General features: G+C 67.2%; 103 protein-coding genes, 6 tRNA genes and 1 riboswitch (2 of these 110 running past the window's edge). Of the genes, 19 read left to right on the plus strand and 90 right to left on the minus strand.

Annotation, left to right across the window (positions count from 1 at the left end; all coding sequences use genetic code 11):
• From VV867_RS06040 to VV867_RS06105, 14 genes are all read right to left on the minus strand, one after another.
• Positions 1–456, minus strand: partial view of a DegT/DnrJ/EryC1/StrS family aminotransferase gene (locus VV867_RS06040; RefSeq protein WP_328565863.1) — the 5' end (the start) only. 663 nt of this gene lie to the left of the window's left edge; the window shows 456 of its 1,119 coding nt (coding positions 1–456); the start codon lies at positions 454–456; the stop codon falls past the left edge of the window.
• A 462-nt stretch (positions 457–918) separates the two neighbouring features.
• Positions 919–2,508, minus strand: coding sequence for a flagellar hook-associated protein 3 (locus VV867_RS06045; protein WP_328565864.1), 1,590 nt, complete (start codon positions 2,506–2,508; stop codon positions 919–921).
• A gap of 10 nt (positions 2,509–2,518) precedes the next feature.
• The gene (flgK, locus tag VV867_RS06050) at positions 2,519–4,525 is read right to left on the minus strand and encodes a flagellar hook-associated protein FlgK (RefSeq protein ID WP_328565865.1); all 2,007 of its coding nucleotides are present in this window, start codon (positions 4,523–4,525) and stop codon (positions 2,519–2,521) included.
• A 23-nt stretch (positions 4,526–4,548) separates the two neighbouring features.
• On the minus strand, positions 4,549–5,769 hold the full coding sequence (flgJ, locus tag VV867_RS06055) for a flagellar assembly peptidoglycan hydrolase FlgJ (protein WP_328565866.1): 1,221 nt from the start codon (positions 5,767–5,769) through the stop codon (positions 4,549–4,551).
• 10 nt (positions 5,770–5,779) lie between these two features.
• Positions 5,780–6,889 carry a flagellar basal body P-ring protein FlgI gene (locus tag VV867_RS06060; protein WP_275627322.1) on the minus strand — a complete coding sequence of 370 codons (1,110 nt, stop codon included), beginning with the start codon at positions 6,887–6,889 and terminating at the stop codon, positions 5,780–5,782.
• Positions 6,890–6,903: 14 nt separating this feature from the next.
• Positions 6,904–7,596 (minus strand): flagellar basal body L-ring protein FlgH, encoded by a 693-nt coding sequence (gene flgH, locus VV867_RS06065; RefSeq protein ID WP_328565867.1) that lies wholly within the window; start codon positions 7,594–7,596, stop codon positions 6,904–6,906.
• Between the two features lie 58 nt (positions 7,597–7,654).
• Positions 7,655–8,440, minus strand: coding sequence for a flagellar basal-body rod protein FlgG (gene flgG / locus VV867_RS06070; RefSeq protein WP_074976357.1), 786 nt, complete (start codon positions 8,438–8,440; stop codon positions 7,655–7,657).
• Between the two features lie 46 nt (positions 8,441–8,486).
• On the minus strand, positions 8,487–9,230 hold the full coding sequence (gene flgF / locus VV867_RS06075) for a flagellar basal-body rod protein FlgF (protein WP_089391799.1): 744 nt from the start codon (positions 9,228–9,230) through the stop codon (positions 8,487–8,489).
• Between the two features lie 193 nt (positions 9,231–9,423).
• Complete coding sequence (gene flgE, locus VV867_RS06080; protein WP_328565868.1) at positions 9,424–10,731, minus strand: flagellar hook protein FlgE; 1,308 nt, start codon at positions 10,729–10,731, stop codon at positions 9,424–9,426.
• 27 nt (positions 10,732–10,758) lie between these two features.
• The gene (flgD, locus tag VV867_RS06085; RefSeq protein WP_089391801.1) at positions 10,759–11,460 is read right to left on the minus strand and encodes a flagellar hook assembly protein FlgD; all 702 of its coding nucleotides are present in this window, start codon (positions 11,458–11,460) and stop codon (positions 10,759–10,761) included.
• A 16-nt stretch (positions 11,461–11,476) separates the two neighbouring features.
• A complete protein-coding gene (gene flgC / locus VV867_RS06090) occupies positions 11,477–11,917 on the minus strand; it encodes a flagellar basal body rod protein FlgC (protein WP_089391802.1) in 441 nt (146 codons plus the stop codon).
• A gap of 5 nt (positions 11,918–11,922) precedes the next feature.
• Positions 11,923–12,330 carry a flagellar basal body rod protein FlgB gene (flgB, locus tag VV867_RS06095; RefSeq protein WP_089391803.1) on the minus strand — a complete coding sequence of 136 codons (408 nt, stop codon included), beginning with the start codon at positions 12,328–12,330 and terminating at the stop codon, positions 11,923–11,925.
• 528 nt (positions 12,331–12,858) lie between these two features.
• Entirely contained in the window at positions 12,859–13,665 is an 807-nt protein-coding gene (gene cheR, locus VV867_RS06100; RefSeq protein ID WP_371921145.1) for a protein-glutamate O-methyltransferase CheR, read from the minus strand.
• Positions 13,666–13,775: 110 nt separating this feature from the next.
• Positions 13,776–14,708: a chemotaxis protein CheV gene (locus VV867_RS06105; protein WP_275627327.1), complete on the minus strand. Its 933-nt coding sequence runs from the start codon at positions 14,706–14,708 to the stop codon at positions 13,776–13,778.
• A 138-nt stretch (positions 14,709–14,846) separates the two neighbouring features.
• Here VV867_RS06105 and flgA point away from each other — a divergent pair, with 138 nt between their 5' ends.
• The 4 genes from flgA to VV867_RS06125 all read left to right on the plus strand — a co-directional run bounded on the left by flgA (position 14,847) and on the right by VV867_RS06125 (position 17,335).
• Positions 14,847–15,536 (plus strand): flagellar basal body P-ring formation chaperone FlgA, encoded by a 690-nt coding sequence (flgA, locus tag VV867_RS06110; protein WP_109934151.1) that lies wholly within the window; start codon positions 14,847–14,849, stop codon positions 15,534–15,536.
• A gap of 133 nt (positions 15,537–15,669) precedes the next feature.
• Complete coding sequence (flgM, locus tag VV867_RS06115) at positions 15,670–15,987, plus strand: flagellar biosynthesis anti-sigma factor FlgM (RefSeq protein ID WP_275627328.1); 318 nt, start codon at positions 15,670–15,672, stop codon at positions 15,985–15,987.
• A gap of 40 nt (positions 15,988–16,027) precedes the next feature.
• Positions 16,028–16,495 (plus strand): flagella synthesis protein FlgN, encoded by a 468-nt coding sequence (locus VV867_RS06120; protein ID WP_089391808.1) that lies wholly within the window; start codon positions 16,028–16,030, stop codon positions 16,493–16,495.
• Positions 16,496–16,585: 90 nt separating this feature from the next.
• A complete protein-coding gene (locus VV867_RS06125; RefSeq protein ID WP_109934149.1) occupies positions 16,586–17,335 on the plus strand; it encodes a flagellar brake protein in 750 nt (249 codons plus the stop codon).
• Between the two features lie 36 nt (positions 17,336–17,371).
• Here VV867_RS06125 and VV867_RS06130 read toward each other — a convergent pair whose 3' ends face one another.
• From VV867_RS06130 to VV867_RS06180, 11 genes are all read right to left on the minus strand, one after another.
• A complete protein-coding gene (locus tag VV867_RS06130; RefSeq protein WP_109934148.1) occupies positions 17,372–18,697 on the minus strand; it encodes an MFS transporter in 1,326 nt (441 codons plus the stop codon).
• 191 nt (positions 18,698–18,888) lie between these two features.
• Positions 18,889–20,127 carry a glutamine synthetase family protein gene (locus tag VV867_RS06135; RefSeq protein WP_275630520.1) on the minus strand — a complete coding sequence of 413 codons (1,239 nt, stop codon included), beginning with the start codon at positions 20,125–20,127 and terminating at the stop codon, positions 18,889–18,891.
• A 491-nt stretch (positions 20,128–20,618) separates the two neighbouring features.
• A complete protein-coding gene (locus tag VV867_RS06140) occupies positions 20,619–22,226 on the minus strand; it encodes an inorganic phosphate transporter (RefSeq protein ID WP_275627329.1) in 1,608 nt (535 codons plus the stop codon).
• Positions 22,227–22,542: 316 nt separating this feature from the next.
• On the minus strand, positions 22,543–23,463 hold the full coding sequence (gene ppk2, locus VV867_RS06145; protein ID WP_275627330.1) for a polyphosphate kinase 2: 921 nt from the start codon (positions 23,461–23,463) through the stop codon (positions 22,543–22,545).
• Between the two features lie 70 nt (positions 23,464–23,533).
• The gene (locus tag VV867_RS06150) at positions 23,534–24,553 is read right to left on the minus strand and encodes a transporter (protein ID WP_275627331.1); all 1,020 of its coding nucleotides are present in this window, start codon (positions 24,551–24,553) and stop codon (positions 23,534–23,536) included.
• 99 nt (positions 24,554–24,652) lie between these two features.
• Positions 24,653–25,783, minus strand: a complete 1,131-nt coding sequence (locus VV867_RS06155) for a TIGR03364 family FAD-dependent oxidoreductase (RefSeq protein ID WP_328565869.1) — start codon at positions 25,781–25,783, stop codon at positions 24,653–24,655.
• 90 nt (positions 25,784–25,873) lie between these two features.
• Positions 25,874–26,896, minus strand: coding sequence for a putative 2-aminoethylphosphonate ABC transporter substrate-binding protein (locus VV867_RS06160; protein ID WP_275627333.1), 1,023 nt, complete (start codon positions 26,894–26,896; stop codon positions 25,874–25,876).
• Between the two features lie 74 nt (positions 26,897–26,970).
• Positions 26,971–28,683, minus strand: a complete 1,713-nt coding sequence (locus tag VV867_RS06165) for a putative 2-aminoethylphosphonate ABC transporter permease subunit (protein ID WP_328565870.1) — start codon at positions 28,681–28,683, stop codon at positions 26,971–26,973.
• Between the two features lies 1 nt (position 28,684).
• Entirely contained in the window at positions 28,685–29,746 is a 1,062-nt protein-coding gene (locus VV867_RS06170; protein WP_328565871.1) for a putative 2-aminoethylphosphonate ABC transporter ATP-binding protein, read from the minus strand.
• 556 nt (positions 29,747–30,302) lie between these two features.
• On the minus strand, positions 30,303–31,181 hold the full coding sequence (locus VV867_RS06175) for a LysR substrate-binding domain-containing protein (protein WP_328565872.1): 879 nt from the start codon (positions 31,179–31,181) through the stop codon (positions 30,303–30,305).
• A gap of 24 nt (positions 31,182–31,205) precedes the next feature.
• Positions 31,206–31,280: transfer RNA gene (locus VV867_RS06180), tRNA-Arg, on the minus strand.
• Positions 31,281–31,385: 105 nt separating this feature from the next.
• On the opposite strand from VV867_RS06180, the gene VV867_RS06185 reads away from it, so the two are divergent.
• Positions 31,386–31,871, plus strand: a complete 486-nt coding sequence (locus VV867_RS06185; RefSeq protein ID WP_328565873.1) for a GNAT family N-acetyltransferase — start codon at positions 31,386–31,388, stop codon at positions 31,869–31,871.
• On the opposite strand, the gene phnN is transcribed toward VV867_RS06185, so the two are convergent.
• Positions 31,846–32,418, minus strand: coding sequence for a phosphonate metabolism protein/1,5-bisphosphokinase (PRPP-forming) PhnN (gene phnN / locus VV867_RS06190; RefSeq protein ID WP_328565874.1), 573 nt, complete (start codon positions 32,416–32,418; stop codon positions 31,846–31,848). The two genes, VV867_RS06185 and phnN, sit on opposite strands and share 26 nt — an antisense overlap.
• A gap of 449 nt (positions 32,419–32,867) precedes the next feature.
• On the opposite strand from phnN, the gene amrZ reads away from it, so the two are divergent.
• A complete protein-coding gene (gene amrZ / locus VV867_RS06195; RefSeq protein ID WP_009620783.1) occupies positions 32,868–33,197 on the plus strand; it encodes a transcriptional regulator AmrZ in 330 nt (109 codons plus the stop codon).
• A gap of 112 nt (positions 33,198–33,309) precedes the next feature.
• Here amrZ and mgtE read toward each other — a convergent pair whose 3' ends face one another.
• Positions 33,310–34,752: a magnesium transporter gene (gene mgtE / locus VV867_RS06200; protein WP_328565875.1), complete on the minus strand. Its 1,443-nt coding sequence runs from the start codon at positions 34,750–34,752 to the stop codon at positions 33,310–33,312.
• Positions 34,753–35,075: 323 nt separating this feature from the next.
• On the opposite strand from mgtE, the gene bamE reads away from it, so the two are divergent.
• Positions 35,076–35,585, plus strand: coding sequence for an outer membrane protein assembly factor BamE domain-containing protein (gene bamE, locus VV867_RS06205; protein ID WP_328565876.1), 510 nt, complete (start codon positions 35,076–35,078; stop codon positions 35,583–35,585).
• 71 nt (positions 35,586–35,656) lie between these two features.
• On the opposite strand, the gene VV867_RS06210 is transcribed toward bamE, so the two are convergent.
• The 28 genes from VV867_RS06210 to VV867_RS06345 form a co-directional block, all read right to left on the minus strand.
• Positions 35,657–35,733 (minus strand) — tRNA-Arg (locus VV867_RS06210).
• Between the two features lie 101 nt (positions 35,734–35,834).
• Positions 35,835–35,911: transfer RNA gene (locus tag VV867_RS06215), tRNA-Arg, on the minus strand.
• Positions 35,912–36,012: 101 nt separating this feature from the next.
• Positions 36,013–36,089: transfer RNA gene (locus tag VV867_RS06220), tRNA-Arg, on the minus strand.
• 109 nt (positions 36,090–36,198) lie between these two features.
• Positions 36,199–36,289: transfer RNA gene (locus tag VV867_RS06225), tRNA-Ser, on the minus strand.
• 61 nt (positions 36,290–36,350) lie between these two features.
• Positions 36,351–36,536 (minus strand): carbon storage regulator CsrA, encoded by a 186-nt coding sequence (csrA, locus tag VV867_RS06230; RefSeq protein WP_003085981.1) that lies wholly within the window; start codon positions 36,534–36,536, stop codon positions 36,351–36,353.
• 185 nt (positions 36,537–36,721) lie between these two features.
• Complete coding sequence (locus tag VV867_RS06235; protein ID WP_089391823.1) at positions 36,722–37,957, minus strand: aspartate kinase; 1,236 nt, start codon at positions 37,955–37,957, stop codon at positions 36,722–36,724.
• Between the two features lie 100 nt (positions 37,958–38,057).
• Positions 38,058–40,682, minus strand: coding sequence for an alanine--tRNA ligase (gene alaS / locus VV867_RS06240; RefSeq protein ID WP_328565877.1), 2,625 nt, complete (start codon positions 40,680–40,682; stop codon positions 38,058–38,060).
• Between the two features lie 121 nt (positions 40,683–40,803).
• A complete protein-coding gene (gene ltaE, locus VV867_RS06245) occupies positions 40,804–41,808 on the minus strand; it encodes a low-specificity L-threonine aldolase (protein ID WP_109931941.1) in 1,005 nt (334 codons plus the stop codon).
• A gap of 320 nt (positions 41,809–42,128) precedes the next feature.
• A complete protein-coding gene (gene astE, locus VV867_RS06250) occupies positions 42,129–43,127 on the minus strand; it encodes a succinylglutamate desuccinylase (protein WP_328565878.1) in 999 nt (332 codons plus the stop codon).
• A 51-nt stretch (positions 43,128–43,178) separates the two neighbouring features.
• Complete coding sequence (locus tag VV867_RS06255; protein ID WP_275627340.1) at positions 43,179–43,460, minus strand: GTPase; 282 nt, start codon at positions 43,458–43,460, stop codon at positions 43,179–43,181.
• A 5-nt stretch (positions 43,461–43,465) separates the two neighbouring features.
• Entirely contained in the window at positions 43,466–44,812 is a 1,347-nt protein-coding gene (astB, locus tag VV867_RS06260) for an N-succinylarginine dihydrolase (RefSeq protein ID WP_328565879.1), read from the minus strand.
• Entirely contained in the window at positions 44,812–46,275 is a 1,464-nt protein-coding gene (gene astD, locus VV867_RS06265) for a succinylglutamate-semialdehyde dehydrogenase (RefSeq protein ID WP_328565880.1), read from the minus strand. Before astD ends, astB begins: the two co-directional genes overlap by 1 nt.
• Before the next feature lie 28 nt (positions 46,276–46,303).
• Positions 46,304–47,323: an arginine N-succinyltransferase gene (astA, locus tag VV867_RS06270; protein ID WP_328565881.1), complete on the minus strand. Its 1,020-nt coding sequence runs from the start codon at positions 47,321–47,323 to the stop codon at positions 46,304–46,306.
• Between the two features lie 98 nt (positions 47,324–47,421).
• Positions 47,422–48,438 carry an arginine/ornithine succinyltransferase subunit alpha gene (gene aruF / locus VV867_RS06275; protein WP_328565882.1) on the minus strand — a complete coding sequence of 339 codons (1,017 nt, stop codon included), beginning with the start codon at positions 48,436–48,438 and terminating at the stop codon, positions 47,422–47,424.
• 161 nt (positions 48,439–48,599) lie between these two features.
• On the minus strand, positions 48,600–49,820 hold the full coding sequence (locus VV867_RS06280; protein ID WP_328565883.1) for an aspartate aminotransferase family protein: 1,221 nt from the start codon (positions 49,818–49,820) through the stop codon (positions 48,600–48,602).
• Positions 49,821–50,453: 633 nt separating this feature from the next.
• Complete coding sequence (gene argR / locus VV867_RS06285; protein WP_109931929.1) at positions 50,454–51,437, minus strand: transcriptional regulator ArgR; 984 nt, start codon at positions 51,435–51,437, stop codon at positions 50,454–50,456.
• Between the two features lie 34 nt (positions 51,438–51,471).
• Positions 51,472–52,236, minus strand: a complete 765-nt coding sequence (gene aotP / locus VV867_RS06290; protein WP_328565884.1) for an arginine/ornithine transport ATP-binding protein AotP — start codon at positions 52,234–52,236, stop codon at positions 51,472–51,474.
• A gap of 15 nt (positions 52,237–52,251) precedes the next feature.
• A complete protein-coding gene (locus VV867_RS06295; RefSeq protein ID WP_328565885.1) occupies positions 52,252–53,364 on the minus strand; it encodes a succinylglutamate desuccinylase/aspartoacylase family protein in 1,113 nt (370 codons plus the stop codon).
• A 16-nt stretch (positions 53,365–53,380) separates the two neighbouring features.
• Positions 53,381–54,079, minus strand: a complete 699-nt coding sequence (locus VV867_RS06300) for an ABC transporter permease (RefSeq protein ID WP_089391834.1) — start codon at positions 54,077–54,079, stop codon at positions 53,381–53,383.
• A 13-nt stretch (positions 54,080–54,092) separates the two neighbouring features.
• Positions 54,093–54,782 (minus strand): ABC transporter permease, encoded by a 690-nt coding sequence (locus VV867_RS06305; RefSeq protein ID WP_089391835.1) that lies wholly within the window; start codon positions 54,780–54,782, stop codon positions 54,093–54,095.
• A gap of 168 nt (positions 54,783–54,950) precedes the next feature.
• A complete protein-coding gene (locus VV867_RS06310) occupies positions 54,951–55,730 on the minus strand; it encodes an ABC transporter substrate-binding protein (RefSeq protein WP_009620740.1) in 780 nt (259 codons plus the stop codon).
• A gap of 701 nt (positions 55,731–56,431) precedes the next feature.
• Complete coding sequence (locus VV867_RS06315; RefSeq protein ID WP_328565886.1) at positions 56,432–56,749, minus strand: helix-turn-helix domain-containing protein; 318 nt, start codon at positions 56,747–56,749, stop codon at positions 56,432–56,434.
• On the minus strand, positions 56,746–57,093 hold the full coding sequence (locus tag VV867_RS06320; protein ID WP_328565887.1) for a toxin: 348 nt from the start codon (positions 57,091–57,093) through the stop codon (positions 56,746–56,748). Before VV867_RS06320 ends, VV867_RS06315 begins: the two co-directional genes overlap by 4 nt.
• Before the next feature lie 158 nt (positions 57,094–57,251).
• A complete protein-coding gene (gene acs / locus VV867_RS06325; protein ID WP_109931919.1) occupies positions 57,252–59,207 on the minus strand; it encodes an acetate--CoA ligase in 1,956 nt (651 codons plus the stop codon).
• Between the two features lie 149 nt (positions 59,208–59,356).
• Positions 59,357–60,637 (minus strand): C4-dicarboxylate TRAP transporter large permease protein DctM, encoded by a 1,281-nt coding sequence (gene dctM, locus VV867_RS06330; RefSeq protein ID WP_109931917.1) that lies wholly within the window; start codon positions 60,635–60,637, stop codon positions 59,357–59,359.
• Positions 60,634–61,266 carry a TRAP transporter small permease gene (locus VV867_RS06335; protein WP_328565888.1) on the minus strand — a complete coding sequence of 211 codons (633 nt, stop codon included), beginning with the start codon at positions 61,264–61,266 and terminating at the stop codon, positions 60,634–60,636. Before VV867_RS06335 ends, dctM begins: the two co-directional genes overlap by 4 nt.
• 33 nt (positions 61,267–61,299) lie before the next feature.
• Positions 61,300–62,298 carry a TRAP transporter substrate-binding protein gene (locus tag VV867_RS06340; protein ID WP_328565889.1) on the minus strand — a complete coding sequence of 333 codons (999 nt, stop codon included), beginning with the start codon at positions 62,296–62,298 and terminating at the stop codon, positions 61,300–61,302.
• 228 nt (positions 62,299–62,526) lie between these two features.
• Positions 62,527–63,474: a LysR family transcriptional regulator gene (locus tag VV867_RS06345; protein WP_275627348.1), complete on the minus strand. Its 948-nt coding sequence runs from the start codon at positions 63,472–63,474 to the stop codon at positions 62,527–62,529.
• A 322-nt stretch (positions 63,475–63,796) separates the two neighbouring features.
• Between VV867_RS06345 and VV867_RS06350 the strand changes: the two genes are divergently transcribed.
• Both VV867_RS06350 and VV867_RS06355 read left to right on the plus strand, forming a co-directional pair.
• On the plus strand, positions 63,797–65,965 hold the full coding sequence (locus tag VV867_RS06350; protein WP_328565890.1) for an FUSC family protein: 2,169 nt from the start codon (positions 63,797–63,799) through the stop codon (positions 65,963–65,965).
• A gap of 748 nt (positions 65,966–66,713) precedes the next feature.
• A complete protein-coding gene (locus VV867_RS06355; protein ID WP_109933927.1) occupies positions 66,714–66,977 on the plus strand; it encodes a DUF2790 domain-containing protein in 264 nt (87 codons plus the stop codon).
• Positions 66,978–67,081: 104 nt separating this feature from the next.
• On the opposite strand, the gene VV867_RS06360 is transcribed toward VV867_RS06355, so the two are convergent.
• Entirely contained in the window at positions 67,082–68,380 is a 1,299-nt protein-coding gene (locus VV867_RS06360) for a phospholipase (protein WP_328565891.1), read from the minus strand.
• Positions 68,381–68,584: 204 nt separating this feature from the next.
• Here VV867_RS06360 and VV867_RS06365 point away from each other — a divergent pair, with 204 nt between their 5' ends.
• Positions 68,585–70,249 (plus strand): MFS transporter, encoded by a 1,665-nt coding sequence (locus VV867_RS06365; RefSeq protein ID WP_109933925.1) that lies wholly within the window; start codon positions 68,585–68,587, stop codon positions 70,247–70,249.
• 248 nt (positions 70,250–70,497) lie between these two features.
• Here the strand turns inward: VV867_RS06365 and VV867_RS06370 are convergent, their stop codons facing one another.
• The 11 genes from VV867_RS06370 to VV867_RS06420 form a co-directional block, all read right to left on the minus strand.
• Positions 70,498–71,232 carry an adenosylcobinamide-GDP ribazoletransferase gene (locus tag VV867_RS06370; protein WP_328565892.1) on the minus strand — a complete coding sequence of 245 codons (735 nt, stop codon included), beginning with the start codon at positions 71,230–71,232 and terminating at the stop codon, positions 70,498–70,500.
• Complete coding sequence (gene cobC, locus VV867_RS06375) at positions 71,229–71,834, minus strand: alpha-ribazole phosphatase family protein (RefSeq protein ID WP_109936156.1); 606 nt, start codon at positions 71,832–71,834, stop codon at positions 71,229–71,231. The genes VV867_RS06370 and cobC overlap by 4 nt, the downstream gene beginning before the upstream one ends.
• Complete coding sequence (gene cobT, locus VV867_RS06380) at positions 71,831–72,886, minus strand: nicotinate-nucleotide--dimethylbenzimidazole phosphoribosyltransferase (protein WP_328565893.1); 1,056 nt, start codon at positions 72,884–72,886, stop codon at positions 71,831–71,833. The genes cobC and cobT overlap by 4 nt, the downstream gene beginning before the upstream one ends.
• Positions 72,883–73,404, minus strand: coding sequence for a bifunctional adenosylcobinamide kinase/adenosylcobinamide-phosphate guanylyltransferase (gene cobU / locus VV867_RS06385; RefSeq protein ID WP_328565894.1), 522 nt, complete (start codon positions 73,402–73,404; stop codon positions 72,883–72,885). The genes cobT and cobU overlap by 4 nt, the downstream gene beginning before the upstream one ends.
• 120 nt (positions 73,405–73,524) lie before the next feature.
• Entirely contained in the window at positions 73,525–74,985 is a 1,461-nt protein-coding gene (locus tag VV867_RS06390) for a cobyric acid synthase (protein WP_109937303.1), read from the minus strand.
• 8 nt (positions 74,986–74,993) lie between these two features.
• On the minus strand, positions 74,994–75,980 hold the full coding sequence (gene cobD, locus VV867_RS06395) for a threonine-phosphate decarboxylase CobD (protein ID WP_328565895.1): 987 nt from the start codon (positions 75,978–75,980) through the stop codon (positions 74,994–74,996).
• A complete protein-coding gene (cbiB, locus tag VV867_RS06400; RefSeq protein WP_328565896.1) occupies positions 75,973–76,992 on the minus strand; it encodes an adenosylcobinamide-phosphate synthase CbiB in 1,020 nt (339 codons plus the stop codon). Before cbiB ends, cobD begins: the two co-directional genes overlap by 8 nt.
• Positions 76,989–77,639, minus strand: coding sequence for a 5,6-dimethylbenzimidazole synthase (bluB, locus tag VV867_RS06405; protein ID WP_328565897.1), 651 nt, complete (start codon positions 77,637–77,639; stop codon positions 76,989–76,991). Before bluB ends, cbiB begins: the two co-directional genes overlap by 4 nt.
• On the minus strand, positions 77,636–78,931 hold the full coding sequence (locus VV867_RS06410; RefSeq protein WP_109936327.1) for a cobyrinate a,c-diamide synthase: 1,296 nt from the start codon (positions 78,929–78,931) through the stop codon (positions 77,636–77,638). The genes bluB and VV867_RS06410 overlap by 4 nt, the downstream gene beginning before the upstream one ends.
• Positions 78,931–79,542 carry a cob(I)yrinic acid a,c-diamide adenosyltransferase gene (cobO, locus tag VV867_RS06415; RefSeq protein ID WP_328565898.1) on the minus strand — a complete coding sequence of 204 codons (612 nt, stop codon included), beginning with the start codon at positions 79,540–79,542 and terminating at the stop codon, positions 78,931–78,933. The genes VV867_RS06410 and cobO overlap by 1 nt, the downstream gene beginning before the upstream one ends.
• Positions 79,543–79,768: 226 nt before the next feature.
• A riboswitch (cobalamin riboswitch) is annotated at positions 79,769–79,989 on the minus strand.
• A gap of 22 nt (positions 79,990–80,011) precedes the next feature.
• The gene (locus tag VV867_RS06420) at positions 80,012–82,051 is read right to left on the minus strand and encodes an FUSC family protein (protein ID WP_328565899.1); all 2,040 of its coding nucleotides are present in this window, start codon (positions 82,049–82,051) and stop codon (positions 80,012–80,014) included.
• Positions 82,052–82,182: 131 nt separating this feature from the next.
• On the opposite strand from VV867_RS06420, the gene VV867_RS06425 reads away from it, so the two are divergent.
• From VV867_RS06425 to VV867_RS06440, 4 genes are read left to right on the plus strand one after another with little or no spacing between them, the layout of a single operon-like run.
• Positions 82,183–83,331 carry an MlaE family ABC transporter permease gene (locus tag VV867_RS06425; protein ID WP_328565900.1) on the plus strand — a complete coding sequence of 383 codons (1,149 nt, stop codon included), beginning with the start codon at positions 82,183–82,185 and terminating at the stop codon, positions 83,329–83,331.
• On the plus strand, positions 83,328–84,116 hold the full coding sequence (locus VV867_RS06430) for an ABC transporter ATP-binding protein (RefSeq protein ID WP_328565901.1): 789 nt from the start codon (positions 83,328–83,330) through the stop codon (positions 84,114–84,116). The genes VV867_RS06425 and VV867_RS06430 overlap by 4 nt, the downstream gene beginning before the upstream one ends.
• A complete protein-coding gene (locus tag VV867_RS06435) occupies positions 84,117–85,055 on the plus strand; it encodes an MlaD family protein (protein ID WP_328565902.1) in 939 nt (312 codons plus the stop codon). It begins immediately after the preceding gene.
• Complete coding sequence (locus tag VV867_RS06440) at positions 85,052–85,672, plus strand: ABC-type transport auxiliary lipoprotein family protein (RefSeq protein ID WP_328565903.1); 621 nt, start codon at positions 85,052–85,054, stop codon at positions 85,670–85,672. Before VV867_RS06435 ends, VV867_RS06440 begins: the two co-directional genes overlap by 4 nt.
• A 198-nt stretch (positions 85,673–85,870) precedes the next feature.
• Here VV867_RS06440 and VV867_RS06445 read toward each other — a convergent pair whose 3' ends face one another.
• The 9 genes from VV867_RS06445 to hflK (VV867_RS06485) all read right to left on the minus strand — a co-directional run bounded on the left by VV867_RS06445 (position 85,871) and on the right by hflK (VV867_RS06485) (position 94,959).
• Positions 85,871–86,896, minus strand: a complete 1,026-nt coding sequence (locus VV867_RS06445; protein WP_275627359.1) for a Fic family protein — start codon at positions 86,894–86,896, stop codon at positions 85,871–85,873.
• Between the two features lie 90 nt (positions 86,897–86,986).
• Entirely contained in the window at positions 86,987–87,754 is a 768-nt protein-coding gene (cobF, locus tag VV867_RS06450) for a precorrin-6A synthase (deacetylating) (RefSeq protein ID WP_328565904.1), read from the minus strand.
• A gap of 2 nt (positions 87,755–87,756) precedes the next feature.
• On the minus strand, positions 87,757–88,014 hold the full coding sequence (locus VV867_RS06455; RefSeq protein WP_275627361.1) for a hypothetical protein: 258 nt from the start codon (positions 88,012–88,014) through the stop codon (positions 87,757–87,759).
• Positions 88,015–88,107: 93 nt separating this feature from the next.
• Positions 88,108–88,311, minus strand: a complete 204-nt coding sequence (locus tag VV867_RS06460) for a hypothetical protein (protein ID WP_009618454.1) — start codon at positions 88,309–88,311, stop codon at positions 88,108–88,110.
• A gap of 69 nt (positions 88,312–88,380) precedes the next feature.
• Complete coding sequence (locus tag VV867_RS06465; RefSeq protein ID WP_328565905.1) at positions 88,381–90,351, minus strand: cation-translocating P-type ATPase; 1,971 nt, start codon at positions 90,349–90,351, stop codon at positions 88,381–88,383.
• A gap of 12 nt (positions 90,352–90,363) precedes the next feature.
• Positions 90,364–90,852 carry a hypothetical protein gene (locus tag VV867_RS06470; RefSeq protein WP_256595967.1) on the minus strand — a complete coding sequence of 163 codons (489 nt, stop codon included), beginning with the start codon at positions 90,850–90,852 and terminating at the stop codon, positions 90,364–90,366.
• A gap of 99 nt (positions 90,853–90,951) precedes the next feature.
• Complete coding sequence (hflK, locus tag VV867_RS06475; protein WP_328565906.1) at positions 90,952–91,977, minus strand: protease modulator HflK; 1,026 nt, start codon at positions 91,975–91,977, stop codon at positions 90,952–90,954.
• Positions 91,970–92,989 (minus strand): protease modulator HflC, encoded by a 1,020-nt coding sequence (gene hflC / locus VV867_RS06480; protein ID WP_328565907.1) that lies wholly within the window; start codon positions 92,987–92,989, stop codon positions 91,970–91,972. Before hflC ends, hflK (VV867_RS06475) begins: the two co-directional genes overlap by 8 nt.
• Positions 92,986–94,959 (minus strand): protease modulator HflK, encoded by a 1,974-nt coding sequence (hflK, locus tag VV867_RS06485; protein WP_328565908.1) that lies wholly within the window; start codon positions 94,957–94,959, stop codon positions 92,986–92,988. Before hflK (VV867_RS06485) ends, hflC begins: the two co-directional genes overlap by 4 nt.
• A 189-nt stretch (positions 94,960–95,148) precedes the next feature.
• On the opposite strand from hflK (VV867_RS06485), the gene VV867_RS06490 reads away from it, so the two are divergent.
• From VV867_RS06490 to VV867_RS06510, 5 genes are all read left to right on the plus strand, one after another.
• Entirely contained in the window at positions 95,149–96,147 is a 999-nt protein-coding gene (locus VV867_RS06490) for a D-cysteine desulfhydrase (RefSeq protein ID WP_328565909.1), read from the plus strand.
• A gap of 112 nt (positions 96,148–96,259) precedes the next feature.
• A complete protein-coding gene (tcyJ, locus tag VV867_RS06495; RefSeq protein WP_275627366.1) occupies positions 96,260–97,063 on the plus strand; it encodes a cystine ABC transporter substrate-binding protein in 804 nt (267 codons plus the stop codon).
• On the plus strand, positions 97,063–97,734 hold the full coding sequence (gene tcyL / locus VV867_RS06500) for a cystine ABC transporter permease (RefSeq protein ID WP_275630524.1): 672 nt from the start codon (positions 97,063–97,065) through the stop codon (positions 97,732–97,734). Before tcyJ ends, tcyL begins: the two co-directional genes overlap by 1 nt.
• Positions 97,731–98,495: an L-cystine ABC transporter ATP-binding protein TcyN gene (gene tcyN / locus VV867_RS06505; protein ID WP_328565910.1), complete on the plus strand. Its 765-nt coding sequence runs from the start codon at positions 97,731–97,733 to the stop codon at positions 98,493–98,495. The genes tcyL and tcyN overlap by 4 nt, the downstream gene beginning before the upstream one ends.
• Positions 98,496–98,624: 129 nt before the next feature.
• Positions 98,625–99,323, plus strand: a complete 699-nt coding sequence (locus VV867_RS06510) for a pirin family protein (RefSeq protein ID WP_089391870.1) — start codon at positions 98,625–98,627, stop codon at positions 99,321–99,323.
• A gap of 213 nt (positions 99,324–99,536) precedes the next feature.
• On the opposite strand, the gene rffA is transcribed toward VV867_RS06510, so the two are convergent.
• The 14 genes from rffA to VV867_RS06580 all read right to left on the minus strand — a co-directional run.
• Positions 99,537–100,682 carry a dTDP-4-amino-4,6-dideoxygalactose transaminase gene (gene rffA, locus VV867_RS06515; RefSeq protein WP_328565911.1) on the minus strand — a complete coding sequence of 382 codons (1,146 nt, stop codon included), beginning with the start codon at positions 100,680–100,682 and terminating at the stop codon, positions 99,537–99,539.
• Positions 100,683–100,686: 4 nt separating this feature from the next.
• Positions 100,687–102,315: a hypothetical protein gene (locus VV867_RS06520; protein WP_328565912.1), complete on the minus strand. Its 1,629-nt coding sequence runs from the start codon at positions 102,313–102,315 to the stop codon at positions 100,687–100,689.
• A complete protein-coding gene (locus VV867_RS06525) occupies positions 102,312–103,268 on the minus strand; it encodes a lysylphosphatidylglycerol synthase transmembrane domain-containing protein (RefSeq protein WP_328565913.1) in 957 nt (318 codons plus the stop codon). Before VV867_RS06525 ends, VV867_RS06520 begins: the two co-directional genes overlap by 4 nt.
• 10 nt (positions 103,269–103,278) lie before the next feature.
• Positions 103,279–103,971, minus strand: coding sequence for a CatB-related O-acetyltransferase (locus tag VV867_RS06530; protein WP_328565914.1), 693 nt, complete (start codon positions 103,969–103,971; stop codon positions 103,279–103,281).
• Complete coding sequence (locus tag VV867_RS06535) at positions 103,952–104,851, minus strand: NAD-dependent epimerase/dehydratase family protein (RefSeq protein WP_328565915.1); 900 nt, start codon at positions 104,849–104,851, stop codon at positions 103,952–103,954. The genes VV867_RS06530 and VV867_RS06535 overlap by 20 nt, the downstream gene beginning before the upstream one ends.
• Positions 104,852–104,854: 3 nt before the next feature.
• Positions 104,855–105,952 (minus strand): ATP-grasp domain-containing protein, encoded by a 1,098-nt coding sequence (locus VV867_RS06540; protein ID WP_328565916.1) that lies wholly within the window; start codon positions 105,950–105,952, stop codon positions 104,855–104,857.
• A 22-nt stretch (positions 105,953–105,974) separates the two neighbouring features.
• Complete coding sequence (locus VV867_RS06545; RefSeq protein WP_328565917.1) at positions 105,975–106,952, minus strand: glycosyltransferase family 2 protein; 978 nt, start codon at positions 106,950–106,952, stop codon at positions 105,975–105,977.
• A gap of 48 nt (positions 106,953–107,000) precedes the next feature.
• A complete protein-coding gene (locus VV867_RS06550; RefSeq protein ID WP_328565918.1) occupies positions 107,001–108,587 on the minus strand; it encodes a hypothetical protein in 1,587 nt (528 codons plus the stop codon).
• Positions 108,588–108,699: 112 nt separating this feature from the next.
• Positions 108,700–108,775, minus strand: a tRNA-Ala gene (locus VV867_RS06555).
• An 82-nt stretch (positions 108,776–108,857) separates the two neighbouring features.
• The gene (locus VV867_RS06560) at positions 108,858–109,520 is read right to left on the minus strand and encodes a class I SAM-dependent methyltransferase (RefSeq protein WP_328565919.1); all 663 of its coding nucleotides are present in this window, start codon (positions 109,518–109,520) and stop codon (positions 108,858–108,860) included.
• A 15-nt stretch (positions 109,521–109,535) separates the two neighbouring features.
• A complete protein-coding gene (locus VV867_RS06565; protein ID WP_109936306.1) occupies positions 109,536–110,069 on the minus strand; it encodes a C40 family peptidase in 534 nt (177 codons plus the stop codon).
• An 82-nt stretch (positions 110,070–110,151) separates the two neighbouring features.
• Positions 110,152–110,784, minus strand: coding sequence for a C40 family peptidase (locus tag VV867_RS06570; protein ID WP_089391873.1), 633 nt, complete (start codon positions 110,782–110,784; stop codon positions 110,152–110,154).
• Between the two features lie 65 nt (positions 110,785–110,849).
• Positions 110,850–111,614, minus strand: a complete 765-nt coding sequence (locus VV867_RS06575; protein WP_328565920.1) for an NAD-dependent deacylase — start codon at positions 111,612–111,614, stop codon at positions 110,850–110,852.
• Between the two features lie 14 nt (positions 111,615–111,628).
• Positions 111,629–112,518, minus strand: partial view of a sigma-54 interaction domain-containing protein gene (locus VV867_RS06580; RefSeq protein WP_328565921.1) — the 3' portion only. Its footprint extends 514 nt past the window's final position; the window shows 890 of its 1,404 coding nt (coding positions 515–1,404); the start codon falls outside the window, past its right edge; it ends in the stop codon at positions 111,629–111,631.

A 112,518-nucleotide genomic window follows, 5' to 3' on the forward strand; every position in this document is an offset into this window, starting at 1 on the left:
CACCCGCAGGTTGTAGTTGTCGGCGATGGCCTGGATGGCCTCGACGTCGCTGGGGTTGCCGTAGCAGTGCACCGGCATGATCGCGGTGGTCTGCGGGGTGATCGCCGCCTCGATCTTCGCCGGGTCCAGGCTGAGCGTCTGCGGGTCGATGTCGACGAACACCGGGCGGATACCGTTCCACAGCAGCGAATGGCCGGTGGCGACGAAGGAATAGGGCGTGGTGATCACTTCCCCGGTGATGCGCAGCGCCTGCAGGGCGGTGACCAGCGCCAGCGTGCCGTTGGCGAACAGGGCGATGTGCTCGACGCCAAGGTATTCGCACAGCGCCTTCTCCAGGGCACGGTGCATGTCGCCGCCATTGGTGAGGATGCCGCTGGCCCAGACCTGTTCCAGGTAGGGCAGGAACTCGTTCAGCGGAGGAAGCAGGGGCCGGGTGACCGGGATGCTCTTTGTCATGGCTGCCACCCGCCAACCGACATCGGGCACACGCAGCGACGGGAATGCGACAGGGGGAAGTCGAGCTTCCTCCCGCGCATGAGGCGGAGGTTCGAAGTCACCTGGCCGATACCGGACCTGGCCGGGGCTCCGTAGGGAATGATCGTGTTCAACATGCTGCATCTCTCCCCGCCTGCCGCTACGGCAAGGTCTGGCGAAGGTTCCTAAAGCACTGGCGGTTGGACTCTTGTCCGGAATTCAGCCAGTGGGCAGGGCGTCAATTTGCTGACTGGAAAAACCGCCCCGACAGGACCTCAGCAAATTGAATGCCATCTTCCCCACGGGTGCGCGGGGCCTGGCATGCGGGGGAATGAGGAAGGCTTGAAGCGCCGGCCGGAAGCGCCGGGAGGCAGCGGCAAGGGATTGCCGCCGAAAGAAACGCCGCACGCCCTCCGACGGAAGACGCACGGCGATCGAGTAGGCTCAGAGCTTGTTGAACAGGCTCAACTGGCTGACCCGGGCAAACGCCGCCTGGGCCGCCTCGAGCATGGTTTGCTGCAGGACCAGCTTGGAGGTGGCCTCGGCCATGTCGGTGTCGCGGATCGACGACTGGGTGGTGCTGTTGGTCAGGCTCAGGCTCTGGTTTTCCTGGCTGAGCACGTCGATGGTGTTCAACCGCGAGCCCACCGACGACTGCACGTTCATCACCTGATTCATGCCATTGTCGATGTTGGTCAGCGCCGAGGCCACCATGTTGCGGATGTTCAGCTGGGCCTGCGGATCGTTGGCGGTGGAGGCGCTCAGCGCGGTGCGCAGGTCGCCGATGGTGTTGAGGATGTTCTGCCGCTCCGGCGAGCTGGTGGTGACGCTGAACTGGTCGCCGGTCGCCGGCGAGGCGCTGATCGAGAGGTCGACGCCGGCCACGCTGATGGTCTGCGGGAAGGTGCCGCCGAGGGTACCGCTGGAGATCGGCGTGGCGCCCTGGGTGGCTGGCAGCGCGTAGACCTCGTAGTCGGTGGCGCTGGTGAACTTCAGCTGCACGCCGTTGGCCGGGAACTGGGTGGTGTAGGCGGTCTGGTTGCTGACCGTGCCGCTGGTGATCTGCGCGCCCGAGGCGTTGCTGGCGCTGCGCTTGATCGAAACGTCGTCGGCCGCCACGCCGAAGCTGAAGCTGTAGCCGCCGACCAGGCTGTCCATGTCGCTGGCATCGTCGCTGCTGGGCAGCGAGACGTCGAGCTGGAACTGCGCGCCGCGGAAACTGATGGCGTTGCTGTCCGCCGAGGTGGCGTCGTAGGTGCCGTTGGTGTTGGCCTCGCTGGTGACATCGTTGCCATCCTTGTCGAGGATCTGGTACTGGGTGCCGCTGAGCACGTTCAGGGTGTAGGGCGCGCCATCGCGGAAGCTGGCGTTGTAGGTGCTGTCGCTGGTCACCGTGCCCTGGGAGAGGAACGCCCGCTGCACGCCGTCGGTGTTCGGGTCGCTGCCCAGCGAACTGGTGGTGCGGCTGGCGTTGGCCGCCATCTCGAAGATGCTCCAGCCGTTGTCGCTGGTCGGCAGCAGCAGGTTGTCGGCGATCTGCAGGTTCAGCGAACTCTGGTCGCCCTGGTAGCTGTAGGTGCCGTCGGCGTTCTGGATGAACGGCTGCACCGTGCTCTTGCTGCCGGAGAACAGGTAGTTGCCGCTGGCGTCCTTGCTGTTCATCAGCGTCAGCAGCTGCTGCTGGATCTGCCCGAGCTGGTCGGCCAGGGCCTTGCGGTCGTCGTCGGTGAGGGAGCCGTCACCGGCCCGTACCGCGACCTCGCGAGCCTGCTGCAGCACGTTGGTGATGGAGGACAGCACGCTCTCTTCCTGGTTCAGGGCGTTCTGCGCGGTAGTCATGTTGCTGCTGTACTGGGTCAGCAACGCCTGCTGCTGTTGCAACTGCAGCAGGCGCGCGGCGCCGACGGGGTCGTCGGCGGGGGTCTGGATGCGCACGCCGCTGGAAATCTGCTCCTGGGTCTTGGCCAGGCTGGCGTAGCCGCGGTTGTAGTTGTCGATGTTGGAACTGAAGATCTGCGGGGTGGAAATACGCATCACGGCCGCCTCAGATGTTGTTGATCAGGGTGTCGAAGAGCGTCTGCGCGGTCTTGATGATCTGCGCGGAGGCCGTGTAGTACTGCTGGAACTTCACCAGGTTGGCCGCCTCTTCGTCGAGGTTGACCGCCGACAGCGAGTCGCGGGTGTTCTGCGCCTGGGTCAGCACCGCGTCGGTGGCGGTGGCGTCCAGCTTGGCCTGGTTGGCCTGGGCGCCGACGGTCTCGGTCAGGCTGCTGTAGGCGCCGGTGAGGCTCATGCCGCTGCCACTGCCGATACCGCTGCCGACGGTCTTGGCGCTCTGCAGGTCGATGAGCTTCTGCGCGTTGCCGTTGTCGGCATCGCCATCGGAATTGAAGCCGACAGTGAAGCTGTCGCCCTTGCCGGGGTAACCGCCGATGCTGGTCTGGAAGCTGAATGACGGCGTGCCGGGCACGGTGATGCTGATGTCGTTGCTCTGCCCCGGCACTATGCTGCCGGTGCCCAGCGAATTGCCGGCGGAATCGTAGAGGGTGTAGCCCTGGGTGCCGTCGCTGGCGGCGGCGTCGAACACCAGCTTGACCGGCGTGCCGGCCTTGATCGCCGCCGACAGATCGGCGCTGTTGCTGGAGTCGAGCTGGGTGGTCAGGCTGGTGCCGCTGATGGTGCCGCTGCCGATGTTGCCGGTGGTGGCGGTGGAGACCAGCGGCGAAGCCAGCGCCAGGCGGTTGGAGTCGGTCATCGCCACGGAGATGTCCGCCGCGGCGGTGCGCGTCGGGATCACCGTGAAGCGGTCGCCGGCCTGGATGGTGCCGACGCTCTGCTGGCTGAGGCTGAAGCCGTCGAACTCCTTGGGCGGGTCGTCCGTGAGATCGCCGCTGCCCATCACCTCGCCATCTGACAGGCGCCTGACGGTGTAGCCGGTGGCCGAGGTGAAGGTCACCTCGTAGTCGCTGGTGGTCAGCGCGCTGCTGTCGTCGATGCTGACGTTGAGGTTGCCGGTGCCGGTGTTGTGGCCGTTGGCCAGGCTGCGGTTGCCGATCACGCTGGCGTCGTTGATGTCCTTGAACAGCGCGGCGCCGAAGTTGCCGTTGAGGTCCAGGCCCTGGGCCAACTGGCTGTTGAAGGTGTCGGCGAGGACGATGGCCATGCGCCCCAGTTCGTTCTGGGTGGTGTTCAGCACCTCGCTGCGGTAGCGCAGCAGGCCGCCCATCTGGCCGCCGGTGACCACCGAGGTGACGTCCATGGCCACGCCGCTGGTGCTGGAGTTCAGCGACAGGCTGTACTGCGACGGGTTGCTGGCGCTGGGGGCGGCGCTCAGTGTCGAGGCGTTGCTGCCCACCACCAGCGGCTGGCCGGAACCCAGGTAGAGGTTGTAGCTGCTGCCCTGCTTGACCACGCTGACGCCGATCATGTCCGAGAGCTGCACCACCGCCTGGTCGCGCTTGTCCTGCAGGTCGTTGGCGCTGGCGCCGGCGGACTCGGCAGCAGTGATCGCCTGGTTGTACTGGGCGATGGTCTTGGCCAGGTCGGTGACCTGCCCGGCCAGGCTGCTCATCTGGGTGTTGACGTAGCTGTTCTGGGTGCCCAGCTGGGTGGAGATGGAATTGAAGCGCTGCGCCAGGTTGCTCGCCTGGGTCAGCACCAGCTGACGCGAGGCGGCGTCGGTCGGGGTGCCGGCCGCGGTCTGCAGCGAGGCGAAGAAGTTCTGCATCACCGAGGACAGGCCGGTGGTGCTGTCCGACAGCAGCGAGTCGACCTGGTTGACCTGGCTCAGGTAGGTCTGCGCATCGCTGTTCACCGCCGTCGCGCCGCGCAGCTGGTTGGCCAGGAACTCGCTGTACATCCGGCGCACGTCCTGCACCGTGGTGCCGGTGCCCACGTAGTAGCGGCCGGAGAACTGCGCGGCCGAACTGACCTGCATCGACTGCTGGCGGGTGTAGCCGGCGGTGTCGACGTTGGTGATGTTGTTGCCGGTGGTGCTCAGCGCCGTTTGCGAGGCGTTGAGGCCGGACAGTCCTATGGATAACAGGCTCATGGGCTTTCCTTAGAGCGTTCCATTCAAAGCGTACGGGTCGGGCCGTCGGCCATGGCCACGGTCTGGTAGACCTGCATCTGCCTGGCGATCTGCGACACCTTGCGCGCGTACTGCGGGTCGGTGGCGTAGCCGGCGCGCTGCAGTTCCTTCATGAACTGCTCGGGGCGCGCGGTGGAGTCCAGGGCGTCCTGGTAGCGGTCGTTGTTCTGCAGGAAGCTGACGTAGTCCTGGAAGCTCTGCTCGAAGGAGTTATAGGCACGGAACGAGGCCACTTCCTTCACCTGCCTGCCGTTCTCGTACTCGCTGGTGACCGCGCGCGCCGAGTCGCCCTTCCAGCTCGAACCGCTCTTGATGCCGAACAGGTTGTGGCTGCTGCTGCCGTCGCGCTGGGCGATCATCTTCTTGCCCCAGCCGGTTTCCAGCGCGGCCTGGGCCACCAGGTAGCGCGGGTCGACGCCGATGCGCCTGGCGGCGCGCTCGGCCATCGGCAGCATGGTGGCGACGAAGTCGTCGGCCGAGGCGAACATGGACTTGCCCGGCTTGGTCGAAATGGCCGAGGCATCGGCGGCGGTAGCGCTGCTCGTGGCGCTGTCGTCCTGGCGGGTGTAGCCCCTGCCGTTGCGCCAGTCGCTGCTGGCCAGTTGCGTCGGTTGGCTGGCGCTGGTGGCATTGGCGTCCGGCACTATGCCGGCGGCGATGCGCTGGGCCAGCTTGCCCGGCAGGGCCAGGCGCCGCGCATTCAGCGCCTGGCGGTCGTCGCGGCCGGGCTCGGGCTGCGGCAGCGGCTTGCCGCTGGCGGACCACAGACTCTTCGCCCGCTGCCGGTCCTGCCCCGCCACCGCCTGGGTGGCCTGGGTGTCGGCCTGCGCCTGGACCTGGGCGAAGGGGTTGTCGCCGGTGTGGCGCACGCCCTGCATCTTCTCCATCTGCTTGACCAGCACGTCGGCCAGGCCGATGCCGTGGCCCTCGCGCGCCAGGGACACCGACAGCTGGTGGTCGTACATGTCCTGGTACTGCTTGGCGGTCTCGCTGTTGAGCGGGTTGTCCTTGGCGAACACCTCGTTGGCCGAGCGCATCGACTTGAGCATCTCGTTGAGGAACAGCGACTCGAACTCCTGGGCCACCTTGCGGATGTTGCCCTGGCTGTTGCGGTCGCCGCTCTTCAGCTGGCTGAGGCGGTTGAGGTCGGTGTAGGCCCGGCTGTCGCTGGCGCTGGTGCCGGAATTGAGCAGTCGTGCGTCCATGGCGGCGTCCTCAGATGACGATCAGCTCGGCCTGCAACGCGCCGGCCTGCTTGAGGGCTTCGAGGATGGCCATCAGGTCGCTGGGCGCCGCGCCCACCTGGTTCACCGCGCGGACGATCTCGTCCAGGGTGGTGCCCGGGCCGAACTTGAACATCGGCTTGGCTTCCTGCTCGGCGTTCACCCGCGAGCGCGGCACCACCGCGGTCTGGCCGTTGGAGAGCGGGCCGGGCTGGCTGACGATCGGGTCCTCGGTGATGGTCACGGTGAGGCTGCCGTGGGTCACGGCGGCCGGCGACACGCGGACGTTCTGGCCGATGACGATGGTGCCGGTGCGCGAGTTGATGATGACCTTGGCCACCGCCTCGCCGGACTGGATCTCCAGGTTCTCCAGCACCGACATGTAGTCCACCCGCTGGTTCGGGTCCAGCGGCGCGCTGACGCGCACCGAGCCGCCGTCGATGGCCTGGGCCACGCCCGGGCCGAGCATGTCGTTGATGCGGTCGACGATGTGCTTGGCGGTGGTGAAGTCGGGGCGGTTGAGGTTCAGCGTCAGGCTGTTGCCCTGGTCGAAGCCGCTCGGCACCGCGCGCTCGACGGTGGCGCCGGAGGGGATGCGCCCGGCCGAGGGCACGTTGACGGTGATCTTCGAGCCGTCGCGGCCCTCGGCGTCGAAACCGCCCACCACCAGGTTGCCCTGGGCGATGGCGTAGGTCTGGCCGTCGATGCCCTTGAGCTGGGTCATCAGCAGGCTGCCGCCGCGCAGGCTCTTGGCGTTGCCGATGGAGGAGATGGTCACGTCGATGGCCTGGCCCGGCTTGGCGAAGGGCGGCAGGTCGGCGTGCACCGACACCGCGGCGACGTTCTTCAGCTGCACGTTGCCGCTGCCGGCCGGCACCTTGATGCCGAACTGCGCCAGCATGTTGTTGAAGGTCTGCAGGGTGAAGGGCGTCTGCGTGGTCTGGTCGCCGGTGCCGTTGAGGCCGACCACCAGGCCGTAGCCGATCAGCTGGTTGCTGCGTACGCCCTGGATGCTGGCGATGTCCTTCAGGCGCTCGGCCTGGGCGGCGAGCGCCACGCAGGACAGGCCAAGCACCATGAGCAGGCGGGAGAAGATCGACATCTCAGTTCACCTGCTCAGAACGGCCACAGCGGGCTGAGGAAGAAGCGGTCCAGCCAACCGGGCTGGCTGGCGTCGGCGAAGGCGCCGGTGCCCGAGTAGGTGATGCGTGCATCCGCCACGCGGGTCGAGGACACGGTGTTGTCGGTGGCGATGTCGTCGGCGCGGATCAGCCCGGCGATGCGCACCAGCTCGTTGCCGGTGTTCAGCGTCATCCATTTCTCGCCGCGCACGGCGAGGATGCCGTTGGGCATGACTTCGGCCACGGTCACGGTGATCGAGCCGGTCAGGCTGTTGCTCTGCCCCGCCGCGCTGTCGCCCTTGGTCTCGCGGTTGCCGCTGTACTCGGCGCTGAGGCTCAGGTCGCCGCTGCCGAAGGGGTTGTTGGTGGTGGCCTTGCTGCCGAACAGCGAGGTCAGGCCCATCTTGTTGCTGCTGTCCTTGGAGATGTCCGAGTTGGCCTTCTTGCTCGCCTGGGTCTTCTCGTTGAGGGTGATGGTGATGATGTCACCGATACGGAAGGCCTTGCGGTCGCCGTAGAGGTTGTTGTCGAACCCGGCCTGGTAGATGGAACCGTTGTTCTGTGCCGCGGGCATGGGCGTGCGTGGCATGACCGGCGCGTAGTACGGGTCGTCCGGCTTCGGCGGAGGACTGACGCAACCGGCCAGCGCAGCGAGCGCCAGCAGCGGGAGAAGATGGGAACGGTTCATTGCAACTACCTCTCGGGGAGAGCCACTAACTCGCGGGCCACGGGGCCCGCGTCATGCATCAAAGGTTCTGGGTGATGAAGGACAGCATCTGGTCGGCGGTGGAGATCACCTTGGAGTTCATCTCGTAGGCGCGCTGGGTGGTGATCATGTTGACCATCTCCTCCACCACGCTGACGTTGGAGTTCTCCAGGGTGTTCTGCTGCACGGTGCCCAGGCCGTTCAGGCCCGGGGTGCCGACCTGGGGAGCGCCGCTGGCGGCGGTTTCCAGGAACAGGTTGTTGCCGGTCGCCTGCAGGCCCGCCGGGTTGATGAAGTCGGCGGTCTGGATGTTGCCGATGATCTGCGGCTGCGAGTTGCCGGCCACGGTCACCGACACGGTACCGTCGTTGCCGACGGTGAAGGTCTGGGTTTCCGCCGGGACCACGATGGCCGGCTCCAGGGCGTTGCCGTTGGAGGTGACGATCTGGCCGTCGGAGTTCAGGTGGAAGCTGCCGTCGCGGGTGTAGGCGACGGTGCCGTCCGGGGTCAGCACCTGGAAGAAGCCGCGGCCGTTGACCGCCATGTCCAGCGGGTTGTCGGTGGTCTGCAGGCTGCCGGCGGTGAAGTTCTTCTGGGTGCCGACGATGCGCACGCCGGTACCCAGCTGCAGGCCCGAGGGCAACTGGCTGTCCTGGGTCGACTGGGCGCCGGGCTGGCGCTTGATCTGGTACAGCAGGTCCTGGAACTCCGCGCGGTCGCGCTTGAAGCCGGTGGTCGAGACGTTCGCCAGGTTGTTGGAAATGGTGGTCAGGTTCATGTCCTGGGCGGACAGGCCGGTCTTGCTGACCCACAGTGCCGGAAGCATATCGATTCTCCTCGGGCGTCGGATTCATGACGCCTCGATCTGGTGATTAGCTAAATTGCAAAACCCGCGCCATGGCCTGGGAATCGTCCTCGGCGGTACGCATCATCTTCACGTGCAGCTCGAACTGGCGGGACAGCGCCAGGATCGAGGTCATTTCTTCCACCGCGTTGACGTTGCTCGCCTCCAGGAAACCCGACTGCACGCTGGCGTTGGCGTCGGCCTGCGGCGCCGGCTGGCCCTGCTTCATGCGGATCATGCCGTCGGTGCCCTTCTCCAGCTGCTTCGGGTCCGGAGTGACCAGCCTGATGCGGTCGACGGTGGCCAGCGCGTTGGGATTGTTGCCCTGGCCGCGGACGGTGATGGTGCCGTCCTCGCCGATCTCGACCTTCTCTTCCGGCGGAATGGCGATGGGCCCGCCATTGCCGAGCACCGGCAAGCCGTCGCCGGTGCGCAACTGGCCGAGGGCGTCGATTTCCAGGCTGCCGGTGCGCACGTAGGCTTCGCCGCCATCCGGGGCCTGCACGGCGATCCAGGCGTCGCCCTTGGCGGCGACGTCCAGGTCACGCCCGGTTTCCTGCAGGGCGCCGGCGGTGAAATCGGTGGCCGGGCGTTCGCTCATGGCGAATACGCGCGCCGGAAAGCTGTCGCCGAAGACCGGCATGGCCCGCGCCTGTTCGAAGTCGCGACGGAAACCGGTCGTGGAAATGTTCGCCAGGTTGTTGGCGTGAGCCTGCATAGCCTGCGTGTTCTGGCTCGCGCCGCTCATGGCGACATACAGCATTCTGTCCAAGGCATTCCTCCAGTGCCGGGTCGGATTCCCGGCGGTGCTGAAGGGACCTCAGCAAGGGCTGTGCCAGAATTGAAAAATCAGCGCAAGGCGCTGATTCGAAAGGAGGAATCAAAAAGAAAAGGCTCCCGGAGGAGCCTTGGTGGCCGTCAGGCGGCGACGGACTGCCGCCTGCGGCAAGCGGCCTTTGCCGCCATCAACGCAGGTTGATGATGGTGTCGGAGATGGTGCTTTCGGTCTGCACGGTCTTGGCGTTGGCCTGGTAGTTGCGCTGGGCGACTATCAGGTTGACCAGTTGCGCGGTCAGGTCGACGTTGGACTCTTCCAGCGAGCCGGAACCCACCGATCCCAGGGTGCCCGAGGTGGGCGTGCCGATCACCGCCTCGCCCGAGGCCAGCGACTGTTTCCAGGCGGTGCTGCCCACCGGGGTCAGCCCCTGGGTGTTGGCGAAGTTGGCCAGCACCAGTTGGCCGATCACCTTGGACTGGCCGTTGGTGTAGGTGGCGTACATCTGCCCGTCCACGTCCACCGCCAGGCCGGACATCTGGCCGGTGGCGTAGCCGTCCTGGGTCACCGCGGTGACCGCGAAGGCGGCATTGGTCTGGGAGGTCTTGGTCAGGTCGAGGCTGATGCCGCCAGCGGCCCCGGCCGCGCCATTGGGGCCCCAGGTCACCGGGTCGGTGGTGGAGTCGGCGACCGCCGCCGGCACCCAGCCGGTGAGGGTCATGGTGTTGTCCGCATTGACCGTCATGCCGGTGGAGGTGACGCCGGTCAGCTGGCCGGCGCTGTTGAAGCTCAGCTGGCTATCCAGCGGCGTGGTGCTGGTCGGGTCGGTCGGCGAGCGGCCGTCGACCAGGGTGTGCATGGTCCAGTTGTTGCTGCTGTCCTTGACGAAGTAGTTCGTCATGGTATGCGAGTTGCCCTGGGAGTCGTAGATGTCCACCGAGGTCGACCAGTTGTAGCTGTCGGAATCGGCGGGGTCGAAGGTGGCGTTCGTCGGCGTGGTGGCCGCCGAGTTCAGGCTCAGGGTCGAGGTGATCTTCGAGGTCGGGCTCGGCGGCTGGTTGGAGGTGTCCACCTTCAGGTCGGTGATCACGCCGTTGACGACCGAGCCGTTGCCGTTGACGCCATAGCCCTGCAGACGGTTGCCCGATCCATCGACGATGAAGCCGTTGGCATCGGTGTTGAAGGAGCCGTTGCGGGTGTACAGGCGGCTGCCGTTGTCGCTGACCATGAAGAAGCCGTTGCCGCTGATGGCGAGGTCCAGGCTGCGGCCGGTGGAGGTCAGGTTGCCCTGGGTGAACTGTTGCGAGACCGACTGGGTGATCACGCCGCTGCCGACGGCATTGCGCCCGGTGCCGAGCATCGAGGCGGCGTACAGGTCGGCGAACTCGGTGCGCGACGACTTGAAGCCGGTGGTCCCGACGTTGGCGATGTTGTTGCCGGTCACGTTCAGGTCCGTGCTAGCGGCGTTCAAACCACTCAGGGCGGTATTGAAAGACATGGTCAGCTCCCGTGCCGAAGGACGGCGTTATTTTCCGATGGTCTGAATGCTGGAGGCGGAGACACTGCCGATGCCAGCGAGATTGAGGGTCATTTCCCCGCCGCTCTGGCCCAGCGTGACGCTGTTGACCGTGGCCGGCAGGTAGGTGGTCAGCGCGGTGCTGGTGCCATCCAGGGTGGCGCTGGCCTTGACGGTGTAGGTGCCGGAGGCCACCTGCTCGCCGCTGTCGTCCTTGCCATCCCAGGTGAAGTCGATGTTGCCGCTCTTCTGGCTGCCCATGTCGATGGTGCGCACCAGCTCGCCGTCGTCGTCATAGATTTTCAGGGTCACGCCATCGCCGTTGGACGGCATCACCAGCGAGCCCTGCACGCCGGCGCTGGGGTCGTCGACCTGGACCTTGCTCGAGTTGACGATCACCGAGCGGCCGACCAGGGACGAGGCCTGCAGCGCCTGGGACGACTGGAACGAGGAATAGAAGTTGCCCAGGGTGGTATCCAGGTTCTCCATGCTCTCCAGGCTGCTGAACTGGGCGAGCTGGGAAACGAACTGGGTGTTGTCCTGCGGGTCCAGCGGGTTCTGGTTGTTCAGCTGGGTGACCAGCAGCTGCAGGAACGAGTCCTTGCCCAGCGCACTGGTGCCGGTTTCCGAGGTGGAAGACGAGGAACTCGACCCGGCGTTGAGCGACGAGAGGATCGAGTTCGAGGTGCTGCTGGTATTATCGATGCTCATGGGGCGTCCTCTGCGCTTACTGACCCAGGGTCAGGACCTTCTGCATCATCTGCTTGGCGGTGTTCATCATTTCCGCGTTGCTCTGGAAGGAGCGGCTGGCGGACATCATGTCGGCCATCTCCTCCACCACGTTGACGTTGGGGTAGTACACGTAGCCATTGGCGTCGGCGGCCGGGTGGTTCGGCTCGTAGCGCGGCACCAGCGGGCTCTGGTCCTCGACCACGCCCAGCACCTGCACGCCGGTGCCGGCCTGGTCGGTGTCCTGGAACAGCGAGCCCTGGCCGTTCTGCGCCTGCTGGAACATGGCGGAGAACACCGGGTGGCGGGCGCGGTAGGTCTGGTCGATGCTCGAGGACACGCTCTCGGCGTTGGCGATGTTCGAGGCGGTGGTGTTCAGACGGGTGGTCTGGGCACTCATGCCGCTACCGGCGATGTTGAAGACACTGGCAAGGGACATGGCTATCACTCTCCGCGCAGGGCGCCCATCAGGCCTTTGAACTTGCTGTTGAGGAAGGTGAAGCTGGCCTGGAACTGCACGGCGTTCTGCGCGTAGTTGGCCTGCTCGACCTGCTCGTCGACAGTGTTCTGGTCGATGGAGGGGTGGGTCGGGATGCGGTACTTCAGCGAGTCGTCGCCCATGGCCGCGCCATCGGCCTCGATATGCCGGGCGTTGGTGACGGCGGTGCTGAAGGTGCCGCTCTTGGCCTTGTCGGCCTGGGCCGCGAGCACCGAAGCGAAGTCCAGGTCGCGCGCCTTGTAGTTGGGGGTGTCGGCGTTGGCCAGGTTATTGGCCAGCACCTCGGCGCGCTGCGAGCGGAAGCTGAGGGCTTGTGCGTGGATGCCGAGGGCGGAGTCGAAGCTGATGCTCATGGTCACGAACCTGTTTGCCGGTGTGGGCTTGCCAGCACTTCAGCAAGGTGCGTGCCAAAACGTTAAATCCTTATAGATCAATGAATTGCCGCCTCTCCACGAGCGGCAAAGGGCGGCAAACCGCGGCAAGCGGCAAGGCCTTACCGCCCGGCGGCAACGCGTTCTGCCCATTCGAAGTGGTTGCCGGTGACGTAGGTATTGGGCTCAAGAGCGCCCTCTCCCCGGCCCTCTCCCGCAAGCGGGAGAGGGGGCTGTCCGCGCCACCGGGGCGTCCGGCGTGGGCGGTGAATCCAATCGCGGACAAGGTCCGCCTACCCCGCCACCGCTCCTACGTCCGTGCTCGACCGTAGGGCGAATAACCGTTCGCGGTTATCCGCCGTTGGCCGGAACGCCGGTGCCCGACGGCCGCGGCGGATAACGCCGTAGGCGTTATGCGCCCTACGCAGAGCCGCGCTCAGGAGGTCATGCGACATGGATGTCGCGAGAGCCCAGCGGGCTACAGGGACGTGCGCCCGGCGTAACGTCCGGCTACTTCGCCTTGTAGATGATCCCCGGGTTGCACTGGACCATCTGGTAATGCTCCGGCAGCCCGTTGAGCGCCTCGGAGGCGCCGAGGAACAGGTAGCCGCCGGGCTTGAGCTGGGCGTGCATGCGCAGCAGGATGTCGCGCTTGACCTCGGCGGAGAAATAGATGAGCACGTTGCGGCAGAAGATCAGGTCGAACTTGCCCAGGGTGGCGTAGCTCTCCAGCAGGTTCAGCGCGCGGAACTCGACGCGGCCCTTGATCGCCGGCTTCACTGCCCAGCGGCCCGGCCCCTTGGCGTCGAAGTAGCGCTGCAGGCGCTCCTGGGACAGCCCGCGGCCGATCGCCAGGCTGTCGTACTCGCCGGCCTTGGCGGCGTTGAGCATGGATCCGGAAAGGTCGGTGGCGACGATCTGCACGCCGGCCTTGAGCTGGCCGAGGTTGGTCTTCTCGAACTCGTCGATGGTCATCGACAGCGAGTAGGGCTCCTGCCCCGAGGAGCAGGCCGCCGACCAGATGCGCAGGCGCTGGCCCGGGCTGGCCTTGATCATTTCAGCGAGGATACGGTTCTTCAGCACCTCGAAGGGATAGGTGTCGCGAAACCAGAGGGTCTCGTTGGTGGTCATGGCATCCACCACCTGCTCGCGCAGCTGGCTGCGGACCTGGATCTTCTGCACCAGCTCGCCCAGGCTCCTGATGCCCTGCTGCTCCATCAGCTTGTTCAGGCGGCTGGCGACCAGGTACTGCTTGTTGGCACCCAGGACGATGCCGCAGGCCTTCTCCAGGAAATCCCGGAACAGCTCGAATTCCATGTTGGTCGATGTCACCGATCACGCCTCTTTCCAGTTGGCCCGGCGCCGGTCCGGACGCCAGGCGGCCGGGGTCGCCCCCGGCCGTTGCAGACTACCCCGAAGTGCCCTCCTCAGCGTGCGTCCGCCGCCTTGATGCGCTCGACGACACGCGCCGCCAGGTCATCGGGCCGGAACTTGGCGAGGAAGTCGTTGGCCCCGACCTTCCGCACCATCGCCTGGTTGAACACCCCGGACAGCGAAGTATGCAGGAGAATGTGCAGGTCCTGCAGCCGCGGATCGTGGCGAATCTCCGCGGTCAGGGTGTAGCCATCCATTTCCGGCATCTCGATGTCGGAGATCACCATCAGCAATTCCTGGCCCGGATTGCCAGCAGCGGCAAGCATCTGTTGAAGGTAGTCCAGCGCCTGGCGTCCGTCATTGAGCGCGAGCACTTCCACGCCCACGGTCTCCAGGCAGCGGATCAGCTGCTTGCGCGCCACCGAGGAATCGTCCACCACCAGCACCCGCTTGCTCACCGCCTGGGCCTGGGTGTCGGCGTCGATCACGCCTTCGGAGATGTCCTCGCTGGTGGGCGCGACCTCGGCGAGGATCTTCTCCACGTCGATGATCTCCACCAGTTGCTTGTCCACCCGCGTCACCGCCGTCAGGTAGTGCTCGCGGCCGGTGCCCTTGGGTGGCGGATGGATCTCCTCCCAGTTCATGTTGACGATGCGCTCCACCGAATGCACCAGGAAGCCCTGCACCTTGGTGTTGTACTCGGTGATGATCACGAAGCTGTTGTTGATCTCGCGCAGGCCGCGACGGCCGGTGGCCATCGACAGGTCGAGGATCGGGATGGTGCCGCCGCGGATGTTCGCCACCCCGCGCACCACCGGGCTGGACTTGGGCATCACGGTCAGGCGCGGGCACTGCAGTACCTCCTTCACCTTGAACACGTTGATGCCGTACAACTGGCTGCCATCCAGCCGGAACAGCAGCAGTTCGAGACGATTCTGCCCAACCAGCTGCGTCCGCTGGTTGACCGAATCCATGACTCCGGCCATTGCGCCCCCTTCGTATCCGCCGTGCCGCGCATGGCGACAATCGGCACGAGCCTTGCTTGAAGTCGTGGCATGAAACTGCCAACGACGTTTTTCCGACGGCCCCGAGCCCATGTCCGGTCACTCTGTGGAGTGCTGTGCATGCTGGGCGCATTCGCCCCGGGTCCGACCTGGGCCGACGACTTTACCGCGCCCGAGATTCTTATCGGCTCCACCCAGGGCTTTCTTGAGTTCAAGGTGGAAGATTATCTGCAACGCAGCGGTATCGACGCGCGCTACGAGATAGAAGTGGCACGCATCGACCCGCGCCTGCGCCTGGCGGCCTGCGACAAGGACCTGACGCAGTCACTGGAAAGCCCCGCGCAGCCCGTGGGACGCGTCTCGGTGCTGGTGCGCTGCGACGGTTCCTCGCCCTGGTCGGTGTACGTGCCGGCCCAGGTCAAGCTGTTCCGCCAGGTGCTGGTGACCACCCTGCCGCTCAAGCGCGACCACGTGCTGGAGCCGGGCGACATCAGCCTGGTGGAGCGCGACATCGGCCTGCTCAGCCAGGGCTACCTGACCGACCCGCAGCAGGCCGTCGGGCAGAAGCTCAAGCGACCGACGGTCAGCGACCAGATCCTCGCCCCGGTGTTCCTCGAACAGGCCGCGGCAGTGCGCAAGGGCGACCAGGTGGTGATCCGCGCGCAAACCGGCACGGTCAACGTGGTGATGCCCGGCGAAGCCATGGCCGACGGGGTGCCCGGCGAGCAGATACGCGTGCGCAACCTGCGTTCGCAGCGCATCATCAGGGCCCGGGTGGTGGAACCAGGCGCGGTGCAGGTCACGCTCTAGCGGCGGAAGTCTGGCGCTGGCGCGCCCGCCTTCACTAAACTGTGCGAAGGTGCACGAAAAACCGCCCTAAAGTTTTCTGGATGTCAGCCGAAACCTACAGGCAAGCGTCCTAAACCCGCAGAGGTTCACTACCATGGTCATCGACTTCAACCGGCTGAACAATGCCAGCGCGCCGGTCTCCACCGGCAGCACCGGCAAGCCCCAGGCCGGCCGTGGCGAAGCCGCCGGCAGCGAAAGCGCCGGCAGCGCGCAGGCCACTGGCAGCGGTGAGTCCGTGCAACTGAGCAGCACCGCCCAGCAATTGCAGAAAGCCAGCGACCAGCTGAAAGACCAACCCGTCGTCGACTCGGAAAAGGTCGCGCGGCTCAAGCAGGCCATCGCCGATGGCAGCTACCAGGTCGACAGCCAGAAAGTCGCCGGCAAACTGCTCGACTTCGAATCCCAGCGCTGAGCGCGGGGTTTTCCAAGGACGCCCTGAACGCCGAGCCGCCATGCCGAACGCCAGCCTGCTCCACCTGATCACCGAGGATATCGGCGCCGCCGAGGCTCTTCTGCAGCTGATCGAGGATGAATTCCACGCCCTCGAGGCGCGTGACCTGGAGCGCCTGCAGGGCCTGCTCGAAAGCAAGCTGCCGCTGCTCCAGCAGCTGGAGCGCAATGGCCGCCAGCGCAGCGAGGCACTGCGCCAGGCCGGCGTCAGCAGCGACCGCGCCGGCCTCGCCGCGCTGGCCGCCCAGGGCAAGGTGGCGCCGACCACCGTCGAACTCAGCGAGCGCCTGGCGGCGCTGCTGGAACAGTGCCAGCAGGCCAACTTGCGCAACGGCCGCGTCATCCGCAACGACCAGCACGCCACCGGGCGCCTGCTGGACATCCTCCGCGGCCAGGACACGCCCAGCCTCTACGACCGCCGCGGCGGCGCGACCCAGGGCAACCGCCAACGTCCCCTCAGCCAGGCCTGAGCCCTGGCGCCCGGCCAGGCGATGCGGCAGAATGCCATCGCCTTGCAAAAGAAAATTCCCACAATAAATACATCTGGAGATCGTAGGACCGTGGCAAGCCCGTTCGCCGAGGAAAATGGCCCGCAACCGCCGAAGACGCTCAAGGCGGCCGTGGAGATCCAGGCCAACCTGCGAATCCTGATGGACAGCCATGACCCGCTGGTGATCAGCTTCGCCGAGCGCAACCAGCGTTTCCAGAGCTTCGTCGTCGCGGTAGACCGCGAGCGCAACCGCGTGGCCCTCGACGAACTGATTCCCAATGACGGGGAACGTTTCCTGCAGAACGGCGAGAGCTTCCGCATCGAAGCCTTTCACGAAGGCGTGCGGATCGCCTGGGAATGCCAGCAGGGCGCGCAGTTCAGCGAACTCGACGGCGCCCGCTGCTACTGGCTGCCGATGCCGCCGGAAATGCTCTACCACCAGCGCCGCAACGCCTACCGCGCCACCCTCAAGCAGACCCAGCCGGTCACCGTGGAACTGGCCGGCGACAAGCTCAAGGCCGCCCTGACCGGCAACCTGCTGGACATCTCCGCCACCGGCTGCAAGGTGCGCTTCGCCGGCGACGTGCACGAGCGCCTGCAACCCGGCCAGCTCTACGAGCGCTTCACCGCCCGCCTGCCGTTCGGCGCCATCACCGTGGAAGTGGAACTGCGCCACGTGCACTTCGACGAGAAGGTCAACACGAGCTTCGCCGGGCTGCGCTTCAACCGCATGAGCGGCCTGGAGCAGCGCCACATCGAACGCTTCGTCTACCAGCTGCAGCGCGAAGCGCGGCGCTTCGAGAAAGACGAGCTGTTCTAGCGCCCGCCAGCCAGCGGGCGCTTCCCTTCCCCTGCCCTACCCCGGCCGGCTCTCCTCTTCCTCCTCGGCCACGGCAGGCGCCTCGGGCTCCGCCGGCGCCGGAGCGGTCTTCATCTGCTCCGTCACCGTCTCGTCGGCCACCCGCGGGTCGAGCGCCGCCGACAGTGGCGAGGTGGCCAGGCTGTCCGGCGTGGGCACGTGCTTGACCGGCGCCTCGTCGACGCGGTGCAGGCCGCTGACCTTCTCCGGGCGCACGCGCCAGATGACGATCAGCGCACAGGTCGCGGCGAAGGCATAGAGCATGTTCGGCCCGAAGGCGCGCATCAGCGCGCCGGTCGCCAGCGGGCCGATGCAGGCGCCGACGCCGAAGGTGACCAGCAGCATGGCGGTCAGCGATACCCGCCGTTCACCCTCGACGTGGTCGTTGGAGAAGGCCACCGCCAGCGGGTAAAGGGTGAACTGCACCAGGCAGACCATGAAGCCCATGGGCACCATGGCCTCCATCGGCAGCGACGGCAGCGCCGCCAGCGGCAAGGCGAACACCAGCAGCAGGATGCCGGCGTTGCGGATCAGCAGCGCGCGGTCGTAGCGGTCCGACAGCCAGCCCAGCGGCCACTGCACCAGCAGCCCGGCGAAGATGCATACGCCCATGAACACGCCGATCTGCTCGACGCTCAGGCCCTGCTCGGTGGCGTACAGTGGCGCCAGGCCGTAGAAGGAACCGATCACCAGCCCGGAGACCAGCACCGTGGTCAGCGACTGCGGCACCCGCTGGATGAAGAAACGCGGCTCCAGCGGTGCCGGGCGCAACGGCGCGGGGTGGACCTTGTGGGTGATGGACACCGGGATCAGCGACAGGGCGAAGGCCAGCGCGATCATCATCGGCAGGTCCGGCCCCAGCCCCGGGTGCACCACCAGGATCAGCTGGCCGGCCACCAGCCCCAGGTAGGAGGCCACCATGTAGCCGGCGAACACCGCGCCGCGCTGGCGCGCCTCGGCCTGCTCGTTGAGCCAGCTCTCGATGACCATGTACTGGCACATCATGCCCAGGCCGATGAGCGTTCGCAGCAGCAGCCAGATCGCCGGCCAGCTGGTCAGGCCGATGCCCAGCACCGCCGCGGTGACCAGGCCGCCGCAGGCCACGTAGGCACGGATGTGGCCGACCCGGGCGATCAGCCGGTGGCCGATCTTGCCGCCCAGCACCAGGCCCAGGTAGTAGGCCGCCATCATGGCGCCGATCCACAGGCCGTCGACCTTCTCGGCAGCCAGGCGCAGGCCCAGGTAGGTACTCAGCAGGCCGGAGCCGGTCAGCAGGGTGAGGGTGGCGAAGTAAAGCGCACGGAAGGCAGTGAAAATCCGCATCGGACCTCCGGTCCAAGACGGGCGGCAGGGCGCCGCCGTACTACACAAAGCCGCCCGCGCGAAGGCGGGCGTTCGCTACCAGCCTAGAGCCTGGCGCGAGGCGCGTCGAGCCCCATGACGGGTACGCGGTGGAAGGCGTCGTCCACGGCAAAGCCGGTGGTCGGGACCCGCCGTGGCGGGCCCCGCGCAGGTCACGCCTGGGCAGCGAGAACGCGCCGCTCCCAGGGGCTGATCTCGTCGAAGAAGCTGGTCAGCTCCATCTCCTTGCTGGCCGCATAGCCATCGACGAATTCGGCGCCGAACATCCGCCGCGCCAGCTCGCTGCGCTTCAGGCGGCGCAATGCGTCGTACATCGTGCAGGGCAGCAGCAGCTCGTCCGGCACCTCGAACTCGCCCTGGATGGCCGTGTCGGGCTCCAGCTCGTTCTCGATGCCGTGCAGGCCGGCGGCCAGGCTGGCGGCGATGGCCAGGTAGGGGTTGGCGTCGGCGCCCGGCAGGCGGTTCTCCACCCGCCGCGCCACCGGCGGGCTGGCCGGGATGCGCAGGCCGGCGGCCCGGTTGTCGTGGGACCAGCAGGCGTTGTTCGGCGAGGCGTAGGGGTGGCACAGGCGCTGGAACGAATTGACGTTGGGCGCGAACAGCAGGGTGAAATCGGCCAGGCAGGCCTGAAGGCCGCCGATGAAATGACGGAAAGCCGGGGTGGCCTCGCCATCGGCGTCGCTGAAGATGTTGCGGCCCTCGCCGTCCACCACGCTCTGGTGGATGTGCATGGAGCTGCCCGGGGTGTGCGCCAGCGGCTTGGCCATGCAGACCACCAGCAGGCCGTGCTTGAGCGCCACCTCCTTGAGCAGGTGCTTGAACAGGAAGGTCTGGTCGGCCAGCAGCACGGGGTCGCCGTGCAGGAAGTTGATCTCGAACTGGCTGGTGCCCATCTCGTGCATGAAGGTGTCGCGCTCCAGCCCCACCGCGGCCATGCAGCGGTAGACGTCCTCGAAGAACGGGCGCAGGCCGTTGTTGGATGAAACGCTGAACGCCGAGTGGCCCATCTCGCGGCGGCCATCCAGGCCCAGCGGCGGCTGGAACGGCTGGTGCGGGTCCGGGTTGGGGGCGAAGACGAAGAATTCCAGCTCGGTGGCCACCACCGGCTGCCAGCCATGCTCGGCGTAGCGCGCCACCACCTGCTTGAGCAGGCCGCGGCTGGACAGGCCGGAGGGCTGGCCGTCCAGCTCCACCGCATCGCAGATGGCCAGGGCACGCGGGGTGTCGCTCCAGGGCAGGCGGTGCACCTGGGTGGGCTCGGCGACCAGGGCCAGGTCGCCGTCGTCGCTGCCGTAGAAGCGCGCCGGCGGGTAGCCGCCCATGATGCACTGCAGCAGCACGCCGCGGGCCAGCTGCAGGCGCCGCCCGGAGAGGAAGCCCTCGCCGGTCATCACCTTGCCGCGCGGCACCCCGTTGAGGTCGGGGGTGACGCATTCGATCTCTTCGACTCCAGCCAGGTGCTCGGCGAGCGGGCTGCGTCCTTCGCTAGTCATGACTTCTTATCCTTGTAATACGGCCGCACAGGCTGTGCGACCCGTACAAAATACGCACCGGTCGTTCGATATTTCAAGCAGGCAAAGGGGATGTTTCTGTTCGCGAGCAAGCTCGCTCCTACGAAGAGCGCGGCCCCATCCTGTAGGAGCGCGCTTGCTCGCGAACCGCCTCTGGTTTCCCCCGCAGCTCCATCGCGAACAGTGGAGGTGATGGGTATCGCTTCGCTCAACCCATCCTACGGGGCTGCCCCGCCCGCACCATTCCCATGTAGGAGCGCGCCCTGCGCGCGATATCGCGGGCAGGGCCCGCTCCTACGGGTTACGCCACACACCGCACCCATGAACGAAAACGCCGCCCCGAGGGGCGGCGCTTCGAAACGGGCGGTCCGTCACAACAACCGGGTGAACAGCCAGTACAGCGAGGCGGACAGCACGATGGCCGCCGGCAGCGTCAGCACCCAGGCCATCAGCAGGTTGCGGATGGTGCGCATCTGCAGGCCCGAGCCGTTGGCCGCCATGGTGCCGGCCACGCCGGAGGACAGCACGTGGGTGGTGGACACCGGCAGGCCGTACATGTCGGCCGCGCCGATGGTGAGCATCGCCACCACCTCGGCCGAGGCGCCCTGGGCATAGGTCAGGTGGCTCTTGCCGATCTTCTCGCCGACGGTCACCACGATGCGCTTCCAGCCGACCATGGTGCCCAGGCCCAGGGCGATGGCCACGGCGATCTTCACCCACAGCGGGATGAAGCGGGTGGCGTCGTCGATCTTGCCCTTGAACGCCTGCAGGCGCGCCTGGGTGTCGGCGTCGAAGCCGCCGACCTTGTCCTTGTCCATCACGCGGATGGTCTCGGAGGCCAGGTACATGTCGTTGCGCACGTTGGCCATGGCCTCGGCGGGCACCTTGGCCAGGCTGCCGTAGTTCTTCACCTCGGCGCCTATGCTGCCGGTCAGCGCGGCCAGCGAGGGCACCAGGGCCGGCTTCAGCTCATGGCTGCGGATGTATTCCGAGAGCACCGGGCGCGGGTCGGCCGGCGCCGTGGCCTGGGTGCTGCGCAGCAGGCCCTGCTGGGTGGCCTCGGCGAGTACCACGAAGGCGGTGGTCTGGTCGGCCGGGATGGTGCGGTTCAGCGCGTAGGCCATGGGTACGGTGCCGATCAGGATCAGCATTATCAGGCCCATGCCCTTCTGCCCGTCGTTGGAGCCGTGGGCGAAGGACACCCCGGTGCAGGTCAGCACCAGCAGGCCGCGGATCCACCACGGCGGCGGCGCCTTGGCCTTGGGTGCCTTGTATAGCGCACGGTTCTTCACCAGCAGGCGCAGGGCCAGCAGCAACAGCGCCGAGCAGACGAAACCGATCAGCGGCGAGAGCAGCAGCGAGTAGCCGACCTTGCTCGCCTGCGCCCAGTCCACGCCGCTGGTGCCGTCACGCCCGTGCATCAGCGCGTTGGCCACGCCGACGCCGATGATCGAGCCGATCAGGGTGTGCGAGGACGACGCCGGCAGGCCCAGCCACCAGGTGCCGAGGTTCCACAGGATGGCGGCGATCAGCAGGGCGAAGACCATGGCGAAGCCGGCAGAGGAGCCGACTTGCAGGATCAGCTCCACCGGCAGCAGGGCGATGATGCCGAAGGCCACCGCGCCGCTGGAGAGCAGCACGCCGAGGAAGTTGAAGCAGCCGGACCAGACCACCGCGAAGTGCGGCGGCAGCGAATGGGTATAGATGACGGTGGCCACGGCGTTGGCGGTGTCGTGGAAGCCGTTGACGAACTCGAACCCGAGGGCGATCAGCAGGGCCACGCCCAGCAGCAGGAAAGGCGTCCAGGTGGTGACCGCGCTGGCCACCTCGTCGACGTCGTGGACCAGGCTCCAGGCGGAGAACAGCAGGCCGACGGCCAGCAACGCATAGAACGCCAGGGCGGTGAGGCGGCCGGGCTTGCCGTCCAGGTGCGGGCGGCCTTCGACGACGGCGGCGCTGGCCAGGGTTTCGCTAGTCATGCGGGAAAATCCGGTTGCGGGGGATGACCGCGCCAGCATGACGGGCAAGTGTGACAATTTATGTCTGGCGAGCCACGAGCGCCCGGCAAGCCAGGCCAAGCGGCGACCCCGCGCAAAGGTCGCCCTGGTGTAGGGCGTATAACCGTTCGCGGTTATACGCCGCCTCACCTTGCTCATCGACCCTGCCTCGGTCGAGCCGGGGAAATGCGTGACCAGCGCCAAGCCCGGAACCGAGCGGGCCGGTAACCAAGGTCAAACGGCGGATAACGCCTGGGGCGTTATTCGCCCTACGCCGCGCCCGGCCCTTGGCGCGGACTCAATACCGCTCAGGCACCACCATCTCCCCCGGCGTCGGAATCCGCACGTAGTCGGCATGGCGCTGGCGCATCGGCAGCTCGACGTGCAGGTGCGCCACCTCCTCGTAGGGCACCTGGCCCAGCAGGTGGTGGATGCAGTTCAGCCGCGCGCGCTTCTTGTCGTCGGCCTGCACCACCCACCAGGGTGCCTCGGCGATGTGGGTGCGCTCGATCATGATTTCCTTGGCCTTGGTGTAGGCCTCCCAGCGCCGCCGCGACTCCAGGTCCATGGGGCTGAGCTTCCACTGCTTGAGCGGGTCGTGGATGCGGCTCAAGAAGCGCATGTGCTGTTCCTCGTCGGTGATCGAGAACCAGTACTTGATCAGCTGGATGCCCGAGCGCGCCAGCATGCGCTCGAACTCCGGCACGCTGCGGAAGAATTCCTCGTACTGCTCGTCGTTGCAGAAGCCCATCACCCGTTCGACGCCGGCGCGGTTGTACCAGCTGCGGTCGAACAGCACGATCTCCCCCGCCGCCGGCAGGTGCGAGACGTAGCGCTGGAAGTACCACTGGGTGCGCTCGCGGTCGTTCGGCGCCGGCAGCGCGGCCACCCGGCACACCCGCGGGTTGAGGCGCTGGGTGATGCGCTTGATCACCCCGCCCTTGCCCGCTGCGTCGCGCCCCTCGAAGAGGATCACCAGCTTGTGCCCGGTCTTCACCACCCAGCTCTGCAGCTTCACCAGTTCGCCCTGCAGGCGGAACAGCTCGCTGAAGTAGCGGCGGCGGGCGATCTTTTCCTCGTCGCCATCGGGAATGTGATCGTCGAACAGCTCGTCGAGGTTGTGCACGTCCTCCAGCAGTTCCAGCTCCAGCTCCTCGTCGCTGTGGTCGAGCAGCTCGCGGTGGATGCGGCGGATCAGGTTGTCGTTGCTCAGTGGCATGGCCGGGACCTCGCTGGCGGGATGCGTGTCGCGCCAGCCTATGTCGCGCCGGTGTCAGCCGCGTGACAGCTCAACCGTCGTTGCGCTTGCGGAAGGCCCAGCGCCAGGCCAGCAGGGTGAAGCTGGCCACCAGCATCACCAGCAGCCAGAAGCCGTGGGGGTTCTCCGCCAGGGGAATGCCGCCGACGTTCATGCCGAAGAAGCCGGCGACTATGTTGATCGGCAGCGCCAGCACCGTGACCACCGTCAGGGTGAACAGGGTACGGTTGCTCTGTTCGTTGAGCTGCGCGGCTATCTCTTCCTGCAGCAACTTGATGCGCTCGCCCAGGGAAGTGAGGTCGCTGATCACCAGGGAGAATTCCTCGGTGGCCTCGCGCAGGTCGCGCACGTCGGCCTCCTGCAGCCAGTCCGGCGGGCGGTTGAGCAACCGCAGCAGCGAGCCCGGCTCCAGCGCCAGCAGGCGTTGCAGGCGCACCAGCACGCGGCGCATGGCGCCCAGGTCGGCGCGGTTGTCGGAGAGGTTCTGCGACAGCAGGCGGTCCTCGATGCGGTCCACGCCCACGGTGGTCTCGCGGACGATCTGGGTAAGGATGTCGCCCTGGTCGCGCAGCAGGTGCACCAGCAGCTCCAGCGGCGAGCGGAAGCACTCGCCATGCTTGACCGAGGAACGCAGGCGGTCCACCGAGCGCAGCGGCTGCATGCGCGCGGTGACCAGCAGGCGGCGGCGCGCGCAGACCCACAAGGTGGCCACGTCCGAGGACACGCTGCCGAAGTTGAACACCACGTCGTTGACCACCGCCAGCAGGGCCGCGTCGACGTGCTCGATGCGCGTGGAGCGCGAGCCTTCGCGCAGGGTCTCGAAGAAGGTCTCGGGCAGCTCCAGGTGGCCCTTCATCCAGCGCTCGCAGGCCGCGTGGGCCAGGTTCAGGTGCAGCCAGACGAAGTCCTCGCCCTCCCCCGGCGCTTCCAGCCAGCGCAGGGCGGCGCTGGAGTCCAGTTCCTGGCCGCGCTGCCCGGGGTGGAAGCGGAAGCCGTAGAGCAGCCCGAACAGGTCGGAATCCCAGGGGTCCTGGGTGAAACGTTGGTTCATGCGCGCTCGCTGAAGGTGGCATCGCCCTGGGCCGGGCCGGCGACCTTCCTGCTTAGCAGGCCGGCGTGACGGTCCGGTTACAGGACGATGACGGGCGCCTCAGCCGAACAGCCCGGCGATGGTCCGCTCGCCCAGCGCCGGCCCCACGCTCATGCCCACGCCGGTGTGCATCAGCACCGCGCTGATTCCCGCCGCCACCTGCAGCACCGAGAACGGCGCCGGGCCGCGCGCGCCGTACACGCCCTGCCAGCGCTCGACCACCTCGACGCGCATGCCCAGGGTGTCCTCGGCCAGGTCGAGCAGCAGGCGGTCCACCGCCTCGGCGTTGAAGGGTGCGGCATCGCTGCCGTAGTCGTGGGAATCGCCGATGATCAGCTCGCCATGGGGCGTCGGGCTGATCAACAGGTGGATGCCATGGGTCTCCAGCGCCGGTGCCTCGCGGCGGATCTGCCGATGGATGGCCTCGGCCTCCGGCAGGTCGGCGAAGGCGCCGTAGTGCACGCAGCTCAACCCGGTGAGCAGCGCGTGGCCCAGGCCCAGGTCGCGCTCGGGGCGGGCGAGCAGCATCTGCAGGCGGCAGACCTGCGGCTTCAGCGCGGCCAACTGATCGGCCAGGAGGGTCTGGTAGTCGTGCCCGGAGCAGACCAGGATCTGCCCGGCGCGGAATTCGCCGGCGGTGGTGCGCAGCAGGCCCGGCTCGATGTCGCGGACCAGGGTGGAGAAATGGAACTCCACCTTCAGCTCGCGGCGCAGCCAGTCGATCAGCGCCGGCAGCGCCTCGCGGGAGTACAGCTGCTGGTCGTCGAGGCTATGCAGGGCCGCGCGGTGCTGGCTGAAGACGCCGTCGTAGAGCGCGTCCAGGGCCTTGCCGCGGAGCAGTTCGGCGCGGTAGCCGTGTTCCTTGGCGCGGCCGGTGCAGAAGGCTTCCAGCAGCGCTTCCTCGGCCTCGGTGCGGGCGAACAGCAGCGAGCCGTTGCGGCGGATGGCGAAGCCGGCGCGCTCTGCCCACTCGGCCCACAGCGGGCGGCTGGCACGGGCCAGGTCGAGCATGACGCCCGGCGGCTGGCCGCCGACCAGGGCCTGGCCGAAGTTGCGGATGGAGGCGCCGAGCGGCGTGGCGGTGCGTTCGAACACGCGTACGCGCAGGCCACGGCGGGCGGCGGCGTAAGCATGGGACAGGCCGAGGATGCCGGCGCCGATGATGGCGATGTCGGTGTGGTGGTTGTGCATGGGTGTGTTCCTGGGATCGAAGAGCCCCTCTCCCCAACCCTCTCCCTTCAGGGAGAGGGTTGGGGAGAGGTGCTCTCCTCTGCCTCGCGCTTACTGCTGCGCCACCTTCTCCGACTTGCCGTCATAGCGCTTGCGCCATTCGGCCAGGATGGCGTCGCGGTTCTTCGAGGCCCAGGCGAAGTCGTTCTTGATCAGGCGCTGCTCGTAGTCCGCCGGCAGCTCGGTCTGCGGCTTGGCGATGCCCGGCTGGGCCAGCACGGCGAAGTTTTCCTTGTACAGCTCCATGGCGGCGGGGCTGGCGGAGAAGTCGGCGAGCTTCTTCGCCGCGTCCAGGTGCTGGGTGCCCTTGACGATGCCGGTGGCCTCGATCTCCCAGCCCAGGCCTTCCTTGGGCAGGACGATGTCCAGCGGCGCACCCTGGCGCTTGAGCTGCACGGCCGGGTACTCGAAGGAGATGCCGATCGGGAACTCGCCGGCGGCGGCCAGCTTGCACGGCTTGGAACCGGAGTGGACGTACTGGCCGATGTTCTCGTGCAGTTGGTCCATGTAGGCCCAGCCCTGCTTCTCGCCGAAGGTCTGCAGCCAGGCGGAAACGTCGAGGAAGCCGGTGCCGGAGGACGCCGGGTTGGGCATGACGATCTTGCCCTTGTACTCGGGTTTGGTCAGGTCCTGCCAGCTGATGGGCTTCGACAGGCCCTGCTTCTCGGCCTCCACGCTGTTGAAGCAGATGGTCGCGGCCCACACGTCCATGCCCACCCAGGCCGGCGGGTTGGCCGGGTCGCGGTAGTTCTTGCCGATCGCTGCCAGGTCCTTGGGCGCGTACTGCTCGAGCATGCCCTGCTGGTCGAGGATGGCCAGGCTGGAGGCGGCCAGGCCCCAGACCACGTCGGCCTGCGGGCGGTCCTTCTCGGCCAGCAGCTTGGCGGTGACGATGCCGGTGGAGTCGCGCACCCACTTGATCTCGACGTCCGGGTTCTGCTTCTCGAAGGCTTCCTTGTAGGCCTTCAGCTGTTCCGGCTCCAGCGCGGTGTAGACGGTCAGTTCGGTGGCGGCGCTGGCGTGCAGGCTGATGCCGGCCAGTACGGCGGCGGCGAGGGCGAGGCGTTTGAACATGGTGCGCTCCTTCTGTTTATTGGGCCCCCGCGTTCGCGGGGGTGACGGTCAGGTGCAACGTGGGTCGTGGGAATTCAGTGCCCGCCCCGGCGCCAGGCCTGGGACCGGCGCAGCAGGCCGCGCGAGGCCAGGGCCAGGAGGATCGAGGCGGCGGCAGAGGTGAGCAGGATCAGCGTGGACATGGCGGCAGCGCCGCCGACGTTGCCGGCGTCGTCCATGTTCAGCACCGCCACGGCGGCGAGGATGCTGTCCGGGCTGTAGAGGAAGATCGCCGCCGACACCGTGGTCATCGCCGAGACGAACAGGTAGCGGACGATGTCCAGCAGCGCCGGCAGGCAGATCGGCAGGGTCACCTTCAGGTAGTGGCGCCACAGCGGCATCTTCAGCGACAGCGCGGCGGCCTCGAACTCGCCGTCGAGCTGGCGCAGCGCGGTGGTGGCGGTCATCTGCGCGGTGGTCAGGTAGTGGGCGATGGTGCACACCACCAGCAGGGTCAGGCTGCCGTAGAACACGTGCAGCGGGTTGCCCGGCAGGTTGAAGAAGAACACGTAGCCCAGGCCCAGGACCAACCCCGGCACCGCCATGGGCACGAAGCTGAGCATGCGCAGCAGCTGGTTCAGCCAGGCCTGCTCGCGGGTCTTCTCGATCAGGTAGGCGCCGCTGAAGATCAGCAGGCCGCCGAACAGCGCGGTGCAGGTGGCCAGGGTCAGGCTGTTGCGGTAGGCCAGCCAGCCGCCGCCGGCGGTTTCCTCGAAGGCGTAGTGGCGCAGCGACAGCGACAGGTTGTACGGCCAGAACTTCACCAGCGAGGAATACACGGCCATGCCCAGCACGCCGAGGATCACCGCGCTGACCAGCAGCACCAGCGCCAGGTAGGCGCCGTCGCGGCGGCGCGAGGGCTTGGGCTGGAACACCTGGGCGCGGCCGCTCATCGAGTCGCCCTGGCGGCGGCGCAGCCAGGCGTCCACCGCGAAGCTGAGCAGCGCCGGCAGCAGCAGGAGCATGCCGATCTGCGCGCCACGGCCGAACTGCTGCTGGCCGACCACCGCCTTGTAGGCTTCCAGCGCCAGCACCTGGTAGTCGCCGCCGACCACCACGGGCACGCCGAAGTCGGTGATGGTCAGGGTGAACACCAGGCAGAAGGCGGCGAACACGCCCTGCCGCGAGGCCGGCCAGGTGATGCTGCGGAAGGCCTTCCAGGGGCTGGCGCCCATGCTGGAGGCGGCGTCGAACAACCGCGCGTCGGCCAGCGACAGCGCCGAAAGCAGGATCATCAGCGCGTGGGGGAAGGTGTAGATGGCCTCGCCGAGGACGATGCCCCAGTAGCCGTAGACGTTGTCCGGCACCCAGGCGCGCAGCAGGCCCTGGTTGCCGAACAGGTAGATCAGCGCGATGCCCGGGAGCATCGACGGCGCCAGCAGCGGCAGCAGGGAAATGCCGCGCCACAGGCCCTTGCCCGGGATCAGGGTGCGTTGCAGCGCATAGGCGAAGCCGTAGGCCAGCGGCACCACGATAGCCGCCACGCTCAGCGAGACCTTGAGGCTGTTGCCCAGCAGCCAGTGGAAGTTGGCGCTGGCCAGCAGCTCGGCCATGGCCGCCAGGCCTCCGCCCTGCCCCGCCTCGCCGCTGAAGCCGCGCCAGAAGATCGCCAGCAGCGGCAGCAGCACGGCCAGGGCCAGCAGGGCGAGCAGCAGCAGCTTGCCGCCGAGGATGAACAGGCGGTCGCCGAGGTCGCCGCGGGCCCGGCCGGCGGCCAGGGTCTGGTCGAGTTTCATCACCGCATCCATCTCAGGCGAACACCTGCAGGCTCTGCGGCGGCAGCGACACCCAGATGTCCGCACTGCCCAGGCGCGGCATCTGCTCCGGGGCCAGCTCGGCCAGCAGCGCGTGGCCGGGCAGCTCGCGCAGCTCGAAGCTCATGCGGCAGCGGTTGCCGAGGAAGGTGATCTCACGGACCTGGGCGCGGAACAGGTTCTCCTGGTGCACCATCGGGTTGATGCCGATCGCCTCCGGGCGGCAGAACAGCCGCCCGCGCGTGGCATTGGCACGCTCGCCGTGCAGGCGCAGGCTCAGCCCGCCGACCCGCGCCAAACCATCGGCGCCACGTTCGAAGGGCAACCAGTTGCCCTGGCCGACGAACTCGGCGACGAAGGGCGTGGCCGGGGCGCCGTAGATCTCCTGGGCGCTGCCGTACTGCTCGACCTTGCCGTGGTTCATCACCGCGATGCGGTCGGCCATCAGCATGGCCTCGTCCTGGTTGTGGGTGACCATCAGGGTGGTGATGCCCAGGTTCTTCTGCAGTTGGCGCAGCTCGCCGCACAGGTGCTCGCGCACCCGGGCGTCCAGCGCCGACATGGGCTCGTCGAGCAGCAGCAGCGACGGCGCCGGGGCCAGCGCGCGGGCCATGGCCACGCGCTGCTGCTGGCCGCCGGAGAGCTGGCCGGGGTACTTCTTCTCGCTGCCGGCCAGGCCCACCAGTTCGAGCATCTCGGCCACGCGCCGGCGCGCTTCCTCGCGGCTGGCGCCGGTCAGGCCGTAGGCGACGTTCTGCTCGACGCTGAGGTTGGGGAACAGCGCGTAGGACTGGAACAGGATGCCGTAGTCGCGGGCCTGGGGCGGCAGGCGCGAGACGTCGCGCGCGCCGATGTGGATGGCGCCGCCGTCCTGGCGCTCCAGGCCGGCGATGCAGCGCAGCAGCGTGGTCTTGCCGCAGCCGGACGGACCGAGCAGGCAGACCAGCTCGCCGCCCTTGACGTCCAGCGACACGCCATCGAGGGCGGCGAACTGGCCGAAGCGCTTGTGCATGTCGCGCACCTGCAGTGGCGTGCCGGTGGGAAGGGAGTCGTGCATGGCGGAACCTCTTGCAGCTGGCCCGCGGCGAAAGACCACGGGGCTCGATGGAGGGCCATGCTAGGGAAGGAATGCGAAGGCTCTGTTGCGGTGGGCACAACTGTGCCGATAGCGGTATAGGCAGATTTGCGATGCCGAGGGGCTTTTCGTGGGGCGAATAACCGTTCGCGGTTATCCGCCGTTGGCCGGCACATCGGTGCCGGGCGTGGTTCCGCTCCCTCTCCCCAGCCCTCTCCCGCAAGCGGGAGAGGGAGCCGTCCGGAGCTGCCGGGAAATCCGGCGTCATCCTGAAAGCCAATCGCGGACGGAGTCCGCTCCTACGCTGCCCCACCCACGCCATTCCCCTGTAGGAGCGCGCCCTGCGCGCGATTCGCGGGCAGGGCCCGCTCCTACAATGGGGCGAGATGGGAGACGCGAATTTCGATCCAGTCACTCCCGCGAACGACGGAGCCCAGAAGACAGTTGCTCCTACGGTTCCAGGAAGCACGGTCGTAGGAGCGGATTCATCCGCGATTGCGCCGGCAAGGCCGGCGCGCATGGCATCGCGGGCGGAGCCCTACGAGATGGGCGCCAACCCTTCGGCGAACTCCCGCGCCAGGGCCAGGAAGGCGCTGGTCAGGCGCGCCTGGCGGCGTTCCTTCAGGCAGAACAGGTACTCGTCGATCAGCGGCGCGCCCTGCAGCTCCAGCACGCGCAGCTCGGGGTTATCCGGCACTTCCTGGCGGGCGATGATGCTCACCCCGAGGTTGCGGATCACCGCCTCGCGGATCGACTCGCGGCTGCCGATCTCCAGCATCGAGGCCGGCGCCACGCCGGATTCGCGCAACAGCTTCTCGGTCAGCTCGCGGGTGGTAGAGCCGGCCTCGCGCATCAGCAGGCAGTGGTTGCGCAGCTCGCCCAGGGCCACCGCGCGCTGCGCCGCCAGCGGATGGCTGCGGTGCACCGCCAGCACCAGCGGGTCGCGGCCGAGCACCAGGTGGATCAGCCGCGCGTCCTCCACCGGCTGCGACGAGGCCGCCAGGTCCACCCGGCATTCGTAGAGGGCCTCCAGCACCTGCTGCGAGTTGCCGATCTCCACCGACACCTCGATCTGCGGGTAGCGCTCGCGGAAGGCCTTGATCAGCCCAAGCACGTAGTAGGGAGAGGTGGCGCCGATGCGCAGGCTGCCCTGCATCTGCCCGCAGTTGCGCAGGAAGAACTCGATGTCCGCTTCCTGCTGCAGCAGCGCCTGGACCATGGGCAGCAGGCGCGCGCCTTCGTCGGTGAGGGTCAGGCGGCGGCCGCCGCGGTAGAACAGCTCTACGGCGTACTGGCCTTCCAGGCTGCGGATCTGCGTGGTCACCGTCGGCTGGCTGAGGCCGAGCTTCTTCGCCGCCTGGGTGATGCTGCCCAGGCGCGCCACCATGTAGAAGGCCTTGAGTTCGGCGCTCAGCATCGCTCGGGCTGCTCCGGGAAGGGGTGGCGTCCCCAACTGGATTCGAACCAGTATCTAGCCCTTAGGAGGGGCTTATTCTATCCCTTGAACTATGGGGACACGCCTGGGTCCGCGGCTGCCGCCGGGACCGGGTGGGCATGTTAACCAGCGTCGAGGCATTTGTCATGCCACGGCGTGGATTTCACACCAGCAGCGGAGGCCCGCATGAGCGAGCAGCACAATGTCCACACCCTGATCCCCGATTCGCCCTTCGCCACCTTCGAGGTGCGCGTCGCCAGCGCCGCCGATGCCGCCGCCCTGGCGCCCTTGCTGCAGCAGCTCGACGCGGACGAGCCGGCGCTGGACGTCGCCCTGCTCGCCCTGCGCCTGGAAACTCCGGAGCCCAGGCGCGTGGTCCTGGTCGCCGAGCGCGAGGGGCGCCTGCTGGGCACCTGCACCCTCAACCTGATCGAGCACCTCGCCCATGGCTTCGCCCGCTCCGCGGTCCTGGAAGACATGGTGGTGGACAACCGCGCCCGCGGCCAGGGCATCGGCCAGGCGCTGATCGGCAGGGCCGCGCAGCGGGCCCGCGAGTGGGGTTGCTACAAGCTGGCGCTGTCCAGCCACCTGGATCGCGAAGCCGCGCACCGCTTCTACGCCGCCATGGGCTTCGCCGCCCACGGCGTCAGCCTGGCGTTGCCGCTGCACTGACCGCGGCTTCGTCCACCAGCGCCAGCAGGCCACGCACGCAGGTGTCCAGGCTGCTGGAGTTGTCCAGCACCCGCAGCGGCGGCGCCAGGCCCGCGGCGAAGGCGGCATTGCGCGCCAGGCGCGCCTCGATCTGCGCCGGCGTTTCCCGCCCGCGGGCGACCAGGCGCTGGCGCAGCACCTCGGGGGCGACCTGCAGCAGCACCGCGAGCAGGCCGGGGTAGCGACGCCGCGCCTGCTCCAGGTGCCCGCGCGAACCGTTGACCAGCACCACGTGGCCGCGGGCCAGCCAGTCGTCGATCTGCCGCGGGATGCCATAGCACAGGCCGTTGGCCCGCCAGCTCATGGCGAAGGCGCCATTGCGCTCCAGGCGCTCGAAGACTTCGGGGGTCACCGCTTCGGCGTCCTCGCCGCGGGCCTCGGCGGAGCGGGTGATCACCCGCCGCACCACGTGCCCGCCCCGCCCGGCCAGCGGCGCCGCCGCGGCCTGGAGCAGGCTGTCCTTGCCCGAGCCCGAGGGGCCCATCAGATAGATCAACTTGCCGCTCATGCTCGTCTCTGCACCGCGCCACCCGGGGCGCGGACGCTGCGTATGATACCCGCGCGGCGGCGGCGCGGAAGGACGAAAGTTGCCGCCCCGGCCCTGCGCGACGGGCGAAGCTGTGCCATCATCCGCGCCCCCGTGAACCATTGCCCGTGCTGGTGGTCGGATGATGGCGCAATGGCAGCCGGGGGCCAGGGACTTGAGCTAATCTGAGGCAATAGGTCCCATGGGCCACGTGCCAATCGAAAGAAAGTATGCAGATCGACTCGCATTTCGGACGATTGGTGCTGGCATTTAGCCTCCATGCAACGCAGAATACGTCGCAGAATTGACGTCAAGTAATTGGTCGGCCACCTGATTACTGCCCTTGCGCTGAACGGCCAACGGATTTCGCTGTCATAGGGACTCGAACACAGACCCCTTGGCACCGTTTCCCTGACTTACAGGTTTAATGTATGCGCCCATTGAAACAGGCAACCCCAAGCTACTCCAGTCGCACCGCCGACAAGTTCGTCGTCCGTCTGCCCGAAGGCATGCGCGAGCGTATCGCCGAGGTCGCCCGCAATCACCACCGCAGCATGAACTCGGAAATCATCGCCCGCCTGGAGCAGAGCCTGCTGCAAGAGGGCGCCCTGCAGGACAACCTCGGCATCCGCCTGGACAGCCCCGAGCTGAGCCTGCACGAGCGCGAGCTGCTGCAGCGCTTCCGCCAGCTGACCCACCGCCAGCAGAATGCGCTGATCGCCCTGATCGCCCACGATGCGGAAATGGCCAGCAACGCCTGAGCCCAGCAGTACCGAAGAAGCCGGCCACGCGCCGGCTTTTTCATGCCCGCGAAACCTGCGCCCCTGAAACGCAAAAACCGCCCGAAGGCGGTTTCTCACGGCCACGGCGGGCCTACATCAGGAACAGCGTGGCAAGGCCGAGGAAGATGAAGAAGCCGCCGCTGTCGGTCATGGCGGTGATCATCACGCTGGAGCCCATGGCCGGGTCGCGGCCCAGGCGCAGCAGGGTCATGGGGATCATCACCCCGGCGAAGGCCGCCAGCAGCAGGTTGAGGGTCATGGCCGCGGTCATCACCACGCCCAGCTCCCAGTTGCCGTAGAGGTAGAAGGCCACGACGCCTATCACCCCGCCCCAGACCAGGCCGTTGACCAGCGCCACGCCCAGTTCCTTGCGCAGCAGGCGCGTGGCGTTGCTGGTCTGGATCTGGTCCAGGGCCATGGCGCGGACGATCATGGTGATGGTCTGGTTGCCCGAGTTGCCGCCGATGCCGGCGACGATCGGCATCAGCGCGGCCAGCGCCACCAGTTTTTCGATGGAGCCTTCGAACAGGCCGATCACCCGCGAGGCGACGAAGGCGGTGATCAGGTTGGTGGCCAGCCAGGTCCAGCGGTTGCGCACCGATTTCCACACCGAGGCGAAGATGTCTTCCTCCTCGCGCAGACCGGCCATGTTCAGCACTTCGGTCTCGCTTTCCTCGCGGATGAGGTCGACCATCTCGTCGATGGTCAGGCGGCCGATCAGCTTGCCGTTCTTGTCCACCACCGGAGCGGAGATCAGGTCGTAGCGCTCGAACGCCTGGGCGGCGTCGTAGCCGTCCTCGTCGGGCTGGAAGGTCACCGGGTCGGTGGCCATGACCTCGGCCACCTGCTTGTCCGGGTCGTTGACCAGCAGGCGCTTGATCGGCAGCACGCCCTTGAGCAGGCCGTCGTAGTCGACCACGAAGAGCTTGTCGGTATGCCCCGGCAGCTCCTTCAGGCGGCGCAGGTAGCGCAGCACCACTTCCAGGCTGACGTCGTCGCGGATGGTGACCATCTCGAAGTCCATCAGCGCGCCGACTTCGTCTTCCTCGTAGGACAACGCCGAGCGCACGCGCTCGCGCTGCTGCGCATCGAGGCTTTCCATCAGCTCGTGGACCACGTCGCGCGGCAGTTCCGGCGCGAGGTCGGCGAGTTCGTCGGCGTCCATTTCCTTGGCCGCGGCGAGGATCTCGTGATCGTCCATGTCGGCGATCAGCGTCTCGCGGACGGCGTCGGATACTTCCAGGAGGATGTCGCCGTCGCGCTCGGCCTTGACCAGCTGCCAGACCGTCAGGCGGTCGCCCAGCGGCAGCGATTCGAGGATGTGGGCGATGTCGGCGGGGTGCAGGTCATCGAGCTTGCGTTGCAGCTCGGCGAGGTTCTGCCGGTGCACCAGGTTCTCGACGAGGTCCTGGTGCTGGCCTTCCTGGCGGTGCGCCAGGTCTTCGACCAGCTTGTGCTTGTTCAGCAGCTCGACCACCTGGTTCAGGCGGTCCTGCAGGCTTTCCTGCGGCTTCTTGGCTTCTACTTCGGTCATAGCACGCTCCACCCCCAGCGGCGGAGCGCGCACGGGGGCTCAAAACATCAGGTCGTGTTGAGGCAATCGGGGTTCTGGGTAACTACTGGGTAAGTCCATGGTGGTGTGCCCACGCGCCCATGTCGGGCAGATAGGGGAAATGATAACACTCCGCAGCCTGTTCAGCGTTACAAAATAGCGGCTAGAACAATCGCTTGCGGCACAAAGTTGAGGGTGACTTCACTCGCTATCACTGACGCCGGAAAAAGCTGTCGAGACACCCGGAAATTTCGCGAAGGCCAGGCGGGATAGGCTGCATGCAGCCCTGTCACGGAGGATCGGAAATGCGCCTGCCGCCCCTGCACTGCCTGCTCCCGCTGCTCGCCCTCATGGCAATGGACAGCCCTGCCGCCACGCTGTTCCGCTGCGAGGCCGCCGATGGCCGTATCGGCTTCCACCAGCATGGCTGCCCGCCGGGCCAGGCGCAAAGCCGGCAGCGGGCGCACAACCCGACGCCGGGCAGCGGCAAGCCGGTGCCCCTCGCCCGCCAGGAACCGGCGCGCCGGCAGGCGGCCCCGGGTGGCGGCGGGACGGTAGTGGTCGGCGAGCGCGAGGACGGCTGCGGCAACCAGCTCGACGACCGGGAAAGGCGCACCGCGATCCTGCAGAAGCGCATCCGCACCGGCATGACCCGCGCGGACGTGGAAAGCGCCTTCGGCCGCCCGGACCGCGTCAGCCAGCTGGACGAGCGGCAGCGCTACCACTACGACGCCAGGCCCGGCCAGGGCAGGCGCACGGTGACCTTCGACGAGTTCGGCTGCGTGCAGGGCAAGGCGGCGCGCCAGCGGCGCTGAGCCTGAGCCCGGGCCTGAAAAATCGGGGGCAAAGAAAAAGGGCCTGCATTGCTGCAGGCCCTTTCGGTAGATGGCGCACTCAGGAGGATTCGAACCTCCGACCGCTCGGTTCGTAGCCGAGTACTCTATCCAGCTGAGCTATGAGTGCGCTGGTTGGTGCAGTTTAGCCAGGTTCACCAACTGGTGCAGCACCTTGGGCCGAGGCCTTTCGTCGCTGCTGGCGTCCGCTTTCGCGTACCGCCTGTGTAGTGGCGCACTCAGGAGGATTCGAACCTCCGACCGCTCGGTTCGTAGCCGAGTACTCTATCCAGCTGAGCTATGAGTGCGCTGGTTGGTGCAGTTTAGCCAGGTTCACCAACTGGTGCAGCACCTTGGGCCGAGGCCTTTCGTCGCTGCTGGCGTCCGCTTTCGCGTACCGCCTGTGTAGTGGCGCACTCAGGAGGATTCGAACCTCCGACCGCTCGGTTCGTAGCCGAGTACTCTATCCAGCTGAGCTATGAGTGCGCTGATGGGGCGCAGATTCTAGTCCTAACTTTCAGACGTGTCAAACAGATTTTTCAATCTTTTCAGTAGCTTAGCTACCTGACGCGTCATTCGCACCAGAATGTGCAAATGGCGGAGAGGGGGGGATTCGAACCCCCGACACCCTTTTGAGGTGTACTCCCTTAGCAGGGGAGCGCCTTCGGCCACTCGGCCACCTCTCCGCAACACGGGGCGCATGATATCCATGTTTTCCCCGTTTGCAAAGGAATTTTTTTAGAAAAATTAATGGTTTGGTTCTTGGTCTTTCTCTTTCTGGATGCGCTGGTAGATCTCTTCGCGGTGGACAGCGACTTCCTTCGGCGCATTCACGCCAATGCGCACCTGATTTCCCTTGACGCCCAGTACGGTCACAGTGACGTCATCACCAACCATCAGGGTCTCTCCGACCCGGCGAGTCAGAATCAGCATTCCTTTCTCCTTTCGTGTTTCGGATAAGCAGTCTGCAAAAAAGAAATGGCGGCAGAGCCACTGAAAATCAAGTGTGTGCTCCTTCACCCAAGTATTGACCAGTCCACGCGGAATGAAAGTTCCGATGGCCCGGTCAAAAACGACAAAAGGCGCGGGATGAGCCGCGCCTTTTGCATGATGCCGTCTTACTCGCCCTGGCGGGCTGGGGCATCCAGCTCGAAGGCGGTGTGCAGGGCACGTACCGCGAGCTCCAGGTATTTTTCCTCGATGACCACCGACACCTTGATTTCCGAGGTGGAGATCATCTGGATGTTGATGCTCTCCTTGGCCAGCGCCTCGAACATGCGGCTGGCGACGCCGGCGTGGGAACGCATGCCGACGCCGACGATGGAGACCTTGGCGATGTTGGTATCGCCGGTGGCTTCGCGCGCGCCGATGTTGGCGGCGGTCTGCTTGAGGATTTCCAGGGCCGCCAGGTAGTCGTTGCGGTGCACGGTGAAGGTGAAGTCGGTGGTGTTATCGTGCGAGACGTTCTGCACGATCATGTCGACTTCGATGTTCGCGGCACTGATCGGCCCGAGGATCTTGAAGGCCACCCCGGGGGTATCCGGTACGCCACGGATGGTCAGCTTGGCTTCGTCGCGGTTGAAGGCGATGCCGGAGATGATCGGCTGTTCCATGGATTCCTCTTCATCAAGGGTAATGAGGGTGCCCGGACCCTCCTGGAAGCTGTGCAGCACGCGCAGCGGAACATTGTACTTGCCGGCGAACTCCACCGAGCGGATCTGCAGCACCTTGGAGCCGAGGCTGGCCATTTCCAGCATTTCCTCGAAGGTGATCTTGTCCAGTCGGCGGGCCTGCGGCACTACGCGCGGGTCGGTGGTGTAGACGCCATCGACGTCGGTATAGATCTGGCACTCGTCGGCCTTCAGCGCCGCGGCCAGGGCCACGCCGGTGGTGTCGGAGCCGCCGCGGCCGAGGGTGGTGATGTTGCCGTGCTCGTCCACGCCCTGGAAACCGGCGACCACGACCACGCGGCCGGCCTTGAGGTCGCTGCGGATGTTGGCGTCGTCGATGCTCAGGATACGCGCCTTGGTGTGGGCGCTGTCGGTCAGGATGCGCACCTGGTTGCCGGTGTAGGAAACCGCCGACACACCGCGCTTGATCAGGGCCATGCTCAGCAGGGCGATGGTGACCTGCTCGCCGGTGGAGACCATGACGTCCAGTTCGCGCGGAACCGGCTGCTCCATGACCTGCTTGGCCAGGCCGATCAGGCGGTTGGTTTCGCCGCTCATGGCGGAGACCACCACCACGATGTCATGCCCCGCCTCGCGGAACTTCTTCACCTTCTCGGCCACCTGCTCGATACGCTCGACGGTGCCGACGGAGGTCCCTCCAAACTTCTGTACGATCAAAGCCATTTCAAAAGCCGCCTGATTCCTGAAGGGCGCCCATTAGACAGGCATCGCTGCCCCTTGCCAAGGCCCGCCGGGCGCGCCGCGGGCCTGGCCTTGCCGGTGCTTACCGGCCCTGTTCGACGAAGGCCTTGGCCAGGGCCAGGGCCTCGTCCAGCTTGCCGGCGTCGGTGCCGCCGCCCTGGGCCATGTCCGGGCGACCGCCGCCCTTGCCGCCCACGGCCGCCGCGGCCTGCTTCATCAGGTCGCCGGCCTTGAGCCTGGCGCTGAGGTCCTGGGTCACCCCGGCCACCAGCACCACTTTTTCCTCGAGCACGCCGCCGAGCAGGATCACGCCGCTGCCCAGCTTGTTCTTCAACTGGTCGACCAGCGCCAGCAGCGCCTTGCCGTCCAGGCCGTCGAGGCGCGCGGCCAGCACTTTCACCCCGGCCACGTCCACGGCGGAACCGGCCAGGTCGTCACCGGCGGCGCTGGCGGCCTTGGCCTTGAGCTGCTCCAGTTCCTTCTCCAGCTGGCGGTTGCGCTCGAGCAGGCCGGAGAGCTTGTCCAGCAGGTTGTCGCGGCTGCCCTTGACCAGGCCGGCGGCTTCCTTGAGCTGCTCTTCGGCGCCGTTCAGGTAGGCCAGCGCGGCCGCGCCGGTCACCGCCTCGATGCGGCGCACGCCGGCGGCCACGCCGCCTTCGCTGGTGATCTTGAACAGGCCGATGTCGCCGGTGCGGCCGACGTGGGTGCCGCCGCACAGCTCGACGGAGAAGCCGCCGCCCATGGTCAGCACGCGCACCTGGTCGCCGTACTTCTCGCCGAACAGCGCCATGGCGCCCTTGGCCTTGGCGGTTTCGATGTCGGTCTCTTCGGTCTCAACTTCGCTGTTGGCGCGGATTTCGCGGTTGACGATGTCTTCCAACTGCTTCAGCTGCTCGGACTTGATGGCCTCGAAGTGGCTGAAGTCGAAGCGCAGGCGCTGGCTGTCGACCAGCGAGCCTTTCTGCTGCACGTGATCGCCCAGTACCTGGCGCAGCGCGGCGTGCAGCAGGTGGGTGGCCGAGTGGTTCAGCGCGGTGGCCTGGCGCACCGAGGCGTCGACCTCGGCCTTGACCGCGGCGCCGACGCTCAGGCTGCCCTGGGCGACGATGCCGTGGTGCAGGTGGGCGCCGCCGGCCTTGGTGGTGTCGCGCACGTCGAAGCGCACGCCGGCGCCGGACAGGGTGCCGCAGTCGCCGACCTGGCCACCGGATTCGGCGTAGAACGGCGTCTGGTCGAGGACGACCACGCCCTCCTCGCCTTCGTTGAGTTTCTCGACGGCCTTGCCGTCCTTGAACAGCGCGATGATCTGGCCGGCGCCGGAAACGCCCTGGTAGCCGAGGAAGCGGGTGTCGCCGTCGACCTTCACCAGACTGTTGTAGTCCATGCCGAAGGCACTGGCCGAACGGGCGCGCTCGCGCTGGGCCTCCATCTCGCGCTCGAAGCCTTCCTCGTCGAGGGTCAGGCTGCGCTCGCGGGCGATGTCGTTGGTCAGGTCCACCGGGAAGCCGTAGGTGTCGTACAGCTTGAACACCACGTTGCCGGGGATGACGCTGCCTTTCAGTTCGCTCAGGTCCTGCTCGAGGATTTTCAGGCCCTGCTCCAGGGTCTTGGCGAACTGTTCTTCCTCGGTCTTGAGCACGCGCTCGATGTGCGCCTGCTGCTGCTTCAGCTCGGGGAAGGCCTCGCCCATCTCGCCAACCAGCGCGGCGACGATCTTGTGGAAGAAGCTGCCCTTGGCGCCCAGCTTGTTGCCGTGGCGGCAGGCGCGGCGGATGATGCGGCGCAGCACGTAGCCGCGGCCCTCGTTGGACGGCAGCACGCCGTCGGCGATGAGGAAGCTGCAGGAACGAATGTGGTCGGCGACCACCTTCAGCGACGGCGCGTCGTCATTGGCGCAGCCGATGGCCTCGGCGGAGGCTTTCAGCAGGCTCTGGAACAGGTCGATCTCGTAGTTCGAGTGGACGTGCTGCAGCACCGCGCTGATGCGCTCCAGGCCCATGCCGGTGTCCACGCTCGGCGCCGGCAGCGGGTGCATCACGCCGTCCGCGGTGCGGTTGAACTGCATGAACACGTTGTTCCAGATCTCGATGTAGCGGTCGCCGTCCTCTTCCGGGGAACCGGGCGGGCCGCCCCAGATGTCGGCGCCGTGGTCGTAGAAGATCTCGGTGCAGGGGCCGCAGGGGCCGGTGTCGCCCATCGCCCAGAAGTTGTCGGAGGCGTAGGGAGCGCCCTTGTTGTCGCCGATGCGCACCATGCGCTCGGCCGGCACGCCGACTTCTTTGGTCCAGATGTCGTAGGCCTCGTCATCGCTGGCGTAGACGGTGACCCAGAGCTTTTCCTTGGGCAGGTTCAGCCACTTGTCCGAGGTCAGGAATTCCCAGGCGTAGTGGATGGCGTCGCGCTTGAAGTAGTCGCCGAAGCTGAAGTTGCCCAGCATTTCGAAGAAGGTGTGGTGGCGCGCGGTGTAGCCGACGTTTTCCAGGTCGTTGTGCTTGCCACCGGCGCGCACGCATTTCTGGCTGGTGGTGGCGCGGGTGTAGGCGCGTTTCTCCAGGCCCAGGAAGCAGTCCTTGAACTGGTTCATGCCGGCGTTGGTGAACAGCAGGGTCGGGTCGTTCGCCGGAATCAGCGAACTCGACGCTACGCGGGTATGCCCCTTCTCTTCGAAGAAGCGGAGGAAGGCTTCACGGATTTCAGCGCTTTTCATAGGTTCTTCCACGGAAAAATGCGGCCACGAATCGCCGGCAAAGGGCCGCATTATATCGGCCCTGCGTACCGGGTACAGTGTGTTTGTACGATAGATGGCAGCTATTGTGCTTCCATCCTAGTCAGTCGCGACGAAAGGCGGCGAAAGCCTCGACGATACGGGGAATGTCCGCCGTTTTCACGTCCAGGTGGGTGACCAGGCGCAGGCGCGGGGCGGCGCTGACGCGGATGCCGCGCCCGCCGAGGAAGCCGCGCAGGGCTTCGGCGCGCTCGCCAATGCCGACGTAGACCATGTTGGTCTGCACCGGCTCGACGGCGTAGCCCAGCTCCGCCAGGCCGCGGCCGAGGGTCTCGGCATTGGCGTGGTCCTCGGCCAGGCGCTCTACCTGGTGGTCCAGCGCATACAGCCCGGCCGCGGCCAGGCCGCCGGCCTGGCGCATGCCGCCGCCGACCATCTTGCGCAGGCGCCGGGCCCTGCCGATCAGCTCGGCGCTGCCGCACAGCACCGAGCCCACCGGCGCGCCCAGCCCCTTGGACAGGCACACCGAGACGGAATCGAAGTGGCGGGTAATCTCGCCGGCGTCCACGCCCAGCTTCACCGCCGCGTTGTACAGGCGCGCGCCGTCCAGGTGCAGGCCCAGGCCGCGGCGACGGGTCAGCTCGCGGGCGGCGGCCAGGTAGGCCAGCGGCAGGACCTTGCCCTGCATGGTGTTCTCCAGGGCCAGCAGGCGGGTACGGGCGAAGTGGAAGTCGTCCTGCTTGATGGCCGCCTCGACCTTGCCCAGGTCCAGCGAACCGTCGGCCTCACCCTCGATGGGCTGCGGCTGGATCGAACCCAGCACCGCGGCGCCGCCGCCCTCGTATTTATAGGTGTGGGCCTGCTGGCCGACGATGTACTCGTCGCCGCGGCCGCAGTGGGCCATCAGCCCGAGCAGGTTGCTCATGGTGCCGGTGGGCACGAAGAGCGCGGCGGCGAAGCCCAGGCGCTCGGCCAGGATGGCCTCCAGGCGGTTGACGGTGGGGTCCTCGCCATAGACGTCGTCGCCCAGCTCGGCCCGGGCCATGGCCTCGCGCATCCCGGCACTGGGCAGGGTGACGGTGTCGCTGCGAAGGTCGATGACGGACATGGCGGGGCTCCTGGAAAGCGGGGAAAGAGCCCGATGCTATGCGCTTGCCAGCCCCGGAACAAGGACGGCTGTTCGTAGGGCGGATAACCGTTCGCGGTTATCCGCCGTTGGCCGGAACGCCGGTGCCCGTCGGCCGCGGCGGATAACGCCGTAGGCGTTATGCGCCCTACGGGTTGGAAAGAGGCGGCGCAGCCTGCAAGACAGTTGCTCCTACATCCGTGCCGCCCTGGAACCGTAGGACTCTGTCCGCGAATCGCGCGCAGGGCGCGCTCCTGCAGGTAGGGCCAGAGGTGGGCATGGGGCCGGAGCGGCGCCGTGGTTCAGAGCTTGGTGGGCACCACGAGGATGCCCGCGCGCAGGCCGTTTCTCACCCGCGGGTTGGGGAAGATGATGCGGGCGCCCTTCTCTTCGACGATCCAGCGGGTGCCGCCGATGTCCTCGGCGAGCAGGTAGCCGTGGTCCAGCTCGGTGAAGTTGTCCACGGCGTCGTCCAGGTGCAGGCGGAAGTGGTCGCTGTGCTTGATCACCTCGCGGGAAACGGCGAACAGTTGCAGGCCGTCCAGGCCGCCCTCCCCGGCCGGCGCCTCGGTGCCGTCGACCAGCACCTGCAGCAGCCCCTCCAGGCGGCCCAGGTTGACCACCTGGTTCTGCCCGAAGGGCCGTGCCTTGCCCAGTTCCAGGGTGAAGGCCTCGGCACCCAGGCGGCTATAGGTGTAGGAGCTGAAGGTGATGCCGGTCTTGCTCTGCAGCAGCACCGCGTCGATGCCGGCGCTACGCAGCCGGGCCAGTTCCGTGCGGGAATGCTCGCGCCCCTCGCTCCAGGGGTAGAGGGCGAACTGTTCGATCTTCGAGCCGCGGATGGCCGTGTGCAGGTCGTAGTGCAGGCGCTGGCGGCCGTCGCGGGCGAAGAAGGCCGCGGCCAGGCGCTCCAGCTCGGCGGCGCGCAGGGCCTCGCTGCCGCTGCCGTCCTCGTGGCGGCCGCAGAACAGGCGGTTGATGTCCTGCTCCAGGTAGCGTTCGCCGCGGCGCATGGCCTCCGGGTTGCCGAGCAGGAACAGCAGGCGCGCCGCCGGCTTCAGCTCGCTGCGGGCGATGCGCTGGACCAGGCGGTCGAGCAGCTCGATGGGCGCCGTCTCGTTGCCGTGGATGCCAGCCGAGAGCAGCAGGTCCAGGCCGTTGTCGCGGCCGCTGGCGGGGGTCACCTCGAGGGCGCCCTCGGCCAGCCAGTGCAGGCGCGTGCCGTCGGCGGTGAGCTGGATCTTCTCGGTCGGCTCGCGACCGACGAGGGTCAGGTCGAGCAGCTTGCCCAGTGCTAGCATGCGCGGGTCTCCCGGTTGGCCGCCGGCACCTGCGGGCGGCGGCCCCTGCGATCAGTGATGGTCACATCCACAGTCTGGACCATGTTCGTGGACTTCGGCGGCCTCCAGCTCCAGGCTCAGGCTGAGCTGGTTGACCGCCTGCGGGCGGACCACCAGCAGCGGCACCTCGGTGTCCTCCTCGAAGGACTCGGCGTAGATCAGCAGGCCGCCCTTGCCGTCGGCCTCCAGCCACAGCTCGCGGCCTTCCAGGCGGATGGCCAGGCGGGCGCTGTGGGTCTCGCGGCGGGCGCCGGTGGCGTCTTCGAGGATCAGCGGAAGGCTTTCGGTGGTCATGATGTTCAACTCATCTGGAAGGGGTAGACGGAGCCCAGTTTAAGGATCCGGCTCAGTTCATCCAATGCCGTCCGGCATTCCACCAGCAGTTGCGGGTCGGCCAGGTCGGCTTCGGACAGGCGGTCGCGGTAGTGCTTGTCGACCCAGGCCACCAGGGTGTCGTACAGCGCCGGGGTCATGACCACGCCCGGGTTCACCGCGGCCAGCTCGGCCTCGTTGAGCGCCACGCGCAGGCGCAGGCAGGCCGGGCCGCCGCCATTCTGCATGCTCTGCTTGAGGTCGAAGACCTTCACCTCATGGATCGGCCCGCCCTCGGCGGTCAGGCGCGACAGGTAGCGCCACACGCGCTCGTTCTGCCGGCACTCTTCCGGGACGATCAGCAGCATGCTGCCGTCGGCGCGGCTGAGCAACTGGCTGTTGAACAGGTAGGAACGCACCGCGTCCTCCACCGCGACCTGGTCGGCGGGCACCCGCACCGCCTGGAAGCGGCCGCCGCGGCGGGCCAGCTTGGCGTCCAGCTCGGCCAGCACCCTGTCGGTGTCGAGGAAGGCGTCCTGGTGGTAGAACAGCACCTCGCCGTTGCCCACCGAGATCACGTCGTTGTGGAACACGCCCTGGTCGATCACCGCCGGGTTCTGCTGGGCGTAGACCACGCCCTCCTCGCCCAGGCCGTGCAGGCGGGCCACCGCCTGGCAGGCTTCCAGGGTCTGCCGCGCCGGGTAGCGCGCAGGCTGAGGGAAGCGGCTGTCGAAGGCGCTGCGGCCGAACACGAAGAACTCCACGCCGGCCTCCCCGTAGCCCTTGCAGAAGCGCGTGTGGTTGGCCGCGCCTTCGTCGCCGAACTGCGCCACCGCCGGCAACGCCGGGTGGTGGGCGAAGTGCTTCTCGTCGCGGAACATGGCGCCGAGGATACGGCTGGTGACCGGGTGCTCGATGGAGCGGTGGAACTTGCAGTTGAGGTTGGCGGCGGTGAAATGCACGCGGCCATCGGCGGTGTCGGCGCTGGGGCTGACGGTGGCGGCGTTGGCCGTCCACATGCACGAGGCCGAGCTGACCGCGGCGAGCAGCGGCATGGCTTCCCTGGCCGCCTTGGCGATCACCTCGGCGTCACTGCCGCTGAAGCCGAGGGCCCGCAGCGAGGCCACGGCCGGGCGTTCCTGCGGGGCCAGCACGCCCTGCTTGAAGCCCATGTCCATCAGCGCCTTCATCTTCGCCAGGCCCTGCTTGGCGGCTTCCTTCGGGTTGGACGCCACCTGGCTGTTGCTCTGCGAGGCGACGTTGCCGTAGGACAGGCCACCGTAGTTGTGCGTCGGGCCGACAAGACCGTCGAAGTTCATTTCATGGGCGGTCATCACAGGCTCACTCCCGGAGTCAGGGTTGCAGGCAGGGCAAGGCTTTCGCTTTCCAGCGAGGCCACCGGATAGGCGCAGTAGTCGGCGGCGTAGTAGGCGCTGGGACGGTGGTTGCCGGAGGCGCCGATGCCGCCGAAGGGTGCGCTGCTGGCGGCGCCGGTCAGTTGCTTGTTCCAGTTGACGATGCCGGCGCGGCTCTCCAGCAGGAAGCCCTCGAAGCGCTCGCGGGAGTCCGACAGCAGGCCGGCGGCCAGGCCGTACTGGGTGGCGTTGGCCTCGCGCACGGCCTCGTCGAAACCGGCGTAGCGGATGACCTGCAGCAACGGGCCGAAGAATTCCTCGTCCGGGCGCTCGCTCACGGCGGTCACGTCGAGGATGCCGGGGGTCAGCAGGGCCGCGCCCTCCAGCGGCTGGGACATGGCCAGCAGGGCCACGGCGCCATTGGCCAGCAGGTGTTCCTGGGCCTTGAGCAGGTGCTCGGCGGCGGCCAGGGAGATCACCGAGCCCATGAACGGCGCCGGCTGTTCGTCGAAGCGGCCGACCTTGATGCTCGCGCTCACCGCCACCAGGCGCTCCAGCAGGGCGTCGCCCCAGGCACCGGCGGGCACCAGCAGGCGCCGCGCGCAGGTGCAGCGCTGGCCGGCGGAGATGAAGGCGGACTGGATGATGGTGTAGACCGCGGCGTCCACGTCCCGCACTTCATCGACGATCAGCGGATTGTTGCCGCCCATCTCCAGCGCCAGGATCTTCTGCGGCTGGCCGCCGAACTGGCTGTGCAGCAGGTTGCCGGTGCGGCTGGAGCCGGTGAAGAACAGGCCGTCGATGCCCGCATGGCCGGCCAGGGCCACGCCGGTGTCGCGGGCGCCCTGCACCAGGTTGAGCACGCCCGCCGGCAGGCCGGCGTCGATCCAGGCGCGCAGGGTCAGTTCGGCGACTTTCGGGGTCAGCTCGCTGGGCTTGAAGATCACCGCGTTGCCGGCCAGCAGCGCCGGCACTATATGGCCGTTGGGCAGGTGGCCGGGGAAGTTGTAGGGGCCGAACACCGCGACCACCCCGTGGGGCTTGTGGCGCAGCACGGCAGTGGCGTCGGCCAGCGGGCCGCTCTTGGTGCCGGTGCGCTCGCGGTACGCCTGGACCGAGATGGCCACCTTGTTGACCATGCTGGTGACCTCGGTGGTGGCTTCCCACAGCGGCTTGCCGGTCTCCTCGCCGATCGCCCGGGCCAGCTCGTCGCCGCGCGCCTTGAGGGCGGCGGCGAAGGCTTCCAGCACGGCGATGCGGTCCTCCAGCGGGCGCCGCGCCCAGGCCGGGAAGGCGGCACGGGCGGCGGCCACGGCGGCGCCGACCTGCGCAGCGTTGGCGGCGCGACCGCTCCAGACCACGGCCTGGCTGACCGGGTCGAGGGATTCCAGGGCGTCGCCCTCGCCCGCCTGCCACTGGCCGGCGATGTAGTGGGTAGTCATCTCTTGTTCTCCTCCGATCCGCGCGGGATCAGCGTTTTCCGGCGGACAGCGGCACCGCGCGCACCGAGGCGCCGGCGGACAGGCGCAGGCGCTTGGCGGTCTGCGCGTCGACCACCAGGGAGCCGGCGGCGACCCGCGCCGGGGCCGCGGCGATGCGGCACTCCTCGCGCTTGCGGTTGTGGATCAGGTAGGGCTCGGCGTCATCGCCCGGCGTGCCGATGGCCAGCACCAGGGCCTGGCTGTCGGCGATGGCGCGGATCTTCTCGGTCGGCGCCTCGATGGCCGGGCCCGCGTCGAAGATGTCGACGTAGCCCTGGTAGCTGAAGCCCTCGGCCTTGAGCATGGCCAGCGCCGGTTCGGTGTCCGGGTGCACGCGGCCGATCACGTTGCGCGCCTCTTCCGAGAGGAAGCAGGTGTACAGCGGGAATTTCGGCATCAGTTCGGCGATGAAGGCCTTGTTGCCAACGCCGGTCAGGTAGTCCGCCTGGCTGAATTCCATCTTGAAGAAGTGCCGGCCCAGGCTTTCCCAGAACGGCGAGCGGCCCTCGGCGTCGGACATGCCGCGCATCTCGGCGATCACCTTGTCGCCGAACAGCTCGCGGAACTCGGCGATGAACAGGAAGCGCGCCTTGGACAGCAGGCGGCCGTTGAGGCCCGTGCGGTGGTCGGCATGCAGGAACAGCGAGCACAGCTCGGACTGCCCGGTGAGGTCGTTGGCCAGGAACAGCGTGGGGATCTCGCGATGGATGCCCAGTTCCTGGGAGGCGCTGACGGTGAGGCCGACACGGTAGTTGTACCAGGGCTCGCGCAGGCCGACGGCGCCGGCCACGGCGGAGATGCCGACGACCTTGCCGGCGTCGTCCTCGAGGACGAACAGGTAGTCGGCGTCGGCGCGCTCGGCTTCGCCGCGGAAGGCCTTCTCGGCCCAGCCGACGCGGTGCGACAGGCGCTGCTCGTTGGCCGGCAGCGTGGTCAGCCCGGTGCCGGTGCTGCGCGCCAGTTCGATGAGGGCCGGCAGGTCGGCGCTGGTGACAGGACGAACGATCATATTCACTCCGTTTCGGCTTCAGGCCGCAGGCTCCAGGCCACCGGCGAAAGCTTCCGTTTGGGCCCGCAGCCTGCCGCTTGCAGCCTGCAGCCCATGACTCACACCGCCACCAGGCGGACGCTGGCACCTTCGCCGATGCCCAGGGCCTCGGCGGCCTCGGCGCCGAGGGTCACCGGCTTGCCGGGCACCCAGTCCAGCTCGGCGACCAGCGCACGGTAGTCCTGCAGCAGTCCGTTGGTGACCAGGTAGCTGCGGGTGGCCTTGGGCACCTCGCCGATGCGCACCGGCACCAGGCGGCTCTGGGCGATGGAGCGGATGCCCGAGGTGCGCGCGTGCAGGGTCGGGCCGCCATCGAAGATGTCGATGTAGTTGTCGGTCTCGAAGCCTTCGCGCATCAGGATGTCGAAGGTGATCTGCGCCCGCGGGTGCACCTGGCCCATGGCCTCCTGCGCCTCGTCCGGCAGCAGCGGCACGTAGATCGGGTAGTGCGGCATCAACTCGGCGAGGAAGGTGCGGCTCTTCAGCCCGGAGAGCTTCTCGGCCTCGCTGTAGTTGAGGTCGAAGAAGTTGCGCCCGACGGCGTTCCAGAACGGCGACTCGCCCTGCTCGTCGCTGTAGCCGACGATCTCGGTGACCACGGCGTCGGCGAAGCGCTCCGGGTGGCTGGCCATGAACAGCAGGCGGCCGCGGGAGTTGAGCTCGGCGATGGGGGTGTTCACCAGCTCGCGCCGCACGTAGAAGCTGGTCAGCAGGCTGTTGCCGGTGAGGTCGTGGCACAGCGAGAGGACGTGGATCTTGTTGTGGATCTTCAGCTCGCGCGAGGCGTGCACGAAGGTCTCGTTGCGGAAGCTGTAGAAGGGCTCGGAGAAGCCGGCCGAAGCGACGATGGCCGAGCAGCCGACCAGTTGCCCGGTCTGAGTGTCCTCGAGGACGAAGAAGTAGCTTTCCTCGCCGTTGTAGCTGACTTCGGCGGCGAACGACGCTTCCGAGGCCAGGATCTTTTCCTTCAGCCTTTCCGCGTCGTCCGGCAGCGACGTGACGCCGACCGGGCTGTCCGCGGCGAGACGCTGCACCTGCTGCAGGTCGGCCACTTGGGCGGGGCGCATCACCAGCATGGCGTCACTCCTCTAACCAGACAAAACCACATGAACTTTCCCCGTCGCGTCGCAGGCACGGGACAGCCTGCGCCAACGCATTCGGGGCCTGCGAAGAACGGCCGGGCGCACCCGGCCGGGTCGAACCGGCGCCGGCGGAATGGCCGGCGCCGTACTGCCGATCAGCCGCGGGTGAGCTTGGCCACCGCGCGTTCCAGGCGATCCAGGCCTTCGTCGATGTCGGCGTCCTCGATCACCAGGCTGGGCGCGAAGCGCACCACGTCCGGGCCGGCCTGCAGGATCATCAGGCCTTCCTTCTCGGCGGCGTTGAACACGTCCTTGGCCTTGCCCTTCCAGGCATCGGACAGCACCGCGCCGATCAGCAGGCCGAGGCCGCGGACCTGGGTGAAGATGCCGTATTCCTGGCCGAGCTTCTCCAGGCGCGCCTTGAAGCGCTCGTGCTTGGCGCGCACGCCTTCGAGCACCTCAGGAGTATTGATCACATCGAAGGCCGCGCCAGAAACCGCGCAGGCCAGCGGGTTGCCGCCGTAGGTGGTGCCGTGGGTGCCCACCACCAGGTGCTCGGCGATCTTCGCGGTGGTCAGCATGGCGCCGATGGGGAAGCCGCCACCCAGGCTCTTGGCGCTGGAGAGGATGTCCGGGACCACGCCGTAGTGCTGGTAGGCGTAAAGGTAGCCGGTACGGCCGAAGCCGCTCTGCACTTCGTCGAAGATCAGCAGCGCGTCGTGCTCGTCGCACAGCTTGCGCACGCCTTCCAGGTAGGCCTTGTCGGCCGGCAGCACACCGCTCTCGCCCTGCACCGGCTCGATGATCACGGCGCAGGTCTTGTCCGAGATGGCCGCCTTGAGCGCGTCCAGGTCGTCGAACGGGATGTGGGTGATGCCCTCGACCTTCGGCCCGAAGCCGTCGGAGTACTTGGCCTGGCCGCCGACGTTGACGGTGAACAGGGTGCGGCCGTGGAAGCTGTTGACCATCGAGATGATCTCGTACTTCTGCGGACCGTAGACGTCGTGGGCGTAGCGGCGCGCCAGCTTGAGCGCGGCCTCGTTGGCCTCGGCGCCGGAGTTGGCGAAGAACACCCGCTCGGCGAAGGTGGCGTCGATCAGCTTCTGCGCCAGGCGCAGGGCCGGCTCGTTGGTGAACACGTTGGAGACGTGCCAGATCCTGTTGGCCTGCTCGGCCAGCGCGCCGACCAGCGCCGGGTGGCAGTGGCCCAGGGAGTTGACGGCGATGCCGCCGGCGAAGTCCACCAGCTCGCGGCCGCTCTGGTCCCAGACTCGCGAACCCTGACCACGCACCGGGATGAAGGCGGCCGGAGAGTAGTTGGGGACCATCAACTGGTCGAAGTCGGAGCGTTGTACCTGAGCATGCGGAGCGGACATCGGTGTTCTCCTGCCTGGTGAGGCGGCTATCGATGGAAGGATTGTAGGGACGAAAGACCGGTTGGCATTGCCGCCAAGCGACAACTTCTTATAGCGCCAACCCGTGGATTTCCGAGGCTTTCGGAAATGCGACAGAAAGCGTCGGTAAGGCGCAGTGTAAAGCCAGGGAGGGCCCGCGGGTACAAGGCGCGGGGGAATTTGTTCGATGGCCGGACAGGGGAAGGTTGGGTGGGGTTTTCGTGGGGGAGAGAGGACGCCTGGCCCTTCCTCTCCGGGACGCTCGGCGTTGCCGGGAAATCCCGATTGTTCGCGAGCAAGCTCGCTCCTACGAAAAGCCCACGCAGCACCGCGCTTGCTCTTGTAGGAGCGAGCTTGCTCGCGAAGGGGATTCCCCGGTGGCTACAGCGCCTGGACTCGGCTCCGCCCCTCTCCCTAACCCTCTCCCTGAAGGGAGAGGGGACCGTTGGGCAGACGCGGATGTACAGGAGTTAGCCGGCAACGCCGAAAGCCTCAGGCTAAGACCATACCTTCTCTCGGCACGGACAAGCCCCCTCTCCCTTCAGGGAGAGGGCTGGGGAGAGGGAACGCGGCCAAGCCCAACGTCAGCGTAACCGGGAGCCTCCCCCGCTCCACTCACCCCCGCTCGCCAGGCCCCGGCGCACCATCGGCGACACCCTGCCCACGACGCTGATTACGGTCCTCACGAGGGGTCACGCCAAAGAAGTTGCGGTAGGCGCTGGAGAAGTGCGGGCCGCTGGAGAAGCCGCAGGACAGGCCGATCTGGATGATCGACTTGCTGGTCTGCATGAGCATCTGCCGCGCGCGGTTCAGGCGCAGTTCCAGGTAGTACTGACTGGGCACGCGGGTCAGGTACTGCTTGAAGATGCGCTCCAGCTGGCGGCGCGACACGCAGACGTGCTGGGCGATCTCGTCGGTGGTCAGCGGCTCCTCGATGTTCGCTTCCATCAGCAGCACCGCCTGGGTGAGCTTGGGGTGGCTGGAGCCCAGGCGGTTCTTCAGCGGAATGCGCTGGCGCTCGCTGCCCTCGCGGATGCGCTCGACCACCAGCTCCTCGGACACCGCGCCGGCCAGTTCCGCGCCGTGGTCGCGGGACAGCACCGCCAGCAGCAGGTCGAGCACGGCCATGCCGCCGCAGGCGCTGAGGCGGTCGCGGTCCCACTCGAACAGGTGGTTGGTGGCGATGACCTTGGGGTAGCGCTCGGTGAAGTCGTCGTGCCAGCGCCAGTGCACCGCGGCGCGGTAGCCGTCGAGCAGGCCGAGCTGGGCCAGCGGGTAGATGCCGGCGGACAGCGCGCCGACGCTGGCGCCGCCGCGGGCCAGCTGCTTGAGGGCGGCGGCCAGCGGCGCGGAGACCTGCTGCGGCGCCTCGTCGGCGACCAGGAAGACGCGCTGACACTGCTCCAGCACGCCTTGCCAGGCCTGCCCCGGCAGGCGCCAGCCGTCGCCCTCGGCGGGCTGCTCGGCGTTCATGAACACCGGGTCGTAGAGCGCTTCGGGGTGCAGGCGCCGGGCGACCCGCAGGGCCTCCTCGGCGAGCGCCAGGGTCAGCGCGCGGGTCTGGGGCCAGAGCAGGAAACCGATGCGTTGGGCAGTCATGCGGAGGCTTCTGTCGACTTCTTCGGGGGACAGCTTACTTCAAGCTGCCGGAAAGGAACTGCTTCAGACGCTCCGATTGAGGGTTGGCCAACACCTCTTTCGGACATCCACGCTCTTCCACCAGGCCCTTGTGCAGGAACACCAGCTGGTTGGAGACCTCGCGGGCGAAGCCCATCTCGTGGGTCACCACCACCATGGTGCGGCCTTCCTGGGCCAGGTCCTGCATGACCTTGAGCACCTCGCCCACCAGCTCCGGGTCCAGCGCCGAGGTCGGTTCGTCGAACAGCATCACCTCCGGCTCCATGGCCAGGGCGCGGGCGATGGCCACGCGCTGCTGCTCGCCGCCGGACATGTGCGCCGGGTAGGCGTCCTTGCGGTGCGCCACGCCGACCTTGGCCAGGTAGTGCTCGGCCTTCTCCAGGGCTTCCTTCTTCGATACGCCGAGCACGTGCACCGGCGCCTCGATGACGTTGTCCAGGGCGCTCATGTGCGACCACAGGTTGAAGTGCTGGAACACCATCGACAGGCGCGAGCGCATGCGCTGCAGCTGGCGGGTGTCGGCGGCCTTGAGCGCGCCGTCCTTGTTCGGCACCAGCTTCAGCTCCTCGCCGTTGAGCAGGATCCTGCCGGCGTGGGGCTGCTCCAGCAGGTTGATGCAGCGCAGGAAGGTGCTCTTGCCCGAGCCGGAGGAGCCGATGATGCTGATCACGTCGCCCGCTTTCGCCGCCAGGGAAACGCCCTTGAGCACTTCGTGGGTGCCGTAGCGCTTGTGCAGGTCTTGGATTTCCAGTTTGTACATGTCGGTTACTCGAATTCAGTCGTTGATCAGCCGGCCCGTACGGAACGGCTCACGCCCGGCCACCTTGGCCATCCAGTGTCCTGCCAGCGCGTAGCGCCCCCGCTCCAGGGCGAAGAGCACGCCGGCGGTCCCGGCGTACAGGGTGCTGACCTTGTCGTTCAGCGGGTCCACCACCTCGAACAGCGCCTCGCCCTTCTCCACCCACTCGCCGGCGCGGCGCAGGAAGCTGACCACCCCGGCATGGGGCGCGGCGAGGTATTCGGTGCCCTCGAAGGGCATGCCTTCGCAGCACTCGGCCGGCGCTTGCGGCCAATCGCCGGCGATCAGCCCCTGTTCGGCGAGGAAGGCCAGGATCGCCTCGGCGTTGGCGCGCGCCTGCTCGACGCGGGTGTCGCCCATGCTGCCCAGCTCGACCGTGGTGGCCATGCACGCCGCGGGCAAATCCGCCTGTGGATAGGCACGGGCCAGGCGCAGCCAGGGCAGCGAACAGGATTCGTCGAAGGAATTGCCGCCGGAATCCTCCGCCAGCAATGCCACGCCCGCCTTCAGCCGCGCCGCCAGGGAGCGCCACTGCGGCCAGTGCTGGGGAATGGCGTAGAGGTGGATGCAGGCCTCGAAGTCGCAGTGCAGGTCGAGCACCACGTCGGCGTCGCAGGCATGGCGCAGCAGCAGGCGTTGCAGGCCCTGCAGCTCGGAAGTGGCCGGCGCCAGCGCGTCCAGGGCTTCGCGCATGTGCTGGCGGACCAGTTGCACGTTGGCCGGTGCGTCGGCGCCCAGCTGGCCGGCGACGCGCGGCTCGACCAGGGACGCCAGGTCGACGAAGCCGCGGTTGAAATTCTGCCCGCTGCTGGTCTCGAAGCGCCCGAGGTGGCTGGCCTGCAACCACTGGCCGAGGCCGACGGGGTTGGCCACCGGCACCAGCTCGACCGTGCCGAGCAGGCGGCCTTCGGCCTCCAGCGCGGCCAGGCGCAGCTTCAGCTCCCAGGCGGTGCGCATGCCCGGCAGCTCGTCGGCGTGCAGGCTGGCCTGGATGTAGGCCTTGCGCTCGCCGGCGCCATAGCGGAAGACGCTCAGGCGGCGTTCGGCGCCGAGGCTGGCGCAGGGCAACAGGTGATCGATGCGTTGCATGCTCCGCTCCTCCGCCTCAGTGCTTGCGTGGCGCCAGGTAGGCCAGCCAGCGGCGTTCGGCGGCCTTGAACAGGCGCACCAGGATCAGCGTCAGGATCAGGTAGAAGACCCCGGCGGTGATGAAGGCCTCGAACGGCAGGTAGTACTGCGAGTTCACGGTGCGCGCGGCACCGGTGATGTCCACCAGGGTGACGATGGACGCCAGGCTGGTGGTCTGCAGCATCATGATCACCTCGTTGCTGTACTGCGGCAGCGCGCGGCGCAGCGCCGAGGGCAGGAGGATGCGGCGGTACATCTTCAGGCGCGACATGCCCATGGCCTTGGCCGCCTCGATCTCGCCGTGGGGCGTGGCCTTGAGGCTGCCGGCGAGGATTTCCGCGGTGTAGGCGCTGGTGTTGATGGCAAAGGCCAGGCAGGCGCAGAAGCTGGCGTTGGACAGCCAGGGCCAGAAGGCGCTGTTGCGCACCGCCTCGAACTGGGCCAGGCCGTAGTAGATCAGGAACAGCTGTACCAGCATGGGGGTGCCGCGGATAACGTAGGTGTACAGCCAGGCCGGCAGGTTCACCGCCGGGCGCTTGGACACGCGCATCAGCGCCAGCGGCACGGCCAGCAGCAGGCCCACGGCCAGGGAGATCAGCAGCAGCTTGAGGGTCACCAGCAGGCCGCTGAAGTACAGCGGCAGGTTTTCCCAGATGACGGTGTAGTCGAAGATCATCGCGTGGCTCCCCTTACAGTTCCGCGACCTTGACGCCCACCGAGTAGCGGCGCTCGAGCAGGCGCAGCAACAGCAGCGAGACGCTGGTCACCACCAGGTAGAGGGCGGCGACGAACAGGTACCAGGTAAACGGCTCGCGGGTGGCGTCCGCGGCCTGCTTGGCCTTGAACATCATGTCCTGCAGGCTGACCACCGAGATCAGCGCGGTGGCCTTGACCAGCACCAGCCAGTTGTTGGTGAAGCCGGGGATGGCCAGGCGGATCATCTGCGGCACCTGCACGCGGAAGAACACCTGCAGGTGGCTCATGCCGTAGGCGAAGCCGGCCTCGGCCTGCCCCTTGGGGATGGCCATGAAGGCGCCGCGGAAGGTTTCCGAGAGGTAGGCGCCGAAGATGAAGCCGAGGGTGCCGACGCCGACGACGAAGGGGTTGAGGTCGATGTAGTCGTCGTGGCCGAGCAGCGGCGCCACGCGGTTCACCAGGTCCTGGCCGCCGTAGAAGATCAGCAGGATCAGCACCAGGTCGGGCACGCCGCGGATCACCGTGGAATAGGCGTCCCCGCACCAGGCCAGCCAGCGGACGGGCGACAGGCGGAAAGCCGCGCCGACCAGGCCGAGCACCGCCGCCAGGGCCATCGACAACAGGGCGAGCTGGAGGGTCAGCCAGGCACCATCGACGATGGTGGCCGCGTAACCGTTGAACATGGTCAGCACCTCATGCAACCGCTCGCCGCAGCGGCGAACGCAGAACGACGGGCCACGCCGCCCGCAGCCCGGAAACCGACGACAGTCGCCTAGACGCCCGCCGCCCAATAAAAAAGTGGCACAAACTTCAGGTCTCGGCCCGGGTTTGCGCCACTTTTCGGTCAGGGGTCAGTTCGAACCGTAGACGTCGAACTTGAAGTACTTGTCCTGGACCTGCTTGTACTTGCCGTTGGCACGGAGCGCGGCGATGGCGGCGTTGAACTTGCCGGCCAGGGCGCTATCGCCCTTGCGCACGGCGATGCCCACGCCTTCGCCGAAGTACTTCTCGTCGGTCAGCTGCGGGCCGACGAAGGCAAAGCCCTTGCCGGCGTCGGTCTTGAGGAAGCCGTCGTCGAGGTTGACCGAGTCGGCGACCACCGCGTTCACGCGGCCGGCCACCAGGTCCATGTTGGCTTCCTGCTGGGAGTTGTAGCGCACCACTTCCACGCCGGCAGGGGTCAGCTCGCCGGAGGCGTAGCGGTCCGCGGTGCTGCCGCGCAGCACGCCGACCTTCTTGCCCTTGAGGTCGGTCAGCGGGTCGTTCAGCGCCGAGCCTTCCTTCATCACGTAGCGGGCCGGGGTGTTGTAGTACTTGTTGGTGAAGTCCACGGACTTCTTGCGCTCGTCGGTGATGGTCATCGACGAGAGGATGGCGTCGATCTTGCGCACCTTCAGCGCCGGGATCAGGCCGTCGAACTCCTGCTCGACCCAGGTGCACTTGACCTTCATCTCTTCGCACAGCGCATTGCCGATGTCGACGTCGAAGCCGGCCAACTGGCCATCGGGGGTCTTGAAGGAGAACGGCGGGTAGGCCGCTTCGATGCCGATACGCACGGGCTTGTCGTCGGCGTGGGCCATAGCGGTGATAGCGGAGAGCGCCAGCGCGCCGAGAAGTGCGAACTTCTTCATCAGTAACTCCTTCGAGGGTAGGACTTCGATTGGCAGGAGAAAGGGGTTGGCCCAGGCTGCCCGTGCAGAAGTGAAGGTTCTTGTCGTCTGCGCGCATTGCCGTGGCGGGTTTCTCGTGGAAAACCACGCCATCCAGGGTGAGCGGCATTCTAGCGACAGCCCCTGGGCGGTTATTTCTTCAATGCGACAACTAATTATAGAAGCGCCGGAGAGCGGGCTTCGACATCTTGACGGGGCGGATTTTAGGTGATCAAGGCGGGAATAGTAAAACCTATATTCACTGCAGGTATCGGGCCATGATATGAATACCTCAGTAATTACGAGGCCTCCAGCCCGGAGGCGGGTTGATGGACGTCGGAAAACACGCACGGGAAGTGTGCGAAATGTTTCCGGGCGCCTCATTTTGTCGCAGCGGGGCGGGTAGTGTTACCGCATGCCATTCGGCGTCGGGCGCCAACCTGTAGGAGCGGGCCCTGCCCGCGATTCGCGCGCAGGGCGCGCTCCTACATGGAATGGTACGGGGGGGTGGCGTAGGAGCGGATCTCATCCGCGAATCGCGCCGGGACGGCCGGCTATCGCGGACAAGGTCCCACGACGGTGCATCCCTGGGACCGCAGGAGCGGACTCTGTCCGCGATTCGCGCGCAAGGCGCGCTCCTGCACGTAGGATGGGTGGAGCGAAGCGATACCCATCGTCCCGACTCAGGCCAACCCGGTGATCAGGTCCAGGGTTTCCGGGTGCCTGGCCAGCAGGCGGATCAGCAAGGTGGCCTGATCGTTGGGGCGCGAGCGGTTCTGTTCCCAGTTCTTCAAGGTCGCCGGCGCGGCATGGAGGAGTCGGGCGAAGACCGGCTGGGACATGTTCAGGCGTTCGCGCAATGCAGCTATTTCCTCCCCCGTCGCCGGCGACAGCGGCGCCAATTCGACCTTGTGGGTTCGCAAGGTGATCTTGCCCTGGCGCTCTGCCGCCAAGTCGTCGAAGCCTTCCAGCAACTCGGCAAAGATGTCGCGCTTGCTCATCGCCCCGTTCCTCTCGATTTCAATTCCGCCTGCAGCAGCATGGCCAACTGGTTTCTCTGCCGTTCGTTCAAATCATCCTGCTCATCCTTGTCGTACAAGGTGAACAGCCAGAACTGGGCACCACCCAGCCAGCAGTGATGGATCACTCGCAGCCCTCCCCGCCTTCCCTTGCCACGCCTCGGGTCGCCGAAGCGGATCTTGCGCAGGCCACCGGTGCCAGCGATCACGTCCCCGGCGTCAGGTCGCGTCAGTAGAAGCTGCTGGAGCAACCGAAACGCATCGTCGTCCAGGTAGTGACGGCGATTGCGCTCGAATGGGGATAGCTCGACAAATGTGGCGTTCATATCATATGCGCTATTAACGTATATTTTTGAAGCCACAGACTGCATGGCTACAACCATGCGGGTCGATCGACCGAATAAGACAGCCCTGTAGGAAATCAGCTCAGCGCACAAAGAAAAACGCCCCGGCAAGCCGGGGCGTCTTTCGTTTCAGCGGCGGATCAGGCGGCTTTCATCGCCCGGTGGGTGTCCACCAGGTGCTGCACCACGCCCGGGTCGGCCAGGGTGGAGATGTCGCCCAGGGCGTCGTACTCGGCGGTGGCGATCTTGCGCAGGATGCGGCGCATGATCTTGCCCGAGCGGGTCTTCGGCAGGCCCGGGGCCCACTGGATGACGTCCGGGGTGGCGATCGGGCCGATTTCCTTGCGTACCCAGGCCTTGAGTTCCTGGCGCAGCTGCTCGTTGGCTTCCTCGCCGGCGTTCAGGGTGACGTAGACGTAGATGCCCTGCCCCTTGATGTCGTGCGGTACGCCAACCACCGCGGCCTCGGCCACTTTCGGGTGGGCGACCATGGCGCTCTCGATCTCGGCGGTGCCCATGCGATGGCCGGAGACGTTGAGCACGTCGTCGACGCGGCCGGTGATCCAGTAGTAGCCGTCCTCGTCGCGGCGGGCGCCGTCACCGGTGAAGTACATGCCCTTGAAGGTCTTGAAGTAGGTGTCGACGTAGCGGTCGTGGTCGCCGAACAGGGTGCGCGCCTGGCCCGGCCAGGAGTCGAGGATCACCAGGTTGCCCTCGGCCGCGCCCTCGATGATGTTGCCCAGGTTGTCCACCAGGGCCGGCACCACGCCGAAGAACGGCTTGGCGGCGGAGCCCGGCTTCAGGGCGTGGGCGCCCGGCAGCGGGGTCATCAGGCAGGCGCCGGTCTCGGTCTGCCACCAGGTGTCGACGATCGGGCAGCGCGACTGGCCGACGGTCTCGTAGTACCACTGCCAGGCTTCCGGGTTGATCGGCTCGCCCACCGAACCCAGCAGGCGCAGGCTGGAGCCGTCGGCGCCTTCGACCGCGGCCTTGCCCTCGGCCATCATGGCGCGGATGGCGGTGGGCGCGGTGTAGAGGATGTTGACCTTGTGCTTGTCGACGATCCTGGCGACGCGGGTGATGTCCGGGTAGTTCGGCACGCCTTCGAACAGCACGGTGGTGGCGCCGTTGGCCAGCGGGCCGTAGACCACGTAGCTGTGGCCGGTGACCCAGCCGATGTCGGCGGTGCACCAGAAGACTTCGCCGGGGCGGTAGTCGAACACGCGCTCATGGGTCAGCGAGGCGTACACCAGGTAGCCGCCGGTGGTGTGCAGCACGCCCTTGGGCTTGCCGGTGGAACCGGAGGTGTAGAGGATGAACAGCGGGTCCTCGGCGCCCATTTCCTTGGGGGCGCAGGTGGTGCCGGCGACCTTCATCAGGTCTTCGTACCAGACGTCGCGGTGCGAGTGCCACTTGATGTCCGAACCGGTGCGCTTGCAGACGATGATCTTCTGCACGCTGCTGGTTTCCGGGTTGGTCAGGGCGTCGTCGACGTTGGCCTTGAGCGGGGTCTTCTTGCCGCCGCGCACGCCTTCGTCGGCGGTGATCACGATCTTCGAGCGGCAGTCGATGATGCGGCCGGCCAGGGCTTCGGGGGAGAAGCCGCCGAACACCACGGAGTGAATGGCGCCGATGCGGGTGCAGGCGAGCATGGCCACCACGGCTTCCGGGATCATCGGCATGTAGATGGTCACCACGTCGCCGCGGTGCACGTCCTGGCCGCGCAGGGCGTTGGCGAACTTGCAGACCTGCTCGTGCAGCTCGCGGTAGGTGATTTCCTGGTGCTCGGACGGGTCGTCGCCTTCCCAGATGATCGCCACCTGGTCGCCGCGCTCGGCGAGGTGACGGTCGAGGCAGTTGTAGGAAACGTTGAGGGTGCCGTCGGCGAACCACTTGATGTCGACGTGGTGGTCGTCGAAGGAAGTCTGCTTGACCTTGGTGAAGGGCTTGATCCATTCCACCCGTTGGGCCTGCTCGCGCCAGAAGCCGTCGGGGTTGACCACCGACTGCTGGTACAGCTTCTTGTAGGTGGCTTCGTCGGTCAGGGTATTGGCGGCCACTTCGGGGCGCACGGGATACACGGATGCCGCAGTCATGACACGTTACCTCGGTTCGGAGTGTTGTTCTTGTTGGGACCAAGTTGTAACGGCCGGGGTGCGCAGGGACCATACGACCATGGTCTTACCAATCCTTAGTCGTAGTGATAAGCCCCATCAGCCCGGCTGACGGGGCCTGCGGCAATGCGTCACAGTCCCAACAGACGAGGCAGCCCGAGGGAGATCAGCGGTACGTAGGTGATCAGCAGCAGGAACGCCAGCAGCACGCTCAGCCACGGCAGGGCCGCGCGCACGGTGGAGCCCAGCGGCATGCCGGTGACCGCCGAGGTGACGAACAGGTTGAGCCCCACCGGCGGGGTGACTAGGCCGATCTCCATGTTCACCACCATGATGATGCCCAGGTGGATGGGGTCGATGCCCAGCTCCATGGCGATGGGGAAGAGGATCGGCGCCAGGATCAGGATCACCGCCGACGGCTCCATGAAGGCCCCGGCGACCAGCAGCAGGACGTTCACCAGCAGCAGGAACTGCCAGGGCCGCAGGCCCAGGTCGACCATCCAGGCGGTGACCTGCTGGGGAATCTGCTCGGTGGTCAGCACATGGGCGAAGAGCATGGCGTTGGCGATGATGAACATCAGCATGATCGACAGCTTGCCGGACTCCAGCAGCACCCGCGGCACCTCGCGCCAGGCCAGGTCCTTGTACACGCACAGGGCCACCCAGGCGGCATAGATAGCCGCCACCGCGGCGGCTTCCGTGGGGGTGAACAGGCCGCCGTAGATGCCGCCGAGGATGATCGCCAGCAACAGCAGCCCCCAGCCCGCCTCGCGCACCGCCCCCAGCACCTGCCGCAGGCTGGCCCGCGGCAGCGCCGGCAGGCGGCGCACCCGCGCCACCACGTAGATCGCCAGCATCAGCACGACCCCGAGCAGCACGCCGGGGACCACCCCGGCCATGAACAGCTTGCCCACCGACTGCTCGGTGGCCGCGGCGTAGACCACCATGACGATCGATGGCGGGATGAGGATGCCGAGGGTGCCGGCGTTGCACAGGATGCCGGCGCCGAAGGCCTGCGGGTAGCCGGCGCGGACCATGCCGGCGATGGCGATGGAGCCCACCGCCGCGACCGTGGCGGGGCTGGAGCCGGACAGCGAGGCGAACAGCATGCAGGCCAGCACCGCGCCTATGGCCAGGCCGCCGCGGATGTGCCCGACGCAGGCGTTGGCCAGGGCGATCAGCCGCCGCGCCACGCCACCGGTGGTCATGAAGGCGCCGGAGAGCAGGAAGAACGGGATGGCCAGCAGGGTGTAGTGCTCGCTGGTCTCGAACAGCTTGATGGCCAGCGAGCGCACCGAGTCCTCGCTGAACAGCATGAGCGTGAGCGAGCCGGCCAGGCCCAGGGACACGGCGATGGGCACGCCGATGAACATCAGCGCGAACAGCAGGATGAACAGGAACAGCACCGTCATGGCCGCGTCTCCTCGGTGTCCTGCAGCTTCAGCGCCTCGGCGGCCTCGTCGGCCAGGCCGAGCCCGGTCTGCCGCCCGCGCAGGATGCGCACCAGCACCTCGAGGAAGCGGACGAACACCAGGGCGAAGCCCAGCGGCACGACCAGCGCTATGTGCCATTGGCGCACGCCGAACCGGGCTAGGTCCTCGGCGCCGATGCCGGCGCCGCGCAAGGTGCTCACCCAGTCGAAGCTGCCCACCGCGAGCAGGCCGGCGTAGGCCATGCAGCACAGGCAGGCGAGCAGGCCGAGCCAGCGCTGCATGGGGCGCGACGCCAGGCGCACCAGCACGTCCACGCCTATGTGCCCGGCCGTGCGCACGCCATAGGCCAGGCCGAGGAAGATCAGCCCGGCGAACAGCGCCTTGGTCAGCGCATTGCTCCAGCTCATGTCCTGGGCCACGCCGAGGATGGCATCGCCCACGGCGTAGCTCGGGCCGCTGATGGCCGGCCAGGTATCGCCCAGGTCGTAGAACAGGGTGAACACGTTGGTCACCACCACGTAGAAGAATGTCACCAGCGCCATGGCCGCCAGCAGCAGGGCGATGAGGCCCTCCTCCAGGCGCTCGCAGGCACGCTTGAGTCGTTGCATGGCTTCGCTCCGGAATGGTTCGCAAAGACGGGTTCAGAGGGGACGGTTGGCCGCCTCGGCGGCCTGGATCAGCTCGGGGCCGATGTCGTCGGCGAACCTTCGCCACACCGGCTGCATGGCCTGGCGCCAACTGGCGCGCTGGGCCGGGGTGAGCTCGTGGATCTGGCTGGCGCTGCTGCCGGCGATCTGCTGGCGGGCCTCGAGGTTGAGCTGCGCGGCCTGGCGGTTGACCTCCGCCGAGACCTCTTCCATCACCGCCTGCAGCGGCTCGCGCAGGTCCGCCGGGAGGCCGTTCCAGAAGGCGGCGTTGGTGATCACCATGTAGTCCACCACCCCGTGGTTGGAGGCGGTGAAGTGCTTCTGCACCTCGAAGACCTTCTGGCTGGCGTAGTTCGACCAGGTGTTCTCGGTGCCATTCACCACGCCGCTCTGCAGGCCCTGGTAGACCTCGGCGAAGGACATCTTGCGGGAGATGGCGCGCAAGGCGCGGAACTGCTCGTCGAGCACCGCCGAGGCCTGCACGCGGAACTTCAGGCCGCGGGCGTCGGCCGGTTCGAGCAGCACGCGGTTGGCCGACAGCTGCTTCATCCCGTTGTGCCAGTAGCCCAGGCCGAGGATGCCCTTGCCTTGCATGCTGGCCAGCAGCGCCCTGCCCTGCGGGCTGCGCTGGAAGCGGTCGACGGCATCGATGTCGTCGAACAGGAACGGCAGGTCGAAGAGCTGGATGGACCTGGCGTAGTGCTCGAACTTGGCCAGGGACGGCGCCAGCATCTGCACGTCGCCCAGCAGCAGCGCCTCCATCTCCTTGCCGTCGCCGAACAGCGAGGAGTTCGGGTAGACCTCCACGCGCACCCGGCCGGGCAGGCGTTCCTCGGCCAGGCGCTTGAACAGCAGCGCGCCCTGGCCCTTGGGGGTGTTCTCCGCCACCACGTGGGAGAACTTGATGACCACCGGAGTCTCGGCAGCGTGTGCCAGGCTGGCGCCCCACACTGCCAGGGCGCACAGCAGCGCCCGTAGCGTCGAACCTAACATCGCGTCACCCTCGGTTCTTCTTGTATTGGCGAGGCAGGCCGCGGAGCGGCCGGGGCTACCGAGACTGACGCAACGATGGCGTTCGGAGAATTCACGATTTCCCAAGGCCGCGTTAGGCATCGCGATATGCGGGCGCGAAAGCCCCCGCGCCGGGCCGTGCGGGAGAACGCGGGAGGAAGACGCAGGCGCCGCCCGTTGCGGGCGGCGCGGCTCAGGCGAGTTGGCGCCTCAGTTCGGCAGGCGCGCGCTGTGCGTGAGCATCAGTTGCTCGTCCTCGGCGAGCATGCCGGGGATGCAGTCGCGGAGGAATTCGACCCAGGTGCGGATCTTCGCATCGAGGAACTGCCGCGACGGGTAGAGCGCGTAGATGTTCAGGTGGAACAGGCTGTAGCCGGGCATCACCCGCACCAGGCTGCCGTTGCGCAGGCCCTCCACCGCCGAGTACACCGGCAGCGCGCCAATGCCCATGCCGGCCACCACCGCTTCGGTCAGGGCGTCGGCGGTGTTGACCTGGAAGTGGGTGTGGTCGATGTGCGCCAGCTCCTCGCCGTCCGGGCCGTGGAACAGCCACTTGTCCAGCGACATCACGCTGTTCACCAGGCGCAGGCAGCGGTGCCCGGCCAGCTCCGCAGGCACCTTCGGCGAGCCGTGGCGGGTCACGTAGGCGGGCGCCGCGCAGAGCACGCTGTGGGTCTGCCCCAGGCGCTTGGAGACGAAGCCGGAGTCGGGCAGCTCGGGGGCGATCACCACCGAGATGTCGTAGCCCTCGTCGAGGATGTCGGTGGTGCGGTTGGCCAGGGTCAGGTCGAAGCTGACTTCCGAGTACATCTCGCAGTACTGGGAGATCGCCTTGATCAGGTAGTGCTGGCCGATGCCGGTCATGGCATGCACCTTGAGCTTGCCGGCCGGGCGCGAATGGGCGTCGCTGGCCTCGGCCTCGGCTTCCTCGATGTAGCCGAGGATCTGCTGGCAGCGCAGCAGGTAGCGCTGGCCGGCCTCGGTAAGGGCGATGCGGCGGGTGGTGCGGTGCAGCAGGCGGGTACGCAGGTGGGCTTCGAGCTTGGCCACGGTACGCGAGACGTAGGCCGTGGTGAGGTCCATGCGCTGGGCGGCGGCGGTGAAGCTGCCGGTCTCGGCGACACAGACGAAGGCACGCATGTTGTGCAGCAGGTCCATCATTTCTCCTGAGAGCCTGTCCGCGAGCCATGCCGGGCGACGCCGGCCATGGCAAAGTCTTGTTACAGATTCGCGACAGGCGGCGAATTGTCGCATAACTGCCCCCGGCGAATTGTTGTTTTTCAGGCAACAATAATTCGCCCAACTGTCAGCTTATCCTGCCCCCGGCCGTTTTCTAGAATCGCCTCCCCACCGCGGCCCCTCCGCAGTTCCCAGGATTCACAGCTGTGTTCCGCCATACGCGCCAGGCTCGTTCCGCCCCCGCTCCGTCACCCCGTCCGCAGCCCCGCGGTCGTACCGCCACCGACACACCCCTGCCCCGATGAACAGCCTCACCCGCATCAGCGCGCGCCTGCCCGGCACCGACGCGCTGCGCCAGGCGGCGTCCGCCTGGGCCCATAGCGACGGCGTCACCTGGGTGTTCATCGGCAAGACCCTGCTCACCGCCTTCCTCGCCCTGTGGCTGGCCTACCGCCTGGAACTGCCGCAGCCCAACACCGTGCTGGTCAGCGCCTTCATCGTGCTGCAGCCGCAGAGCGGGCAGGTCCTGGCCAAGAGCTTCTACCGCATCCTCGGCACCCTGGCCGGGCTCACGGTGATGGTCACCTTCATCGCCCTGTTCGCCCAGGAGCGGGTGCTGTTCCTGCTTTGCGTGTCGATCTGGGTCGGCCTGTGCACCGCTGGCGCCGCGCGCTACCGCGACTTCCGCGCCTATGCCTGCCTGCTGGCCGGCTACACCGCGGTGATGATCGGCATTCCCGCCACCCTGCATCCCGAGGGCGCCTTCATGGCGGCGCTGTGGCGGGTGCTGGAGATCACCCTGGGCATCTTCTGCACCGGCCTGGTCAGTGCCCTGGTGCTGCCGCAGACCAGCAGCGCGGCGCTGCGCAACGCCCTGGACACGCGCTTCGGCGACTTCGCCGGGCTGGCCGCCGCGGGCCTTGAGGGCACCCTCGACCACGCCCGCTTCGAGCAGGCCGCCGCGCGCATCGCCGCCGAGGCCGTGGGCCTGGAGAACCTGCGCAACGTCACCGCCTTCGAAGACCCGCACATGCGCCTGCGCAGCGGCCGCCTGGCGCGCCTGAACAGCGAGTTCATGCAGCTGACCACGCGCTTCCACGCCCTGCAGCGCCTACTCGACCGCCTGCGCGAACGCCAGGCCGCCGCCGTGCTGGAAGTGCTGATGCCGTGCCTGGTCGAGGTCGGCGGCCTGCTCGCCGGCTGGCATGGCCGGCCGCTGCGCGACGCCGACGCGGCCTTCCTCGCCGCGCAGCTGGAGCACTGCCGCCAGCAACTGATGCCGCAGATCCGCGAGGCCCGCGCCAGGCTCGCCCACGCCTGCCCGCGGGAGGCCGATCAACTGGATTTCGAGACCGCCGCCGAGCTGCTGTTCCGTTTCGCCGGCGACCTCCACGACTACGCCCAGACCCACGCCTCCCTGGCCGCCCACAGGCACGCCCGCGAGCAGTGGAAGGAGCGCTTCACGCCCAAGGCCAACGCCGTGGCCGCGGCGGTCGCCGGGCTGCGCTGCGCGCTGCTGGTGATCGTCGGCGGGGTGTTCTGGATCGAGACCTCGTGGGTCAGCGGCGCCACCTTCACCCTCACCTCGGTGCTGATCGCCGCGCTGTCGTCGGCCTCGCCCAACCCCAAGCGCCTGTCGCTGCAGCTGACCCTCGGCACCCTGCTGGGCGCCACCCTGGGCTTCGTCCTCACCTTCCGCGTGCTGCCGCACCTGGATGGCTTCCCGCTGCTGTGCATGGTGCTGGCGCCGGTGTTCGCCCTCGGCGCCTTCCTCATCACCCGACCGCAGTGGAGCGGCTACGGCGTGGGCCTGCTGGTGTGGTTCTGCATCGCCTCGCTGCCGGCCAATCTGGCGCGCTACGACGCCTACACCTTCATCAACGAGTACCTGGCCATGCTGCTGTCCATGGGCATGGCGGTGGTGGCGGCCATGGTGATCCTGCCGCCGAACCGCCCCTGGCTGTGGGAGCGCCTGGAAGCCGAGCTGCGCATGCGCGTGGTGCACACCATCAGCGACCCGCTGAAGGGCCTGTCGGCCGGCTTCGAGAGCGGCACCCGCGACCTGCTCAACCAGGCCTACGGCCTGGCCAGCGACCGCCCCGACGTGCAGCGCCGGCTGCTGCGCTGGATGTTCCAGGTGCAGGAGGTGGGCCTGGCGATCATCGAACTGCGCCGCGAGCAGGCGCGGCTGCCCGACGAGCCCTGGTACGCCGAGCACTTGCCCTGGCGCCGCGCCATCCGCGCCATGGGCCGGGCGCTGATCCGCCTGTTCATCCAGCCCAGCGAGCACAACCGCCTGCGCGCCCTGGCGGCGGTGGAACACGCCATCCACAGCACCCGCACCACCCAGGAACCGCGCCCGCCGCACTTCGGCACCTCGCCGCTGCGGCGCATGTGCAGCTACCTGCACTTCATCCGCACCTCGCTGCTCGACCCCAGCTCGCCGCTGCGCGAGACGTCGCGGGGTTGAGGAAGCCGCGCGCCGTGCCCCACCTGTAGGAGCGCGCCCTGCGCGCGAATCGCGGACAGAGTCCGCTCCTACGGTTCCAGGAAGCACGGTCGTAGGAGCAACTGTCTTGCGGCCCGCGCCGAAATGCTCTTCGTAGGAGCGAGCTTGCTCGCGAATAAACCCCGCTGCGGAGTCCGTTCGCGAGCAAGCTCGCTCCTACAGGTTGCCGGAAGGCGTGGCATTTCCCTGTAGGAGCGGACTTTGTCCGCGATTGGATTCACCCGCCACGCCGGACACCCCGATGGCACGGCCAACGGCGGATAACCGCGAACGGCTATTCGCCCTACGGTCAATTGCCTCTGCCACGCGGAACCATCCGGTGGCACGGTCGTAGGAGCGGACTTTGTCCGCGATAGCTGGAACCACCGGCGCGATTCGCGGATGAGATCCGCTCCTACAATTGGTGCATCCTGATACCCATGGCGCGATGGCCGCGACATGACCGCGCAGCGTCATCATGACCGCATGCGCCCCGCAAACCCCCGCCATTGCTGGATTATTGCCTTTTAGTACGAGGTATTTTTGGCTTCCGGGCATATGAATATGCCCGCCGCGGACCTACCATTTGCTTGCTGTTGAAGCGCGCCGCAACACCCAAGAACCCGATAGCTACATCCCCAAAGACATCTTCCCGATGAAGCCGCCGAACTTCGTCCTGGCCACGTGCGCCCGGATGCGGCTCCCGCTCGGGAAAAAGGCAGGAAAACTCATGAAAGCCCTAGTCGTTCTGGCCCTGGCCAGCTTCTCCACGCTCGCCCTCGCTGCGCAGGCGGACGATGCTGCCCAACCTCAGAGTCCGGCAGTGGAGCAATACACCTACGGAATGAACCTGGACGTCGCCCACGTGGTTTCCACCACCGACGTCTCCAACCAGTGCGGGATAGTGCCCGCGCAGATGACCTACGAAGACTCGCAAGGCCAGCGCCACACCATCGAGTACCAGGTCTGGGGCAACGGCTGCACTGGCGGCTAGGCCCATCCGACGCCACCGCGAAGGGTCCACGCCCCCTTCGCGGCGCGTTGCTCCTTCCCTTCCCTTCCCTTCCCTTCCCTTCCCTTCCCTCCCCTCGCCCTTCCCTAAGGCTGCAGCACCGACCTCGCCAGGTTGCGGCTGTGCGCCCCGAACGCCCGGATCAACGCCAGCAACTGCTCGTCCAGCTGCGCATCGTGCTGCAGCGGCGCCACCTCGTTGCCGGCGCTGAAACCGACGCCGGCATCCGCCGGGATCGTTGCCAACCAGTGACCGATCGCCGCATCGAAGGCCGCCGCATGGGCGTGGGATTCGGCCGCCACCACCTCCCGCGGGTAATCGGCCGAATACGCCGGGTAGCCGCCGTCGCCGGAGGCATCGGCATAGGCGGCCAGCAGCGCCGAACCCTGCGGCTTGCGCAGCGACTCCAGCAGCCAGTCCAACTGGTAGCGCTCCACGCCCAGGTGGCGGCTGGCCACGCGGCTGATGGCGGCCTTCTTGTCGGCATCCAGGCCGGCCAGGGCCTTGAGCGCCGTCCACAGCATGCTGGGGGTGGTTTCACCGGGCAGCGGGGTGCTGTGGTAGGGCTGCGTCAGGTCCTGGACGTAGTGCATCGACCAGCCGAGGAAGCGGTAGCCCCAGTACGGGTGGCCGTGCTCGAAGGCGTAGCGCGCCAGGCCATGGAACTGGTAGGCGCGCCACTCAGGCCAGCTGCGCTGCAGGTAGGGCGCACCGGCGAAGATGATCGCCGACTCGTGGTAGAAGCCCATGTGGAACGGCGCCTGGGAGCTGAACTCGTAGCCCGGGTCGCCGAACGGCTGCGGGCCGAAGCCGTAGCGCTGACCGGCCGCGCCGGGGTTGTCGCTGAACAGGTGGATGTCGTGGCCGAAGTCCGGCTCGTCGCTGGCGCTGGCCAGCACCGCCAGGGCCGGGACCGGCTCGCCCGGCTGCAGGGCGATGAAGCGCCAGCGCGCCCAGCCGGAAAGGTCGTGGAACACCAGGACGTCCGAAGCCTTCAGGTGCGCCCGTGCCGGCTGGTCGTGGCCCGGCGCGGGCTGGATGGCGTTGGCCAGCTTGACCTCGGGGTTCAGGCGCAGGGCGCCGAGGAAGGCCTGGCGCAAGTCCTGCTCCGTGCCGCTGAAGCGCAGCGCGTCGGGGCGCGCCGGGTACTGCCGGAAGTGCTCGCGGGCGAAGCGTTCCTGCTCGTCGAGCAGGGCCACCAGGCCCTCGCGCTCGGCGGCGAGGAAGGCCTCCAGCGGCTCCATGGGCACCGCCGGCGCATTGGCCACGGCCGGCAGTTGCGCCAGGGCCTGGTAGCTGCCCAGGGCATGGTTGGACCAGGCCCACAGGCAACGCGGCAGGATCAGCAGGGCCAGCAGCAGGACACAGCGCAGCAGGTGGTTCATGGGGCTTCCACTCTTGTCGGTCGATGCCGCGCAGCCTAGCAACCCGCACGCCGCGAAGCACTGTCGCACGGGGCCAGCGCGATTCACCGATAAGGCCAGGCTGACCATCATCAATGGCGCCCCCGGAGCCAGCCACTACACTTGCCGGGCATGACCTGCCGGCATAGCGCCGTTGCCGCCGGCCACCGCAAGAAGGCGTTCCCCATGCTGCAATCCGTTTCCCCCAAGCACGACCTGCCGCTGAAGAACGAAGCCGACCCCCAGCGCAGCGGCGTGCTCGCCCCGTTCAGCATCGCGGCCTTCCGCATCATCTGGATCTGCAACCTGTTCGCCAACCTGGGCACCTGGGCACAGTCGGTGGCCGCCGCCTGGGTGGTCACCGAGGCCCACGCCAGCCCGCTGATGGTGGCGATGATCCAGGTCGCCTCGGCGTTGCCGCTGGTGCTGCTGTCGATCCTCTCGGGGGTGCTGGCGGACAACCACGACAGGCGCAAGATCATGCTCATCGGCCTGTCCATCGAGCTGTCCGGCGCGGCCCTGGTGACCGTGCTGGCCTTCTTCGGCTACCTCGACCCGCTGCTGCTGATCCTGTCGATCCTCTGGCTGTCCCTGGGCAGCTCCATCACCATCCCGGCCTGGCAGGCGGCGGTGAACGAGCAGGTGCCGGCGCGCCTGGTGGGCGATGCGGTGCTGCTCAACAGCGTCAACTACAACGTCGCCCGGGCGGTGGGCCCGGCCATCGGCGGCCTGCTGCTGTCGGCCACCGGCGCGCCCTGGGTGTTCCTGTTCAACTGCCTGTGCTACGCCGCGCTGATCTGGGCCATCTGGCAATGGCGCCGCGAGGTGCCCAAGCGCACCCTGCCGCCGGAGCACATCTTCGAAGGGGTGGTGGCGGCGCTGCGCTTCACCCAGTACTCCAGCGTCACCCGCCTGGTGATGCTGCGCTCGGCGGTGTTCGGCCTCTCCGCCAGCGCGGTCTGGGCGCTGCTGCCGCTGCTGGCGCACCGCAACCCGGACGGCAACGCCTCGGTGTACGGCTACATGCTCGGCGCCCTGGGCCTGGGCGCCATCCTCGGCAGCACGCTGGTGGGCCGCCTGCGCAGGGTGATCGGCACCAGCCGCCTGATCAGCCTGGGCGGCGGCACCCTCGGCCTGGTGCTGCTGATCCTCGGCGGCGTGGACAACCTCTGGGTGCTGTTCCCGGCGCTGATCGTCGGCGGCAGCTGCTGGATCGCCGCGGTGGCCAGCTACAACTCGGCGGTGCAGATACTGGTGCCGGACTGGGTCAAGGCCCGCGCCCTGGCGCTGTACCAGACGGCCCTCTACGGCGGCTTGGCGCTGGGCTCCTTCCTCTGGGGCCACTTCGCCGGGACCATGGGCGTGCAGGGCGCGCTGCTCGCCGCCGGGGTGCTGCTGCTGATCTCGGTGGCGCTGCTGTACAACTCGCGCCTGCCGGAGCTGAACCCCGGCAGCATCGCCCGCGCCCCCGGCACCCTGCCGGGGGAGCCGACCTTCGTCTTCGACACCCAGCGCGGCTCGGTGCTGGTGACCATCGAGTACCGCATCCCGGCCGAACGCACCCGCGACTTCGTCCGCGCGGCCAAGCCGCTGCGCCGCCTGCGCCTGCGCAACGGCGCCGAACGCTGGGCGCTGTACCGCGACATCAGCGACAAGGAGGCCTGGCAGGAGGTCTTCCTGGTGGACAACTGGATCGCCCACCTGCGCATGCTCGACCGCATGACGCTGGAGGACAAGACCATCATCGACACGGTCACCAGCCTGCACGCGGGCGACGCGCCGCCCAGGATGAGGCACGGGGTGAGCTATGAGTCGGGGAGCTACGAGGCGCCGCCGGAGACGTTGGGGTGAGGGTGTTCGCCTGGGGGTGAGGTGCCCGGCGGGAAGTCCGCTCCCTCTCCCCAGCCCTCTCCCTGAAGGGAGAGGGAGCTTGTCCGTGCCGAGAGAAGGAATGGCTTCAGCCGGAAACCCTCAGTGTTGCCGGCTGACTCAGGAATATCCAAGCGCTCCGAACGGTCCCCTCTCCCTTCAGGGAGAGGGTTAGGGAGAGGGCCGGCGCTCACCCGACACACCGGCCTAACCGACTGATTGCCTCGGCCCTAGATCGCCAACGCCACCAGCACCGCACACTCCACCAACTCCACCAAAGCCCCCGCCGTATCCCCGGTGGTGCCGTCCAGCCTCGCCATCAGCCGGTTGCGCCACCAGAGGAACACCGCCAGGGCCACCACCAGCGCGACCAGGCCACTGAGGCCGGTCAACGGCATCAGCGCGGCGTTGAGCGCCAGCATCCAGGGCAGCGCGCGGCGCGGCAGGTGGTCGGCCAGGGCCTGGCCGAGGCCGCCGGGGCGGGCGTAGGGGGTGGTGAGGAACAGCAGCGGCAGCGCCACCCGCGCCAGCCACGGCGCCAGCAGCAGGGCCCAGAAGTGGTGGCTGTCGAGCAGGGCCGCTATGGCGCAGAACTTCACCAGCAGCATCACCACCAGCACCACCACCGCCACCGGGCCGCTGCGCGGGTCCTTCATGATCGCCAGGGTGCGCTCGCGGTCGCCCAGCCCGCCCACCCAGGCGTCGGCGGTGTCGGCCAGGCCGTCCAGGTGCAGGGCGCCGCTGAAGGCCACCCACACTGTCAGCAACAGCGCGGCGTGCAGCAGCAGGTAGGTCTCGCCGAAGAAGTAGCCCAGGGCATAGAGCCCGCCGCCCATCAATGCCCCTACCAGCGGGTAGAACAGGGTGGCGCGGCCGAACTGCTCGGGCGTGGGCACCTCGCCCAGGCGGATCGGGATGCGGCTGAGGAACTGCAGGGCGATCAACGGCAGGAACAGGTTGCTCATCGGGGCGCGCTCGCGGCGGACTCGACCGGTTGGATGCTCCAGCCGCCGGCCTGCGGCTCGATGCGCAGCGCCAGCCGTTCGCCGTGGGCGACGCTCACCTGCAGCAACTGCTCGCGCGGCAGGCCCAGGGCGCGTGCGCCGAGCAGGCGCATCACGCCGCCATGGGTCACCAGCAGCAGGTGCTTTCCGGCATGCGTCGCGTACAGCCGCTCCAGGGCCGCAAACACCCGCGCCTCGAAGGCCGCAAGCGGCTCGCCGCCCGGCGGGGTGAAGGCGTAGGGGTCGTTCCAGAAACGGGCTAGCGCATCGCTATCAGTCTCCATCAGCTTAGCTGCGCAAAGCCCTTCCCACTCGCCGAAATCCAGTTCGCGCAGGTCCGCCTCCAGGTGCAGCGGCAAGCCGCTGGCGGCGGCCAGGCGCTCGGCGAAGGCCGCGCAGCGGCGCAACGGCGAGCTGACCAGGGCGTCCCAGGGCGAGGCCAGGCCCAGGCCGGCCTGCATCTGCGCCCAGCCGGCGGCGGTCAGGGCGTCGTCCAGGCGGCCGCGGAAGCCACCGCCCAGCTCGGTTTCGCCGTGGCGCAGCAGGTCCAGGCGCAGGCTCATGCCGGGCGGTCCGACACCGCCGCCTCGGCGAAGGTGGCCATCTCGGCGTGCAGCCGGCAGGCCTGGCGCAGCAGCGGCACGGCCAGGGCGGCGCCGCTGCCCTCGCCCAGGCGCAGGCCGAGGTCCAGCAACGGCTGCGCCTCCAGGGCCCGGAGCACGCGCTGGTGGCCGGGCTCGGCGCCGCTGTGGGCGAACAGCAGCCAGTCGCGGCACAGGGGGTTGAAACGCACCGCGCAGAGCGCCGCGACGCTGCAGATGAAGCCGTCCACCAGGGCGACGATGCCCTTCTGCGCGCAGGCCAGGTAGGCGCCGGCCAGGGCCGCCACCTCGAAGCCGCCGAGGCGGCACAGGGCCTCGAAGGGCTCGGCGCAGTGCGCGCCATGCAGGGCCAAGGCGCGCTCGATAACCGCGGCCTTGTGCGCCACGCCCCTGGCATCCAGCCCGGTGCCCGGGCCGACCAGGGACACGGCGCGTTCGCCGAGCAGGCCGCAGGCCAGGGCGGCGGCGCAGGTGGTGTTGCCGATGCCCATCTCGCCGCCGATGAACAGCTCGCTGCCGGCCTGCTGCGCGCGGCGCACGGATTCGCGCCCGGCCTCCAGGGCGATCAGACACTGCGCGGCGGTCATCGCCGGCTCGCGGGCGAAGTTCAGGGTGCCGGCGCCGACCATCAGGTGCAGTACGCCGGGCAAAGGCTCCAGCGGCACGGCGGTGCCCAGGTCGATCACTTCCAGGCGTGCGTCCAGTTGGCGGGCCAATACGCTGATGGCCGCGCCGCCGCGCACGAAGTTGCGCAGCATCTCGCCGGTCACCGCCTGCGGGTAGGCCGAGACGCCCTCCTCCACCACGCCGTGGTCGCCGGCGAACAGGGCGATCCAGGTGTGATCCAGGCTGGGCCGCTCACGCCCCTGCAGGCCGGCGAGGGTGATGGCCATCTCCTCCAGGCGGCCCAGGGCGCCGCGCGGCTTGGTCAACTGGTCCTGGCGCGCGGCGGCCTTGTCGCGCGCCACGCGGTCCACGGGTTGGCATGGCTCGCGCCACCATTGCAGGCTCATACGGGGTCTCCCTTGAGGGTCATGGGCAGGCCGGCGACGGTGAACAGCACCCGTTCGCTGACCTCGGCCAGGGCCTGGTGCAGCCAGCCGGCCTCGTCGACGTAACGCCGCGTCAGCTCGCCCAGGGGCACCACGCCCAGCCCGGTCTCGTTGCTGACCAGGATGATCCGCCCGGGCAGCCCGAGCAGCGTGGCCAGCAGCTCATCGATTTGCGGTTGCAGGTGCGCGCCGTCGTCGGCGAGCAGCAGGTTGGTCAGCCAGAGGGTCAGGCAGTCCACCAGCAGGCAGCGGTCCGGCGCGGCGTGCTCGGCGAGGACCCGCGCCAGGTGCAGCGGCTCTTCCACCAGGCCCCATTCGGCCGGACGGCGTTCACGGTGGTGGCGGATGCGCGCGGCCATCTCGCCATCGCCACTCTGCGCGGTGGCGAAATAGGTGACCGGCAGGCCGCTGCCCTGGGCCAGGCGCTCGGCCAGGCGGCTCTTGCCGGAACGGGCGCCGCCGAGGATGAGTTCAAGCATTGGGGTTCTCCGGGGAAGTCTTGGCCTGTAGGGGGGCGCGGCGGTGCTGGTTCGCGAGCAAGCTCGCTCCTACGAAGAGCAGCAGCTTCGTAGGATGGGTGGAGCGAAGCGATACCCATCTCAAAGACCGCACAGGGCTTTCAGTTTGGCGGTATCCAGATACGCCTCCACCTGGTCGGCCAGGCGCTCGATGTCGCGCTCGCGCAGCCCGTGATAGTCCAACGGCTGCACTTCGCCCAGGCCGGCCCAGCGCAGCAATGCGGCACAGGCGTCGGGGGCCTCGAACAGGCCGTGCAGGTAGGTGCCCATGACCTGGCCGTCGGCGCTCAGCGCGCCATCGCAGCGGCCGTCGTCGAGCCGTACCGCCGGGTTCTCCAATGCGGGCCCTGTGGTGACGCCGGCGTGAATCTCGTAGCCGCCGACCTCGGCGTCTTCCAGCGCCAGCCGGCCGCGCACGTTGCGCAGCTGCTTCTCCGGCTCCAGCACCGTGTCCAGCGCCAGCCAGCCGAGGCCGGCGCTGTCGCCGGCGGCACCCTCCAGGCCGTGGGGGTCGGACAGCGTGCGGCCGAGCATCTGCAGGCCGCCGCAGATGCCCAGCAACTTGCCGCCATAGCGCAGGTGGCGCTCGATGGCGGCGTCCCAGCCCTGGGCGCGGAGGAAGGCCAGGTCCGCGCGCACGCTCTTGGAGCCGGGCAGGATGACCAGGTCCGCCGCCGGCATGGCCTGGCCGGGGCCGACGAAGGTCAGCTGCACCTGCGGGTGCAGGCGCAGCGGGTCGAAGTCGGTGTGGTTGCTGATGCGCGGCAGCACCGGCACCACCACCTTCAGGCTTTCCCCCGTCTTGGCGGCCTGGCGGACGTCGATGGCGTCCTCGGCCTCCAGGTGGAAGTCCATCAGGTACGGCAGCACACCCAGCACCGGGATGCCGGTGCGCTCTTCCAGCCAGTCCAGGCCAGGCTGCAGCAGCGCGATGTCGCCGCGGAAGCGGTTGATGACGAAGCCCTTCACCCGCGCCCGCTCGCTTGCCGAAAGCAGTTCCAGGGTGCCGACCAGGTGGGCGAACACGCCGCCGCGGTCGATGTCGGCGATGAGGATCACCGGGCAGTCCACCGCCTCGGCGAAGCCCATGTTGGCGATGTCGTTGGCGCGCAGGTTGATCTCCGCCGGGGAGCCGGCGCCCTCCACCATCACCACCTGGTAGGCGTCGAACAGGCGCTGGTGGGATTCCAGCACGGCCTGCTTCGCGACCCGCTTGTAGTCGTGGTAGGCGGCGGCGTTCATGCTGGTCACCGCGCGGCCGTGGATGATCACCTGGGCGCCCACGTCGCTGTTGGGCTTGAGCAGCACCGGGTTCATGTCGGTGTGCGGCGCCAGGTGGCAGGCCTGGGCCTGCACCGCCTGGGCGCGGCCGATCTCGCCGCCGTCGGCCGTCACCGCGCTGTTCAGCGCCATGTTCTGCGGCTTGAACGGCGCCACCGCCACGCCCTGGCGGCGCAGCCAGCGGCACAGCGCGGTCACCAGGGTGCTCTTGCCGGCGTCGGAGGTGGTGCCTTGCACCATCAACGTAGTGCCTTGCGCCATCAGGGTGGTCATGGGGTGCTCCATTGCCCTAGGGCATCGGCCAGGCGCGCCCAGCCGGCTTCGTCGGCGGGCAGGCCGAAGCGCAGGCTCGGCGGGTTGTCGAAAAGGCGCACGAGGATGCCGCGGCGGGCCAGGTGTTCGTGCAGTTCAGCCGCCCGAGGGTAGGCAAGCCACTGGAACAGCGCGGTGCCCTGGGTCAGCAACTGGTGGGTTTTCAGAAGCGCGGCCAGGCGCGCGCCGGCCTGTTCCAGCGCAGCGCGGCGTTCGCCCTGCAGCGCGTGGTCGGCCAGCGCGCGTTGCGCCACCCAGCGGGTCGGCCCGCTCACCGCCCAGGGCCCGAGCAGTTCGGCCAGGCGTGCCAGCAGCGCCGGCTCGGCGAAGGCGAAGCCCAGGCGCGCGCCGGCCAGGCCGAAGAACTTGCCCAGCGAGCGCAGCACCACCAGGCCCGGCCGGCCGCCGGCCAGGGGCAGCAGGCTGTGCCCGGGGGTGCAGTCGATGAAGGCTTCGTCCACCACCAGCCAGCCGCCACGAGCATGCAGGCGCGCGTGCCAGGCGAGCAGTTGCGCGGTGTCGAAACGCCGGCCGCTGGGGTTGTTCGGGTTGACCAGCAGCAGCACGTCGAGTTGGTCGATCAGCCCGTCCACCTGCTCGTCGGCCAGTGCCAGCAATTCATGGCCGTGGCGTTTCCAGGCCGCCGCGTGTTCGGCGTAGCAAGGCGCGAGCACGCCGACCCGGCCGGGCGCGCGTAGGCGCGGCAGGGCCTGGATCGCCGCCTGGCTGCCGGGCAGCGGCAGCAGCGAATCGCAGCCGTAGTAGTCGCGCGCGGCCTGCTCCAGGCCGTCGCCCTCTTCCGGCAGGCGCTGCCAGGCGCTGGCGGGGATGTCCGCCACGGGCCAGGGCCAGGGCGCGATGCCGGTGGACAGGTCGAGCCAGTCGGCCAGGTCGATGCCGTAGCGATGCGCCGCCGCGCGCAGCTTTCCGCCGTGCTCAAGCATGCAGCAACGCCCCCAGGCCGAGGATCGCCAGCAGCCACAGCAGCACGCCCTGGCGCACCAGGGCCAGCGCTCGCCAGATGTCGCGGGCGCCCGGCGCCGGGCCTTCGCCCAGTTGCGGGCGCTGGTGCAGTTCACCGTGGTAGACGGCATTGCCGCCCAGGGCCACGCCGAGCGCACCGGCGCCGGCGGCCATCACCGGGCCGGCGTTAGGGCTGTCCCACCGCGGCGCCTGTATGCGCCAGCTGCGCAGGGCCAGGCGGGTATTGCCGAGCAGCGCGTAGGTCAGGGCGACCAGGCGCGCGGGGAGGTAGTTGAGAGCGTCGTCGATCTTCGCCGCGGCCCAGCCGAAGCGTTCGAAGCGCGGGTTGCGGTAGCCCCACATGGCGTCCAGGGTGTTGCTCAGGCGGTACAGCACCACGCCCGGCGCGCCGGCCACGGCGAACCAGAACAGCGCGGCGAACACCGCGTCGCTGCCGTTCTCCAGCACCGATTCGGTGGCGGCCTTGGCCACCGCGCTGCCGTCCAGTTCGGCGGTCTCGCGGCTGACCATGTAGCCCACGCGCTTGCGTGCCTCGGGCAGGTCGCCCTGGCGCAGCGCCAGCGCCACCGGCTCGGCGTGCTCGCCCAGGCTGCGCAGGCCGATGGCGGCGTAGAGGGCGATGGCGGAGACCAGCCAGCCGAGATGCGGGAGCAGAGTCAGCAACCAGGTGATGAAGGTCAGTGGCAGTACCGCCAGGGCCCAGGCGGTGACGCCGTGGCTGCGCCAGCCTAGGCCGGGGGTGTTGCTGTCGGGAAGTACGGAGTTGGACGTAGCACCCTCTCCCCAACCCTCTCCCTGAAGGGAGAGGGGGCTATCCGTGCCAACCGTCGACAATGGCACTCGAGCGCGGTTGAAGCGGCGCTCCAGGCGGTCGGCCAGGCGCCCGAAGGCCACCAGCGGGTGCCAGCGCTTCGGCTCGCCCAGCAGGCCGTCCAGGGCCACGCCGGCGACGCTCAGCAGGGCCAGGCTCATGGGCGTTCCCCCCAGCGGTTCTCGTAGAGCAATTCTTCCAGCGGGCGCGGCTCGCGCCAGCCCTCCAGGGCCAGCATGGGCGCTGGGTAGAACGCTTCCACCGGGCCCAGGCACAGCACCGCCACCGCCTCGCTGCCCGCCGGCAGGCCGAGCAGTTCGCCCAGGACGGCGGGTTCGAACAGCGACACCCACCCCAGCCCCAGCCCCTCGGCGCGGGCCGCCAGCCAGAGGTTCTGGATGGCGCAGGCCAGAGAGGCCAGGTCCATCTGCGGCAGGGTGCGGCGGCCGAAGACGTGGGCTTCGCGGCCGTCCGCCAGGGCCGCCACCAGCAGCTCGGCGCAGTCGCGGATGCCTTCGACCTTCAGCCGCATGAATTCTTCGGAGCGCTCGCCCAGGGCCTCGGCGGTCTTCACCCGCTCCAGCTCCACTAGGCCGTGGATGGCCTCGCGCAGCTCGGGGCGGGTGATGCGGATGAAGCGCCAGGGCTGCATCAGCCCGACGCTGGGGGCCTGGTGCGCTGCTTCCAGCAGGCGCGCCAGCAGCTCCGGGGCCACCTCGCCGCCGCTGAAGTGGCGCATGTCGCGGCGTTCGGCGATGGCGCGGTAGATGGCCGCGCGCTCCTCGGGGCTGTAGGCGTGCTCGGTCATGGGCGGAAGATCGCGGTGGCGGCCATCGGGTTCGACGGCAGGTAGAAGTGGATGTAGGACGCGGTCAGGCGGCCCAGGCGGAACACCGCCTCGGCCACCGGTTTGGCGTTCGGGCAGCTGCCGCGCAGGGCCGGCTCCAGGCCGGTGTCCAGCAGCGAGTGGTGGAAGGTGTGGCCGCGCAACGGGCCCTCGGGCAGCTCGACCTCCTGCAGGGCCAGGGCGGCCAGCCGCTTCTGCAGGGTGGCGCGGCCGGGCAGCAGGCCGAGCAGTTGGCCGCATAGGCCATTGGCGTCGGTCAGGCCGTCGAGCAGGTAGAGCATGCCGCCGCACTCGGCCAGCAGCGGCTTGCCGGCGGCGTGATGGGCGCGGATGGCAGCGGCCATGGCGCGGTTGTTCTCCAGTTGTGCCAGGTGCAACTCGGGGTAGCCGCCGGGCAGGTAGAGGCTATCCACCTCCGGCAGGCATTCGTCGCTGAGCGGGGAGAAGAAGCACAGCTCGGCGCCCAGTTCGCGCAGCAGGTCGAGGTTGGCCTGGTAGAGGAAGGCAAAGGCGGAATCGCGCGCCACGCCGATGCGCACGCCGGCCAGGGACGGCTGCACCTCGCGCGCGGCCGGCGCCGCGAAGCTCACCGGCGGCGGCAGGTCCACCGCGCTGCTGGCGGCCAGGGCATCGGCGGCGGCGTCCAGGCGCGCATCCAGGTCGGCCAGCTCCTCGGCCTGCACCAGGCCCAGGTGGCGGCTGGGCAGCTCCAGCTCGGCGCTGCGCGGCAGCGCGCCGTACCAGCGGATCCACTCCGGCAGGCTGTCGCGCAGCAGGTCGCTGTGGCGCTGGCTGCCGACGCGGTTGCCGAGCACCCCGGAGAACGGCAGGCCCGGCTGGTAGGTGGCCAGGCCCACGGCCAGGGCGCCGAAGGTCTGCGCCATGGCCTGGCCGTTGATCACGCCCAGCACCGGGACGTTGAAGGTGCGCGCCAGGTCGGCGGCCGAGGGCGTGCCGTCGAACAGGCCCATCACCCCCTCGATGAGGATCAGGTCGGCCTCCCCGGCCGCCTCCCACAGCAGGCGCCGGCTCTGCGCCTCGCCGACCATCCACAGGTCGAGCTGGTGCACGGGCGCGCCGCTGGCCCGGGCGAGGATCATCGGGTCGAGGAAGTCCGGGCCGACCTTGAACACCCGCACCCTGCGCCCCTGGCGCGCGTGCAGGCGGGCCAGGGCGGCGGTGACGGTGGTCTTGCCCTGCCCCGAGGCGGGAGCTGCGATCAGCAGCGCCGGGCACTGGCGCGCCTGCGGCATCAGAACTCCACCCCTTTCTGCGCCTTGATCCCGGCCTTGAAGGCGTGCTTGACCAGGCCCATCTCGGTGACGGTGTCGGCGGCCTCGATCATCCCCGGCTGCGCGGCGCGGCCGGTGACCACCACGTGCTGGTGCGCCGGGCGCGCGGCGATGTCGGCGAGCACCGCGTCCAGTTCCAGGTAGCCGTGCTTGAGGGCGATGTTCAGCTCGTCCAGCACCACCAGGCCGATGGCCGGGTCGGCCAGCAGTCCACGGGCGATGCTCCAGGCCTGCTGCGCCTTGTCGATGTCGCGCTGGCGGTCCTGGGTCTCCCAGGTGAAGCCCTCGCCCATCACGTGGTAGCGCACTTCCTCGGGGAAGCGCCGGAAGAAGGCTTCCTCGCCGGTGCTGGCGGCGCCCTTGATGAACTGCACCACGCCGGCCCGCATGCCGTGGCCGAGGGCGCGGGCGAGCATGCCGAAGGCCGAGCTGCTCTTGCCCTTGCCGTTGCCGGTGAGCACCAGCAGCACGCCGCGTTCGCCCTGAGCCTGGGCGATCTTCTCGTCGACCACTTCCTTCTTGCGCTGCATGCGCGCGCGGTGGCGCTCGTCCTTTTCCGGTGTCTCGCTCATCATTCTGTCTCCTGGCCGCGGACGGCCGTGCTCGCGGCGCCGTGGCACCGTGGCTGATGGGGCATGCGGGAGTGACGAAGGAACGCAGCCGGGCGGCGCGGGGCCGGGGCTGGAGGGGACTTGCTCATCTGCCTGATCGCTCCACCGCTCTCACCCGCGCGGCTAAAAACCGGGATGACGCGGGGCGATCGGAGCGCGGCCTGGGCAGCGCCCGACGGCTTCCGGCGCGTCGTCGTCGCTACGGGCCGGTCTCCGGGCTCGCGAGTGGAGGTCCTGGGACTTCCCCGGCCGCGCCTTCCCATGCCGTTGGCACAGTGGCTGTTGCGACCGCGTGACTCGCCTACCGTTGCGGGGGCAGCGCCGGAATGACCGAAAAGGCTCGGTTCCACCGGCTTCCCTGTTTCACCTTCAGCCATGACTGAAGGCACCTGTAGCAGGCGCGCAGCTTAGAGGCTGGCGGGGTGGCCGGTCAATCGGCGGCGGCGATGGGTCGCGCCGCCCGCGCCGGCGTCGCGGCCGGGTCCTGGCGGCACCAGCGCAGCCAGATGAACTGCAGCTGGACCAGGGTGGCGCGGGCCAGTTCGCGGTCCTCGGCCGGCAGCCGGTGGTCGCCCTCCAGGGCCTGGAACAGCGCCACGCCGGCCGCATCCAGGGCCTGCTCGCGGCCGGCGCGCGGGCCACCGGCGAGCAGCAGGTCGTGCAGGCGCAGCAGGTAGGCGTCGCGGGCCCGCCGTACGGGGCCGCGGGCCGCGGCCAGGCGCGCGCGGAGGAACAGCAGCTCGTCGCCCAGGTCCAGCGCCAGCAGGCCGCCGCGCCAGCGCGCGCGGCGTTCGGCCGGCAGGTTCCTGTAGAACTGCGCCAGGCGCAGCAGGCGGTCGGCGCTGCGGCCGTCGAACCACACCTCCGCCACCGGCAGCGGGCCGCGGGTGAGCCGCGCCAGGTCGGCGAGGATGGCCGCCAGCACGCGGCGGTAGTGACGCTGCCCCGGCGCCAGGCGCACCAGGTTGAACACCAGCACGGCGAAAGCCACGCCGACCACTGTGGCCAGCGCCGAGTTGAGGAAGTGGCCGAGGTCGTAGCTCATCTCGTTGCTCGGCCCGATGTTCTTCACATAGAAGATGCAGAAGGACGAGGCGATGGCGGCGATGGCGGGCCGCGTCATGCACAGCGCGGCGATGAACAACGGCACGCCCAGCACCAGGGCCAGCGCCGGGAAGCCGTCGCACAGCGGCAGTATCACCAGGCCCGCGACGCCGGCGAAGGGCACCGACAGGACGATGCCGCGCAGGAAGTTGAGGCCGGCGCCGGCCGGGTTGTCGCGGCTGGCGAACAGGCTCAGCACCACGCCGGTGATGGACACCGCGCCCAGGCCGCTGGGCCAGGCCGTGGCCAGCCAGAAGGCCGACACGCAGAGGAATGCCAGGGCGCTGCGCAGGCCGTAGAGCAGGCCGCGCTCGATGTCACGGTGCCAGACGATCACCCCCGGCGCGTTGCGCGGCGCCTCGCCGTAGACCAGCGCCTGCATGCTGCGCCGGGCCTGCCCGGCCATCGCCAGGGTGCGCGCCAGGCATTCCAGGCACAGGCGCTGCTGGGCGCTCTCGTGGGCCCGCGCGGCCTCGCCCAGGCGCTCGCGGCAGTCCTCGAAGGCGCGGTACCCGGCCTGCTCCAGCAGGTCCATGACCTCGCGCCGCCAGGGCTCCAGCGCGGTGGCGGACGCCTGGTCCAGCAGCCGCCATTCCCGCGCCACCTTGCGCGCCGCGCGCAGCAGGCCCAGCAGGTCGGCGTTCAGCACCCGCAGCGCCTGTGCCCGGCGGCGGCCGCTCTCGCCCTCGAACCAGGCGTGTTCGCGCTGCGCGTCCACCGCCACGATGCGGCCCATGGCGCGGATCAGCGGGCCGCGCTCGTCGGCGCCGGTCAGTTCGGCAGCGGCCGCCTGCAGACCGGTTTCCCAGGCGCCCTTGCCCTGCTCCGCCAGTTGCTGCTGCACGCGCCGCGGCCAGAGCACGATGCTCACCAGCGAGGCGCAGAGAATGCCCAGGCCGATCTCCGAGCAGCGCGCCACGGCCTGGTCGAACACCGTCATGGGCGCGGCGCTGGAAGGCAGCGCGATGATTGCCGTGGTGTAGCCGGCGAGGACGAAGCCGTAGGAGGAGAAGTTCTGCAGCAGCGAGGCGCCGGCGGTGCAGAACGCCAGCCAGGCGGCCATGGCCAGCAGGAACGGCAGCGGCGCCTGGCCGAACAGAGCAATCAGCGCCACCGAGACCATGGCCCCGATGCAAGTACCGAGCAGGCGGAACACGCTCTTGGCCAGCACCATGCCGCTCAGCGGCTGGCTGACCACGAACACCGTGACCAGCGCCCACTGCGGTTGCTGCAACTCAAAGCGGAACGCCAGGTAGAGGGCGAGAATACCGGCCAGCACCGACTTGGTGGCGAACTGCAGGTCCGTGCGGCGCGGCCGCAGCACGGCGCGGAAGAACTCGACGAATGGCGAAAGGAAGGCAGGCATGCAGACATACCGGCAAAATCGTTGATCGAACTATTAAATAGCTTGCTAACAATGTCAAGAAACATCCTGTAACCTCCTAGGGTGAAAGGCGACGGATGGTGCCGCCATACAACTCCGCTAGACTCCGTGGGATGACCGAAACCGCTCAAGCCGGCCAGCTGCGCCTGGACACCTCCGCCTCCCCGCCCCTGCTGCAAGTCAGCGGCGACTGGACGCTCGCCCATTTCGCCGACCTGCAGCGCCAGGTCGGCGCGCTGGACGGCCAGCGCGCCCATGCCGGGGGCTTCGACTTCCGCCAACTCGGCGCCCTCGATACCGCCGGCGCCAGCCTGCTCGCCGACCTGATCGGCGCCAGCGGCCTGCAACGCCTGGACGAGATCGCCGCGGACGTGCCCAGGGAGCGCCGCGACCTGCTGCGCGCGGTGGGCAGTTCCATCACCCAGTGCCGCCTGCACGAGAAGAAGCCGCCGCCGAACAACGCCCTGGCCGACCTGCTGGAACGCATCGGCTGCGCCATGGAAACCTTCTGGAAGGACCTGGTGGGCGTGCTCGGCTTCATCGGCCTGACCCTCGAAAGCCTGCTGCGCTGCGCCCTCAACCCACGGCGCTGGCGGCCCACCTCGCTGGCCGCGCACATGGAGCAGACCGGCCTGGACGCCGTGCCCATCGTGGCCCTGCTGACCTTCATGGTCGGCGCCGTGGTGGCCTTCCTCGGCGCCACCGTGCTGAACAAGTTCGGCGCGGCCATCTACACCGTCGACCTGGTGGGCTTCTCGTTCCTGCGCGAGTTCGGCGTGCTGCTCACCGCCATCCTGCTGGCCGGGCGCACCGCCAGCGCCTTCACCGCGCAGATCGGCTCGATGAAGTCGAACCAGGAGATCGACGCCATCCGCGCCCTGGGCCTGGACCCGATGGAACTGCTGGTGCTGCCGCGGGTGCTGGCACTGCTGCTGGTGCTGCCGCTGCTGACCTTCCTCGCCATGCTCTCGGGCATCGTCGGCGGCGGCGTGGTCTGCGCGCTGTCGCTGGACATCTCGCCGCGCATGTTCATGGTCATGCTGCAGAACGACATCGCCGTGCAGCACTTCCTGGTCGGCCTGGTGAAGGCGCCGGTGTTCGCCTTCGTGATCGCCGTGATCGGCTGCCTGGAAGGCTTCCGCGTCAGCGGCAGCGCGCAGTCGGTGGGCGAGCACACCACCTCGGCGGTGGTCCAGTCGATCTTCGCGGTGATCGTCATCGACGCCATCGCCGCGCTGTTCTTCATGGAGATGGGCTGGTGAGCGACGAAGCCATCATCCAGGTCCGCGACCTGTGCAACCGCTTCGGCGACCACGCGGTGCACGAGCACCTGGACCTGGACGTGCGCCGCGGCGAGATCCTCGGCGTGGTCGGCGGCTCCGGCACCGGCAAGTCGGTGCTGCTGCGCGCCATCATCGGCCTGCGCCGGCCCCAGGAAGGGCGGATCCAGGTGTTCGGGCAGAACCTGCTGGAGTTGCCGCCGGAGCAGCGCTCGAAGATCGAGCGGCGCTTCGGCGTGCTGTTCCAGAACGGCGCGCTGTTCTCCTCGCTGACCGTCAGCGAGAACGTCTGCCTGCCGCTGATCGAGCACGCCGGGCTGGCCCGCGAGGACGCCGAGTACCTGGCCAAGGTGAAGATCTCCCTGGCCGGCCTGCCGCCGGAGGCCGGCGACAAGTACCCCTCGGAGCTGTCCGGCGGCATGGTCAAGCGCGCCGCCCTGGCCCGCGCCCTGGCCCTGGACCCGGACATCCTGTTCCTCGACGAGCCCACCGCCGGCCTCGACCCCATAGGCGCGGCGGCCTTCGACCAGTTGATCCTGACCCTGCGCGAGGCCTTCGGCCTCACCGTGTTCCTGGTCACCCACGACCTGGACACCCTCTACACCATCTGCGACCGCGTCGCGGTGCTGTCGCAGAAACGCGTGCTGGTGGTCGGCAGCCTCGACGAGGTGGCCGCCAACCCCGACGCCTGGGTCCAGGACTATTTCCACGGCCCGCGCGGCCGTGCCGCGCAGCAGGCGGCGGACCGCCTGCGGGAGGAGAACTGAATGGAAACCCGCGCCCACCACGTGGTCATCGGCCTGTTCACCGTGCTGGTGGCCATCGGCGGCCTGCTCTTCGGCCTGTGGCTGGCCAAGAACAGCAGCGACCAGCAGTACAACTACTACGACGTGATCTTCACCGAGGCGGTGACCGGCCTGTCCCAGGGTGGCACCGTGCAGTACAGCGGGATCAAGGTCGGCGACGTGGTCAGCCTGCGCCTCGACCCGCAGGACCCGCGCAAGGTGCTGGCGCGCATCCGCGTGTTCGACCAGACGCCGATCCGCCAGGACACCCGCGCCAAGCTGGCCATCACCGGGGTCACCGGCACCGCCATCATCCAGCTCAGCAACGGCTCGCCGGAGAGCCCGCCGCTGGTGGGCAAGGACGGCCAGGTGCCGGTGATCAAGACCATCCCCTCGCCACTGAGCAAGCTGCTGGCCAACGGCGAGGACATCGCCACCAACGTCAGCAACCTGATCAACAACGTCAACCGCATGTTCTCCCAGGAGAACGTCGACCGCATCAGCCGCACCCTCGACCACATCGACCAGGCCACCGCGGTGATCGCCGAGCAGCGCGGTGACATCCGCCGCACCGTGCAGGAACTGGCCGCGGCCAGCGAACAGGCGAAGCTGACCCTGGCCAATGCCAGCCAACTGCTGGGCAACGCCAACCAGTTGCTCGGCAGCCAGGGCAAGGACACCCTGCTCAGCGCCCGGCAGACTCTCGCCGCACTGCAGCGCAGCAGCGAGAAGATCGACCGCCTGCTGGACAGCAACTACGACTCGGTGAACGGCGGGCTGAACGGCCTGGGCGAGATAGGCCCGGCGGTGCGCGAACTGCGCGCCACCCTGGAGAACCTGCAGCGGGTGACCCGCCGCCTGGAAGAGAACCCGACCAACTACCTGTTCGGCGGCAACCGCACCAAGGAGTTCCAACCATGAAGGCCCCCCTGCGCCTGCTCGGCTACAGCGCCCTCGCCGCCCTGCTCGGGGCCTGCTCGATCCTGCCCAGGGCCGAGACCCCGGACGTCTACCTGTTGCCGGCGCAGCAGCAACCGCCACGCGCCACCCCGGCGGTGGACTGGTCGCTGCGGGTGCTGGCGCCCCGGGCCAGCCAGGTGCTGGACAGCAACCGCATCGCCGTGCAGCCCAGGGGCGACCTGCTCAGCGTCTACAAGGGCGCCCGCTGGGCCGACGCCACCCCGCCGCTGCTGCGCGACCGCCTGCTCGACGCCTTCCGCGCCGACGGCCGCATCCAGGCCCTGAGCAGCGACGAGGTCAGCCTGCAGGCCGACCTGGAACTGGGCGGCGACCTGCGCGCCTTCCAGGGCGAATACCGCGACAAGGGCGTGGAAGCGGTGGTCGTCCTCGAAGCCCGCCTGGTGCGCAGCGCCACCCAGCGCATCGTCGCGACACGCCGCTTCGAGGTCCGCCAGCCGGCCACCGGGGAAAAGGTGCCGGAAGTGGTCACGGCCTTCGGCCAGGCCACCGACCGCCTGGCGACGGAGGTGGTGGGCTGGACGTTGCAGCAGGGGCAGGCGCAGAAGTTCGAGCGGTGAAAGACCGCCCCCCATGGCACGTAGGGCGCATAACGCCTACGGCGTTATCCGCCGTTTGGCCTCAGTCCCCGGCGGCGCCAAGGCCAACCTCGGTGTTGGCTGTGGCCCCAGCGTATCGGCGTATAACCGCGAACGGTTATACGCCCTACGGAGCGCCTTTCGCAGGATGGGTTGAGCGAGCGAAACCCATCGCCACGGCTAGTCGGAAACCCGCCTGCGCCAACCCGGATCGGTCAAGCGATAACACTGCAGGGGACTGCGCGGCGAATCCGGTTGGGTCATTTCCAGCAATCCGGACGCCATCGCCGGCCCCAGGTAGTTCTTCCGGAAGGTTGGCCGGTGCGACAACCCCAACCTGCGCATGATTTCCGAGGACTTGAGGGCTTCTCCCTTGTTGAAAGCCTGCAACAGCTGTTGCACGCTCTCGTTTACTTGATCGGTAACTTGATCGCTTACTTGTTCGGTCTGCGCGACTTCGTCCATGGCTGCCAGTAATGCCCGCAACATGTAGTCAACGAAGGGCGTCGCCTGTGCAACATGGTCGGCCTCGGCCAAGGCCGCGTAGTAGGCCTCCTGCTGAGCATGGATGACCGTCTCCACCGGCAAATAAGCCAACAGCGGATTCCAGCGACTGAGTATCAAGGTCTGCCAGAGTCGCCCCATGCGCCCGTTGCCATCGGCGAACGGGTGAATGAATTCGAACTCGTAATGAAAAACACAACTCGCCAGTAGCGGGTGCCAGTCCGTATGGCCCAGCCACTCCAGCAACTGCCCCACCAGCGTCGGGATACGGTTGGCCGGCGGCGCCATGTGTAGCAGTTGGTCACCCCGGTAGATGCCAACACCGCCCTGTCGAAAATGCCCCGCGTCGTCGATGAGCCCTTCCATCAGGCTGGCGTGGGCTGCCAATAGATCGGGTTGAGAGGTCGGGTGCCAGGAAGGCAGGTATTCATAGGCGCGAAAGGCATTGCGCACTTCCTGGATTTCACGGGGCAATCCCAGCACCCGCTTCCCCTCCAGCACGGCAGTGACCTGCTCGACGCTGAGGGTGTTGTTTTCGATGGCCAGAGAGGCCTGAATGGTACGGATACGGTTGCCGCGCCGTAGTTGAGGCGTCAATGCCGAGTCGCCACCCACCGAAAGTCGGCCGACCCGCTCGCAGATTTCACCGACCAATCGCAGCAGTGAAGCGGAAAGGGCAAGCGGTGGTTCATAGGCCTTCATGGCGATATCTGGTCCGAGTCTGCGCAGGCATCCGAAGCGATAGTGCGTACATTGGTAGCACTGCCACCCGCGGCAGACACCGAGCGCACGTTATTGATTCTCCACCCGCCGCAACAGATAGGTATCCATGATCCAGCCATTGGCCTCGCGGGCCTCCAGGCGGGTCTCGCGGATGCGCTCGGCGACTTCGTCCAGGCGCCCGGCGACCAGCAGCTCGTCCGGGGTGCCGACGTAGGCGCCCCAGAAGATCTCCAGGTCCTGGCCGCGCAGGCCGGTGTAGCTGTCCTGGGCGTCGAGCATCACCACCACGTCGTCCACGCCGGCGGGCATGCCCTCGCGGGCCAGGCGGCGGCCGGTGGTGATCTGCACCGCGCCGCCGATGTGGTTCAGCGGGATGCGGTGGCGCGCGGCCAGGGCCTGCACGCTGGTGATGCCGGGGATGACTTCGTAGTCGAAGCGCAGCCGGCCGCTGGCGAGGATGGCGTCGAGGATGCGGATGCTGCTGTCGTACAGCGCCGGGTCGCCCCAGACCAGGAAAGCGCCGCATTCGCCGTCGGCCACGTGCTCGTCGATCAGTTGCTCGAACAACGCCTGCTTGGCCGCATTGAGGTCCACCACGCTGCCGGCGTAGTCGGCCACGCCGCGCTCGCGCTCCGGCAGGGAGGCTTCCACCAGGCGGTAGTCGGTGCGCTCGACGTAGCGTTCGCAGATGTCGCGGCGCAGGTCGAGCAGCTTGGTCTTGCTGGCGCCCTTGTCGAGCAGGAAGAAGACATCGGCGCGGTTCAGCGCCTTGACCGCCTGGATGGTCAGTTGCTCGGGGTCGCCGGCGCCCACGCCGATCAGCAGCAGTCGTTTCATGGTCATTTGCAGTGGTAGGGGCTTTCGCCTTCCAGTTCCTGGTCGGCGTCGAGGTCACGGATGATCACCGTGGCCTTGGGGTAGCTGGAGCAGAGCGCGTTGCGCACCGTGTAGAGGCCGGTGCCCTGGGCCAGGAAGGACTTCTTGTTGAGCTTCTGCCCGTTGGCGTCGACGGCGTCGATCTCGTAGTGGCCACCGAAGGTCTTGCAGCCGCCCAGTACCAGCAGGCTGGCACCGAGCAACAGGGGAATCGCTTTCATTGCCTCTCCTTGTCTGCGACCGGCAAAGGTGCGAAGCCGGTCATTCTGAGGATGTCAGGCCTGCTTCGACAAGCCCGGCGGCCATTTGCTCCCTCAGCGCTTGCCCATGGAGCGGCGCGAGCCGCGGGGCGCCGGCGGCCGGCGTACGTCCTTGTCGTGGGCCTTGCGCGGCTGGTAGCCGGCGGCGGCGTCCTTCTGCGCGGCAAGGGCGGCGCGGGTCAGTTCGGCCAGGGACAGCGGGGCCTGGGCCGGGGTGTCCGCGCTGTCGTCGCGCGGCGGCTGTTGCGAGGAAGTCATGGTGTGGACCGGATGAGGGATACGGAAACGGCGCCCATCATACCCGATAGGCGCCACGCCCGCTGCTGCTCAGGCGCCGACCGGTTGCCCCGCGGGCCCCGCCGGCTGCGCCTGGCCGAGGCTTTCGTCGAAGCGCAGCAGGCGCCCGGCGTTGCCCAGCACCAGCAGGGTGCTGAGGTTGTGCAGCACGGCGGCGATCATCGCCCCGGCGGCGCCGAGCAGGCCGAAGGCGGCGGCCGCGACTATCGCCAGGGTCCAGCCCAGGCCGATCGCCACGTTGACCTGCAGGGTGCGCCGGCACTGGCGGCTCAGCCGCACGCAGGTGCCCAGGCGGCGCAGGTCGCTGCCGATCAGCACCACGTCGGCCGAGGCCAGGGCGATGTCGGCGCCGCCGGCGCCCATGGCCACGCCGACCACGCCGGCCTTGAGCGCCAGCGAGTCGTTGATGCCGTCGCCCACCACCAGCGGGCGGAAACCCTTGTCGATTTCCTCGCCGACGCGGCGCAGCTTGTCTTCCGGCAGCGCCTGGGCGCTGACCTCGGCGATGCCCACCTCGCGCGCCACGCCCTCGGCGACGCTGCGACGGTCGCCGGTGAGCAGCAGTTGGCGGCCCAGGCCCAGTTCGCGCAGCTCGGCCATGGCCTGGGGCGCTTCCGGACGCAGGCTGTCGGCCAGCAGCAGCCAGGCGCGGAAACGCCCGCCCAGGGCCAGGCCGGCGATGGGGCCGTCGTGCTCGGGCACCGGCGCCGTGGCGATGCCCAGCTGGGCGAAGAGTTCGGGCCGGCCCAGGGCCGCCTCGCCCTGCGGGGTGTGGGCGAGCACGCCCAGGCCCTGGCGTTCGCGGATGTCTTCCAGCGGGTGGTAGGCGTCGTGGGGCACCAGCGCGGCCAGGGCGCGACTGACCGGGTGGCTGCTGGCCGCGCCAAGGCTGGCGGCCAGCTGGCGCAGGGCTGCCGAGTCTTCCCCCGGCTCGCCGCGCAGGGCCTGCAGGCGCAGGCTGCCGTGGGTCAGGGTGCCGGTCTTGTCGACCACCAGCGAGGTCAGGTCGGCCAGTTCCTCGAGGAAGGCCGAGCTGCGGATCAGGATGCCGTGGCGCGCCGCCACGGCGATGCCGGCGATGGCCGTGGCCGGCGCCGACAGCACCAGGGCGCAGGGGCAGGCGGCCACCAGCACGGCGAGCATGGCCTGGGGGTCGTTGGTGACGAACCAGGTGACCGCGGCGATCAGCAGTACCAGCACCATGTAGAGCCCGGCGTAGCGCTCCAGCAGGCGGGTGATCGGCGGCTTGGCGCGTTCGGCGCGCTGCATCAGGGCGATCACCTTGCCCAGGGTGGATTCCTCGCCGGTACGCGTCACCTCGATGCGCAGCAGGCCGTCGAGGTTGATGGCGCCGCCGTAGACCTCCATTCCCGCGCCGGCCTCCAGCGGCACCGACTCGCCGGTGATGGGCGCGGTGTCCAGGCTGGCCTGGCCGTCCAGCACCCGGCCGTCGGCCGGCACGCGGTCGCCGGCGCGCACTTCCACCTGGTCGCCGGCGCGCAGCTGGGCGTTGTCCACTTCCTCCACGGCGCCGTCGGCGCGGATCCGCCGGGCCTGGCTGCGGGTCAGGCGGCCAAGGGCCTCGATGGCTTCCTGGGAGCCGATCACGCTGCGCTCTTCCAGCACGTGACCGAAGATCATGATGATCGGCAGCAGCGCGGCGGTCAGCAGGTCGCCGGTGGCCCAGGCGCCGAGCATGGCCAGGGCGATCAACTGGTCGGTGATGCCGTGCAGGCTGGGGTGGCGCAGGCTGGCGGTGGCCGAGCGCAGCACCGGCACCGCCACCAGCAGCGAGGCGACGCCCAGCAGCAGCTGCGCCACGCCCTCCTGCTGCGGCGCCAGCCAGCGCCAGAGCAGGCCGAGCAGCAGCAGGCCGAGGGCGAGCATGGCCAGGCTCAGCTGGCGGGCGGCGGCGCGCTGCTCGTCGCGGCTGAGCATGGCCCCGGTGAGATGGCCGTGGCTGTGGCCATGGTGATGGCCGTGGTGGTGGTGTGCGCTCATCGATGGCTCAGGTCATTGGGTCGACGCGGTGTCGTCATCCTTGAGGATGGTCGCCCGGGGTGGGAAGCGCGTGTCCGGGCGCTTCACGTATTCCTCGGCCTCGGCTTCGGTCAGCACCCAGATCTGGTTGATCTGGCCGCTCTGGCCAGTCTTCAGCGCGACGAACTTGTCCTTCAGCTGCGGCATCAGGCCGTTGACGATGAACAGGTTGTTCTCGGTGCGGATACGCACCGAGACGGCCACCGGGTAGCTCACGGTCTTTTCGTACAGCCCCAGGCTGACCACCTGCTTGAGCAGATTGGGCTTGGGCCGCTTGAGGGTGATGACCGGGAAGCTGGCGCTGTCCACCACGCCCACCAGCATGCCCGAGGGCAGCTCGCGGCCGGCCTCGGCGCTGCCGGCGCCGAGCAGCATGCCCAGGGCCAGCAGCAGTGCGCCCAGGGGGCGCCAGCGGTTGCCCCGCGACGGAGTGGAGGAGTGCCGGTAAGCGACAGCGTTCATGGAGTGTCCCGCCCTAGGTGTTTTCTCGGAATGTGGGTGTCGGGCCCGTGGCCCTCGGCGAGCCTAGCGCGTCCGTGTGACATCTGTCCGCCCATTGCTTCACGGCTGCGGCCCCTGGAGGATCAGGCGGCCGGCGTCGCGCGGATCGACCGTGGTCACCGAACCGGCCTTGGCGAGTATGCCCGGCACCCGCTCGCGGTACAGCCGCAGCAGCAGGCCCGGGTCCTGGCTGGCGGCCAGGCTGGCGATGGTGGCGGTGTCGGCATGGGCCTTGGCCAGGCGCTCGCCGGTCTGGGCGCGGGCCACCTGCAGGGTGCGGTCGGCGGCCTGGGTGGCTGCCTGGGTCTGCCGCGCGGCGTCGTTCTGCGCGCTGGCGACGTTCTGCTCGGCCAGTTGGCTGGCGGTGAGCACGGCGTTGAAGGCGCTCACCGCCTCGCGCGGCAGCGAGGACTGCACGTCCACCCGCTCGATCTCGATGCCCAGCCCGCTGCCGGCGGCAGCCAGTGCCGCCAGGCTCTGGTTGACGCCCTGCTGCAGGTCGCCGCGCAGGCGCTCGCGGCGCTCGGCCACGGCGCTGTCGCTGCCGACCAGCTCGGGGCGGGCGACCAGGATGGTGTCCAGGTCGCGGGCCGCGCACACGGCCACAGCATTGCGCGCCACCAGGCGGTCCAGCGCCGGCAGCACGTGCTCGCCCTGGAGCACGTAGGCGTAGGGGTCGACCACCTTGTAGAACACCCGCACGTCCAGCTGCACGACGCCGGCGTCGCCGGTCAGCAGGTAGCCGGAGCCGGCCGTGGCGTCGTTGACCAGGCTGACGTCGAGGTCGGCCTTCTGCGCCTGGGCCGAGCGCAGCAGGGTTTCCACCCGGCGCTCGATGACCCGCTCGGCGGCCGGCAGCAGCACCACCTGCTCGAAGGGCCGCGGCCAGGCCAGCAGCAGGCCGGGGTTGGCGATGCGCTGCAGGGCGCCCATGCGCAGCACCACGGCGCGGCTGTCCGGGCCGACCTCGCGGACGTTGGACAGCGCCCAGCCGAGCGCCGCCAGCAGCGTCACACCATAGAGCGCGACGAACGCCAGGCGCCCGGCCTGCAGCCAGGGGCTGCCGCCCTCCCCGCGCTCAGTCATGCTGCGCACCCGGCTTCGGCGCCGGCAGTTGCGGCGGGCCGTCCACCAGCACGCGGAAAGGCGCGGCGTCGGTACGCAGGACCAGGCGGGTGCCGGAGTTGACGATGGTGCCCAGGGTGTCCAGCGAGCGCAGCAGGTTGTACAGCTCGGGCGAGCCGGCGTAGGCCTTGGCGTAGATCTGCGCCGCCTCGACGCGGGACTGCGCCTCGATGTCGGCGGCCTTGACCGTGGCGTCGGCCTGCAGGATGCGCGCGTCGCGCTCGGCGGCGGAGCGGATCTCGGCGGCCTTGCGCTTGCCCTCGGCGGTGCGCTCGGTGGCGATGGTCTCGCGCTCGGCGCGCATGCGGTCGACGGTGGCGCCGAGGGTCACCGAGGGCAGCGTCAGGCGCTCGATGCCCACCTGCAGCACGCGCACGCCGTAGGTATCGCGCAGGGTCTTGTCGATCTGGGCACGCAGGCGCTGCTCGAAGTCGGCGATGCGCACCTTGCCGCCGTCGGTGTTCACCAGGTCGGCCAGGTCGAAGCCGCTGGCGGTGGTTTCCAGGGCCGAGCCGACGAAGGTGCGGATCTGCCGCGCCGCCTCGTCCGGCTGGTTCTGCACGGCGCGCATGAAGCGCTGCACGTCGTCCGCATCGGGCTGCACCTGCCAGGCCACGTAGGCCTGGACGATGATGCGCAGGCCGTCGCGGGTGCCGACGTCCTGCAGGCCGCTGGAGGTGGTGCGCAGGCGCAGGTCCACCGGGATGGCCGCCTCGAAGGGCACCGGCAGGCGCCAGGCCAGGCCCGGCTGCAGCAGCACCCGCACCGGGTTGCCGAAGCGGGTGACCACGGTCGCCTCGCCGGAGCGCACCTGCACCAGGCAGGCGCTGGCGGCGGCGAACAGCACCAGCAGCGCGGCCAGGGCCATGCGCCGCCAGGGCATGGGCCCGGCGCCGGCGTGCTCATGGTCGTGATGAGGGTGGCCGTGCTCGTGGTCGTGGTGCGCGTGGTCGTGGCTGTGCGACGAACTCAAGGGGCGAGCTCCTGTTTGGCCGGCTTGCGCGCCGGGTCGAAGGGCGCGGCGAGGAAGCCGCGCAGGTCGAGGGTCGGCGCATCGCCGGCGCCCAGTCGGTGGTCGATGACCAGGGCGCTGGCACTGCCCAGGCCCTGGCCCAGGCGGGCGAAATACTGTTCCAGCAGGAACGACTGGCCGGCGTCCTGCCAGGCCTTGCGCTCGGCGCCGAAGCGCAGGCCGGCGGCCCGGGCCGCGGCCAGCGTCTCGCGGGCGTCGGCGTTGGCCTTGTCCACTGCCTGGCTGGCGGCCAGGCGGGCCTCGTTGCTCTGTTCGGCGGCCTTGCCGCGCTCGCGGGAGATCAATGCCTGGGCGGTGATCTGTGCCGCCTGCACGCCGTGGTAGGCATTCGCCGCACCGGCCGGCGGGTGGATGGCCTCGACCACGGTGGCGAGGATTTCCACGCCGCTGTGCAGGTCGTCGAGGTCGGCCTGCACGGCCTTGCCGATGTCCTGCGCCAGGGCCTCGCGCTGGCCGCCGAGGACGCTGTCCAGGGTGCGCGAGGCGAAGTCGTGGACCAGCACGCGGCTGGCCGTGCTGCGGATCAGCGCCGGCACGTCGGCGCTGTTGTAGGTGGCGGCCAGGGCCGCGGCATCGCTCAGGCCGATGCGGTAGACGAAGCGCACGTCCATGTTGACCACCTGGAAGCTCTGCTTGCCGTCGGCGGCGCTGGCGATCACCTGGGATTTCTCGCTGCGGTGGGAAGCGTCCCACAGGCGGTTGGCGCTGTCCGGCGCGGGGCCCTCGGCCGGGCCCGGCGGGTCGGCGGTGGCGGAATCGCCGGAGGTGGCCAGTTCGTGGATGACGCCGTTCTCCACCGCGATCACCCGCCCGAACGGCCAGGGCAGCCCGGCATGCAGGCCCGGCTGCAGCACCGCCTCGGGCTTGCCGAAGCGCTCGTAGACGCCGCGGCCGTCCAGGGGCACCTCGTGGATGCCGCTGAGCAGCCAGCCCACCAGCGCCACCAGCGCGGCCACCGGCAGGAAGGCGCGGCGCATGAAGGCGAACGCCCAGACCTGGCGCAGGTCGATGCCGAAGCGCTGCTGCAATTCGTCCTGCAGGAACTGCAGCGGCCGCGGCGGCCAGCGCAGTTGCCCGGCCACCAGGCTGCGGGCGACCAGGCGCGGCTCCTCGCGCCCGCGCTGCGGCAGGAAGGCGGAAAACACCGCGCGCGCCAGCAGCTCCACGGCCACCGCGGCGGGCAGCAGGCCGAGCAATACCAGCAGGCGCACCGGCCAGAGGTTGTCGGCGCTGGCGAACAGCAGGCCGGGCAGCGACAGCAGCTGCACGGCGATGACCAGCCGCAGCAGCGGCGCCAGGGCGGCGGCCTCCGGCCACTGGGCCGCGGTGCTGGCAGCAAGGTGGCGCTCCAGCACCAACAGGCCGAAGGCGCCCAGCAACAGCAGGCCGGCGCCGACATAGGCCGCCTGGCCGAGGTCGGCCCCCGGCAGCGCCAGGCTCCAGCCAGCGCGGATCACCAGCAACGCGGCGACGGCGAGCCCGGCCAGCCAGAGCGCGCCGGGACCGACGCGCAGCAATAGCCCGCGGATGCCACGGCCGATGCTGTCGAGGAAGCGGTCATAGGCACTCAGCGCCTCGGGCGGCAGCGCCTCCTGCGCCACCTCGCGCCCGCCGAACCAGCGCAGCCCCGGCTCCTGCCCCAGCGCCCGCGCCCGCCAGGCGTCCACACGCCAGGCCGACTGCGCCGCCGCGGCCAGCAGCAGCAAGGCCGCGGCGTTGTTGCACAGCAATGGCAGCCAGGGCGAACGGGCAGCGAACAGGCCGATGAGGATCGCCAGGAGGAACAGCAGCCCGGCCAGCACGGCGCTGCCCAGGGCCAGGGCGAACAGGCGCCGGGCATGCACCGCGGCCTGCTGGAAGCGCGGCAGCGCCTGCAGGTCCTCACCCGCGGTGTCCAGGTCGACTCGCATCACAACTCCAGAGGCGGCCATGGGGCCAGCCGGTACATCGGCGCGCAGGGAAACAAAATGTAACCTTATAACAGTCGGGGTGAAATTCTCGTCGAGACTCGGCGCAAAGAAAAGCCCCGTCCGCGATTTGCCGCGCGGCCCCGCAGCGTTCTATCTTGGCGAACCGTTCAAGTACCGCCGAGGTCCCCGATGAGCTCCCTGCGCGAATCCCTCGCCCGCTTCCCCCGCCTCGACCTGGTCGGCGCCCCCACTCCACTGGACAAGCTGGAACGGCTCTCGGCGCGGCTGGGCCGGGAGATCTTCGTCAAGCGCGACGACCTCACCCCGCTGGCCATGGGCGGCAACAAGGTGCGCAAGCTGGAGTTCCTCGCCGCCGATGCGCTGGCCGCCGGCGCCGACGTGCTGGTCACCGCCGGCGCCATCCAGTCCAACCACGTGCGCCAGACCGCGGCGCTGGCCGCGCGCCTGGGCCTGGGCTGCCTGGCCCTGCTGGAAAACCCCATCGGCACCGCCGACGCCAATTACCTGGGCAACGGCAACCGCCTGCTGCTCGACCTGTTCGGCGCCCAGGTGGAAGCGGTCGCCAACCTCGACGACGCCGACGCCCTGCTGGAGCAGGCCTGCGAGCGCCTGCGCGCCCAGGGGCGCAAGCCCTACCTGGTGCCCATCGGCGGTTCCAATGCCCTTGGCGCCCTGGGCTACGTGCGCGCCGGCCTGGAACTGGCCGAGCAGGTGCGCGCCAGCGGCCGCCACTTCGCCGCCGTGGTGCTCGCCTCCGGCAGCGCCGGCACCCACGCCGGGATGGCCCTGGCGCTGGCCGAGGCACTGCCGGAAACCCCGGTGATCGGCGTCACCGTCTCGCGCCCCGACGCCGCCCAGCGGCCCAAGGTGGAAGGCCTGGCGCAACGCACCGCGGACCTGCTCGGGCGGCCGCTGGCGGCGCATTGCGCCGTGCACCTGTGGGACGCCTACTTCGGCCCGCGCTATGGCGAGCCCAACGCCGGCACCCTGGACGCGCTGCGCCTGCTCGCCGCGACCGAGGGCCTGCTGCTCGACCCCGTCTACACCGGCAAGGCCATGGCCGGCCTGCTCGACGGCGTGGCCAAGGGCCGCTTCGCCGACGGCCCGCTGCTGTTCCTGCATACCGGCGGCGCCCCGGCGCTGTTCGCCTACCCGGCGTTCCTGTGAATTCACACGGGTTATATGAATAAGAAATTTTATTATTTTATTGCATAACCATTGACCCCCTATAGTCCCGCGGCCTACTAACCTGCTTGAAACACCAAGAACGAGGGCAACCATGAACTTCTCCATCCTGCGACGCGGTTTCATCTTCGCCGGCCTGACCCTGGCCCTCGGCGCCAGCTTCCTCGGCCAGCAGGCCTCGGCCGACGAGGACCTGCTCAAACAGATCCAGGCCAACGGCGCGATCAAGGTCGGCCTGGAAGGCACCTACCCGCCCTTCAGCTTCGTCGACGAGAGCGGCAAGCTGTCCGGCTTCGAGGTGGACTTCGCCGAGCTGCTGGCCAAGGAGCTGGGGGTGAAGGCCAAGTTCCAGCCGACCAAGTGGGATGGCATCCTCGCCGCCCTCGAATCCAAGCGCCTGGACGTGGTGATCAACCAGGTGACCATCTCCGAGGAGCGCAAGAAGAAGTACGACTTCTCCGAGCCCTACACCGTCTCGGGCATCCAGGCCTTGGTGCGCAAGGGCGACGAAAGCAAATACGACAAGCCCGAGAAGCTCGCCGGGGTGAAGGTCGGCGTGGGCCTGGGCACCAACTACGAACAGTGGCTGAAGCAGAACGTGCCGCAGGCCGACGTGCGCACCTACGAGGACGACCCGACCAAGTTCCAGGACCTGCGCAGCGGGCGCATCGACGTGATCCTGGTGGACCGCCTGGCAGCCTTCGACATGGTCAACAAGACCAAGGGCGCCATGGCCCTGACCGGCGCGCCCTTCGCCCGCCAGGAAGCCGGCATCGCCCTGCGCAAGGGCAACCCCGAGCTGCTCGGCGCGCTGAACAAGGCCATCGAGAAGTTCAAGGCCGACGGTTCGCTGAAGCAACTCTCGGAGAAGTGGTTCCAGGCTGACGTGACCCAATGATCGACGAAAGCCTGCAGCTTGCGCTGGATTCCGCGCCCTTCCTGCTCAAGGGCGCGGTCTTCACGGTAGTCCTGAGCGTCGGCGGCATGTTCTTCGGGCTGCTGCTGGGGTTTATCCTCGCCCTGGCGCGCCTGTACGGCCACGCCGTGTTCAGTTGGCTCGCGCGCATCTACGTGTCCTTCTTCCGCGGCACGCCGCTGCTGGTGCAGTTGTTCATGATCTACTACGGCCTGCCGCAGCTGGGCCTGGAGCTGGACCCGCTGCCGGCGGCGCTGATCGGCTTCTCGCTGAACATGGCCGCCTACGTCTGCGAGATCCTCCGCGCGGCCATCGGCTCCATCGACCGCGGCCAGTGGGAGGCGGCCTCCAGCATCGGCATGACCCGCGCCCAGACGCTGCGCCGGGTGGTGCTGCCGCAGGCCGCGCGCACCGCCCTGCCGCCGCTGGGCAACAGCTTCATCTCGCTGGTCAAGGACACCGCCCTGGCTGCCACCATCCAGGTGCCGGAGCTGTTCCGCCAGGCACAGCTGATCACCGCGCGGACCTTCGAGGTGTTCACCATGTACCTCACCGCGGCGCTCATCTACTGGGTGCTCGCCAGCGTCCTGGCGCACCTGCAGAACCGCCTGGAAGCGCGGGTCAACCGCCATGACCAGGAGCACGAGGCATGATCGAGGTACGCAAGCTCACCAAGCGGTTCCGCGGCCAGGAGGTGCTCAAGAGCATCGACCTCTCGGTCGCGGCCGGCGAGGTGGTGGCGATCATCGGCCCCAGCGGCTCGGGCAAGACCACCCTGCTGCGCTGCCTGAACCTGCTGGAGATACCCAACGGCGGGACCATCCGTGTCGGCGACATCGAGATCGACGCCTCGCGCCCGCTCAAGCCGCAGCAGGGGCTGATCCGCAAGCTGCGCCAGCACGTCGGCTTCGTGTTCCAGAACTTCAACCTGTTCCCCCACCGCACTGCGCTGGAGAACGTCATCGAAGGCCCGGTGATCGTCAAGAAGGAGCCCCGCGAGAGCGCCGTGCAGCGCGCCCGCCAGTTGCTGGCCAAGGTCGGCCTGGCCGGCAAGGAGGATGCCTATCCCAAGCGTCTCTCCGGTGGCCAGCAGCAACGCGTGGCCATCGCCCGGGCCCTGGCCATGCAGCCGGACGTGATCCTCTTCGACGAGCCCACCTCGGCGCTGGACCCGGAACTGGTGGGCGAAGTGCTGGCGACCATCCGCGGCCTGGCCCAGGAAAAGCGCACCATGGTCATCGTCACCCACGAGATGAGCTTCGCCCGCGACGTCGCCAACCGGGCGATCTTCATCGACAAGGGGGTGATCGTCGAACAGGGCGACGCCAAGACGCTGTTCGCCCAGCCCCGCGAGGAACGCACCCGGCAATTCCTCAGCAAGTTCCTCAACCCCGAGCAGGGCCGCCCCGAATAGATCATATTATTCGATATCAAAGCTCGGATATTTGCGCTTTTTTATCAATTCGATCGGGATCAACATAACCTCCATGAACCGCGCAGGCCGGCCACTCCGCCGGCCTTGCGCCCCAAGAGGACTGATCCCATGATCGAACGCAGACCCTTCGACCAGCTCGGCGGCGCCCACCACGGCTGGCTCAACGCCAAGCACCACTTCTCCTTCGCCGAGTACTACGACCCCGAGCGCATGAGCTGGGGCAACCTGCGCGTCTGGAACGACGACGAGATCGACCCGGGCACCGGCTTCCCGCCGCACCCGCACCGCGAGATGGAAATCATCACCTACGTGCGCCAGGGTGCGATCACCCACCAGGACAGCCTGGGCAACAAGGGCCGCACCGAAGCGGGCGACGTGCAGGTGATGAGCGCCGGCAGCGGCATCGTCCACTCCGAGTACAACCTGGAAAAGGACGTGACCAGGATCTTCCAGATCTGGATCCTGCCGACGCAACGCGGCGGCACGCCGTCCTGGGGCGCCAAGCCGTTCCCCAAAGGCGACCGCGCCGGCCGCTTCGTGACCCTCGCCAGCGGCTTTGAGAGCGACGAGGACGCCCTGCGCATCCGCGCCGACGGCCGCCTGGTGGCCGCCACCCTGAAGGCCGGGCAAAGCGCCGAGTACCCCCTGGGTGCCGACCGCCGCGCCTACCTGGTGCCGGCGACCGGCAAGGTGGAAGTCAACGGCGTGCCCCTCGCCGCCCGCGACGGCGCTGCCATCGCCGAGGAAGCGATGGTGAAGGTGACGGCGCTGGAGGACAGCGAGGTGATTCTGGTGGATGTTGCCTGATCCCCACCTACAACGAAAAGGCACGCCTCGCAGGCTGTGTGAAAACCCGAGCGGCTCTTCGAAGAGAGCGTTCCTACGTGAAATCTGAAGAGGCTTGGCTATTCAGCCAATCCAGAATCCGCGTAGAAACGCGAAATCCAGGTTGTTTTTTAACCAGCGGGACCGATCCTGAGGTTTTCACACAGCCTGCTCGGCGTGCCTTTTTTCGGTCCATCAACCATTGAACTTAAGGCTGATTTTGATCTGTTCGACGACCTGGTTCTGCTCCGCTTCGGAAATCCCCAGCCACAAGGGTAGACGTACCAAGCGCTCGGATTGCCGTTCAGTCACCGCCATGCTGTCGTGTACTCGACCATAGCGCTCACCTGCCGGGGAGGCGTGCAGCGGCACGTAATGGAAAACGGCCCCTATCCCTTGTCGCTTCAGATCATCCAGCAGTTGCTCCCGACTTGCAGCGGAATCCAGTAGCACATAGTACATATGGGCGTTGTGCTGACAGTCGGCAGGCACCACGGGGCGACGCAGGAGGCCTTCCTTCTCCAGCGGTTCGAGCAGTTCGTGATACAGCTCCCAGCATGCCAAACGCTCCTTGGTGATGCGTTCGGCTTCGTCGAGCTGCGCCCAGAGGAATGCCGCTATCAATTCGCCAGGGAGGAATGAGGACCCCACTTCCTGCCAGGTGTACTTGTCCACTTCGCCTCGGAAAAAGCGACTGCGGTCGGTCCCCTTTTCGCGAATGATCTCCGCGCGCTGGACCAGCATCGGGTCGTTGACCAGCAATGCCCCGCCCTCTCCAGAGATGACATTCTTGGTCTCATGGAAGCTATATGCTCCAAGGTCTCCAATGCTTCCCAGAACACGTCCCTTATAAGATGCCATCACACCCTGGGCCGCATCTTCCACGACCTTGATCTGCCGTTTATGCGCGACGGCCATGATGCTATCCATTTCACAGGCGACACCTGCATAGTGGACCGGTACCAGTGCACGGGTACGTTCAGTGATTGCCGACTCGATCAGGCGCTCATCAAGATTGAGAGTATCCTCGCGGATATCCACGAAGACCGGCACCGCTCCGCGCAAGACAAAGGCATTGGCTGTGGAAACGAAGGTAAACGAAGGCATTATGACTTCATCTCCCGGCTGGATCTTCAGCAGCAGAGCAGTCATTTCCAAAGCCGCAGTGCAGGAATGGGTCAAGAGCGCCTTGGCCGATCGGGTGTATCGCTCCAGCCAGGCATGGCACAACTTGGTGTACTGACCATCCCCAGAAAGATGTCCGGAAAGATGAGCATTGGCGATATTGTAAAGCTCTCGTCCAGAAATGTACGGGCGATTGAATGGAAGCTTCTTCGACACAGGCTTATCCCTTGTTTCCGGTTATGCATCTGGCATTGACGACAACAATACTGCCAAGATTCTTCACGACCTTGAGCTCCAACTCACCTTGATGCCGCTGCATGCAGTAGTTGCGAAGATATTCCCCCTGGGCTGGAATCGGCCTATCGGCATAGCCACTGAAGTCGAGGCCTTGCGAGGACAGCAGGCGTTGTACGAACCAGCCTGGTTTCTCACTTTCCAGTCGATAGGCCAGCGAAGTCGGAGCATAGGTTCCTGATGAGAGGGAGTAAAAACGAAACCCTGCGTTGTGCAGATCACGATCAAGCGGCGAGTAGACATATTCATAGGGGAAATAACCCCCCCAGGTCACGATCACATCCGTACCCAGCTCTTTGACGTCGCGCCGGATGTCCTGGACCATCCCGTCTATCTGCTGATGTTGTTTTACTGTTTGCCAAAAGGTACTGGCCGCCAAAGAACAAAGTGCGATATATGCCAGCCACCGGCGCGCACCTCGCAACGCAGACGCCTGTGCAACCATCCACAGGAGGCAAGCACTCAACGCTGGATAATAGGCCCAGAAGACACCTGGCCTACCTATATAACCGGTATAGAACAGACCAGCATAAAATAAAAAAAGGCATAGCCACATTCGCGAACTACCCAACAGCGCACCGATGACTAGCCCAGCCAGCGCAAGTGGAAAAGCACGTGGATCCTGCCAAGCAGAATGGATGGATTCGATCCCCCTCCCAACGCTACGCGGCGCACTGAGTTCACCCGGCACAGCCTGGCGTAACGCCTCCATGGTCCGCGAAGACGTCAGGTTGTCATCGACAAAGAACCAGCTCCTCAACAGGTCGAAATCATTGCCGCTCAGATCGCTGGAAGAATTCAGGGGGAGGGTTTTCAGATAGTCCGCCAGGCCATAGTCCGTAAGCTTCACCCTTACGGCATTGAAGGCGTTGTACTTCGCCCAACTGACATCCGAATAGGACGCGCGATCGAAAGCGATTGCCGCAAGGCTGGCAGCAGCAATTGCAAGGAACAGCAAGAGAAACGCCCGATCACGCAGGATACGGAGCGACAACCAGAGTGGTATCGAAACAGCAACGATGAAGAGAAACTCGTTCCATCGAATCAGATAGGACACTAGGGCCAGAATGAAGCACAGGAACAGCGCCCCGTTGCCACGTCGTTCCCGATAATCCAGCAGCGCCAGCACAGCTGCCGCCCCAGCCAGCCCTGAAACAACTGTGAATTGTGGGAAGACGCACGGGTAAAAGAATACGCTGAATACCGCAACCACGGCGGCCCCGGGGCCCATGCCTCGACGGATGAGAAAATGGCAGGCCACTAGCGCAACTGCCAACAGAACCAGGTAAGTGACCAACGAATATCCAAGTAACCCGCGGACACTCGGTATGCATTGAATGAACGCCCCCCACAGGGCGTTGGAGAAGATCAGATTGCGACTGGGCACGGCAATCGAGCCGAACCCTTCCACACGCATCGCCATGCCTACATCGTCATTGGTCTGCCAGTAGGGCTCCCATACCGACAATGCGCTCGACAACAACACACAGAGCAGCAACGGCAACGCCAATGGCAGGGTACGCGCCCAGCGGGCGGAAACCGATATCGAATTCACGTGCGTTTTCCAGCACTGATCAGGGTATGCAGTGCCGCTACGGCACCACCGATCAGGGCAAGCACCACACGATTGAGATACATCAGGAAGGCGAGCAGCACGGCGTCTGCGACTGGCACACCGACTCTTCCCAGCAACCAGACCATCACACCTTCCCGAACACCTATACCCCCCAGTGAAATGGGTAATACAGTTGACAGATAGATGATTGGAATGACTACCAGGCAGAGTGCCAGGGGCAGTTCCAGTGCCATGACCTGCGCGAAGTAATAGAAAACCAGGATATCTGCAGCCTGGAACAAGGTGCTAAGCAGCAAAGTAGACAACAAAGTCCCAGACGGGAGACTCCATAACTTCTGGTAGAGCACCACCAATCTGTCCAGATGCTGGCCGACAAGCCTGCCGCCAAGGCATTTCAACAACCATGGAGTACCGCTCAGCGCCACGATGAAAACCAATAGTGAGGCCACAATCGTCGGGGCAATCAACAGGGCCTCCGAACCTAGCTTTCGACGAAGGGCATCATTCAGCGCAAGCACGCCCAGCGAACCGACCAAGGCCACCCCGCAAAGCCCCAGTCCACGCTCAATGGCCACCGAAGCCAGAACCCTGGATAGGGCACCACGCTGACGCGCCGCACACAGAGCCACCCTCACAGCATCGCCACCCAGCACACCGGGCAACATGACACCGTAGAAGGTACCCACCAGATACAGATAGAGAGCACTCGAAGATCGCAGGACGATACCTAAAGCGGCAAGAACCAGGCGCCAACGATTGGCAGCCATGACCAGCCCCACGAGAAGAATCAACGGCCCAGGCCAAAGACGATAAAGGCTCCCATCGCGCAGCAGCGAGGCGATAGCCGACCAATCGAGAAAACGAATGAGGTAGACGACCACGGCAACAGAGAAGCTTGCCTGGAAGAGAACCAGCCACATACGACGAGACATCAACAATCCGTCAGCTCTGATGGTTTCGGTTCAATAGGGCTTCCAGCGCCTCAGCATCAGGAGCCGAACTCAATAGATCGAAATGTCGCCGAATATCATCGGCTGACCAGTCCCACCACTGCAGCTCTTCCAGCTTCCGGATGATCGCTGCCGGGAAGCGATACTTCACCACCCTGGCCGGCGCCCCAACCACCACGGCATAGGGCTCAACGTCAGTCGTAACTACGGCATTGGCTCCAACGACAGCGCCGTTACCTATGCGTACTCCGCGACGGACCACTGCACCCGCGGCTATCCAGACATCGTGTCCGATGCTCAACGGCAACACGAAACGGTCATAAGGAATTTCTGCCGAGAACGGACGGAGCTGGTCATGATCGTTATATAAGAACGAGTGTTGAACGATGCGTGAATGATCATGCTCGCCGCCACCAATGCTGACATTCCATGAGATGGAACAGAAACTGCCAATATCGGCATGCATGATCACCGTATTCATGCCGGTATAGGAGTGTCGCCCCAGATTCGCATGAAGCAGATGATTGGCACGCTCTATCCTGACTCGGCTGGCCAACTGGCTGAAGTCGACACGAGAGAAGTTGCCGACCGAAACATGCTCCGCCAAGGTAGACGCCTTGATTCGTGCGCCAGCGTACACTGTGGCCAGCGGGTCTATCCGGCTGTCAATCTCCTGATAATCCATACCTGGCCGCCTCCCGTTTATCGCGCAGCGTCATTGCAATGTCTTCGGCAGCGGCCTGCAGAGTCCATACAGGAGCCCAATCGAACTCTCGGCGGAAGCACGAACTATCCATCAATGAGTGCTCCGGCACGTTCGTCATGCTCTGCGCCTCACTTACCCGGTGTTCCCGGCCAAATGCCCGGAATATAGTCCGCGCGATCTGTTCCAACGATGAGCACTCTCCCGACCCCAGATTGAAGACGCCACTGCCAGATCTAAGCAGCGTAGCCTCAATGGCAGTAGCTATATCCCTGATATAAAGATATTCCCGAAGAATACCTGTCACCGTCAGTGTCACCGGCTCATCACGGTAAGCCTTGCGAATGAAGGTGGCGATGGCACTGCTCGCATACTCCCCCAGTCCGAACACCTGGGCCAGACGGAGGGTCACGATATTCAGTCCACGCTGCATGAAGTAATCCGCAGTCAGTTCTGAGTGCCTCTTGGCCAAGGCATAAAGCGACTCCGGAGCTGGCGTTTGAACCTCACTCCACGGCACGGGCAATCGCCCATAGACACCCCGTGTCGAGGCTAGTACGACCCGTTGGAGCGCACATTGTTCAGCACAGAGCAGCACCCGGTAGTCCAGGCTTACATTACCCAGAACATCGGAATCGATATTCCCCTTGGGCCGAGTGGCAGCGAGATGGACTAGGCCATCCATCCCCGCAAGATGACGTCGCAGGGAGTCAATGGAGTAGTCAGTCGCAATATAGGTGACTCCCGGCAATCGCTCGTCAGGAAGCGTACGCGACAGAGCGAATACTTCGTATCGTGGTCCGAGCAACTCGACCAGATGCTTGCCGACGAAACCGTTAGCCCCGGTGATGGCAAGTTTCATGGGCTAAAGCTCTCCCATCACGATCTGATAGCCGCACTTCTCCATGACCCCGTTGGTGCTCCGAACGTACTCGCCAGGTGCGTAGTAGAATTCGACATGAACGGCATCGGGATGCGCATCGACCAAGGAGAAACTCTCGCCTGGTGGCTGACAAAAGAACTCCAGATAGGCTGGCCGGACGTTCAGGGCAGCGGGCATGGTGACCGTCCGCCCTTGCAGCCGCTTGATGCAACCATCCAGCAGATCGACACCAGTGCTGGCCAGAATCAGGCGCCACAGGTGGCAGCCATCCAGCCGAGGGGCGACCTCGATCAAATAGGGAAGGTCCCCATTCATCTTGATCTGAAAATACAGCGGTCCTTCCTGTATACCCAATTGCGCCGCTGTCCGTAGCACCAGTTCACGAACTGCCTCTTCCGCCCTGTCCGAGAAGCTGGCTGGAAGGATGTGTCGGCGGATGATGCCGCCATCGAACTGGGCCCAGGACTCCCGCTCGGAAGGGAGGAAGAAGACCATCTCCCCCTCGGCGAAGAAGGCATTCACGGATATCTCTCGCCCTTCGATTTTCTGCTCGACTATGACACGACCGGAACGGGAGAAGCCGACCGCCGCGGCAAAAGCTGCCGGTATCTGCGCGTACGCCGACACACTGCAAACACCCCGCTGCCCCTGACTGTCGACTGGCTTGAGCATCGCCGGCAAGGGCACGCTGGTCACCTGGTTCGCATGCTCCAGCACCTCGAACTCCAGCGATCCGGGCAAGCCCTGCAAGTGATGCCGCAACAACCCCTTGTTGTTACAAGTCACCGCAACCTCTTCACTGACCAGCCGCGGCAAATGAAGTTGCTCCGCCACGTACCCCACCGTAGGCATGGCAACATCAGACCCAACGGAGTAGATCTGATCCACGGCATGGTCGCGGGCATAGCGCAGGACGGAATCTCTGTCGGTAATGTCCACCTGAGCGAAATGCCGTGCATGGGCTCGACCTGGGCCAGCCGTGGTATTGCTCAGTGCATGCGTTTCAAATTCGCTCGTCAAACGCGCCAACAGATCAGCCTGCGCGGCACCAATTCCCAGTACCAGAAATCTTTTAGTCACTCCAAGCCCTCATCCATTCGCCCTAGCGCTGGCTGCCGCTATCATAGCCCTCATGCAGTTCGGTTTCCGTAACGCTCGTCTGCCTGCGCACGAAGTACTGGGGAGTGGCATTGACCCGCTGGAGAATCCGCAAAACATACTCACCGATCACCGCAAAGGCGAAGAAGTTGAAACCGGAGAGGAACAGCAACAGCAAGGTAGTTGTCATCCAACCAGGAACCGCGATACCGCCCAGAAAGTACCGGCATAGCAGGTAGGCGGAGAACAGCACGCTGAAGATGATCCCGAAACCACCGATCACCCCAAGAAGACGAAGGGGCAGAACGGACTGCCCGATGAAGTTGCTCATCGTTGCCCGCAGCAGGCGCGACAAGGTATACCCGCTTTTACCTTCCCGACGGGGATAGTGCGGAACAATGACATTGACAATACGCCGCGTTACCGAACTTAGCATAACGCCTAAAACAGGATTCAATGCTCGTAGCTCAAGCAAAGCATCAACCACCGGCCGCCGAATGGCTCGAAAACTGGTAAATCTCAAATCCCGAGGCTTCCCTAGGAACAGCACATTCATTTCATTTACCAACTGGCTACCCAGACGCCGAAACAAACTATGTTGCTTTTCGGCTGGCACGCCCATTACGACGTCAGCATCACTTTCCAGACCTTCCAGCAACAGAGGGATATCCTCAGGCGCACTTTGTAGATCGTCGTCAATGGTTACTACGACCTGACCTCGCGAGTGAGCCATGCCGCACAAGGTGGCACTACCTTGGCCAAAGTTGCGCATAAGTTGAATAGCAAGAGTATGAGAGTCTTTTTCAGCAAGAGACTGTAGGATAGCCCACGTATTCCCGGGCCCACAATCATCAACAAAGACGATCTCATAACTCTTCCCCTGCTTCTCCAACGTCTCTGTCAGACGTCGATGGAGCTCATGAAGGGTAAGCTCCGAGCCATAAACTGGAACAACGACACTATACGCAAAAAAGTCACTCACTTTTCAACCTCTCAAATACTCCTCGTAGGATAGCAAACAAAGAACACATCAACCTTCACCAGGAAAATCCTTAGCTACAAACACACGACAAGATGGACAACGATCATCGGAATTAGGCAAGGCATGGAAATTTTCCACTATATATTCATATATATGCGGATTAGTATTTCTGAACCTCAGCTCGTCACGACCATCCAGGGGAATATCAACAACAATTATCACACCCGGGTTCGCCGCCTTGATTCGCTCAATCTCCTCTTGCTCAAAAGCAACTCCACGCGACCACAGAGCATAGTTCGCCCAAAGCGGGGACTTATCCCCAAGTACAGCATAAGCTCCTGGCCAATACGGAGTCGCTATAAATGCACGATGCCCTCCTGAATACTTCTCAGCAAGATCCAATATGAACTGGACATTTTTTGCTGTCGCAGAATCTACTTCCAACTTATCGCCTGCTACCACTAGCTCGTCGCATCGGTTACCTCCACTACAGTTCCAACCTGGCTGATTGGCTCCGCCACCGATGAGGCTAATCGTCAATAATCCCAATAGCAAAAAAACCTTCCTCTTCCCATTCTGTCGGAAGATCAGGAGCAAGCACCCTATAAGCAGAGGGAAAATTCCTTGAGAAAGATGGCCTGTATCCGCACGTGAATAAGCATAGTGTGCATAAGGCAGCGACAAGAAAGCGGCACCTACAAAAACTGCGGGAACAGATCTACCTCTCAGCCTTTCAAAAAACACCCACAGAATCGAAAATATTCCGAATATCAATAAAGAAACGAAAAGAACACCAACCCAAAACGCTCGCAGGCTTTCCAACCAAGATGATGTGGAAAAACTAACAAGCCATGGCCAAGGAACAGGAAGAGGAAAATTCGTTGCCCCTCGGGAAACCTGAAACTTCACTCCATTTAAAAATGCATCCTCAAAGCCAGGAACGAAGAGAATCAAGAAAAGCATAGGGGTATACCCCACAACAACACCTATACTCCATGAAAACATTTTCTTTACTGCAGAATCTCTAGCCCCCTCCCCAATCAGCAACCAGAGCATGATAGCCAGGCTCGCCACAGCTCCATACAGTCCGTGATTACGCCCCAGAAAAGCAATCAGTCCAATCCCCACCCCCGCCCCAAAATAGTGACGAGGAGTTCTGGCGCTCGCAAGACATGCCAATATCCCGACAAGGAATATCGAAATAGAAATATCAAACAACTTATGACGCGGAAACATCCAAAGTACAAAAACAGCTGCAGCAAACAGGAGAAATATCCCATCCACTCCCCTCAGACTGGGACGAGACCGAGCGACTAGATAAACCCCGCAAAACAGCCCAAGAAACTGAAAAATAGAAATAGCCACACGAAGATAGACTATTCCATTTCCTCCCATGATAGACATTACTGCGGCCGACCAGTAATAACGCCCTGGATCATATGACATAAAATCTTTGAGCGGCACTTCCCCCAACATAGTCCGCTGAACGCCATACCACAAGAAACCCTCATCCCACAGATTCAAGCCTCGATGGCCAAACCACAAGAATGCCACCAAGACAAAGAGTAGAGATAACACGCCACTCCAGATGAATCGTCTAAAAGAATCGCTTCTTTGCCCCGCGAGCGCTTTCAAACCATCCCCCTAAAACGTAAAAATAAGAAATATGTTACATGCAGCAAAACAAACAACAGCAGCCCTCATAACGCATAAAAAACCCAGCCAAATGGCTGGGTTCTCTAATAGCTGGTGGACCGAAGGAGGATCGAACTCCCGACCTCCGCATTGCGAACGCGGCGCTCTCCCAGCTGAGCTATCGGCCCGATAGGGTAGGAATCTAACCCAGGCATTACCTGCAGGCAACGATGGCACTGTCGGAAAAATAGACACCCCCTCAGCACCCATTCAACGCTTGCGACACAGCCCCATGCCGTCGCCCAGCGGCAGCAGGGAATAATCCACGCGCTCGTCCGTTTTCAGCGCCAGGTTCAGTTGCTGGATGGCGCGGGTGTCGGCGCTTTGCGGGTTGGCTTCGAGCACCCGGCCGCTCCACAGCACGTTGTCGAAGATCGCCAGGCCGCCCTGGCGCAGCAGCGTCAGGGCGTGCTCCAGGTAGCGCGGGTAGTTGGCCTTGTCGGCGTCGATGAAGGCGATGTCGAAGCTGCCCGCCTGCCCTGCCTTTTCCAGGCCGGCCAGGGTGTCCAGCGCCGGGCCCAGGCGCAGTTCGATGCGGCTTTCGACGCCGGCGTCGCGCCAGTACGACTGTGCCGTGGCGTTGTAGTCGCCGGGCAGGTCGCAGCAGAGGATGTGGCCGTCTTCCGGCAGGGCCTCGGCCATGCACAGGGCGCTGTAGCCGGTGAAGGTACCCACTTCGAGGATGCGCCGGGCGCCGGTCAGCTTCACCAGCAGGGCGAGGAACTGGCCCTGCTCGGGGGCGATCTGCCAGCGTGCCGTGGGCAGGGCGGCGGTTTCCTCGCGCAGGCGCGCCTTCAGCGGCGTGTCGCGCAGGGAGGTGTCGAGCAGGTATTGGTAGAGCGCGTCGTCGAGGTTGAGCGTACGGGTGGTCATGGGCCCTCCTGAAGATCAGGGATGGAGGGCGAGGCTCTGTACCGCGAGGACGCGCTTGGCTTCCAGGAAGGCCCGCTGCCAGTAAGGGCTGTCGAGGCTGTCCAGGCGTACGGTCCCGCCCGTTCTGGGCGCATGCACGAAGCGCCCCTCGCCGACATAGATACCCGCATGGCTGACGTTGCGTCCACCGTTGGTGGCGAAGAACACCAGGTCGCCGCTCTGCAGGCCCTCGCGGCCGACCACGGGGGCACGCATGCCGATCATCTCGCGGGTCGAGCGCGGCAGCTGCAGGCCGGTGGCGTCGCGGTAGACGTAGCCGATCAGGCCACTGCAGTCGAAACCGCCGTCAGGGGTATTGCCGCCCCAGCGATAGGGCGTACCCACCAGGCCGATGGCGCGGATCAGCACGTCGTCCGCGGCCTGGGAATCGCTGCCGAAGTTGTTCGAGGGGGCGTAGACCACCGGCGGTGGCGCAGGCGGCGTATGGCTGGCACAGGCCGCCAACAGGGAGACCAGTGCGAGAGAGAGGATACGAAGGGAGGTATGCATGTGATGGCATCCCCGATTCAGGAATGCCATCACTTTGCACCGTCAAACGGTTAAGCGCAATACTTAAAGTAAAACTTTAAGATTAGCGCGTTACCGTCTGCTGCGCCTGGTAACCCGGCTCCAGGACGCGTTTGGCTTCCATGTAGCTCAGGCGCCAGTAGCTGTCGTCCAGGTTGTCCACCCGTACACCACCGCCACGGCGGCTGGCGGAGTGGATGAACTGGCCATCGCCGATGTAGATGCCGGCGTGGCTCACGCGCCCGCGACCACGGTTGTTGAAGAAGATCAGGTCGCCCGGTTGCAGGTCTTCCTTGGAGACCAGCGGGACGTCCATGGTGATCATCTCGCGCGTGGAACGCGGAAGCTTGATTCCAGCCTCTTCGCGGAACAGATAGCCGACGAAGCCGCTGCAATCGAAACCGGTTTTCTCCGAACGGCCCCCGAAGCGATACGGCGTGCCGATCAGTTCGAATGCGCGATCCAGAATGCTGGAAACCCGCCCTGACGGGTTCCCGTTATCATTTCCTGCCCCCTCGTCTTCTACATCCGCCAGCGTTGCCTGATGGTGGTCAATCTGAGCCCAGCTGCGGGTGGCCTGCTCTACGGCAACCTGCTGTTGACCCGGCTGGGACTCCGGCGAATGGCTGGCGCAAGCGGCCAGCAGCAAGACGAAACTCATGGGCACGAGGGGTGCGAAGCGTCTAAGCATGGGCACGACCGTGTCTCATTAGTTCCATTAGCGCGCTAATGTGCCCGCTCGATCGAGGCGATGCAAGTTTTTTATCGCGAAATGTGACCTATCAGTTGCGGCAGAATGTCTAAGGCTCGACCGACAATTCTCGCATCGACCCTCGCGCTGAGGTCGGTCAGCCCCGGATTCACCTCGGCGACGAAGCCACCGGCGGCGCGGGTGCGCAGCACCGGCTCGACGATGTAGGGAAAGCTCGCCGTGGTCCCCACCAGCAGCACCACCTCGAAGCCCTTGCGCAGTTCGCCGTAGAGGCTGTCGATCGCCGCCTCCGGCAACATCTCCTCGAACAGCACCACCGGCGGCCGCAGCACGCCGCCACAGTCCGCGCAACGCGGCGGCAGCGGACGCTGCAGGTGCGCCTCCAGCTCATCGCTCTCGGCCCCGCACGACTGGCAGAACAACGGCCGCAGTTCGCCGTGGATCTCGATCAGCCGCTCCAGCGGCGAACCGGCGCGGCGATGGAAGCCGTCGATGTTCTGCGTCAGCACCCAGCACCCCGGCTTGCGCCTCTGCAGTTCGGCGATGGCCTCGTGGCCGGCGTTGGGCGTGGCGGCGAGGCAGGCCCGGCCGAGCTGCGCCAGGTACTTCCAGCACAGCGCCGGGTCACGCCGCAGCATGGGCCCGGAGATGGCCGTCTCGATGGCGATGCCTTCCTCGGTCACGCCGTTGTACAGGCCGCCCAGGCCGCGGTAGGTGGGCATGCCGGAATCCGCCGAGAGGCCGGCGCCGGTGATCACCAGGATGCGCTCGGCGCCCTGCAGGGCGTGGACGAGCGCGGCCATCGAAGCGTCCATGGGGGTTGTTCCTGTCAGGCTGGCGCGTCGCCAGCGGGTGGATGCTGCGCGGCGAGGCGTTGCAGACGCCCCAGCAGCGTCGTGCGCGGGATGCGCAGGCTGGCGGCCGCCTGTGAGAGGTTCCCGCGCGCCCGGCGCAAGGCCTCTTCTATCAGCTCGCGCTCGTGTTCCGCCAGCCTTTCGCGCAAGCCCGTCGCCGGCGCCGCGTCATCGGCCGCGGCGCTGGCCGCCATGTCCTCCGGCGCTTCGTCGGCGAAGACCACGTCATCAAGCACCGCGCCAGCCTGGCCATGCAGCAGCAGGCTGCGGCGGATCACGTTCTCCAGCTGGCGCACGTTGCCCGGCCAGGCGCAGGCCTGCAGGCGCGCCAGCGCCCTCGGCCCCAGGGCCGTCACCTGCGGGTTCAGGCTGCGCGCATCGCGGCGCACGAAGGCCCGGGCCAGCAGCTCGACGTCCGCGGGCCGTTCGCGCAGCGGCGGGATGCTCAGGCTACCGACCTCCAGCCGGTAGTAGAGGTCCTCGCGCAGGCGCCCCTCGGCGATCGCCTGGCACGGCGCCTGGTTGCTCGCGGCGATCAGGCGCACGTCCGCCTGCATCGGCCGCAGGCCGCCCAGCGGCAGGTAGCTGCCGTCCTGCAGCACGCGCAGCAGCTTGCTCTGCAGGGCCATGGGCATGGAGTTGATCTCGTCGAGGAACAGCGAGCCGCCTTCGGCCAGGGCGAACATGCCCTTGCGGTTCTCGGCGCCGGTGAAGGCGCCGCGGGTAGTGCCGAACAGGGTGCTTTCCAGCAGCGTCTCGGGGATGGCCGCGCAGTTCAGGGCGATCATCGGGCCGCCGCGCCGCGGGCTCAGGGCATGGGCCCGGCGGGCGAAGAGTTCCTTGCCGGTGCCGGTCTCGCCATGGA

The organism is Pseudomonas sp. JH-2, from assembly GCF_036231725.1.
GTDB classification, from domain to species: Bacteria; Pseudomonadota; Gammaproteobacteria; order Pseudomonadales; family Pseudomonadaceae; genus Pseudomonas; species Pseudomonas delhiensis.

Excerpts from the sequence above, each read along its gene's own strand:
- aruF (WP_328565882.1), bottom strand. The coding sequence starts at position 48,438 with ATGCTGGTGATGCGCCCCGCCCAAGTGGCCGACCTGCAGCAGGTGCAG.
- csrA (WP_003085981.1), bottom strand. The coding sequence starts at position 36,536 with ATGCTGATTCTGACTCGCCGGGTCGGAGAGACCCTGATGGTTGGTGAT.
- VV867_RS06410 (WP_109936327.1), bottom strand. The coding sequence starts at position 78,931 with ATGCCGCAGGCGCGCCAGTGCCCGGCGCTGCTGATCGCAGCTCCCGCC.
- VV867_RS06170 (WP_328565871.1), bottom strand. The coding sequence starts at position 29,746 with ATGCACGACTCCCTTCCCACCGGCACGCCACTGCAGGTGCGCGACATG.
- VV867_RS06465 (WP_328565905.1), bottom strand. The coding sequence starts at position 90,351 with ATGAGCGCACACCACCACCACGGCCATCACCATGGCCACAGCCACGGC.
- flgD (WP_089391801.1), bottom strand. The coding sequence starts at position 11,460 with ATGAGCATCGATAATACCAGCAGCACCTCGAACTCGATCCTCTCGTCG.
- VV867_RS06045 (WP_328565864.1), bottom strand. The coding sequence starts at position 2,508 with ATGCGTATTTCCACCCCGCAGATCTTCAGTTCCAACATCGACAACTAC.
- VV867_RS06565 (WP_109936306.1), bottom strand. The coding sequence starts at position 110,069 with ATGCATACCTCCCTTCGTATCCTCTCTCTCGCACTGGTCTCCCTGTTG.
- VV867_RS06310 (WP_009620740.1), bottom strand. The coding sequence starts at position 55,730 with ATGAAGAAGTTCGCACTTCTCGGCGCGCTGGCGCTCTCCGCTATCACC.
- phnN (WP_328565874.1), bottom strand. The coding sequence starts at position 32,418 with ATGAGCGGCAAGTTGATCTATCTGATGGGCCCCTCGGGCTCGGGCAAG.
- VV867_RS06060 (WP_275627322.1), bottom strand. The coding sequence starts at position 6,889 with ATGTCGATCTTCTCCCGCCTGCTCATGGTGCTTGGCCTGTCCTGCGTG.
- VV867_RS06340 (WP_328565889.1), bottom strand. The coding sequence starts at position 62,298 with ATGTTAGGTTCGACGCTACGGGCGCTGCTGTGCGCCCTGGCAGTGTGG.
- VV867_RS06255 (WP_275627340.1), bottom strand. The coding sequence starts at position 43,460 with ATGACCACCGAAAGCCTTCCGCTGATCCTCGAAGACGCCACCGGCGCC.
- cobD (WP_328565895.1), bottom strand. The coding sequence starts at position 75,980 with ATGCTTGAGCACGGCGGAAAGCTGCGCGCGGCGGCGCATCGCTACGGC.
- flgG (WP_074976357.1), bottom strand. The coding sequence starts at position 8,440 with ATGCTTCCGGCACTGTGGGTCAGCAAGACCGGCCTGTCCGCCCAGGAC.
- bamE (WP_328565876.1), top strand. The coding sequence starts at position 35,076 with ATGCGCCTGCCGCCCCTGCACTGCCTGCTCCCGCTGCTCGCCCTCATG.
- VV867_RS06440 (WP_328565903.1), top strand. The coding sequence starts at position 85,052 with ATGAAGGCCCCCCTGCGCCTGCTCGGCTACAGCGCCCTCGCCGCCCTG.
- flgB (WP_089391803.1), bottom strand. The coding sequence starts at position 12,330 with ATGAGCATCAGCTTCGACTCCGCCCTCGGCATCCACGCACAAGCCCTC.
- ltaE (WP_109931941.1), bottom strand. The coding sequence starts at position 41,808 with ATGTCCGTCATCGACCTTCGCAGCGACACCGTCACCCTGCCCAGTGCC.
- VV867_RS06420 (WP_328565899.1), bottom strand. The coding sequence starts at position 82,051 with ATGCCTGCCTTCCTTTCGCCATTCGTCGAGTTCTTCCGCGCCGTGCTG.
- VV867_RS06490 (WP_328565909.1), top strand. The coding sequence starts at position 95,149 with ATGAGCTCCCTGCGCGAATCCCTCGCCCGCTTCCCCCGCCTCGACCTG.
- VV867_RS06160 (WP_275627333.1), bottom strand. The coding sequence starts at position 26,896 with ATGTTCAAACGCCTCGCCCTCGCCGCCGCCGTACTGGCCGGCATCAGC.
- VV867_RS06345 (WP_275627348.1), bottom strand. The coding sequence starts at position 63,474 with ATGGACCTGCTGCACAACATGCGTGCCTTCGTCTGTGTCGCCGAGACC.
- hflK (WP_328565906.1), bottom strand. The coding sequence starts at position 91,977 with ATGACTGAGCGCGGGGAGGGCGGCAGCCCCTGGCTGCAGGCCGGGCGC.
- VV867_RS06135 (WP_275630520.1), bottom strand. The coding sequence starts at position 20,127 with ATGACCGGCGAGGGCTTCCTCTCCGGGCGGCGCCTGCAGCTGGCCCGC.
- VV867_RS06235 (WP_089391823.1), bottom strand. The coding sequence starts at position 37,957 with ATGGCTTTGATCGTACAGAAGTTTGGAGGGACCTCCGTCGGCACCGTC.
- VV867_RS06300 (WP_089391834.1), bottom strand. The coding sequence starts at position 54,079 with ATGATCTTCGACTACACCGTCATCTGGGAAAACCTGCCGCTGTACTTC.
- VV867_RS06390 (WP_109937303.1), bottom strand. The coding sequence starts at position 74,985 with ATGGCGCAAGGCACTACGTTGATGGTGCAAGGCACCACCTCCGACGCC.
- flgC (WP_089391802.1), bottom strand. The coding sequence starts at position 11,917 with ATGTCCCTTGCCAGTGTCTTCAACATCGCCGGTAGCGGCATGAGTGCC.
- VV867_RS06355 (WP_109933927.1), top strand. The coding sequence starts at position 66,714 with ATGAAAGCCCTAGTCGTTCTGGCCCTGGCCAGCTTCTCCACGCTCGCC.
- VV867_RS06560 (WP_328565919.1), bottom strand. The coding sequence starts at position 109,520 with ATGACCACCCGTACGCTCAACCTCGACGACGCGCTCTACCAATACCTG.
- VV867_RS06105 (WP_275627327.1), bottom strand. The coding sequence starts at position 14,708 with ATGGCCGGAGTCATGGATTCGGTCAACCAGCGGACGCAGCTGGTTGGG.
- flgH (WP_328565867.1), bottom strand. The coding sequence starts at position 7,596 with ATGAACCGTTCCCATCTTCTCCCGCTGCTGGCGCTCGCTGCGCTGGCC.
- VV867_RS06470 (WP_256595967.1), bottom strand. The coding sequence starts at position 90,852 with ATGAACGCTGTCGCTTACCGGCACTCCTCCACTCCGTCGCGGGGCAAC.
- VV867_RS06295 (WP_328565885.1), bottom strand. The coding sequence starts at position 53,364 with ATGCAACGCATCGATCACCTGTTGCCCTGCGCCAGCCTCGGCGCCGAA.
- VV867_RS06155 (WP_328565869.1), bottom strand. The coding sequence starts at position 25,783 with ATGCACAACCACCACACCGACATCGCCATCATCGGCGCCGGCATCCTC.
- tcyJ (WP_275627366.1), top strand. The coding sequence starts at position 96,260 with ATGAACTTCTCCATCCTGCGACGCGGTTTCATCTTCGCCGGCCTGACC.
- VV867_RS06280 (WP_328565883.1), bottom strand. The coding sequence starts at position 49,820 with ATGTCCGCTCCGCATGCTCAGGTACAACGCTCCGACTTCGACCAGTTG.
- VV867_RS06335 (WP_328565888.1), bottom strand. The coding sequence starts at position 61,266 with ATGCAACGACTCAAGCGTGCCTGCGAGCGCCTGGAGGAGGGCCTCATC.
- VV867_RS06365 (WP_109933925.1), top strand. The coding sequence starts at position 68,585 with ATGCTGCAATCCGTTTCCCCCAAGCACGACCTGCCGCTGAAGAACGAA.
- bluB (WP_328565897.1), bottom strand. The coding sequence starts at position 77,639 with ATGACCGAGCACGCCTACAGCCCCGAGGAGCGCGCGGCCATCTACCGC.
- VV867_RS06525 (WP_328565913.1), bottom strand. The coding sequence starts at position 103,268 with ATGTCTCGTCGTATGTGGCTGGTTCTCTTCCAGGCAAGCTTCTCTGTT.
- VV867_RS06185 (WP_328565873.1), top strand. The coding sequence starts at position 31,386 with ATGAGCGAGCAGCACAATGTCCACACCCTGATCCCCGATTCGCCCTTC.
- mgtE (WP_328565875.1), bottom strand. The coding sequence starts at position 34,752 with ATGACCGAAGTAGAAGCCAAGAAGCCGCAGGAAAGCCTGCAGGACCGC.
- astE (WP_328565878.1), bottom strand. The coding sequence starts at position 43,127 with ATGCTAGCACTGGGCAAGCTGCTCGACCTGACCCTCGTCGGTCGCGAG.
- alaS (WP_328565877.1), bottom strand. The coding sequence starts at position 40,682 with ATGAAAAGCGCTGAAATCCGTGAAGCCTTCCTCCGCTTCTTCGAAGAG.
- VV867_RS06350 (WP_328565890.1), top strand. The coding sequence starts at position 63,797 with ATGAACAGCCTCACCCGCATCAGCGCGCGCCTGCCCGGCACCGACGCG.
- VV867_RS06305 (WP_089391835.1), bottom strand. The coding sequence starts at position 54,782 with ATGTTCAACGGTTACGCGGCCACCATCGTCGATGGTGCCTGGCTGACC.
- VV867_RS06445 (WP_275627359.1), bottom strand. The coding sequence starts at position 86,896 with ATGAAGGCCTATGAACCACCGCTTGCCCTTTCCGCTTCACTGCTGCGA.
- cbiB (WP_328565896.1), bottom strand. The coding sequence starts at position 76,992 with ATGAGCCTGGCCCTGCTGAGCGTCGCCGGCGTGGCCCTGGACGGCCTG.
- VV867_RS06425 (WP_328565900.1), top strand. The coding sequence starts at position 82,183 with ATGACCGAAACCGCTCAAGCCGGCCAGCTGCGCCTGGACACCTCCGCC.
- astB (WP_328565879.1), bottom strand. The coding sequence starts at position 44,812 with ATGACCGCCCATGAAATGAACTTCGACGGTCTTGTCGGCCCGACGCAC.
- VV867_RS06320 (WP_328565887.1), bottom strand. The coding sequence starts at position 57,093 with ATGAACGCCACATTTGTCGAGCTATCCCCATTCGAGCGCAATCGCCGT.
- VV867_RS06435 (WP_328565902.1), top strand. The coding sequence starts at position 84,117 with ATGGAAACCCGCGCCCACCACGTGGTCATCGGCCTGTTCACCGTGCTG.
- cobF (WP_328565904.1), bottom strand. The coding sequence starts at position 87,754 with ATGAAACGACTGCTGCTGATCGGCGTGGGCGCCGGCGACCCCGAGCAA.
- VV867_RS06460 (WP_009618454.1), bottom strand. The coding sequence starts at position 88,311 with ATGACTTCCTCGCAACAGCCGCCGCGCGACGACAGCGCGGACACCCCG.
- cheR (WP_371921145.1), bottom strand. The coding sequence starts at position 13,665 with ATGGAATTCGAGCTGTTCCGGGATTTCCTGGAGAAGGCCTGCGGCATC.
- flgJ (WP_328565866.1), bottom strand. The coding sequence starts at position 5,769 with ATGGACGCACGACTGCTCAATTCCGGCACCAGCGCCAGCGACAGCCGG.
- VV867_RS06530 (WP_328565914.1), bottom strand. The coding sequence starts at position 103,971 with ATGGATTATCAGGAGATTGACAGCCGGATAGACCCGCTGGCCACAGTG.
- astD (WP_328565880.1), bottom strand. The coding sequence starts at position 46,275 with ATGACTACCCACTACATCGCCGGCCAGTGGCAGGCGGGCGAGGGCGAC.
- amrZ (WP_009620783.1), top strand. The coding sequence starts at position 32,868 with ATGCGCCCATTGAAACAGGCAACCCCAAGCTACTCCAGTCGCACCGCC.
- VV867_RS06130 (WP_109934148.1), bottom strand. The coding sequence starts at position 18,697 with ATGCGGATTTTCACTGCCTTCCGTGCGCTTTACTTCGCCACCCTCACC.
- VV867_RS06165 (WP_328565870.1), bottom strand. The coding sequence starts at position 28,683 with ATGGATGCGGTGATGAAACTCGACCAGACCCTGGCCGCCGGCCGGGCC.
- astA (WP_328565881.1), bottom strand. The coding sequence starts at position 47,323 with ATGATCGTTCGTCCTGTCACCAGCGCCGACCTGCCGGCCCTCATCGAA.
- aotP (WP_328565884.1), bottom strand. The coding sequence starts at position 52,236 with ATGTACAAACTGGAAATCCAAGACCTGCACAAGCGCTACGGCACCCAC.
- cobC (WP_109936156.1), bottom strand. The coding sequence starts at position 71,834 with ATGAGCCTGCGCCTGGACCTGCTGCGCCACGGCGAAACCGAGCTGGGC.
- ppk2 (WP_275627330.1), bottom strand. The coding sequence starts at position 23,463 with ATGCCACTGAGCAACGACAACCTGATCCGCCGCATCCACCGCGAGCTG.
- hflK (WP_328565908.1), bottom strand. The coding sequence starts at position 94,959 with ATGCGAGTCGACCTGGACACCGCGGGTGAGGACCTGCAGGCGCTGCCG.
- VV867_RS06140 (WP_275627329.1), bottom strand. The coding sequence starts at position 22,226 with ATGACTAGCGAAACCCTGGCCAGCGCCGCCGTCGTCGAAGGCCGCCCG.
- VV867_RS06315 (WP_328565886.1), bottom strand. The coding sequence starts at position 56,749 with ATGAGCAAGCGCGACATCTTTGCCGAGTTGCTGGAAGGCTTCGACGAC.
- VV867_RS06360 (WP_328565891.1), bottom strand. The coding sequence starts at position 68,380 with ATGAACCACCTGCTGCGCTGTGTCCTGCTGCTGGCCCTGCTGATCCTG.
- VV867_RS06575 (WP_328565920.1), bottom strand. The coding sequence starts at position 111,614 with ATGGACGCTTCGATGGCCGCGCTCGTCCACGCCCTGCAGGGCGCCGAG.
- flgA (WP_109934151.1), top strand. The coding sequence starts at position 14,847 with ATGCTGGGCGCATTCGCCCCGGGTCCGACCTGGGCCGACGACTTTACC.
- tcyN (WP_328565910.1), top strand. The coding sequence starts at position 97,731 with ATGATCGAGGTACGCAAGCTCACCAAGCGGTTCCGCGGCCAGGAGGTG.
- VV867_RS06370 (WP_328565892.1), bottom strand. The coding sequence starts at position 71,232 with ATGAGCAACCTGTTCCTGCCGTTGATCGCCCTGCAGTTCCTCAGCCGC.
- dctM (WP_109931917.1), bottom strand. The coding sequence starts at position 60,637 with ATGACGGTGCTGTTCCTGTTCATCCTGCTGTTCGCGCTGATGTTCATC.
- flgM (WP_275627328.1), top strand. The coding sequence starts at position 15,670 with ATGGTCATCGACTTCAACCGGCTGAACAATGCCAGCGCGCCGGTCTCC.
- cobT (WP_328565893.1), bottom strand. The coding sequence starts at position 72,886 with ATGAGCCTGCAATGGTGGCGCGAGCCATGCCAACCCGTGGACCGCGTG.
- flgK (WP_328565865.1), bottom strand. The coding sequence starts at position 4,525 with ATGAGCCTGTTATCCATAGGACTGTCCGGCCTCAACGCCTCGCAAACG.
- VV867_RS06175 (WP_328565872.1), bottom strand. The coding sequence starts at position 31,181 with ATGCTGAGCGCCGAACTCAAGGCCTTCTACATGGTGGCGCGCCTGGGC.
- VV867_RS06510 (WP_089391870.1), top strand. The coding sequence starts at position 98,625 with ATGATCGAACGCAGACCCTTCGACCAGCTCGGCGGCGCCCACCACGGC.
- VV867_RS06455 (WP_275627361.1), bottom strand. The coding sequence starts at position 88,014 with ATGAAAGCGATTCCCCTGTTGCTCGGTGCCAGCCTGCTGGTACTGGGC.
- acs (WP_109931919.1), bottom strand. The coding sequence starts at position 59,207 with ATGACTGCGGCATCCGTGTATCCCGTGCGCCCCGAAGTGGCCGCCAAT.
- flgE (WP_328565868.1), bottom strand. The coding sequence starts at position 10,731 with ATGTCTTTCAATACCGCCCTGAGTGGTTTGAACGCCGCTAGCACGGAC.
- VV867_RS06150 (WP_275627331.1), bottom strand. The coding sequence starts at position 24,553 with ATGAACCAACGTTTCACCCAGGACCCCTGGGATTCCGACCTGTTCGGG.
- cobU (WP_328565894.1), bottom strand. The coding sequence starts at position 73,404 with ATGCTTGAACTCATCCTCGGCGGCGCCCGTTCCGGCAAGAGCCGCCTG.
- argR (WP_109931929.1), bottom strand. The coding sequence starts at position 51,437 with ATGACTGCCCAACGCATCGGTTTCCTGCTCTGGCCCCAGACCCGCGCG.
- VV867_RS06120 (WP_089391808.1), top strand. The coding sequence starts at position 16,028 with ATGCCGAACGCCAGCCTGCTCCACCTGATCACCGAGGATATCGGCGCC.
- VV867_RS06535 (WP_328565915.1), bottom strand. The coding sequence starts at position 104,851 with ATGAAACTTGCCATCACCGGGGCTAACGGTTTCGTCGGCAAGCATCTG.
- cobO (WP_328565898.1), bottom strand. The coding sequence starts at position 79,542 with ATGAGCGAGACACCGGAAAAGGACGAGCGCCACCGCGCGCGCATGCAG.